The sequence below is a fragment of the Dysgonomonas hofstadii genome, from assembly GCF_014196915.1.
Classification (GTDB): Bacteria; Bacteroidota; Bacteroidia; order Bacteroidales; family Dysgonomonadaceae; genus Dysgonomonas; species Dysgonomonas hofstadii.
Genome location: NZ_JACIEP010000001.1, coordinates 1 through 115,343 on the forward strand (window position 1 = coordinate 1; position 115,343 = coordinate 115,343).

At 37.9% G+C, this 115,343-nt stretch carries 78 protein-coding genes and 1 tRNA gene (1 of these 79 running past the window's edge); 54 read left to right on the forward strand and 25 right to left on the reverse strand.

Annotated features, from left to right (window positions below; genetic code table 11):
- Positions 1 to 292 precede the first annotated feature (292 nt).
- From lpxK to GGR21_RS00015, 3 genes are all read left to right on the forward strand, one after another.
- On the forward strand, positions 293 to 1,390 hold the full coding sequence (gene lpxK / locus GGR21_RS00005; protein WP_394353460.1) for a tetraacyldisaccharide 4'-kinase: 1,098 nt from the start codon (positions 293 to 295) through the stop codon (positions 1,388 to 1,390).
- A complete protein-coding gene (locus tag GGR21_RS00010) occupies positions 1,347 to 2,165 on the forward strand; it encodes a purine-nucleoside phosphorylase (RefSeq protein WP_183305099.1) in 819 nt (272 codons plus the stop codon). The genes lpxK and GGR21_RS00010 overlap by 44 nt, the downstream gene beginning before the upstream one ends.
- Before the next feature lie 135 nt (positions 2,166 to 2,300).
- Positions 2,301 to 3,209, forward strand: a complete 909-nt coding sequence (locus GGR21_RS00015; RefSeq protein ID WP_183305100.1) for a DMT family transporter — start codon at positions 2,301 to 2,303, stop codon at positions 3,207 to 3,209.
- Between the two features lie 3 nt (positions 3,210 to 3,212).
- On the opposite strand, the gene GGR21_RS00020 is transcribed toward GGR21_RS00015, so the two are convergent.
- A complete protein-coding gene (locus GGR21_RS00020) occupies positions 3,213 to 4,406 on the reverse strand; it encodes an MFS transporter (RefSeq protein ID WP_183305101.1) in 1,194 nt (397 codons plus the stop codon).
- Between the two features lie 101 nt (positions 4,407 to 4,507).
- Entirely contained in the window at positions 4,508 to 5,833 is a 1,326-nt protein-coding gene (locus GGR21_RS00025; protein WP_183305102.1) for a PepSY-like domain-containing protein, read from the reverse strand.
- 206 nt (positions 5,834 to 6,039) lie between these two features.
- On the opposite strand from GGR21_RS00025, the gene thiL reads away from it, so the two are divergent.
- The 7 genes from thiL (at position 6,040) to GGR21_RS00060 (ending at position 12,804) form a co-directional block, all read left to right on the forward strand.
- Positions 6,040 to 7,068, forward strand: a complete 1,029-nt coding sequence (gene thiL / locus GGR21_RS00030; protein WP_183305103.1) for a thiamine-phosphate kinase — start codon at positions 6,040 to 6,042, stop codon at positions 7,066 to 7,068.
- A 266-nt stretch (positions 7,069 to 7,334) separates the two neighbouring features.
- A tRNA-Phe gene (locus tag GGR21_RS00035) sits at positions 7,335 to 7,407 on the forward strand.
- A 407-nt stretch (positions 7,408 to 7,814) separates the two neighbouring features.
- Positions 7,815 to 8,630, forward strand: coding sequence for a hypothetical protein (locus tag GGR21_RS00040; RefSeq protein ID WP_183305104.1), 816 nt, complete (start codon positions 7,815 to 7,817; stop codon positions 8,628 to 8,630).
- Positions 8,631 to 8,865: 235 nt separating this feature from the next.
- Positions 8,866 to 9,213, forward strand: coding sequence for a hypothetical protein (locus GGR21_RS00045; protein WP_183305105.1), 348 nt, complete (start codon positions 8,866 to 8,868; stop codon positions 9,211 to 9,213).
- 602 nt (positions 9,214 to 9,815) lie between these two features.
- Positions 9,816 to 10,094: a helix-turn-helix domain-containing protein gene (locus GGR21_RS00050; protein WP_183305106.1), complete on the forward strand. Its 279-nt coding sequence runs from the start codon at positions 9,816 to 9,818 to the stop codon at positions 10,092 to 10,094.
- A gap of 38 nt (positions 10,095 to 10,132) precedes the next feature.
- Positions 10,133 to 11,659 carry a DNA primase family protein gene (locus GGR21_RS00055; protein ID WP_183305107.1) on the forward strand — a complete coding sequence of 509 codons (1,527 nt, stop codon included), beginning with the start codon at positions 10,133 to 10,135 and terminating at the stop codon, positions 11,657 to 11,659.
- A gap of 29 nt (positions 11,660 to 11,688) precedes the next feature.
- Positions 11,689 to 12,804: a hypothetical protein gene (locus tag GGR21_RS00060; protein WP_246347941.1), complete on the forward strand. Its 1,116-nt coding sequence runs from the start codon at positions 11,689 to 11,691 to the stop codon at positions 12,802 to 12,804.
- A gap of 243 nt (positions 12,805 to 13,047) precedes the next feature.
- Here GGR21_RS00060 and GGR21_RS00065 read toward each other — a convergent pair whose 3' ends face one another.
- Entirely contained in the window at positions 13,048 to 13,284 is a 237-nt protein-coding gene (locus GGR21_RS00065) for a helix-turn-helix domain-containing protein (protein ID WP_183305108.1), read from the reverse strand.
- Between the two features lie 94 nt (positions 13,285 to 13,378).
- Here GGR21_RS00065 and GGR21_RS00070 point away from each other — a divergent pair, with 94 nt between their 5' ends.
- From GGR21_RS00070 to GGR21_RS00095, 6 genes are all read left to right on the forward strand, one after another.
- Complete coding sequence (locus tag GGR21_RS00070) at positions 13,379 to 13,816, forward strand: hypothetical protein (RefSeq protein ID WP_183305109.1); 438 nt, start codon at positions 13,379 to 13,381, stop codon at positions 13,814 to 13,816.
- A gap of 29 nt (positions 13,817 to 13,845) precedes the next feature.
- Positions 13,846 to 14,697: a DUF6591 domain-containing protein gene (locus GGR21_RS00075; protein WP_183305110.1), complete on the forward strand. Its 852-nt coding sequence runs from the start codon at positions 13,846 to 13,848 to the stop codon at positions 14,695 to 14,697.
- 133 nt (positions 14,698 to 14,830) lie between these two features.
- Positions 14,831 to 15,181, forward strand: coding sequence for a hypothetical protein (locus GGR21_RS00080; RefSeq protein ID WP_183305111.1), 351 nt, complete (start codon positions 14,831 to 14,833; stop codon positions 15,179 to 15,181).
- Between the two features lie 48 nt (positions 15,182 to 15,229).
- Positions 15,230 to 15,571 carry a DUF4406 domain-containing protein gene (locus GGR21_RS00085; protein ID WP_183305112.1) on the forward strand — a complete coding sequence of 114 codons (342 nt, stop codon included), beginning with the start codon at positions 15,230 to 15,232 and terminating at the stop codon, positions 15,569 to 15,571.
- Positions 15,572 to 15,827: 256 nt separating this feature from the next.
- Positions 15,828 to 16,148 (forward strand): HU family DNA-binding protein, encoded by a 321-nt coding sequence (locus tag GGR21_RS00090; protein WP_183305113.1) that lies wholly within the window; start codon positions 15,828 to 15,830, stop codon positions 16,146 to 16,148.
- On the forward strand, positions 16,145 to 16,669 hold the full coding sequence (locus GGR21_RS00095) for an antirestriction protein ArdA (protein WP_183305114.1): 525 nt from the start codon (positions 16,145 to 16,147) through the stop codon (positions 16,667 to 16,669). Before GGR21_RS00090 ends, GGR21_RS00095 begins: the two co-directional genes overlap by 4 nt.
- A gap of 268 nt (positions 16,670 to 16,937) precedes the next feature.
- Here the strand turns inward: GGR21_RS00095 and GGR21_RS21145 are convergent, their stop codons facing one another.
- On the reverse strand, positions 16,938 to 18,272 hold the full coding sequence (locus tag GGR21_RS21145) for a site-specific integrase (RefSeq protein ID WP_183305115.1): 1,335 nt from the start codon (positions 18,270 to 18,272) through the stop codon (positions 16,938 to 16,940).
- Between the two features lie 220 nt (positions 18,273 to 18,492).
- Here GGR21_RS21145 and GGR21_RS00105 point away from each other — a divergent pair, with 220 nt between their 5' ends.
- From GGR21_RS00105 to GGR21_RS00140, 8 genes are all read left to right on the forward strand, one after another.
- Complete coding sequence (locus GGR21_RS00105) at positions 18,493 to 18,810, forward strand: hypothetical protein (RefSeq protein ID WP_183305116.1); 318 nt, start codon at positions 18,493 to 18,495, stop codon at positions 18,808 to 18,810.
- Between the two features lie 247 nt (positions 18,811 to 19,057).
- Positions 19,058 to 20,380: a TRM11 family methyltransferase gene (locus GGR21_RS00110; RefSeq protein ID WP_183305117.1), complete on the forward strand. Its 1,323-nt coding sequence runs from the start codon at positions 19,058 to 19,060 to the stop codon at positions 20,378 to 20,380.
- Positions 20,380 to 22,845, forward strand: a complete 2,466-nt coding sequence (locus GGR21_RS00115) for a sensor histidine kinase (RefSeq protein ID WP_183305118.1) — start codon at positions 20,380 to 20,382, stop codon at positions 22,843 to 22,845. The genes GGR21_RS00110 and GGR21_RS00115 overlap by 1 nt, the downstream gene beginning before the upstream one ends.
- A complete protein-coding gene (locus GGR21_RS00120; RefSeq protein ID WP_183305119.1) occupies positions 22,845 to 24,764 on the forward strand; it encodes a hypothetical protein in 1,920 nt (639 codons plus the stop codon). Before GGR21_RS00115 ends, GGR21_RS00120 begins: the two co-directional genes overlap by 1 nt.
- Positions 24,765 to 25,404: 640 nt before the next feature.
- The gene (locus GGR21_RS00125) at positions 25,405 to 26,301 is read left to right on the forward strand and encodes a tyrosine-type recombinase/integrase (RefSeq protein ID WP_183305120.1); all 897 of its coding nucleotides are present in this window, start codon (positions 25,405 to 25,407) and stop codon (positions 26,299 to 26,301) included.
- Positions 26,298 to 26,876 (forward strand): DUF6642 family protein, encoded by a 579-nt coding sequence (locus GGR21_RS00130; RefSeq protein ID WP_183305121.1) that lies wholly within the window; start codon positions 26,298 to 26,300, stop codon positions 26,874 to 26,876. Before GGR21_RS00125 ends, GGR21_RS00130 begins: the two co-directional genes overlap by 4 nt.
- Before the next feature lie 296 nt (positions 26,877 to 27,172).
- Positions 27,173 to 28,654 carry a transglycosylase domain-containing protein gene (locus GGR21_RS00135; RefSeq protein ID WP_183305122.1) on the forward strand — a complete coding sequence of 494 codons (1,482 nt, stop codon included), beginning with the start codon at positions 27,173 to 27,175 and terminating at the stop codon, positions 28,652 to 28,654.
- Complete coding sequence (locus GGR21_RS00140; protein WP_183305123.1) at positions 28,645 to 29,280, forward strand: hypothetical protein; 636 nt, start codon at positions 28,645 to 28,647, stop codon at positions 29,278 to 29,280. Before GGR21_RS00135 ends, GGR21_RS00140 begins: the two co-directional genes overlap by 10 nt.
- Here the strand turns inward: GGR21_RS00140 and GGR21_RS00145 are convergent.
- The 10 genes from GGR21_RS00145 to GGR21_RS20840 form a co-directional block, all read right to left on the reverse strand.
- Positions 29,277 to 29,855: a hypothetical protein gene (locus GGR21_RS00145; protein ID WP_183305124.1), complete on the reverse strand. Its 579-nt coding sequence runs from the start codon at positions 29,853 to 29,855 to the stop codon at positions 29,277 to 29,279. The two genes, GGR21_RS00140 and GGR21_RS00145, sit on opposite strands and share 4 nt — an antisense overlap.
- 126 nt (positions 29,856 to 29,981) lie before the next feature.
- On the reverse strand, positions 29,982 to 30,716 hold the full coding sequence (locus tag GGR21_RS00150; RefSeq protein WP_183305125.1) for a hypothetical protein: 735 nt from the start codon (positions 30,714 to 30,716) through the stop codon (positions 29,982 to 29,984).
- Between the two features lie 81 nt (positions 30,717 to 30,797).
- Positions 30,798 to 31,277 (reverse strand): hypothetical protein, encoded by a 480-nt coding sequence (locus tag GGR21_RS00155; protein WP_183305126.1) that lies wholly within the window; start codon positions 31,275 to 31,277, stop codon positions 30,798 to 30,800.
- Positions 31,278 to 31,289: 12 nt separating this feature from the next.
- Positions 31,290 to 31,838: a hypothetical protein gene (locus GGR21_RS00160; protein WP_183305127.1), complete on the reverse strand. Its 549-nt coding sequence runs from the start codon at positions 31,836 to 31,838 to the stop codon at positions 31,290 to 31,292.
- Positions 31,839 to 32,269: 431 nt separating this feature from the next.
- Entirely contained in the window at positions 32,270 to 32,632 is a 363-nt protein-coding gene (locus tag GGR21_RS00165; protein ID WP_183305128.1) for a hypothetical protein, read from the reverse strand.
- A gap of 3 nt (positions 32,633 to 32,635) precedes the next feature.
- Positions 32,636 to 32,845 (reverse strand): hypothetical protein, encoded by a 210-nt coding sequence (locus GGR21_RS00170; protein ID WP_183305129.1) that lies wholly within the window; start codon positions 32,843 to 32,845, stop codon positions 32,636 to 32,638.
- A gap of 615 nt (positions 32,846 to 33,460) precedes the next feature.
- Complete coding sequence (locus tag GGR21_RS00175) at positions 33,461 to 33,700, reverse strand: helix-turn-helix domain-containing protein (RefSeq protein ID WP_183305130.1); 240 nt, start codon at positions 33,698 to 33,700, stop codon at positions 33,461 to 33,463.
- A gap of 11 nt (positions 33,701 to 33,711) precedes the next feature.
- Complete coding sequence (locus GGR21_RS21010) at positions 33,712 to 34,077, reverse strand: tyrosine-type recombinase/integrase (RefSeq protein WP_317169855.1); 366 nt, start codon at positions 34,075 to 34,077, stop codon at positions 33,712 to 33,714.
- Positions 34,071 to 34,280, reverse strand: coding sequence for a site-specific integrase (locus GGR21_RS21090; protein ID WP_394353447.1), 210 nt, complete (start codon positions 34,278 to 34,280; stop codon positions 34,071 to 34,073). Before GGR21_RS21090 ends, GGR21_RS21010 begins: the two co-directional genes overlap by 7 nt.
- 45 nt (positions 34,281 to 34,325) lie before the next feature.
- Positions 34,326 to 34,967: a phage integrase SAM-like domain-containing protein gene (locus tag GGR21_RS20840; RefSeq protein WP_246347943.1), complete on the reverse strand. Its 642-nt coding sequence runs from the start codon at positions 34,965 to 34,967 to the stop codon at positions 34,326 to 34,328.
- Between the two features lie 596 nt (positions 34,968 to 35,563).
- Between GGR21_RS20840 and GGR21_RS00185 the strand changes: the two genes are divergently transcribed.
- The 7 genes from GGR21_RS00185 to GGR21_RS00215 all read left to right on the forward strand — a co-directional run bounded on the left by GGR21_RS00185 (position 35,564) and on the right by GGR21_RS00215 (position 47,158).
- Positions 35,564 to 36,142 (forward strand): RNA polymerase sigma factor, encoded by a 579-nt coding sequence (locus GGR21_RS00185; RefSeq protein WP_221232861.1) that lies wholly within the window; start codon positions 35,564 to 35,566, stop codon positions 36,140 to 36,142.
- A gap of 98 nt (positions 36,143 to 36,240) precedes the next feature.
- The gene (locus GGR21_RS00190) at positions 36,241 to 37,443 is read left to right on the forward strand and encodes a FecR family protein (protein WP_183305131.1); all 1,203 of its coding nucleotides are present in this window, start codon (positions 36,241 to 36,243) and stop codon (positions 37,441 to 37,443) included.
- Between the two features lie 205 nt (positions 37,444 to 37,648).
- Positions 37,649 to 40,918 (forward strand): TonB-dependent receptor, encoded by a 3,270-nt coding sequence (locus GGR21_RS00195; protein WP_183305132.1) that lies wholly within the window; start codon positions 37,649 to 37,651, stop codon positions 40,916 to 40,918.
- A 26-nt stretch (positions 40,919 to 40,944) separates the two neighbouring features.
- A complete protein-coding gene (locus GGR21_RS00200; protein ID WP_183305133.1) occupies positions 40,945 to 42,768 on the forward strand; it encodes a RagB/SusD family nutrient uptake outer membrane protein in 1,824 nt (607 codons plus the stop codon).
- A 37-nt stretch (positions 42,769 to 42,805) separates the two neighbouring features.
- The gene (locus tag GGR21_RS00205; RefSeq protein WP_183305134.1) at positions 42,806 to 43,645 is read left to right on the forward strand and encodes a discoidin domain-containing protein; all 840 of its coding nucleotides are present in this window, start codon (positions 42,806 to 42,808) and stop codon (positions 43,643 to 43,645) included.
- 73 nt (positions 43,646 to 43,718) lie between these two features.
- Positions 43,719 to 45,698: a DUF3472 domain-containing protein gene (locus tag GGR21_RS00210; protein WP_183305135.1), complete on the forward strand. Its 1,980-nt coding sequence runs from the start codon at positions 43,719 to 43,721 to the stop codon at positions 45,696 to 45,698.
- Between the two features lie 35 nt (positions 45,699 to 45,733).
- Positions 45,734 to 47,158: a Gfo/Idh/MocA family protein gene (locus GGR21_RS00215; protein WP_394353463.1), complete on the forward strand. Its 1,425-nt coding sequence runs from the start codon at positions 45,734 to 45,736 to the stop codon at positions 47,156 to 47,158.
- Between the two features lie 435 nt (positions 47,159 to 47,593).
- On the opposite strand, the gene GGR21_RS00220 is transcribed toward GGR21_RS00215, so the two are convergent.
- Positions 47,594 to 48,970 (reverse strand): alpha-L-fucosidase, encoded by a 1,377-nt coding sequence (locus tag GGR21_RS00220; protein ID WP_183305137.1) that lies wholly within the window; start codon positions 48,968 to 48,970, stop codon positions 47,594 to 47,596.
- A 575-nt stretch (positions 48,971 to 49,545) separates the two neighbouring features.
- Between GGR21_RS00220 and GGR21_RS00225 the strand changes: the two genes are divergently transcribed.
- The 16 genes from GGR21_RS00225 (at position 49,546) to GGR21_RS00300 (ending at position 79,363) form a co-directional block, all read left to right on the forward strand.
- Complete coding sequence (locus tag GGR21_RS00225; protein ID WP_183305138.1) at positions 49,546 to 50,103, forward strand: RNA polymerase sigma factor; 558 nt, start codon at positions 49,546 to 49,548, stop codon at positions 50,101 to 50,103.
- 54 nt (positions 50,104 to 50,157) lie between these two features.
- On the forward strand, positions 50,158 to 51,234 hold the full coding sequence (locus tag GGR21_RS00230) for a FecR family protein (protein ID WP_183305139.1): 1,077 nt from the start codon (positions 50,158 to 50,160) through the stop codon (positions 51,232 to 51,234).
- Positions 51,235 to 51,374: 140 nt separating this feature from the next.
- Complete coding sequence (locus GGR21_RS00235; RefSeq protein WP_221232863.1) at positions 51,375 to 54,779, forward strand: TonB-dependent receptor; 3,405 nt, start codon at positions 51,375 to 51,377, stop codon at positions 54,777 to 54,779.
- 5 nt (positions 54,780 to 54,784) lie between these two features.
- Entirely contained in the window at positions 54,785 to 56,620 is a 1,836-nt protein-coding gene (locus tag GGR21_RS00240) for a RagB/SusD family nutrient uptake outer membrane protein (protein WP_183305140.1), read from the forward strand.
- Positions 56,614 to 57,993 (forward strand): BT_3987 domain-containing protein, encoded by a 1,380-nt coding sequence (locus GGR21_RS00245; protein ID WP_183305141.1) that lies wholly within the window; start codon positions 56,614 to 56,616, stop codon positions 57,991 to 57,993. The genes GGR21_RS00240 and GGR21_RS00245 overlap by 7 nt, the downstream gene beginning before the upstream one ends.
- A gap of 116 nt (positions 57,994 to 58,109) precedes the next feature.
- Entirely contained in the window at positions 58,110 to 60,272 is a 2,163-nt protein-coding gene (locus GGR21_RS00250; RefSeq protein WP_183305142.1) for an alpha-N-acetylglucosaminidase, read from the forward strand.
- Positions 60,273 to 60,277: 5 nt separating this feature from the next.
- A complete protein-coding gene (locus GGR21_RS00255) occupies positions 60,278 to 62,032 on the forward strand; it encodes a DUF4091 domain-containing protein (RefSeq protein ID WP_183305143.1) in 1,755 nt (584 codons plus the stop codon).
- 43 nt (positions 62,033 to 62,075) lie between these two features.
- Positions 62,076 to 63,500, forward strand: a complete 1,425-nt coding sequence (locus tag GGR21_RS00260; RefSeq protein WP_183305144.1) for a Gfo/Idh/MocA family oxidoreductase — start codon at positions 62,076 to 62,078, stop codon at positions 63,498 to 63,500.
- 15 nt (positions 63,501 to 63,515) lie between these two features.
- Positions 63,516 to 65,852 carry a beta-galactosidase gene (locus GGR21_RS00265; protein ID WP_183305145.1) on the forward strand — a complete coding sequence of 779 codons (2,337 nt, stop codon included), beginning with the start codon at positions 63,516 to 63,518 and terminating at the stop codon, positions 65,850 to 65,852.
- Between the two features lie 549 nt (positions 65,853 to 66,401).
- Positions 66,402 to 69,557, forward strand: a complete 3,156-nt coding sequence (locus GGR21_RS00270; protein WP_183305456.1) for a SusC/RagA family TonB-linked outer membrane protein — start codon at positions 66,402 to 66,404, stop codon at positions 69,555 to 69,557.
- 20 nt (positions 69,558 to 69,577) lie between these two features.
- Entirely contained in the window at positions 69,578 to 71,446 is a 1,869-nt protein-coding gene (locus GGR21_RS00275; protein ID WP_183305146.1) for a RagB/SusD family nutrient uptake outer membrane protein, read from the forward strand.
- Positions 71,447 to 71,488: 42 nt separating this feature from the next.
- A complete protein-coding gene (locus GGR21_RS00280) occupies positions 71,489 to 72,889 on the forward strand; it encodes an IPT/TIG domain-containing protein (RefSeq protein WP_183305147.1) in 1,401 nt (466 codons plus the stop codon).
- 23 nt (positions 72,890 to 72,912) lie between these two features.
- Positions 72,913 to 74,214, forward strand: a complete 1,302-nt coding sequence (locus GGR21_RS00285; protein WP_183305148.1) for an NHL domain-containing protein — start codon at positions 72,913 to 72,915, stop codon at positions 74,212 to 74,214.
- Positions 74,215 to 74,244: 30 nt separating this feature from the next.
- Positions 74,245 to 75,792 (forward strand): DUF1565 domain-containing protein, encoded by a 1,548-nt coding sequence (locus GGR21_RS00290; RefSeq protein ID WP_183305149.1) that lies wholly within the window; start codon positions 74,245 to 74,247, stop codon positions 75,790 to 75,792.
- A gap of 139 nt (positions 75,793 to 75,931) precedes the next feature.
- Complete coding sequence (locus tag GGR21_RS00295; protein WP_183305150.1) at positions 75,932 to 76,072, forward strand: hypothetical protein; 141 nt, start codon at positions 75,932 to 75,934, stop codon at positions 76,070 to 76,072.
- Between the two features lie 144 nt (positions 76,073 to 76,216).
- Positions 76,217 to 79,363, forward strand: a complete 3,147-nt coding sequence (locus GGR21_RS00300) for a hypothetical protein (protein ID WP_183305151.1) — start codon at positions 76,217 to 76,219, stop codon at positions 79,361 to 79,363.
- 165 nt (positions 79,364 to 79,528) lie between these two features.
- Here the strand turns inward: GGR21_RS00300 and GGR21_RS00305 are convergent, their stop codons facing one another.
- The 10 genes from GGR21_RS00305 to GGR21_RS00350 form a co-directional block, all read right to left on the reverse strand.
- On the reverse strand, positions 79,529 to 82,591 hold the full coding sequence (locus GGR21_RS00305) for a chondroitinase family polysaccharide lyase (RefSeq protein ID WP_183305152.1): 3,063 nt from the start codon (positions 82,589 to 82,591) through the stop codon (positions 79,529 to 79,531).
- 28 nt (positions 82,592 to 82,619) lie between these two features.
- Complete coding sequence (locus GGR21_RS00310) at positions 82,620 to 84,992, reverse strand: polysaccharide lyase family 8 super-sandwich domain-containing protein (protein WP_183305153.1); 2,373 nt, start codon at positions 84,990 to 84,992, stop codon at positions 82,620 to 82,622.
- A gap of 50 nt (positions 84,993 to 85,042) precedes the next feature.
- Positions 85,043 to 86,245, reverse strand: a complete 1,203-nt coding sequence (locus GGR21_RS00315) for a glycoside hydrolase family 88 protein (protein WP_183305154.1) — start codon at positions 86,243 to 86,245, stop codon at positions 85,043 to 85,045.
- Positions 86,246 to 86,283: 38 nt separating this feature from the next.
- Positions 86,284 to 87,282: a DUF5017 domain-containing protein gene (locus GGR21_RS00320; protein WP_183305155.1), complete on the reverse strand. Its 999-nt coding sequence runs from the start codon at positions 87,280 to 87,282 to the stop codon at positions 86,284 to 86,286.
- Between the two features lie 40 nt (positions 87,283 to 87,322).
- Complete coding sequence (locus GGR21_RS00325) at positions 87,323 to 89,056, reverse strand: RagB/SusD family nutrient uptake outer membrane protein (RefSeq protein WP_183305156.1); 1,734 nt, start codon at positions 89,054 to 89,056, stop codon at positions 87,323 to 87,325.
- 16 nt (positions 89,057 to 89,072) lie between these two features.
- On the reverse strand, positions 89,073 to 92,273 hold the full coding sequence (locus tag GGR21_RS00330) for a SusC/RagA family TonB-linked outer membrane protein (protein ID WP_183305157.1): 3,201 nt from the start codon (positions 92,271 to 92,273) through the stop codon (positions 89,073 to 89,075).
- Positions 92,274 to 92,433: 160 nt separating this feature from the next.
- Entirely contained in the window at positions 92,434 to 93,957 is a 1,524-nt protein-coding gene (locus GGR21_RS00335; RefSeq protein WP_183305158.1) for a sulfatase family protein, read from the reverse strand.
- A 160-nt stretch (positions 93,958 to 94,117) separates the two neighbouring features.
- Complete coding sequence (locus GGR21_RS00340) at positions 94,118 to 95,248, reverse strand: glycoside hydrolase family protein (protein ID WP_183305159.1); 1,131 nt, start codon at positions 95,246 to 95,248, stop codon at positions 94,118 to 94,120.
- Positions 95,249 to 95,419: 171 nt separating this feature from the next.
- Positions 95,420 to 99,454 carry a hybrid sensor histidine kinase/response regulator transcription factor gene (locus GGR21_RS00345; protein WP_221232864.1) on the reverse strand — a complete coding sequence of 1,345 codons (4,035 nt, stop codon included), beginning with the start codon at positions 99,452 to 99,454 and terminating at the stop codon, positions 95,420 to 95,422.
- 356 nt (positions 99,455 to 99,810) lie between these two features.
- Positions 99,811 to 102,537, reverse strand: a complete 2,727-nt coding sequence (locus tag GGR21_RS00350; RefSeq protein WP_183305160.1) for a ligand-binding sensor domain-containing protein — start codon at positions 102,535 to 102,537, stop codon at positions 99,811 to 99,813.
- Between the two features lie 902 nt (positions 102,538 to 103,439).
- Here GGR21_RS00350 and GGR21_RS00355 point away from each other — a divergent pair.
- The 7 genes from GGR21_RS00355 to GGR21_RS00385 all read left to right on the forward strand — a co-directional run.
- Complete coding sequence (locus tag GGR21_RS00355; RefSeq protein WP_246347945.1) at positions 103,440 to 106,676, forward strand: SusC/RagA family TonB-linked outer membrane protein; 3,237 nt, start codon at positions 103,440 to 103,442, stop codon at positions 106,674 to 106,676.
- 10 nt (positions 106,677 to 106,686) lie between these two features.
- Positions 106,687 to 108,429, forward strand: coding sequence for a RagB/SusD family nutrient uptake outer membrane protein (locus tag GGR21_RS00360; RefSeq protein ID WP_183305161.1), 1,743 nt, complete (start codon positions 106,687 to 106,689; stop codon positions 108,427 to 108,429).
- A gap of 28 nt (positions 108,430 to 108,457) precedes the next feature.
- On the forward strand, positions 108,458 to 110,038 hold the full coding sequence (locus GGR21_RS00365; protein ID WP_183305162.1) for an Ig-like domain-containing protein: 1,581 nt from the start codon (positions 108,458 to 108,460) through the stop codon (positions 110,036 to 110,038).
- A gap of 68 nt (positions 110,039 to 110,106) precedes the next feature.
- A complete protein-coding gene (locus GGR21_RS00370) occupies positions 110,107 to 111,498 on the forward strand; it encodes an alginate lyase family protein (protein WP_183305163.1) in 1,392 nt (463 codons plus the stop codon).
- 68 nt (positions 111,499 to 111,566) lie between these two features.
- A complete protein-coding gene (locus GGR21_RS00375; protein ID WP_183305164.1) occupies positions 111,567 to 113,225 on the forward strand; it encodes a hypothetical protein in 1,659 nt (552 codons plus the stop codon).
- 37 nt (positions 113,226 to 113,262) lie between these two features.
- Positions 113,263 to 114,660, forward strand: a complete 1,398-nt coding sequence (locus GGR21_RS00380) for a DUF1593 domain-containing protein (protein ID WP_183305165.1) — start codon at positions 113,263 to 113,265, stop codon at positions 114,658 to 114,660.
- A 16-nt stretch (positions 114,661 to 114,676) separates the two neighbouring features.
- Positions 114,677 to 115,343, forward strand: the 5' portion of a protein-coding gene (locus tag GGR21_RS00385; protein ID WP_183305166.1) for a glycoside hydrolase family 97 protein. The gene runs 1,334 nt beyond the window's last position; only the first 667 of its 2,001 coding nucleotides appear in the window; it begins with the start codon at positions 114,677 to 114,679; its stop codon lies off the right edge, out of view.

The window sequence follows — 115,343 nt, forward strand, 5'->3', positions numbered from 1 at the left end:
GGTTTAAAGAAAGGCTACAAAAAAAGGGATTCCCCGAAAAAGTAGTGAATAGCGCAAGGGAAAACGGAGAATATATTGATGTGACAGTTTAGGGTAAAGAATAGAGGATTGATGATTTCATTACATTCGTTACATTTTTGTTAAAATGGCTAAGAGCAGGCTGTATCCGGAAGAAGCGATTCTATTGTAAAAGGAGTAAACATAATCAAAAAGGCTGCTTTTGACGCGGTTATTCTATCTTCAATGTGGAGATTATAATTAATTTAAATAAAATACCTATATTTATCGGATGATTAACACTGAACCAATACATATAAATAAGTGGTTGCTACCATTTTCGTGGTTGTATGGGATTGGTGTATACATACGTAACAAGTTTTTCGATTGGGGAATATTTAAACGGGAAGAGTTTGACGTACCTGTCATCTGCATCGGAAATATTACAGTGGGAGGAACCGGGAAAACCCCGCATACCGAATACCTGATAAATGTATTGAAAGATAAATACAGGGTAGGGGTACTGAGCAGGGGGTATAAGCGAAAATCGAAGGGTTTTGTATTGGCCACATCCGAATCTACCAGTCTGGAGTTGGGAGATGAATCGTATCAGATAAAACGTAAATTTCCAGATGTGATAGTCGCTGTGGACGGAAACAGGAGAAGGGGTATAAAAGAAATGCTTTCGTTGGAGAATCCGCCTGAAGTAATCTTATTAGACGATGCTTTCCAGCACAGGTATGTAAAACCTTCATATACTGTTATACTTTCAGATTTTAACCGTCCTGTTTACGAAGACACGCTTTTGCCCGCAGGACGATTGAGGGAATCGCCTTCACACCTCAGGGATGCGAATATAATAATAGTGACCAAATGCCCGGAAGAACTGCAACCGATAGATTTCCGTATTATATCGCATGATATCAATGCGTTTCCATATCAGGGATTGTACTTTACACAATTTTCTTATAATAACCTGAAACCTGTTTTTGGAAATGGAATTAAACAATTACCTTTGGATAGCCTTCAGGGAAAAAGTGTTTTACTGGCTACGGGGATCGCTTCTCCGGATATGATAATAAAGAAATTATCCGATTATACTAAGGATATAGATATGATAACTTATCCCGACCATCATAATTTCAGGGTGAAGGATATACGGTATATCTCCGAACGTTTTAAAGGGATATTGTCGGATAACAAAATAATAATTGTAACCGAGAAAGATGCAGCCCGTCTTGTGCTTAGAGAGGACATAGATGAGGAAATAAAAGAAAGTTTATACTATCTGCCTGTCGAGATTACATTTATGAGCGATGAGAATGATTTTAAAGATAAAATATTAAAACATGTTAGAGAAAATACTGGAAACCGCAAAATTTATAAAAGGTGAGTTACCTACTCTGCCTAAGATTGCTATCATTCTTGGAACAGGACTTGGAGAGCTTGTTCACGAGATAAGCGATAAGAAAGAAATCCCGTACGAAACCATCCCTAATTTCCCTGTATCTACAGTGGAAGGCCACAGTGGAAAGCTTATTTACGGAAAGCTGGGGGGAAAAGAAGTATTGGCCATGCAAGGACGTTTTCATTATTACGAAGGGTATGATATGCGAGAGGTAACATTCCCTATTCGCGTATTTCAGGCACTGTCTATCCAATACCTGTTTGTATCGAATGCGGCAGGAGGAATGAATGGTAGCTTCGATATAGGTGATATCATGCTTATTGACGACCATATCAATACATTCCCTGAGCATCCGCTTCGTGGTAAGAATTATAAAGAACTGGGAACCCGTTTCCCGGATATGAGTAACGCTTATGATAAAGATCTGCGCCTGATGGCTATGGAAATAGCAAAGAATAACAATATAAAATTACAGCATGGTGTATATGTGGGTACACAAGGCCCTACATTCGAAACTCCGGCTGAATATAACTGGTTCCGTATCATAGGTGGCGATGCTGTGGGTATGTCTACTGTACCGGAAGTGATAGTGGCCAACCATGCAGGTATAAAGGTGATGGCATTCTCTATTATTACCGATATAGGTATTATCGGCAAGATAGTGGAAGTAACGCACGAAGATGTGCAGGAAGCTGCCAAGATAGCACAGCCTAAGATGGCTTTCATCATGCAGGAGGTGATAAAGAGACTAAACTTATAATATAAAGGTGATATTTTTATATCCTTTGTCATTGACTACACTACGTTCCGTTGAACGTTGTTTCTGGACGGAGTGAAGAATCTCTTAATAGAAGGGGATCTTTCACTCCGTTCAAGATGACAAGATAGTATATTTATGCTGACAACAAGATCCCGATATTGGTACCATACCATTGCTATTTTTACGGTTATTGTGTGGGGTACTACTTTTGTATCCACCAAGGTATTGATCGGCTATGGACTCTCTCCGGTGGAGATACTTCTTTACCGGTTTTCGCTTGCCTATATCGGTATCTGGTTTATAGGAAGACGGGCATTATTTGCCAATAACTGGAAAGATGAATTATTGTGTGTGGCTGCCGGAATGGGTGGTGGGTCGCTTTATTTTATATTTGAGAATACGGCTTTGGGGCTCACATTGGCTTCGAATGTATCGTTGATCATTTGTACAGCACCTATATTTACAGCTTTTCTGTCTTATCTGATTTACAGGAAAGAGAAGCTTAAAAGTCACCTGTTCATAGGATCATTAATAGCTCTTACAGGAGTAGCATTTGTTGTCTTCAACGGGAAGTTTATTCTGCAAATAAACCCTTTAGGTGATATACTGACTATATTGTCCGCTTTGTCGTGGGCATTTTACAGTATTATTCTGAGAAAGCTGCAAAAAGGTTATTCCACACTGTTTATTACCCGGAAGGTATTCTTTTATGGAATTGTTACCATGCTACCATTCCTTGCTGTAGGTTATGGCGATGTGCATCTGCAACTTCTGGCTGAACCAGTGATTATCGCGAATCTTGCATTTCTCGGTCTGATAGCATCGTTACTATGTTTTATTACCTGGAACACAGCAGTGAAAGAACTGGGGGTTGTACAGACATCCAACTATATTTACTTTACTCCGCTTGTAACACTTCTCACATCGGCATTAGTCATCAATGAGCATATTACAATCATTGCTCTTGCAGGCTCTGTGTTTATACTTTGTGGTGTATATATCGCAGAACGGGGATTTAAGCTCAAATTAAGAATTGCGAAATAACACTTATACTTTTTTAGTGTTAGGAAGAAAAGCGGCAACCAATCCTAAAAGCGGCAGGTATGAACAGATATTGTATACATATTGTATGCTTGTATTATCTGCGACTTTACCCAATACTGCCGAGGCTATACCTGCAATACCGAAAGCCAGGCCGAAAAATAGCCCGCCTATCAATCCCACCTTTCCGGGGACAAGCTCCTGCGCATATACAAGTATTGCTGAGAAGGCCGAAGATAATATCAACCCAATGAAGATGCTGAATATACAAGTCCACACCAGTCCTACATGAGGCATAATAAGCGCAAACGGAGCAGTACCCAGTATTGATGCCCATATTACATATTTACGGCCGATGCGATCACCTACAGGTCCGCCTATAATGGTGCCTAAGGCAACGGCAAACAGAAAAGCGAATAGGAATAATTGCGCATCGTGCACCGACAGCTGGAATTTGTCTATGAGGTAAAACATATAATAGCTGGTAAGGCTTGCCATGTAGACATATTTGGAAAATATAAGAATCAAAAGTATAGAGATAGCGAATGCTACCTTCTTAGACGAATAAGTAATCTTTTTATCTGTTATGGCATTGTTTTCACCAACAGCTGGTTTCAATCTGTACAAATTAGCCCTGTACCATTTGCTGATAACCAGCATGACGCCAATGCAAACCAATGCGATTAATGACATCCAGCCTATATTTTGTTGTCCATACGGAGTGATTATCCATAATGCTAATAAAGGTCCGATGGATGAGCCGAAATTACCTCCTACCTGAAATAATGACTGAGCTAGCCCGTGTTTTCCTCCCGATGCCATGTAGGCCAACCTTGAAGCTTCAGGATGGAATACAGAAGAACCTAATCCGGTTAGGAATACAGCAATAAGAACATGTATAAAACTCCCGGCCAGAGATAGAGATAGTATTCCGACCATTGTAAATGTCATGCCTATGGGAAGTGAGTAAGGCTGGGGCTTTTTGTCAGTAATCAAACCAATAACAGGCTGGAAAATAGAAGACGACATTTGAAAAACAAGTGTAATAAGCCCTATCTGAGTGAAATTGAGGAGTAATGAATCCTTTAACAGTGGATAGACTGCCGAAATAATGGATTGCAACATGTCATTGAGCATGTGGCACACCGCGAGCATAGATAATATTGTGAATGCTGTTCCTGTAGAAGTCCTTGTTTTCATTACATTTTTGTAAAATGCATACAAAGATAAGCTTAATACTTTACATAAAAAAGGGACTTAGTTTTTTCAACTAAATCCCATTGTTGTATTTTTATTACAGATTATTGCGTAATTTCCAGCATTGTCCTGTAACTGCCATCTTCATTAAAATATAACATGTATTTTTTCTCTACATATACTGTATATCCTTTACTGTTGTGTATAAGGGAATAAATTTCTTTATCCTTATAATTATTATTCAGATAATTTGTCGTTGTAACAGGGAGTTCTTTAACAATTTCTGATGGTAGGCTTATATAAACAACCTTACCATTTTCTATGTAAGATGCATTGATTTTAATCCAATTACCATCCATATCCACCTCAATAGTTACATCGTTGTCTTTTCCTTCATACAAGAAGGTAGAATTGTATTCATAGGCTCCCACTAGAGTTAATCCGTCAGGATATACATGTTTGTATGATATTATATCATAATAGTCTGACATTAGTTTGTCTGCGGCATTAACTGGAGGAGGGACAATACCAGTATTTTCATTTACCAGTAAATCTTTATTTTTGAAACGAAGTCCGTAATTTCCGTCTCCGTAAAAAGCTATGATGCGTATTCCTCCCAGGTTGCTTTGTCCTTTTATAGCGTCGGAAATACTCGCAGGCATCTCATTTTCAGCTATTGTACTCAATAGAGTTTCGGCACTCTTTATACTACTGTTATCTACATAGTCATTTATTTCAGCGTGTATCCAGGCAACATCTTCATCGAAACTGATAACAACTATATTCCCCATGAACAAGCGATAGGCTGTTCCTTCTGTTTCGGTTATTTTAAAAATACGTCCTAATAGGTTACTATTTAATCCAATATGATTACGTTTCAAAAAATCAGTGACTTTAGTTACAACATTATTATCTGTAATATTGGCTTCGGCTAATGTTTTACCGCTATATGCGAGTAATTCAGTCTGTGCATAACTGTTACCATTATTTAACCATATCATTATGCTATGATCATAAAAAGCGGTAAGCGTTGTTATTTTGGCCTGGGGTTCTTTTTCGGTTAGTTTTTGATAAACATACTCATCCAGTATTTTAGTAGCTGATACGGGGATTCCGTTTTGGGCGAATATTTCGATCCAATCTCCATTATTGTAGGAAAAAGCAACAGAGGTATTCCCTTCCAGGAGTGCATATATATATATTGTTTCCTGGCTTGTATTTCCTCCTGTAGACTTTTCTATCAGGGAGATAGGGAAATCAAAACTAACAGATACTACCTTATTGTCAGGAAAATATTGGGCTAAAAATTCCTGAGAGGAGGCTGGTAAGTCACCAAATCCGAGATCCGGTTGTTTGTCGTTATCGTCGCTGCAGCTGGAAAGAGCGATCATGCCTGCTAATAAGCATAAAATTAAGAGTAACTTTTTCATGATAATGATGTTATATGATTTTTCATTATAATTGATGTCGATAAGCAGTTTCAAATTTAACATATTTCTTAATACGGACCAGAGCATAAGAAGAAGATATTAATATATTATAGATTTTTTAAGAAAATTGAAGTTTGATTTTACAATAGTGACATGCTATTTGAACAAAAGGTTAACTTTGTATTCTATTTAAAAAATTACTACAAATGAAACGTACAGAAATATCTCAGCTGGGTGAATTCGGATTGATAGATCGCCTGACAAAAAATATAGAATTAAAGAATAAAAGTTCAGAAAAAGGGGTAGGGGATGATGCCGCTGTTCTTTCGTTTGAAAATAAAAAGACGTTGGTAACTACTGACCTGTTGCTCGAAGGCATACATTTCGATCTTATTTATGTTCCGTTGAAACATCTGGGATATAAATCGGCGGTGGTAAATTTCTCTGATATTTATGCTATGAACGGGCAGCCGAAACAAATAACTGTATCGCTGGGAATCTCGAAACGTTTTTCAGTTGAAGATATAGAAATATTCTACGAAGGGGTATACTTGGCATGCCAGGAATATGGCGTAGATGTTATTGGCGGAGATACTTCGGCTTCGCTTACAGGGCTGACTATCAGCATTACTTGTATAGGAGAGGGAGAAGAAGGAAAGATTGTTTACCGTAATGGAGCCAAAGACACCGATCTTATTTGCGTATCGGGAGATTTAGGTGCTGCATTTATGGGACTTCAACTATTAGAGAGAGAAAAAGTGGTATATGATGGAGAGAAAAATTTCCAGCCCGATTTTACCGGAAAGGAGTATCTGCTCGAGCGTCAATTGAAACCCGAAGCCCGTAAAGATATTGTGAGATTTTTATCAGAAGAAGCGATCGTTCCTACTTCGATGATCGATATCTCTGATGGTTTATCCTCTGAATTGAAGCATATCTGTAAGCAGAGTGGGGTAGGGTGTCGTGTGTTTGAAGAGAGAGTCCCCATTGATTATCAGACGGCAATGATGGCTGAGCAGTTCAATATGAATGTGACTACGGTTGCATTGAATGGCGGTGAAGATTATGAGTTATTGTTTACTATTCCTCTATATCTGCACGAAAAGGTATCGAAAATAAAGGGTGTACATGTAATAGGTCATATCACAAAAGCCGATTACGGATTACTGCTTGAAACCCGTGACGGAGGAGAGATTGAGTTGAAAGCTCAGGGATGGGATTCTATTAAGGAATAAAGATTCAATTATCTATAGAGTACTTTCTCCTATAATAGGTATTGGAGTAAAGGCTTTATAGTGGATAAATTTTGTAAGTTTTTAGTTAAATGAAAATACTTATATAAATACTGCAAAGTGTAATTTTCTTGTTAACAAATACATGATAAATCTTTTGATAAAACAAATACTAGCAGATATCTGTATTTAAAATATTTTTAATGATATTTTTGGTTAGTATAAAAAATATCCTATCTTTGCACACGCAAACACAAAACGATAATTATGGTGCCATAGCTCAGTTGGTAGAGCAAAGGACTGAAAATCCTTGTGTCCCCGGTTCGATTCCTGGTGGCACCACAAATGACTAAAGAAAGCCTCTGTAAGACAAAAACTTACGGAGGCTTTTTCTTTTTAGTGACCGATTTGGTGCCCATTCGGATATTTTCGATAATATCCCGTATTATGTGCTATAATATAGCAGTTTATACTTTTAAATATTCCAGTTTTCTTTCTTTTCGAATAAGTTTAGCGGTTCGATTTTTATTCGAAGTGCCCACAATTTTATCAGTTAGGCTGTGGACTCCCAGAGAGCCCACGGTGCCCAACAGTATGAAGAGCTAACGCTCTTTGGGCATTACCTATCTCTTCTTGCTCTTATCTCGAATGATGTAGATATTATGATATTTAGTGGAGACTATTGTCTTCTTTTATTAGATATTGACTATCTTTAATCAGCAAAGCTTAATCCAAAACCATATAACTGTATGAGCATGAATTTAACAGAGATGAAAGATATTGTGACCATTTTATTTTATGTAATTGGTTCTACAATTGCTATTCTTACTTATATGAGAGCAAAATCAACAATCCTACAACCCAAAAGAACAGAGCTGATAAAAAAGCAAACTGAAATATTTAGTGATTTTTTATCATTTATAAATGAGAATGAAAATTCTGTGGATAATGGTTTAGATTATGTGAATTTATTCAGTTATAATGTTGATTTAGTATTGAGAGATTTCGGATTTATTACTATTGATAATGAGTCAGACAAATATCAAGAGCTCAATTTTAACATTTCTGGATGGACACAATTTTTAGAGAACGATATCTATGAATTTGTTTTTGTAAAAGGAAACTTAAATACATATGATAGTCTAATTTTTGAGGTAGACAATAGAGCTCGACAAAAATATTATCAAATCTGCTTAACTAATAATAAGTTTAATGTATATAGAATATTTTTCACAGCTAAATATGAACGGTTTTATAAAACCTTGAGAGCATTTGCCACTAACCCTTTTTTACCTAACGATGTACAAGAAACTGCTTATCAGATAGGTAAAGATTTACAAGAAAATATCCATAACAAATTAAGAATATTATTAGAGACTCTTGTTAAAGAGTATTTTAGAGCATCTACTAACCAGGAAGGTTCAAGCAAAGAAGTTTTAACAAATGATTTTAGGCATGTGACATTATTTAGGATATTTGAGAAAGAAAGAATAAAACATGAAGAGTCATTTGAAAAACTGAAAAAACAGATTAGAAAACATTTAAATATTGATGATAGGTGGTAATCACAATTTAACTGTCAGTGTACTTAATAGTAGCTCTAAAATATTAAATATTAGATTTATATCTATTAGTTACTCGGTTTTTCAGGATTCCATTATATATAGTATTTTCTCCCCTTTCTCCCTTCCTTTTTTTATGAATAACTATCTGCCGAAAAAAAATTAAAAAAACAGCTCATTTATATCTGACTAACAAAATGATTCTTTAACTTTACCCGAAATACAAATTACACCTTAAATGGAAAGCTCCAAAGAAATAATTGAATTACGTCCAAGAGAGAAAAAGATAAGACTTAAACTTATTGAGTTTGCTGCAGCAAAACGAACAATAGCTTATCAGCCACTGTCATATATAGCTAATCTAGGTTTGGAGATGCAATATAATGAACATGTAAATGAGTTGTCTGATTATTTAGATAGAATCTCGAAATTTGAATTACAAGAGGGCAGACCTTTATTGTCAGCTATTGTAATTAACTCTATCTTGAAACGTCAAGGCGATGGCTTCTTTAGGTTATGTGCAGATAAAGAAGAAGATTTAAAAAAGCTTTTAAAATGTGATGTTCTTTCCCCAAGTATAGACTAGCAAATGAAATTTTCCAAAGCTAGAATAAAAGATTGTTGGAATTTTTGGAGTGATAAAGATAATTTCAAGAAAAACAAAGGTAAAAACACTCACATAGAGTAATCAAATTAAGATATTATTTTTTGTAAAATATTGGGATATTCCCATAATACACAAATCGGGCACCCCTATGGGCTCCTGATTCTTTTGTTTTTATAAAAGTGATTTTCGACATAAGACTTCGATACCCAGTTAAGGGTCATATCGGAATATAACCACTCATTGAACTCTCTCCGAAACAATCCGCCATATACCAATAATCTACTTACTATCCATAGAGACAAATTTAAGTAAAACTCCATTTTACTCTAAAAAACTATACTCACAGTCCCTCTTTTGCAGTAAAATACAGTTAAAGTAAGTTAAAGATTTCACGGTTAAATACTGTTAAATTCTCTAGGTGCCGAAAATCGGGAGCTGGAAAATGAAACCTTTTCTGAAAAGCCAATTTCTTAATTTTCGTTAATTATTTTATATATAGATTTGCTCTCGGATTCAAATATTCTGCGCAGATAATTAGAATTCAAAGATAATAAAATATTAATTATTAATACATTATGTGTATGACAAATTTTATTCTTTTTGAAAAAGAGGAGCTCCGCACCTTAATACGGTCGGAAGTAGAATTGGCTGTAGCTAATGCCATGGCAGATAACAAGGCGCAGGAAAAGACTGCACCGAAGTATTTAACAAGGAATGAAGCAGCAGATGAATTGAGAGTGTCGCTTTCGTCACTACATCGTTTAGTGGCTACAGGACAACTTCCTTGTATAAAAATCGGTAGAAAGTCTGTCTTTCGTGATAAAGATGTACAACAAGTTGGTATAATCTTAAATCGCTGATTATTATGAACGAAGAAATCAGGATAGCTTTTAACTGTATGTGTAAACTTGGACAAGATAGAGGTATTACGTTTGCCAGTAGTCCGTCCAAGTTTAAAGCGCAAGTATCTCTTGTAGGCATCGTCAGGACAGCTTTATCTCTTTCAGATGAGGCAGGATACGGATTCAAATGGCATGCTGGCAAGCATTATATTTTTACTGGAATGCATTGGCAACAGATAAGTAAAAAGCAAATAATGCAATACTTATCTGCTATTGCCAAACTCGGACAAGTACCAGAATCGAAAGCATATAATTTCAAATTTGCCGATGATATGTACGAGCAGTTCCGCTATCTAGTTAAAGATATGTATTTGCAAGAAGACCCGAACACCGTTAAGATAAACACGCAAAGCGGAACAATAAAATTCGATGGGAAAACGGTTGAATTGAAGAAATTCGACCGAGACGACTTCTTTACTTATGTATTGAAGCACTCTTACAATCCGACATCATTATACCCAATGTTTCAAAAATTTTTAGATGATATTTTGCCTAGAAATTTACAAGCAGTGGTACAGGAATTCGTCGGCTCTATTTTCATTCCTAATAAAAACTTTCAGAAGATTATGATCTTTTTAGGGCAAGGACGAAATGGAAAAGGAACACTAATGAATATTATATCTACAATCCTTGGGAGAGAAAACGTTTCGCACCATTCATTAGCTTCTTTGTGTAAGGAAGACAGTCGCAGCGCAGCCAATCTTGAAAATAAGCTCTTGAACCTGTGTAACGAGCTTGATGGTAAATTCTCCACTTCAACATTTAAACAAATTGTTGCGGGCGATATAATTTCTGTAAGGAAGCTATATGGCGAAGAATATGATATGTACCGATATGCCAAACTATTGTTCTCCGCAAACTCTCTTCCTCAAAACGCAGAAAAGTCCGAGGCATACTATGACCGCTTTGCAATTATTCCTTTCACTAAATGCTTTAAAGGAGAATCTAGGGATGAATCTTTAGAACATAAAATAGTAGAAGCAGAAGCTGATGGAGTGTTGTCATGGATAATAGAGGGTGCAAAGAGACTAATGGCGCAAGGTAAGTTCTCACACGCCCAAGAAATGGATGATGCGCTTGAGGATTACAAAGTGGAAAGCGATTCTGTAGCATCTTTTCTGGACGAAAATAATTATGTGTCTGATAATGAAGAAATAATTTCCTTGCAACATTTATTTGATGAATACAATTTTTACTGTAAAAACAGCAATTATCATCCATGTTCCAAGACGACTTTTTCTAAACGTTTGCAAGCTCTCGGACTAAAGAAAAAACGCACTTCGGCAGGTTACGTTTTTTACATCAAAGGCAGACAGCCTATTGCTGAGGAACCGCAAGTAATTACCCCTACTGGTAAAACAGATATGACTGTTGATGATTTTTTTTCAGCAAAAAGAGCGACAGAAGTTAACGATGTGGTTCCAGAAGTAAATCATCGCAAATCATATTCAAGAGAGGGGACATTCTTGGACGATTCTTACAGTCTTGATGCGATTGATAAGGTAATCGAAAATATACAGTAGATTTCTTACGCTAGTTGAAAAGCATTAAAATGGCGAAGCTATACGGTTTCGCCATTTTTGTATTTGTACACTTTATTAAATCGGGGAACGGTATTCAATTAGGCAACCTGCTGATAAATATTATAAAAGATAATATGAACAGCAATAATATACATTTAAAATTTGATACTATTAAGTTGGTAACTAAATCAAAATACATTTCGAATATAAATGATGAGGTATTTAAGCATGATGTTGATACCGCAATAGGCGAGCTCATTTCTGTTGAGTTTCATTCACAAGGACATAATGATATAACCCCTTTTGAATTGCGTATAAAAACAAACTATCGTTCCAATCGTATGACCATCGAATTTTCATCTAAAATACTTCTTGATGACTATCCCTTATTAATATCAGAGCGAACATTTAATCAATGCTTATCCAATATCGAAATGCTCGGCATCTGCAAATTAGATATTGACAGTATCATAGAAGATAGCTATTTCAATAAATTGCATGTAACCCAAGATATAGATTTAGAGCTAACCCCCGAAATTCTAAACATGCTCAATCAATGTACAGGCGATTACCGCCGATATAAATGGAATCGTTATCAAGATGCAATCCTTTTTACAAGAAATGTCAAAGCCGAGGATTGCCGAGAATCTATCAGCATTTATAATAAGGAAGTAGAGATTAACCTTTCCCGAAACAAACCATTCCTAAATATGACAGGCAATGCAGCATCCATTCTTGATTATTTCAAAGGCAAGACTCGTTTCGAAGTGAAGTTGGAAAATAAGCGTAAGATACAAAAGGAATTAGGCATTGAAAATACAGACTATCATTCTGTAATGAATGCTTCTAAGAATATCATCCTTACCCAATTTGACAAAATATTCAATTCTAATATTCCCCAATCCGATACCATGCAGATAAGCAATATTGTCGATTATGGTCTATGGTGTATCATTCGTTATCATAATTTCGATTTAAAAAGCATCGAGCAGGAAATCAAAGACATGAAACTTTATGAAGATAAAACAAAGGGTGCAATGGGCAAGCAAATGAAGAAAATACGGGCAATTATGCAGGCTTACCTTAATCAAAATCATGATGCGGACACAGTTATTGAGGGGATAAGAAAGATGCTAAAAGATTAAGCTCTCTTGTTGAATCTGACGCCCTGTCATGTTTTTGGTCTGAAAATCATGCTCTTATGCTCAAATTATTTGCCAATAATCGAAACTGACACCTGACGCCCCTCTTTGATTATACTCTCCACTTATTTTTCTCAAACTTAGTGTACACAAAAGCCTGACTGCTTGTCATATATGGGTGAAACGGAGTAATGCTTGAAAGTAATTAAGTATGAAAGAAAAGCAGAATAAATCTCCGCCTGTAGTTTAAGGATTTTCGGGAATCGTTGGAGGGAAAAAATCTGCAACGGAGCATTCGAACTCCTTTGCTATTTGATAAATCTGATAAACGCTGTATTTGGTTTCATGGTTCGGACTTTCGACCTGTCCGATAAACCCGACAGAGCAATGCAAAAACTCGGTCATCCCTCGTTGAGAGAAGCCTTTCTCTTTTCGCATTTCCCGAATTCTATTAATTACGAACTTATCAATATCGGTTTTCATAAAACAACCTGTAAATACATGATAAATTAACAAAAAGGTTTTATATTTGCGCTTAGTTATACTAAGCGTTGTTTTGATTAAGCTACTTGAAAACATGAATAAACTATTATTAGTCATACTATTATCGGCTGCTTCATTCTCTTTATGGGGACAGACATTCGATTCATTAGAGGCGATGCGCTTGCAGGAAAAGGACGGCAGTCATTCCTATTTCGATTTTGACAACCTTGTAAAACAAGGAGATGAACTCTTTATGGACATGAGTTATGAAAATGAAGAGAAAGACGATTGGGATGACTATAGCGTGCAAGTAAAAGGAAAATCAATCCTTGTCGTTGGTCTGACATCTGATAAGGCGGAATTATCGGTTACTCCTATCATCTCCATGCTGATAAAAGATAACAGCTTGATTATGCATCGGATGATTAACGGTGATTATCTACTAGTAACAACCTATTCAGTACAGTATTTAAAAGAAAAGAAAGCCTTGATAGGCAAGTATAAAACTCATAAAATAATCAGTACATATTAACCATTTAAACAAATTAAAACAAAAGTAAAATGAAAAAGAAACACATTATTATTGCGGTCATAGCCGTTGTTGTTATAGCATTTTTAGTAATGCGTAATTGTAGTGGAGGGGGAAGCAAGTATGAGCAATTTGACCAAAAGATAGAGTTAACCCCCAACGAGAGCAAAGTTAAAGGTTATCTGTCCGAAGTATTGGAAATAGTAGATGGAACTTACACATTTGATTTTAAAGGTAACTCTGCCGTTTCTTATAATAGTGGTAAGGGAAAGATACAAGTAAAGATTAAATCTGTAAGCAAAGGTGATCCGAATGATTATGGCTTGAATGACGGAAGTTCTGGACCACTTTATCTTACTGTCTGTGATAAAAATGGTACTCCTATAACTGACTTCACAGATATAGAAAGCGAAAGCACTTCGGACGGCATTCTTAAAGACATGATGACAACCAATAGTGAAAACTGGATTTCATTCGAGATTACTATACATGGTGGCAAGAAAATACCCGAAACGGCAGCAACATTCTTTGTAACCAGCAAGAAGATTGAAAAATTAGAATATTCATCGTCAACTTCGACATCAGACTCAGACACCGATACTGACTCTGATAGTGAAAGCATGTCGAATTCCGATAATAAAGATTGGGATAAGGTACTGGATGACTATGAGGATTATGTAGATAAGACCATTAAAGTCTTGAAGAAATTGAAAAATGATGACCTTAGTGCCATGACCGAATATCCAGACATGATGGAGAAAGCTAAAGATTTGGAACAAAGCCTTAAAAAAGCACAGAAAAGTAAATCTCTTTCTTCAAAGCAAGTCAGCCGCATGATGAAGATACAAACCAAGATGCTCCAAGTAGCAAAAGACATGGAGTAAAGCGATAAGACCAGCAAGCAACAACGACCGTTACGGAGCCAATCTGTAACGGTTATTTTTTTGCCAAATAATCAGCAACAACGATAGAAAATGACGTACGACAGCATGCAACTTTAACTAATTATTGTAGATAATGGAAAATAAAAAACAATTCAAACTCAAAATATTAGATAGTAGTACCAAGGAATCAATCATTGTGACACTGGACTACAGTCAACTCACAAGCGACAGAATCCGCAAAGCAATTCCTCTTTGTACCAAGATAATAACCAATGGCGAGAGCCAATTGCTCTTTGTCGGAGATAAGAACTGCAAACTGGAATTGGAAACATTGTACAATCTCGCATCGCTTATTCAGTCCATGCTGTCGGATTCGATGACTTGGGACATCATAGATCAGATACCACCCGAAGAAAAGCAAACAGAGGATTTGAACGGTTACCTGATACTAAATACCGACAAACAGGAAGGAGCAATTGATTGAGCAAATGATAGATAATTAAAAGCATTAATCATTAAACAATAATTGAAAATGAGAAAATTAAAGATTACTAAAGGTCGCACTGCGAATGGTCAATTAGTCTATATCTCGGGACAGATAACAGGCTTGGAGCTGAAAGAAGCCAAAGCCAATTTCGATAAAGCCGAAGCCTTATTATTGGAAAAAGGTTTCACTCCAGTAAACCCTATGAAAGCGAATCCTCCTATGTCAGCAAAGAATTGGAAAGAGTATATGCGAGACGACATCGTACAGTTATTTGATTGTGATGCTATCTTTTTACTCGACAATTGGCAAGATTCGAAAGGAGCAAGAATTGAACAGTTTATCGCCCAAGAACTGGGACTGATGAAGCTGACAGAAAAAGACTTGTAGCCCTTAAATACAGCATAGGCAGGTTATCATCACGACCACCTGCCTACATCAATGAAAAACTTAAAAATTTTTGAAAATCATCGAATCATGATTCTCCTCTTATAGTATTTATCAAACACACACAACATGACGAGGCGTCATAGTCTGACTTTAAGGCTATGACGCTTCTGTATAAAATATGACGAGCTGTCTAATTGAAATTTAACGGAATAACTCTTGAAAAAATTTATTCAATATCACTTAAAATCAATAAGATATGAATAAAAAAGAGTTAGTAAATGCCGTTTCGGAGATGACAGGAATCAGCAAAAGCGACACAAGAAAAACATTTGAAGCCATTTTAGAGGTTATCAGTGCTGAGATGCAGAAAAATGAGAAAGTCATCATCCTTGGTTTTGGCACATTTTCCGTGAAAGACAAAGCTGCCCGTATGAGCATCCACCCTCAAACCATGCAACCCTTGGAGCTACCAGCTAAGAAAGTAGTTCGGTTCAAGCCGAGCCAGTATCTGAATAATCTTCTCGTTCTGAAAAAGAAGCGAGGTCGTCCACGAATAGAGAAAGGAGCTGAACAATGATAGATATACAGGAAGCTCAAATTTATGTGGGGACTTATGCCAAATACAATGAGGGTAGCTTATTTGGCAAGTGGATGCAGCTATCGGATTATTCCGATTTAGATGAATTCATCGAAGCCTGTAAAGAATTGCACAAGGATGAAGAAGACCCTGAGTTTATGTTCCAAGATTGGGAGGAAATACCCGAGGGGCTGATTAATGAGTCATGGTTGAGTGAAAATTTCTTCGACCTACGGGATGCAATGGATAGCCTTAAAGATGACAATCAAGAGGCTTTTATGGTTTGGTGTACTCACGGCAGTTATGATATTTCCAGAGAAGATGCACATGTTCTACTGTCCAAGTTCTGGGATGAATATCACGGGAAATATGCCAGCGAAGAGGACTTTGCTTATCGCTATGTGGTCGATTGTTATGATTTACCCGAGTTCGCTCAAACCTACTTCGATTATGAAAAATTTGCCAATGAGCTTTTCTCTACGGATTATTGGTTTGAGGATGGGTATGTGTTTAGGAGATAGGTTTTAGATGTTTTTTTTACATGGTTTTGAAGTTGAGTTCGCCGCCTCTTTTCGAGAGGCGGCAGAGCAGCCCGTGACCATCGGACGCCTTTGAAGTGAGCAGATGTTTGAGAGCTGTGTTGTGACGGCGTCCGACGTCCACAACCAGCTCTTTCCTCTCTCTCAAAGGAATAAACAATAATAATAAAAAGAATAGTATATATAAATTGAAAAGAAAAAAATGTAGTAAGGTAGGAATTTTGCTACATTTCCTACACTATCTACATCTTTACATGAAAAACTCGTGTGTTTGAAGCAGTTGGGCGTTCTCTTCCTTGCTGATACGAATGTACTTCATAAAACTGGATTCGGTCTTGTGTCCTGTCATAGCCATAATTGACAGGGGAGACATATTTGATAAAAAAGCATTTGTCGCAAAGCTTCTCCGAGCAGTGTGGGTAGTTACCTTATCACATTTGCGGACTGTCTGTTCTTTGCGCTTTCCTCCTACTGTTTCGGTATAGGTTATCAGTTCCGTAATACCCGCTTTTTCACATAGCTTTTTTAATAGGCGGTTAGTCGATTGGTTAGATTGAGGCTTTGGTGGTCTGTTGTTGTATTTTACCAGTATCTCTTTTACTCTCTTACCTATGGGGATAATTACCCTGTTATGGGTCTTATAGGTATCTATTGAGATCGTGTTCGTTTCCCAATTAAAATGGTCCATGCTCAAATTCACTATATCTGAATACCTTAACCCTGTGCAGCACGATACCAGAAAACAATCCCGCACTTCGGCTTGATTATCGGGTAGTTCCAGAGCATAAAGGGCATCCAGTTCTTTTTCCGACAGATAGATGGTATTGGCATCTTCTCTCGGTGGAGCAAAATTCTTTTTGAAAACGCTGTTATTAGTGGTAACGTTATTATCGTAAGCATGACGCATAAAGACTTTTAATGTCTTGATGTATTTCCCGATAGAATTTAATTTGTATTCTCCCGTGTGATGTTTAGAATCATATAGGAAGTTAATGAAGTCATTTTTAAACTCATTTGTTATACTATCTAATGACAGTACCTTATTACGGGCTTTAGCGTACTTTTGGAGAATGTTCTTAGTGGATTGGTAGGTAGCGATAGTTGCAGGGGTTAGCCTTGTACTGCCTCCGTTTAGTATTTTACCCTGTTCGCATAAATCTATGTAGTAGTCAATATAGGATATGAGGTCTGTAATGACTTGTTTTGTCTCTTCCTGCTTGCTCTTTAGGTTCTTGCGTAATTCTTCTTGTATCTGGCTCGCCGTGGGGCTAATATCTCGGCTCTTGTAGCTTTCGATAATCTTAATGAGGGTAGAGGTGGTTTTCTCTATTTCCCGATTGATATTTTGGAGAGCAACTTGCAGCATGGAATTACCTTTGAGGTCTTTGTGCTGTTTGGCTGTTTCAAAGGCTTTCCCTGCTTCTCTATCCCAATAGGCAGTTTTGATCTTGTAATCCACAGGCAGGCAATAACTGAAACGAACGCCGTTGATAGTCATTCTCAATCGGATAAGAGAGAATTCTTCGGTGGCGTTCTTGAGAGAGAACTTGATTTGATTTCTTGTAAAAATGTTCTTGTTGTTCATAATCATTTAAGTTTTATGTTTCAGGAACTTTCTTTCAAGGCTCGTTCCGTGAGACATAGACCTTAACTGCTGTTTTCAAGTTATTTGCCGTTAATCGGGCTCCACAACATGACGAAGCGTCAGAGCCCGTCAAAGTTAAGCAATTATTGCACCACAATTAGCAAAAATGTTAAATCAAGTCCTTATTTTTTCATACATTTACGGAAAATATAAAAATACCATGTCTACAATAGCATTGACAGATAAAGAAACGGCAATCAGGGAAAAGTTAATCAAGGCTGCTTCCGAGGGTAGAACTGTGTACTATTCGGAGTTGACAGAGGGAGATGCTTCTCTTGTACGTAGTCTTGGGGCGATATTGGAAAGGATTACCCGATATGACATAGAAAACAAACAGCCTATCTTGGCATCAATCGTTGTTCTTAAAGAGACAGGTTTACCCAGTGAGGGTTTCTTTGAGTTATGTGATACGCTGGATATTGATGCATATCTGAGTGATTTGCAGAAGGAGTGTTTTGAGTGGTATGGAAATTGCTAATTAGCTATAATATAACTTTCTACACAAATGTTTACTTGCATGTTTAAGTTAACAATAATTTTTATTGGTACTATAGGAAATGGAAGGTTGAGGAATAAAGAGATGATTACTTATTAAAACGAAATATCTAAGACTGTATTTTAGGTATAGTGAATTAGTAAAGCTTTCCTGGAAACAAGTAATTTGTTTGTATATTTGTGTGATATAAATTATCTATACAAAGATAAAAACTTCTAAAGCAAATAATGTGAATAAGATTGAAACAAATATTAGAGTAAGTATAGACTCAATCAGTTCTAAAGTTCTTAACGGTGAAAACTATTCAAGAACTCATTTCGCAAGGAGTATTTTAAATTATCCTGCAATGATGGTTCCCTCTGTACAAGAACCAATAATTGAGATATTGTCTAGTGTTATAGAAGGGGAGGTTTCTTTACTTGATCCTTTTATGGGAGCTTCCAATACACTTGTTACAGGAATGAAGTATGGGATTAATGTATTTGGACAAGATATTAATCCACTATCTGTTTTACTTAGTGAGGTGAAAATTTGTATTTACCAAACAGATGAATTAATTGATGCTAGTAAACGAATCTTAGGATGTATTAATTCAGATATATCTAATAACATTGAGATCTCATTTACTAATATTGACAAATGGTTCACTAAAGAAATTCAAATTGAGTTGTCCAAAATACATAGAGCAATTAGAAAGGAAAGTTCTCTCAAAATACGACGTTTCTTTTGGGTAGCCTTAGCTGAAACAATTAGATTAACTAGTAATGATAGGACATCTACATTCAAAATGCACATGCGTCCTTTAGAGGAAATTGCTATGAGAAATGTGTCAGCATTAAGGACATTTAATTTAACATCAAATAAAAACATTAAGAATTTAGGAGACTATTTAGCCATTCTTGACCAAAGTGGACTTATAGATAATAACAAATACACAAAAAAAGCTGATATAGCGTGGGGCAATACCAATATAAGAATTGAGTCAAAGGACATGTTTAACCTCTTGGTAACTTCTCCTCCTTACGGAGATAATCAAACAACTGTAACCTATGGTCAGTTTTCACATCTTCCATTGCAATGGATACCAATTGAAGATATTGATGAGAAAATAACACTTGAATACCTTAAATCAGCTCAGGTTATAGACAATGAAAGTTTAGGTGGAAAAACCGAAGAGAAAATTTCAGATATAGAAGAACGTATTTTTGAAAGATCTAGGACATTAAAAAAATTTATCACTCAATTTGATGCTGTTGAAAGGAAGAAAGCAGAAAAGGTAACTAAGTTTATTAATGACCTAGATAAAAGTATAGATAAAATGCTTCCTAAAATGGTGCAAAATTCATTTTTAGTTTGGACAATTGGGAACAGAAATGTAAATAGACAAATAGTTCAAAATGATCTTATTCTGACTGAGTTGTTTAAATCTAAAGGTATTGGTTTATTTACCGATCTTGAACGAGAAATTCTAAGTAAGAGAATGCCAGGAAGAAATAATTTTTCAACTATGATGAATAAGGAGAAAATATTAATTTTCAAAAAAACGGACTGATGGATAAAAGATATCATTTCAATATAACTCCTCACATTGTTAAACAGTTAGGGGAACAGCTTGTCCCAGATGAAGTTACGGCTCTGCTTGAGCTGATAAAAAACTCTTATGACGCAGATGCTTCCTATGTTTCTATAGAAATCAATACAAGTGAAGTCTATAATAATAGAGAGGTTTTCTATCCAAACCAAAAAGGATTTATTGTTGTTGAAGATGATGGGTTTGGCATGAATGAAGCCACAATTATGAAGTCGTGGTTGTTGATATCTTATTCCAATAAAAGAGCAAAGGATGGAGCTAAAGTCCAAACTCCTGCTGGTCGAACACCTTTAGGTGATAAAGGTTTAGGAAGATTAAGTACTCAACGACTAGCTAATATTTGCGAAATATTTACAAATAGATTAGGGGAGGATGGAACACATATCGGTTTCAATTGGAAGGATTTTGAGAAAGAAGAAGCATTAACTGATGTGAAAGTGAAGTATGAATCGTTCAAGAGTAAAAAAAAGAAAGGAACAATCCTATTACTAACTGACCTGAATAACGCTGAAGTATGGCAAGGGAAAAATTTAGAAAGATTTAAGGGGCAAATTATTCAGGTGATATCTCCATATAAAGAAAATAGACCATTTGAGGTATATTTAAAAGTGAATGGACAATTGATTGAATTAGATTTATTAAGTGAGAGTTTATCTGATTTATCTATTTCAAACTTTTCATTTGATGTAACCGAGAATATTTTAACAATTTCAGGGAAAACAAGATTGTCTAAGTTTTTGGGGAACGAGAGACCGCAAAAAGAAGCATTCTACAGTTTGGTAAGTTCTGATAATGGGATGAAACTCTCTAATTTTCTTCAAAAAAAAATACTAGATATACGACTTGCAACTAATCCATATTTTATAGAATTTGAGAGAAAATTCGAAATTGGCAAAGATATAAATTTGGAAATTATCAATGGGGGTGCAGCTTATCCTGGTGATTTTAAAGGTGTCATTAATGAATTTTCATATAAAGAAGAACAACTAAAAGAAGAAGAATCAATAGATAATATTTTTGGAGAATTTAATAGCTACAAAGATTTTGCTCAAGCTCAAATAGGAATAAAGATTTATAGAAATGGTTTCGCTGTTCTTCCATATGGAGTAGATGGAAATAAAGATTGGTTAGATCTCTCTAGTTCTCAAACTAAAACTTCATTTTATGATTTAAGACCAGATAATGTTATTGGATATATATCCATAGATGAGGGAATCAATTACGAATTGAAAGATAAGACTGATCGATCGGGTTTGATTTCTAATCCTTTTTCTAGAAATTTTTTCATGCTAATCAGTTTTGCAAAAGATCAAATAAATCTATATCAAAGATCCATAAGAAAGAATTATAATGAGTTCTTAAACACATATACCCTTGAAAATAATGGGATAAAAACAGTCACTCAAGCATTTAATCAATTAAAGGAAACTAAATCTGAGACTGAGGCTGTTAAGAATGACTTTAGATCTGCAATAATGACTACAGATAAAGTTATTAAGGATTCATCCAAAATAGTTGAATCAGTCAGAAGTAACCCTATGTTTGCAACAGATTTAGAGAAAGAAACTGCTGAGAAGGTAGATATTCTACTAGATACATTAAAAGTACTTCAAAACACCCTAATAAAATTAGAAAAGATAATTTCTAAAACAGAGAATTTAAATGAAGTCATAGACTTGCTTGAACCTAAAATTCAAATACTAGAAGAACAACTTAATGAGTTTACTGAATTAGCTAGTTTAGGATTAACCGCAGAAGCTATTGGGCATGAGTTCGCTTCTATTGGAGCTCGATTAGCAGAAAAAGCATCGTTTTATTCTCTGAAATTACAGAATAAAAAACTGACAGATTCTGATATTTATATTTTAATCGAATATATAAATACAACTGTTAACGGTCTGAATACTCAATTAAAACATCTTGATCCAGCTTTGAAATATGCACGTGATACGAAAACAGTATTGCAATTATCTGTATTTTTTGATGAGGAAAAAGAGTATTACAAAAACAGATTTAGTCAACATGAAATAAATTATAATATAAAAATACAGAGAGATTTTTCAATCAAAATTAACAAAGGGAAATTAGTGCAGGTTGTTGATAATCTTCTTAACAACTCTGAGTATTGGCTGCTTGAAAAGAAGAAGAATGAGCCAAGCTTTAAACCTACAATCACTATAAAAATAGAAGAACCTTGGATATACATATCAGATAATGGATATGGTATCACTCCAGCCATCGAGAATCAAATATTTGAGCCTTTCGTTACAACAAAACCCAAAGGTAATGGGCGAGGGTTAGGATTATTCATTGTTCAACAACTTTTAGATTCATTCAAATGTGGTATAATATTAGAACCAACATTAAATGAGAATAATAGGAAATATATTTTCGCAATAAATTTTTCAAATATTTTAGAGAATTGATGAAAGAGAAAATTGTAGTTCACAGTAGTGAGGAATCGCTGGTTATAATACCTAAAGAATCCAATATAATAAATTTGCGAAAGAAAGCAATCGATTCAATATCGAATTTGTTAGATGTAGAAAATATTGCTCAAATCATTTATATCGATGATAAGTTTGATATAGAGAGTCAGAAAGAAGAATACAAAGCTCGACTGATTAAACTCAAGCATGAAAAGAAATATTTAAAAAGTGAAGAATTTGATGATTTAGATTGGGATGCCCCTACTCCTAAGTTTGAAACTGATATTGCTAAACTATGGGAGAAATCAGAAGATAAATCTGCTTTATTACTTGAAATTTGTTCACATGACAAGAATGATGAAGATGCAAATGTGATACCAGCTTTGGAAATTGAAAGATATTTTGGAAATAGAATTAAATTAATGACTCCTGATGAATGGGTAGCAGATAAACATAATAGTATAGTTGCATTAGAAAAAGATCAAAGAGTGATCTGCTTATTTGATTTTGAATTTCAAAATGGTAGCCCTCTGGTATGTAGAAGTAATGGTGCATTATTAGCTAAAAACATCCTAGATAAGAAAAGATTAGCAGACAAAGTTGTTTGTGGTATTTTCTCTCATAAATTTACTGAGGAACAAGAAGATGAATATAGAGAACTCTATTGTTCACAATACAAGATAAAGAAAGATCTATTTTATACAATATCTAAATTCCGTTTTGCTTTTGACCCACAGATTATAGGATTTCTTGAAGGTATTAAAAACTTATTATTGCTCAAATATGTAGAGCTTTTAAAAGTAGAATCGTTGAAACTTTTGAGTAAATCTAATAAGAGAGCAACCACAAAGATACAGAATATATCGCCTAAAACCTTTAATCAAATAATTCAAAAATCATCCGTGAAAGAGGGTGTCTGGGAAGTTAATACTCTATTTAGACTTTATGGGATACTTTCTAAAGTTGAGAACTTTAATATGATTTCAGACAAGGAGATTAGAAAGAAATTTAATGAATCAATCAGAAGAATTAGAGGAATTGACATAGTAGACACAGGATATACTTCAAATATTAAAAATCAACAATTAATAGATTTAAGGACTAGTGAGTTGTACATTTCAGGTAGTATTTTAAATAAACTACATTTGCCACTTGCCAATGGAGATATTTTTGAGATAAAAGGAAAGGAATACATGCTTTTGGTTCAGCCTTGTAATCTTGCGCTGAGAAGTACTGGGAGTAGGAGTAATGAATATGATAACGCTTTTTTATTGCCAATTAAACTATTTAAGAAAGAAGAACTTAATCATACAAAGCATGAAGTGCATACACCCAGTAACGCATCAGGAAAAATATTATGTGCCCATTTTTCTGACTTTAAGATTTTATCCTTAAACTTTCTTGATTTGACTGTTTTTAATGAAGAAGGTAGGTCTATTATTGATATGAAAAATCCTCAATTAGTAAATGATGTAATTCATACACCTTGGAAAAAGCGTTACCATGAGATTCAAAAAAGCTTAGTTGTTTTGGAGAATACAATCAATTCTTTTAAATATGTAGAAAATAATATTATTCTGCAAGTGAGTCAGATAGATGCTGAGTTGAAAGTACTTGCTGAAGCTTTGAAGTCCCCAGCTAAGAAAGAGGAAGCTTTAAGGAATATGCAACCTCTTAGAGAGAAAAGAAAGCATTTAATAGATCATTTAAAAACAATCGAATCGAGTGTTTACTCAATAGATAATTTTGAAACTTTCAAAATTTCTAACTTGGAAAGCTATGATATTGCGAATCGTATTTTCTCATTTGATATTAAAAGGGTCAAGCATTATAAATCTCCTTATTCAGATGATTTACTACAAAAATTTATGTTGTATTTATCAAGAAATGCATTTGAACATGATTTTACCTCTTAATTATCAAATACAATTATAATGTGAGAGATATTTCATGATTCAGCTAAAAATATTTACCATCTTTCTTACAGAGATCGTACCCAATGCTCAACCCAATGTTAAAAATAGATTAAATATAAAATTGGAGAGTTTTGCAATTATAGGAAATACATCTTCATTTATTTCACTATAAGTTATGCAACTATCTGTTAATTAGGACTTTTTTGGATGGGTTCTTTTTTTAATAGGATGTTATATTTACGATCAATGAGTTATAGATGTTTCCCTTTTTATGTCGGACGGCAATAAAGATGCGTCTAGTGCCCAATCCAGTGCCCATTTTTGCGATGCATGGTGATTGCTTATGATTCTTATAGCACTTAAATATTGATTTTCGGTTACTTGGAATAGAGTCAGCAAGCGTCAATACGAATCAGTTCGATTCCTGTTTCCTTCTCTGGTGGCACCACTTTTAGAAACTCATAAAACGTTGTAATTGAATAAATTACAGCGTTTTTTCTTTTTAGTTGGGTAAACATAGGTTAAACATTTAGATGATTAATAGCTAAACACCTCATAATTAGGCGTTTGTATTTGCAAATATAAGATTTTTTTAGTAACTTCAAGGAATTACTTAATAAATAACCACTAAATTAGAACTATGGAGTTAGTAAATTACAATGATGTTTCACAATTAAAGAACAGTATTTTTGATTGTATAGATGTTACAGAGAACACACAAAAAGAGTACTTGACCCGGATTAAACACTTTATTCATTTCGTAAAGTTACACGGAATTAATTCCAATACTTATTTAAAGTATAAACGCTATTTAAGTTCTATCGACACGTTAAGTATTTCCACAAAGAATAAGTATTTAATTTCCGCTAAGATTTTTATTGACGGCCTGAATAATTTACAGCAATTTCCATTTCAGATTAATACAAAGGCAAGAGGATTTAAACAAAGCAAGCTGCACAAGAAAGACGGTCTTTGTGATGAGGATATTTCTAAGATTGTAGATTATTGTTCTTCATTAAAGCCGACAATTCAAAACTTGCGATTAAAATCTATTTTATCACTGCTTATTTTTCAAGGTTTGCGCCAAGTAGAAATTACTCGTTTAAATGTTACCGATATTAATCTGAAAGATAAAACAGCTTTTATTATAGGCAAAGGACAGGACGATAAAGAACTTATACACTTGCATCCCTCAACAATAAAAGTCTTAAAAGAATATCTACACACAAGTAGAATAAGAGAAGGTGCTTTATTCCGAAGTGGAAGTAATTTCTCTTCGGGCAGTCGTCTAACGACAAAATCCATTCGAGAGATAATAAAGAAAGTTTTGAATGAATTAAATATTGACGGAAGTACCCACGGCTTCCGTCATTTTTTTATAACTAAATTAATAAAATCTTATAAGGGTGAATTATTGACTGTTTCCAAATATAGTCGCCATAGAAGTATTCAGATGCTAGAGGTGTACAATGACGAGATAATAAGGGAGCAGGATTTGCCACGTTTTTATAACGTATTTAATGATATTATACTATGAGTGATACAAAGACATACGAAAGAAATATCTATTGTTTAGAGGGCAACTGGAATAAGAATCCACGAAGTAATCAAAGTGTAAAACCAATGCTTGAATTACTCCGTACTTTTGCTAATATCAAATATGTATATTACAAATGCGATACTAAAGAAGAGTTCTATAAACGCTTACAGCAATTCACAAAAGGAACTTATAAAAACTATGCTGTTTTATATTTGGCGTTTCATGGTCAACCTAATCGCATTGAAGTAGAAAAGGGACTAATAACATTAAGAGAGATTGCAACGGCTTTAGAGGGCAAATTAGCCAATAAAATCGTGCATTTCGGGAGTTGTCATACTATGCGCACTTCGGAAAAGAATATCCAACACTTTTTGGCAACTACAAATTGCCAGTTTATTTCAGGGTATCGGAAATATGTAGATTATATCGATGCTTGCGTATTTGAATTGCTCTATTTTGATTTATTACAAAAACATAACAGTATTAAAAAATTAGATTCTCTGTTATTTAAATTATCCCCTCAATTGATAGATAATAAATTAAAGTTTGTGATATATCAATTTCTGTATTAAATATAGAATTAAGGATGTGTCTCAATAATTTAGTTATTTTGTAAATTATATATAACCCAACTTCCTCTGAAATAATTTATCTTTATTTTCTATTCCTACGATTTCCCTCCCAATTATATAGGAATGAAATAAATATTTCGTTTCTATTTTCCATATTTCTTAAATATATATTTATATATGATATAAAATTAACAATTTACATATAATAATCAATCTAATTCTTTATAGCTTATATTTTTTCTTAATTTTGCATTAATCAACATTTTATGACACTATTTAATCTTATATAAAACTAAATGGCAGACTACGAAGGATATGTTGTTTATGGGAAAAAGAATAATAAGAGGCAGGCTTTTGGAGTTATATCTAATAATTCTGAATGTAAAGCTGTTTCAAAAAGAATACCATCAAATTTAAAAAAGATAATTGTAGAAATTGAAGATAAAAGATTTTATCAACATCATGGAATAGATATTCATGGAATTATAAGGGCATCTATTCAAAATTTTAAGGCAAAAAAAATTGTCCAAGGTGGAAGCACTATCACCCAACAATTGTCAAGAAATATGTTAAGAGTAAATAATAAAACATTATACAGAAAGATAAGAGAAAGTATAAAAGCATTAGAACTAGAAAACCAATATAGTAAAGATGAAATATTAGACCTCTATTTTAATAATGTATATTGGGGAAAAAATATAATTGGTCTTAGGAGTGCTTCTCTGCATTATTTTGGAAAAGAAATACATTATCTTACTCAAGAAGAATCATTAACACTTTTAACAATATTAAGAGGACCAAACTATTATCTAAAGAATAAAGACAAGCTTGCGTTTAGATATAATCTCCTCAATAGTATTCTATTAGAAAGAAAAAACATTACAAATAAACGCCATAAAAAGAATCTTGATAAATTTCCATTGTTACAAAATAATCCTATTCAAATTTTAAGAAGAGAGGTGATTCCTTTTATAACTGAAAGTATAGAAGATAAGAAATGTGTTATTAAATCAACAATAGATAATAATTTACAGGCTCTTATTAATAAAATTATAAACTCCTCAAACCAACCTATTTCTATTGTATCAATTCAAAATGGAAAAATAATTGCTTTTGGAAGTAGATTTGGGTCGGATTACCCTTTTATAACAAAAGCTAATGTAGGTTCGACACTAAAACCTTTTATATATTGCTTTTTAAGAAAAAATGGAGTTCTAAATGAAAAGTATAGTAGCTATACCAATAAACTAGATTGGACCGTTAGAGAAGCGACAACTGTAAAGCCATATTTAACAATACAAGCAGCTCTTTTAGTTTCTAATAATAATGTTTTTATAAATTCTTGCGAGAAAGTTGGAATGGATATATGTTTAGATTATTTATCAGATATTTTTAATAAAAATCGGGAATATTTTTATCCTTCAAGTATTTTAGGGGCTACAGAATGTGGGATTTCTTTGTATGAATTAGCAATTGCGTATAATAATTTTTTTAAATGTAAGAGTTTAGATTCATATAAAATTGAATGTTTAAATATTTTAAAATTGAATGCAAGAAATAAGTTAGGTTTTAATATAGATAATGTTTTTCTAAAAACAGGCACAACTAATGATAATCAAGAACGCTATGCTATTTTAGGAAATCCTGATAAAGTTTTCGCAATATTAAGAAATGAGAAATATAATTCAGATACAGAAAAAGAAGGAAGCTTTGTTAAACAAATAAGGGATTTCGCTTCTTTAGTATTAAACACTAGAAAAAATTATAAATGGACATAAAAGATATAATATCAAAAGCAGATCCTAATATATTAATATTTTTATTAACTACTTTCTGTGCCTTTCTTGCATGGTTGTCCAAAGGCTTAGTAGAAAAACCTCTAGAAGAATCTAAAGAAACATTTAATCGTTTCTTGGATAAAAGAATAGAGATTTTAACGGAAGTTAAAGTTCGATTAAACTTCATTGCATATTTTCCTACTACAGAAGAAAGCAAAGAGTTTAAAGAACAATTACAAGAACTAATTTTGAAAGACGGCAAAGTCGGTTATTTAAATAAGGATACTCTCGAAAATATTTTAAAAATTTCTATAGACCCCAAAACTGATGAAAAATTGTTATTAGCAACTATTAAAAACATAGATGAGGATTTAAGTGCTCAAATATCTAAAATTCAAGATGAGATAAGTTTTTTTAGAAAATTTTCGAATTTCAATCCTTTTAAAAAATTCTGGGGATTATCGTTATTGTCAGCACAATACATTTTGTCACTAACTCTTATAACCAGTTTTTTCTACTTAGTTATATTAGGTCTTATCACTTTCTCTTTGCCCTTTAAAATAGGATTAATAATAATAGTCATTTTAATCCTATATTTTCTTAGTAAATATATCAATAAGAGTTAGTCTATAAAAAAGCCTGAATTTGAATCAAATTTTTCTAAATTTCTAATTTTTCCATCAGAACGAATACTTATTATTTCTATTATTTCATTATTAATCTGAAACAGGAAATAATAAACAGAACAGGGTTTAGATATAAAATCACTACTTTTTCTGTCACTAAAAAATAGGCTGAGGTCATCCATGACAAGATCAGCCCTTTTTATTAAATGTAAAGATTTTATATTATGCTTTTTTGATAAATAATCTATTGCTATAGATAAAGCTATATCTACATCAAAATAGGCAATCTTTGTTTTTGTAAGCAAGCGTTTAATCTTTTCACCTATCTTACCCCAAGCCTCAATATTTTTGTCTATTTTATCTCCCATAAAGAATATAGATGCAGATAAAACTATAGCGTGGAAAAGATTAAAGTCTGCTCCTTTTCCAATATTGGCAGTTTTTAAAGAATACTCATTATCAATCTCAGATAGGATTCTATTTATGTTTTTAAGTTCTTTAGATTGGATTTCTGTAAAAGGAGAATTCATTAATTCTTCTGATGAAATGTCTTTTGGTATAAAAATAAGTTCCATGATAGTATATATTTATATACGACAAACATACATAAAATCATCAAATCTTATTTAATATTCTTATTTAATCTTTTTTATAAATAAACTTTCAACGTTTGATAATACTAATTACAGAACGTTGGAATATTATTTTGGTGGCGGCATAATACGACATAAAAATAATAATCCCCAAAATTGCCGAGAACCATTAAATTCATCCTCGGCTTGTTTAACAATATTAGGATGGAATTGCCATAATGCACTTAAATTCGGCTTTATTCCTGTTGATTCCAGTGCATCAATTCCAATATTTATAATATCATTTAAAATCTTGTCTGAATTTGATTTTATATGTTTATTTTTGGTTTTATCAGCATAGAGAGTTATTATTTCCATACAAACCCGCATATTAGGTTTTTTATAAAATTCTTTATTATTACTAAGTTCTTGTGTAATCCCCTCTAATTGATTATTAGCTTCCTGCCACAGTTTAATATTATTTTTACGAAAGTTGTCAGATGGAATTCCCTGTCTACCACACTTCAATTCTAAAAATAAATGATATTCATTATTTGTACCTGCGTTATTAACACAATAATAATCAACACGTCCATTATTGTCATTTATGCCACGTCTAATTGGATATTCTAAAATACAGTAATCTGTTAATCTTGTAATTGCAGGAACAATAATAGAGTGAATTTGCAATTCTCCATAACAAAATGTCGTATATTTCATCTTCAAAATATGAAGTGCAGCGTTTTTAGCACTTAATTCTATTAATTTTTCTATGAAATCGGAAACAACCTGTTTTAATTGAAATTGTTCTGATCTACGAATAAAAAGTTTGCCAACATTACGGATAGTTTTAGGTTTTTTCATAATAAACGTGGGTTAAAGCTGTATCTTAATCTTGAATTCTTCAATTAAGCAATCGAGGTCTTTTAAATTTACCATAGCTTCTTATTTTACTATATGGTAAATTATAATTCCGGAATAGAATATTTGTGCTCCGAAACCTTTGTATTTATAGTCGGCCCGATATATTTTATTAAATTGATTTCTATACACTTTACGGCTACCCCATTTTTTATATTCAGGGAAATGTATAAAACCTAATTCATATCCCATATGGTATGGGGTAGGAAATCTAACATGAATTAATTTACCTTTACTGTTATACATACATCTTATTGCAATAGGAACTTTTTCATATTCACTATCTATTTCATATACGATAAATCCATCTTCATCTCCTACTGGCTCACCTACTAATTGTTCAAAATCCTCTTGGTTTACTTTGCCCAAATAATTAATCATATTTTTAGGCAAAAGGTTGAAATTTTTATTTTCTATCCATTCTCCCTCATCCACAAATGTTTCCTGTGCTTGTGATGTTGTATAAATTAATAAAGCTGCAAATATTACTAAAATCTTTCTCATACCATATAATATTTATTTGATGAAATTTTCTAAAGATGCTATTGTTCTCATTCCATCTCCCATAAAACTTAGATAGTATTCAGATTTATCTGGAATTTCAAAAACAGCGTAGGCGCGCTTTGAAAATCCTTCGGGTATAACTAAAACACTAAAATTATCATATTCATCTTTCACATCCACTGAAAAAGGGTCTAAGCATTTTTGTATTAATCCGTCAGAATTTACAACGTGCATATCTATTACACTAGATATGCTTCTATATCTTGAAGATTCATTTTTTATTAAAAATGTTATAGCTACAAAATATCCATCAGTATAAATTTTATTATTAAAAATTGCTGGTAATTCAGTATATATATCTATAGACTCTATTTTTATATCAAATCCAGTAATTTTTAAATTGTCTCCCAATTCTAAAATATGGATATTCTTAAAAGGTTTTTCTTTTTCATTTTTTGTCTTTTCAGATTTAACTTGTTCTTTTTCATTTGGCGATTTAGAATTATTTCCACATGAAAAGAATAACATAGGAAATAAAAAAAATAAAAGTAAATTTCTCATAATACATTGTTTTAAATTATAGTAATTACATAAAAAATGCGTGGAACTAAAACTTGTCCGCCATTGAGGTATCGCCAAACACCATGTAGAGAAACAAGTATAGCCCACGCACCATGCGTGAGCATTATACTTATTATTCCTCTCTACTAAAATTTTTGGCGATTTTCAATGACAAGAATAAAAGCTAATGCTTTATATTAATATGTATTTTTAAATTTTTCTTCTTATAGACTAATTGTTTAATTTGGTTTATATGCAAAAGTAGTAAAAAGTTTATACCTATATATAATATGTCCGTATTCTAAAAAATCTTATTCTAATCTAAGCGTACTACCCGCACCCTACTAACATAGTTGTAAGATAAGTCACTACTTCGGGGCTACTCCAAACTTGTTTATGCAGAAATTCTGCAACTGCAATTAGTTCCTCATTCATATAATAGAAATAAAATTCGCTTCAATAAATTTATCCGTATAATATAAGTGTTCTAATATTTGTGGTAATTCCTCCGTAGCGTAGGAAAATTCTAATTCGCCGGTAATTTTATGGAAACTTATATTCTGTACAATTACTCTACACTTAGAGTGTATATCTGTACAAGAGGAAACTTCATCCGTATGCAAAGTTATTTTTTCATTTATATTAATTTCCGTAGAAAACTTCTTACACACAGAAACTAAATCGCCGGCAATATTTCTAAAATTAATTCCGGTGTAAAATTTATCTCGTAATGTATTTAGATGAACTTGGTGTAATTCCATATCTAATTCTCTGTACATTTTAGAAACTTCCATAAGTTATTTCTTACGTGTGCGTGGAACTCTACGTGTAGAATTTTTCGCCGTAGTTAATTTCTTACGCATATCTACACAGTAATTCTCTAACTGTTCAATATCTTCTAAATTAACTCCAGTTTTCCTAGCAGCTAAATAAGTTTTATTATCATGCCCGTATAAATTAAATTCGTCCCTAATAATATCCAGTATTGTATTATTCCTTATTCCCATAATAATTCTAATTAAGTTCTACGCACAGGGAAAAATTACGCCGGTAGAAAATTCTAATTACTCTACGTGTATAATCTATCCTCTATCCCCCGTACAAAAATTTATTTATTCCTGCTACGCCAATCCTGCTTACCCATACGTATGATAAGGATATGTTTGAAACTCCTTGTATAAAACAATACCCAACCACTACATAAGGATATGTTACGAACTTCCTGTGTATAGTTATATATAGTATAATAGTTAGTGTTATTATATAGATAAGGGAAACATTTAGCCGCAGAATCTTTTTCTTAGTATGTGTATTGTTATAGATAATTCCGCAGATTTCTGTGTGTATCCGTACATCTTTATTACTTCTGTATGTGTACTTAAATAAAAGAGGCTGTTTTTTCGATGTTTTCTCACCATAAGGATACCTTATCATGGGGTTATAAATCTTCTGTGATTGTTTCTACATAATAATTTCGGAAGATTTTTCCCTCGAAAATGATTTTTAGCGATTTTTCCGAAAAAATACTGATAGAAAAAAATACAAAATTGTCTTCGGGATAGGTTAGAAAGAAAAAAAGGGATAATTTCTAAGAAACTATCCCTAAATTTGAATATTAATAATTATAAATGAACTATGTATTTTTCCAATAACGAATTTACTTTATCTTTAAAAATTGAGGAGTAAGAACTCTTCTTTACAAACTCTACAACATCCCCAATCCGATACATAATTTTCTTCCTGCTGAATTGATAATACTCCAATTTACCCTCTGTCCTATAATTATACAATGTCCGAGGGCAAACGTGTAATATCTTACAAACAGCTTCCGTTGAAATCAAAAAGTTAGAATTATTTCCCATAACATCTTAGTTTAATCAACTAATAAATCTTCTAAATCATCGAGAGAATCAATCGCTTTATCTTTATTTGCTTTGGATGCCTTTGCATATATTTGAGTAACCCTTATATCACTATGCCCTAATAATTCTTTCATAATAAAAGGGTTTACATTTTTAGCTACCATTAAATAAGCAAAAGTATGCCTGCCTATATGAGTGGAAATATTCTTCTGAATTTTTACCCTTTTAGCTATTTCTTTCAGATTCTTATTAATAATTGCAGTTGCCGAACTAATTGCATTTAACGCATCGTGCGGAGATACTTTATTAATATCGACAGGCAGAATATTAAAAATGTATCTGTCGGGAGTTATATCTTCTTTATTTGCTCCTAATATTCACGCCTATTCTCTATTATTTTCTTTACAACTTTATTTACTTTTATTACATGGTCTTTATCGGTTTTACGCATACGAACAGTTAATTCATTTTCATTATAATTTTTCCATCTTAGATTTAAAATAACGGAAATACGTAGCCCCGTATAACATTCAACCAAGAAAACATCTTTTGCATCATAGGCTCTATTTCTTACTCTCAATCTTAATTTTTCAATTCTTTTTACTTCGGTTGCATCTAAATATGCTCATTCTGTTAATTCTCTTTTCATCTTAAATTTTTTAAATGGGTTTTTACTTTGGTCTAAATCGTAATTATTATAAATATCATTCACTAATTTTGCTATTGCTTTTAGATTTACAGTAGTCGTATTTCTATTATTATTTTTCTTATTCATTAAATGATTCTCGTATTGTTTGATAAATTCCAGTGTAACATTTTTAATAGGGAGAGCGTCCTTTTTCAGATACTCTTTTAATTTCATAATTACAGACTTATATTTTTTGTATGTAGCATATTGACCTCTTTTATACATTCGGTCCATTTCTTTATCTGCGTATTCAAATACATCAAATGAAGTTCTATTATCCAGTTTATTTCTGATTACAGAAATATTTGCGGAATCATCTGTAATTTCTAATAAAGAAATTTCCTTCTTAATTTCTGCTACCCTTTTATCAAGGAGTGCATTTAATTCTATTACATTGGGATGTTGTTTTTTTACAATTTCATTTTTCACATCCCAATATTCAGGTTCTACATGGAGGATTGTTCTATAAAAAGAACGCCTATCTTTTGTAATACGCAAACAAATTGGTGCTTTGTTTGATGATTTAGCAAGCTTGTCTAATCTCATTACAAGCTTAAATTTTGAAACGTTGAATTTCATAATTTAAAATTTATTGATTAAAAAATAATGATTTTATAATTCTGTGGAGATGCTGAAAAAGATGGGGTAAACATAGGGGTAAACATTTCCTATGCGATTCCGACATATATACACAATAAATTTGAAACTTCCAAATCAGTTTATGTTTGTAAGGAGTTGAAAACAAGTAAAAAAGTAGTTTTTTAAAAATTTTGTGGAAAATACAGGAAACGTTTTTCAGAACTGGTGGCACCACTTAAGAAGAGTGGCAAAACGCAGCAAATATCTGAGAAATAGACAGTTTCAGGGATTTTTATTTTTAGGGCAACCCTTCGAAAATGGCAGAAAATGACGGTTTATAGAACATTTATCTTTGTTCATGCATATGCTTTACAATTCCATATCTAAAAAATTATTTCATTGTATTAATGTAATCTTTGATAATTGTCGGACTATATAAAGGTTCTCTCTTACCATGTGTTTTTTATCGATCCGAATGTTTATTATTTGTAGCTGTAAAAGACTTTTATTTTTTTTCTCCAATAAATTTGAAACAGGCTCTGAATGTTCACGTCATTTTTTTACATTTGTAAAGTTTTCATGAAATTTACTACAATTTGGATAAGGATATAATTAAAGTATGGGATCTTTTTAGGGATGGTGATGAAGACTCATTTTCTCTTTTATTCGAAACATTTTTCGACACATTGTTCCGGTACGGGATGAAATTTGTTTCAGATGAGAACCTTGTCAAAGATTGTATACAGGACTTATTCATAAAGCTACATAACAACAGGGCATCTTTGTCGTCTACAACAAACCCTAAATTTTATTTACTTTTTTCCCTGAAAAATATGATTCTGGACGCAATAGCTAAAAATAAGCGTCTGACATATGTCTCCCCTCAAGATCTGCCATTTATTGCCACCTATCAATACCTGAGTGAGCAGGAAGAAACGGAGGAAACAGAAGAAGTGAAACAGAAGTTTGAACAAGTGTTAAATATGTTGAATTCAAGACAGAAAGAAGCTATATATCTACGCTTTCAACTCGATTTGTCGTATGAGGAAATCTCAGAATTACTGGGAATAAATTATCAGTCGGCAAGAAATCTTATTCACCGTTCTATCACTAAGATCAGGGATAATATGGATCTTGCATTATTCATCTCATTGTTTATCAGGGTGTTCAATTAATTCTCCCATAATAGAGCAAAAAAAAATATTTTTTTTCGGATAATAAGAGTACATACGCTTCGTGAGAATCGTTTCTTAATTGTTATCTGATAAAAAATATGGAAAAATATTTGAATGATATTATTTATTCACTGTTGGACGACGATTCGTTTGTCCAATGGGTACTGTGCCCCACACTTGAGTTGAATATGTTCTGGGAGGATGAATTTAGTAAGAGTAACGAACTACGGGAAAGCGCTTACATTTTGAAAAATATAATAAAGAAATTTAAAATAGAAGAACCTGCTTTGTCTGCCGACGATAAGCAAGTTATATGGAAAAATATACAACAGGGTATTAGTCGAGACAAAAAGAGGAAGACTCTGTGGAGAAGATATATGCAGGTAGCTTCTGTCGCTGTCATTGCTGTACTGTTGTCTGGAGGATACCTGTATGTTGTGAACAATAGCAAACAGATAGAAATAGACTATGCATCTATGCTGAATGATAGTATAGGGATGCCGAGTTCAAATAATATAAGCCTTATTTTATCAAATAATAAAGTCGTAGATATTCAAAGAGATAGTACTAATGTAATTTATGATGAAGAAGGACGGGTAAATGTAGACTCTGAACAGATCGAGGACACGGAAACTGGAAAAGCTTCGCTCAATCAATTGATTGTACCTTATGGAAAAATGACATCGCTTACATTAAGTGATGGTACTAAAATATGGGTCAATTCCGGTACTAAGCTTATCTATCCCTCTGTATTCGAAAAGAATAAAAGGGAGATATTTCTTGTAGGAGAGATATATCTCGATGTAGTAAAAAATGAAAAAAGTCCGTTCATTATCAAGACTAACCATATGGATGTGAATGTGCTGGGTACCCAACTGAATATTTCAGCATATGCAGACGAAAGTTTACACTCTGTAGTATTGGTTTCGGGAGCGGTCAATGTAAAGAGTAAAGAACTGAAAGGTACATATGATATATATCCTGACCAAATGTTTACATACGGTGTAGACTCCGATAAGGCAGATGTCAGAAAAGTTGATGTAAATAACTATATATCGTGGATATACGGATACCTGCTTTTGCAGAGTGAAAGCCTCGACCGTGTATTACAAAAGCTGGAAAGACATTACAATATATCATTCACATACAACACAAGCGATTTTAAAAATATTTATGTAAGTGGAAAATTGGACTTGAGAGGAAGTCCTGAAAGTGCTCTTAACTATATCAGTATCACCACACCTATAACTTATACGATAAATGATGATACGATAAAAATAGAGTTAGCCCCTAAGAAATAATTACACAAAAACCTTAATTGCTTATGAAGAATGAATACGATCAGTCGTAGGTAAGTTATATTATAACTTATGTCCCCCTCAGTTTAAGAAAAAACCTTTTATTAACTAAATCCATGGAGTTTCTATGAAAAAATTCATTAAAAAGAACCATTCATTTTATGAATTTAAAAAATGCTTTCGGATAATGAAAATAAGTATTTTTTTAATGTTTATTGGAATTGGAGTGATTTCTGCAAGTTCCAGTTACAGCCAAACGGCAGTGCTTTCATTAAATGTTCATAACAAAACATTGAAAGATGTTTTTCGTGAAATTGAAAGCCAAAGTGAGTATATTTTCTTTTACAACGATGCCGCTGTAAATGTGAATAAACGAGTTGACATTTCTATCGAGAAAGGTACTATCAACCAGATTTTGGACAAGGTCTTAGACGGATCGTCCAAGTATAGGATAGAAGATCGTCAGGTTATCATTTTTAAGGACAATGTGGGCGAAAACACAACCACAGGAGTATTAACTAGCAGTACGAAAGATGTGGTACAGACTGGGGTTACCGTTACCGGTAGAATTACAGATGCCGAAGGCGAGCCTCTCCCTGGCGTAAGTGTTACCGAGAAAGGTACGATGAACGGTGTGATTACCGACATCGATGGCAACTACTCTATTGTGCTGAGAGGACAAAACCCGGTCCTTGTATTCAGCTATATAGGTCATGAGCCGCAAGAGAAAACAGTCGGTAGCCAGAGGGTTATCAATGCGGTAATGCAAACCGAGTCGTCTGACTTGGATGAGGTAGTCGTGGTAGCCTATGGTACTCAGCGCAAAAGCTCGATTACCGGAGCCATTTCTACGGTAAATGTAGATAGGATGAAGGATCTGACTACGCCCACTGTATCGAATATGTTGCAGGGAAAAGTTGCCGGTGTATCGGTAGTGCCTCAATCAGGACAACCGGGATCCGAAGCCACTATCAGGATACGTGGGATCGGGTCGATACGCGGGAACAAAGATCCATTGTGGGTGATAGATGGCATGGTGAGTAATAATGATGTTATTTCCGCACTCAATCCGAATGATATAGAAGCTATTTCCATACTTAAGGACGGTTCCGCAACTGCACTTTACGGGTCACGCGGAGCAAACGGCGTGATCCTCGTTACCACTAAGCGGGGCCGGATGGGGATGTCTCAATTAGACGTCACCGCAAGAATGTCGGTGTCGGAGCTACAGAAAGGCAGGTTGGAAATGATGAACGGATCGGAATATTACGATTATCTGGAGCAAATATATAAGAATACAGATTCAAACGATACATACCTTTTGCAGCCTTATTTAAAAGATCAAAATACTGATTGGTTCGACATAGCTACCCAAAGTGCACTTACCCAAAATTATAATATCAGCTACAGGTATGGCAACGAAAAAATCAGGTCGTATATTGCTGGTGACTACTACAATGAAGAAGGTACTATCAGGGGCTATACACTCGACCGATTTACACTGAGACTCAACAACGATTTTATCGTTAATAAACGGCTTACCATAAAAGCGAATTTAGCGGCTATGTACCGGGAAACCGATAGCCAGGAATATTCTTTGAGTAGCTGGTACAGTTATTTGCCATGGGATACCCCATATGACTCTCAGGGAAATCTGAAAGACGGTAGCCAGGGCAGGCCTACAGAAAGTGCCGCTCCGACAGCCGACCCGCGTGATTACTGGTACTCTGACGGAAGTACGAATTACCTTTACGACCGCCATCTGAACTGGAGCAGAAGCCGTCGTAATACGATGGATGTGGGTTTAGGCCTTAATTATAAACTTTTTGACTTTCTTACTTTCGAATCGAATAACAGGTTCTCGTTTTACAATCACTACGGAAGTAGCTATACCGATCCCGAAAGCAGAAGTGGTCAGGCAACAGATGGAGCATATTCAAGCAGCAGTACTAATACCCGCAACATTACCGGTAGCCAGATGTTACGATTCCTGAAAACCTTTGGAGAAAAGCATGAAATAGATGCCTATTTTGTTTACGACTACGATGAAAGGCGTTATTGGTATGATTTCGGAAGATCATACTCTGTACTCACAGGTACCGAAATATTATCAGGAGGAGTATCCGACTACTATGTAGAGGGTTCCAAAACAGAAGAAAAACATGCCAAGTATTTGTTTAACGGAAATTATACTTTCGATGGCAAGTACCTACTACAGGCATCACTTAGCCGCGACGGTTCATCCCGTTTTGGGATCAACAAGCGTTGGGGTACATTTTGGTCTGTAGGTGGTGGCTGGAATATGCACAAGGAAGAGTTTATCAAAGGACTTGGCTTTATTAATGAGCTCAAGCCACGCATATCATACGGTATAACAGGCAACGAGCCAAGCGGTGCTTACGAATGGACTACAAAATTTAATACCACACAACAATATGGTGGAGAACTGGCCTTTATGACCAACTACGCAGGTAATGCAAACTTGTCGTGGGAAGAAACCGGATCACTGGATATTGGCCTCGAAACCAGGCTTTTCAATAGAGTGTCCGTTAATTTTGACTACTATTCCAAAAAAGTGAAAAATCTGCTTTACCTCAGACATCTTTCTGCTGTAACCGGATATAACCGGCAGACGGCTAATGACGGCAAACTTGAAAATTCGGGATTCGAAGTTACCATTACACCCGAAATTATCAAAACCAGGGATCTGTATTGGGATATAAGTTTTAATATCGGTTATAATAAAAATAAGATAACTTATCTTCCTGACGGAGATGATCTTGGTTCTTATCAGGCTGTGGCAGTAGGATATCCTTACCTGAACTGGTATATGCGCGAGTGGGCCGGAGTAGATTCCCAGACCGGGAAAGGATTATGGTTTATTGTAGACTCTGAAACAGGACAAAAAACTGCAACTACCGATTACGATGCAGCAACCCCTGTTTTGCTCGACTCATCTCCTACACCTAAATATAACGGAGCTGTCAGCACCAGCTTTGCCTGGAAGGGGTTGTCGTTAAATGCTCTCTTTACCTTCAGTGCCGGAGCTAAAATTTATAACGGTACACGTGCCGGTTCTATCGACCGGGATGGAGCACGTCCATCGCAGGCTGCCATGAAACTGGCTGACGGATGGAGCAGATGGGAGAAACCGGGTGACATTGCTACCCATCCGCAACTGGGGGTTAACGACGCTGCGTCCAGTACATCTTCCCGCTATCTGGAGGACGGAGATTTCTTTAAGATGAAATCCTTATCGATAGGCTACGCTTTACCGAAAAAATGGCTGATTCCGATAGGGGCAAAAGAGGCGACTATAAGTATCGGCGGCGAAAACCTGTTTACAATTACCAAATATTCAGGAGTGGATCCCGAAATACTGCTGTCATCAAATTACAACGGAACAACCAGTGCGAGCTCAGGCCAGGTATACCCAACTATAAGGCGTTTCACTTTTGGAATAAACCTTAGATTTTAATTGAAACAACTATTAATGAAACAACTATGAGAATAATAAAATATACATTGAGTACCTTATGTATTCTGCTGGCAACGGTAAGTTGTGGACTGGACGTAAAAATGTATGACGGAATTATTGCAGAAGATTTGGACCCCCGTAACATCGGTGAAGTATCGCAGGGTACTTATCGCCTGCTAAAACATGATTCAGGAATTATTGATTACGGATATTATTTCTGGAATTTCGGTGCCGATGACCTGTCATGGAGTGGTACTTCTACGGGAGGCACGTTTAAAATATACGATTACACCAGAAGTAAAACCAGCACTATAACCGAATATGCATGGGAATTGGGTTACCGTACGATCGGAAATTGTAATTTGGTGATTGAAATGGCGGAGAGCTTTGGTAGTGATATCACTGCCGAACAGACTTTGATGATGGGTGAGAACTACTATATCCGTGCTCTGTGCTACTTTCTGCTGGTTAATGAATTCGCACAACCGTATTCAAACAATCCGACAACAAACCCTGGCTTGCCGTTGAAACTGGATAGTGACCCTGATCCTGAGAATTTGCCTCAAAGCCGTTCTACAGTTGCCGAAATATACGATCAGGTAGAAAAAGACCTTCTTGCGGCAATTGACTATCTGACACTGCCTGGCAGTGGCACACCCAAGTCGAACATATATGCGACTAAAGAAGCGGCGCAGGCCTTGCTGGCAAGAGTATACCTCTATATGGAACGTTGGGACGATGCTTACACGATGGCTGATGCTGTAATCAAGTCGGGACGTTTCGAACTGGAAACAGGCAGTCGTTATATTATTTACCCTCAGATTGTTCCTGAAGAAAATAAAGAAACCATATTTGCCGTACGCCGGACTATCAACATCGATGATGACACATACAGCCGTCCGGGTGGTATGTATATACGTATCGATAACAACGGTTGGGAAGAAATAGGACCTTCATCCCGTTATCTGGAACTTCTGGAACTATATCATAGCAGCGGAGATATGCCTACAGATCTTCGCAGCAGATTTATTGTCAAAAGATATGTAGAAGACGGAGCCTCAGACTATTCAGTAAGCGGATACCCCGACAAAGTTTATGAAAACTGGTGGTTTGTCTATGGCCGTAAACAATCCGGAGATAATGCCCATTACGAATATGGCAAGGTATACGTAACAAAACAAGCGGATGGTACATTTAAGATTACCGATTCGGGAGTAGCTGCTACTTTCAAGAGTGATATCATACAATCCGAGACATACAACCTTGGCGTACGTTACTATGTAGTAGGAGCAACAGACAATACCAAATACATCGGACGTATCGAACCTGAGACCTATGATGCCAATACTAAACGTGGGAAAGATTCCCGTAATTTGGTATATGCCATCAATAAGTGCTCGTATCAGGAGCAGCGGCTTCATTTGTGGTCACCTGTGATTTCCCGTCTTGCTGAAATGTATCTGATTCGTGCCGAGGTCAATGCAGAGAAGGGTAATACTCAACTAGCACTGGACGATGTGAACATTCTTCGCAACAGAGCTGGTATTCCTGAATGGACTATTGCAAATATGGCGACAGCAGAAAGGGATGTAGATGGCAATTCTACAGCTAAGGATATCAAGAAAATTGTAGAGGAAGAGCGTATGCTTGAACTGGCATGGGAAGGACACCGCCGTTTCGATATATTCCGTAAACGCCAGACTCTGGACAGAAAATATCCGGGAGCACATACATACATGACAGCCGGAAGTAATTTCCTAGAAGTGCCATACAATTCTTCTGCCGTATGCGAATATATTCCACAGGCACAGTATGACACTTATCCGTATCCTTTGGAACAAAACCCTTAATTAGATCAGATTAATAACTTAAATATTGCATTTACATATGAAATCAATATCATATATATTATTAGCTTTTTTATTGATCGCGGTATATGGATGTAAAGAAGAAGACCATCCTTATGTAGGCTATATAACTGTTGAACGTGCGGTTGTGGATGCGGCCGGAGGTTCTGCAACAGTAACTGCCGAAACAGATATTAATTCATCCATCGAAGTGTCGACGGATGCCGATTGGGTCACAGCTACATCTAATGGCAAGCAGATTACTGTTACTGTTAACGAAGCCAATCCTAATACTGAAGATTTCAGAACAGCGACTGTCAATGTAAGATGCGGCTACCGCATTACTACATTTACCGTCTTGCAGAAATATGAGGGACAGGAATATCTTCAGTACGACTGGAGTTCCTGGACTGCTATCGGTTCCGACGTTCAGGCCAGTGATGGTGGTGGTTATACAAGTTTATTTACAGAAGACCGTACGACTTTCTGGCATAGCCAGTACAGCCCGGCGTTAACTGATCCTCTTCCGCATTGGCTGGTTATCGACATGAAGCAAGAGTTGGAGGTTTCAATGGTCAGGATTGGCCGCAGGCATTATACCGCTAATGGCAACAACTATCCTACAGTGAAAACTATGGAAATTTATGTCGGTACTGATGGAGAGAATTATTCTAAAGTTGGCGAATTTACTTTTGCGCTGCCTTGGACTGCTCCCGACGGAACTATCGTTACAGGGAATAGCCCTTTGGTTCCGGGCTATGAAGATGTAATGATGCCGGAAATCGTAACTGCACGTTATGTGAGACTAGTAATTACGGAGACTAACAATACCGCTGGTACTTGTCAGGTTTCGTACTTTAAGGCATTCGAAAAGATATAATACGTTTAATTAAATATGATAAGTGAGGTATCCTTCGGGAGCCTCACTTATTCGTTATCAAGGAACACTTACAATGAAAAAAATGCTGTTTATTTTTTTACTTTTAACATATTTTTGCGCGTGTAGTAACGATACCTCACCAACCCTCACAATAGAAGGAGATCAGGAGATGATATTTGATCAGCAAGGTGGCGAGCAGGTCGTTTATGTTAGTGTCGAGAATATTACCCTGACAATGGATGAGTCTGCAAAAGAATGGTGCCAGCCCGTAGTGTTTGGAAAAAGGATCATCGTTTCAACAACTTATAATAACACACAATCGGATCGGAAAGTGGATATTACTATCCATGCCGGACAGAGTACATCCGTACTGTCTGTTGTACAGAACGGGATCGGGACTATCAGCCTTGATGAAAAACTGGTAGTATCCGGAGGAGAAGCTTCGAGCGAACATACACAATACGAAGATACCGGATTTGCAAACTCTTTTGACGGCGACCTGACTACTTTCTGGCATACAGACTGGAGCGCAAGTCCTCCTCATACAGCGACTTACAATCTGCAAAATGCTGAAAAACTGGATTATATTATGTATTATCCGCGTTCAGGCGGAGGCAACGGTACTTTTGGCGAAGTGGAAATATATGTTTCTACAGAAGAAGTACCCGGGTTTACCAAAATAATAACTTACAATCACGGGGGATCGGGTAGTGCCTCCAAAATCACGTTGCCATCACCGGTGCAGAAACCGAAGGCTGTTAAATTCGTGATCCTGTCGGGAAGCAATGGTAATGCCAGTTGCTCCGAAATGGAATTTTACTCCTCAACAGGAGGTACGGTCTCTACCAAAGATATTCCGTTAGGAGGAAACTCTTATGTTACTTCGGGAGGTTCTGACGGCGGTAGTGTCACCGATGCCGGATTCACATCATGGACATCTACGTCTACGGTATTCAGTACTTTCTTCCGCGTAAATAATTCCGGAGACCTGATATTATATCTTAAATACAGGGCCGATGCCGATGGAAATATTATTCAGGCTGAGTGTAAAGGGGAAAAATTTGAAGTGACTTTGCCGAAACCGAAGACCCGTACGGATACAGTCGTATTCCTGGGCGTTATTCAAAAGGTAGATCCCGGTTATGTGCAAGTTGACTTTAAGGGGACAACTCTCCGCGGATCTACGTTTGCCACAGCTACTAATCTAATGGTTGGAGGCACTTCAACCCAGAGCATGAACTATGTTGGTGATTTCTCATACTATTGGGGGCGCAGGGGGCCTTCTGTCCATATGGGATATACTATTCCATCGGGAGAAACTGCAGAATGGTTATACAATGAGGTAACCGTACCTGTCGGTTTCGATCCGCTGGGCTCGTATTTTATGGCTAATGGCTTCTCGGAGGGATATTTTGGTATGCAGGTGAATACTGCAACCGAAAGGCGTGTATTGTTTTCGGTATGGAGCCCGTACGAAACAGATGATCCGAGCCAGATACCTGAAGAAGACAGAGTGAAACTCATCAGGAAAGGCGAAGGTGTAACCATCAATGACTTTGGTAATGAAGGTTCGGGTGGGCAAAGTTATCTGATATATGACTGGGTGGCCGGAAATACCTATAAATTTCTTAACCGTATCAGACCTATCGAGGACAGTTATTCGGAATATACAGCCTATTTTTATGCGCCGGAACTGGGCAAATGGAAACTGATAGCACAATGGAAGCGTCCGAAGATACAGACATATTATACAGGAGCACATTCGTTCCTCGAAAACTTCAACAATGATATGGGACATCTTACACGCAAGGCATATTACAAGAATCAATGGGTATATACGACTGCCGGAAACTGGGTAGAGCTTGTCAATGGAAGGTTTACAGTCGATGCCACCGGAAGCCCGGGCTGGCGAATGGACTACAAAGGCGGTACTGAAGAAAATGGTTTCTTCTTGCAGAATTGCGGATTTTTCAACGACTATGTAGCTCCTGGCAGTGCTTTTGAACGGAAAACAGGTAGCGTGCCATCTATAAACTGGAGCGAACTGGAATAATCCTAAGCATTCTTATAGTCAAAAAACAATTTAAAATTATAACAATGAGAAACAATTTATTTTTACTCAGCCTCTTCATGCTGCTTAGTTTAGGGATCTCCTCACAGGGGATTATTAAAACCCCTGTTCCGTCGCGTCCTTCAGGACAAACCGATGTTTTAGAACTGCGATGCGACCCTCTTCCTACCGTCCGTGTCGGTTTTATCGGGTTAGGTATGCGTGGCAAAGGCGCCGTAAACAGATTTATGGCCATAGAAGGCGTTGACATAAAAGCCCTCTGCGACCTGGAACAATACAATCTGGATGGGATGCAGGAATCGATAGCCCAACAAAACCGTCCCGAAGCAGAAGAATATACCGGGCAGGACGGATGGAGGAAATTATGTGAGAGAAAAGATTTAGACCTCATATATATCTGCACCGACTGGCTGACCCATACTCCTATGGCTGTTTATGCAATGGAACAGGGAAAACATGTTGCCGTAGAAGTCCCTGCCGCCACGACACTTGATGAGTGCTGGCTGCTGGTCAATACAGCAGAAAGAACACGCCGCCATTGTATGATGCTAGAAAACTGCTGTTACGATAAATTCGAGCTGGCCACCCTGAATATGGCCCAACAAGGCATTTTCGGAGAAATCGTCCATGTAGAAGGCGCATATATTCATGATCTCCGTTCCTTAAATTTTAATTCCCGTACATCCCGAAAAGAATCGTATGAACCGGGAATCGGCCAGACCAAACAGAAAAGTCCTGGACTGACAGGCTACTGGGACTTCTGGCGAAAGAAATACAATATAGAACATACGGGCAATGTCTACCCGACCCACGGATTAGGTCCTGTTTGCCAGATACTGAACATACATCGCGGCGACAAGATGGACTATCTTGTATCAGTCTCATCCAACCAGTTTGGGATGAGCGAATACGCAGAAAATCGTTTTGGCAAAGACTCCCCGGAAGCACAACAAGATTATAAGATGGGCGATATGAATGTAACTCTCATCAAAACACGAAAAGGCAAAACCATGATGATCCAGCACGATGTGACCAGTCCGCGTCCATACAGCCGCATCCATATGGTTAGCGGTACACAGGGCTTTGCCCAGAAATGGCCATCAACCCAGATTGCGTTAAACAGTCACAGCGCCTTGCCGAAAGCAAAAATGGACTCAGTCCTACATGTTTATGAACATCCGTTTTATAAAGAAGCGGGCGAACAGGCAAAGAAACTGGGCGCTATCGCCCATGGTGGTATGGACTATATAATGGATTACCGTTTGGTGTATTGCCTGCGAAACGGGCTGCCTTTAGACCAGGATGTCTACGATGCAGCAGAATGGTCTTGTCTAGTACCCTTGACAGAGTTATCAGTGAATAACAATGGATCCCCTGTCGAAATCCCTGACTTTACACGGGGTGCATGGGATAAAATAAAAGGTCTCAAATTCGCAAAGTAACGCTCTTTCTTCATAACACTGCTTAGACTACGAACTGGTTTATACAGCAGGAAAACTTGAATGTTCGGGTTTTCCTGTCTGTTGACCAGTGTTTGTATAATAATACTCACCCGCATTTTTGATTAAATTTTTTATTGATTTATAGATTCAAATACTCTTCCCGCTTTCACTTTGGACGAGGGAATTTTAAAGTAGGTTTCGGTTATCCGATTGTATTTTTCTCTTAAATCAATCGACTTTTCAGGGTTGCATTTGAGGTTTGCTTTGTCAAAGTTTCGTGATAACCAGCGGCCTGTTCCCGGATGTCATATGATGAGTTCTATGATGTCCCTTTCTTACTGAAAGGTTTGAAAAGGACATTTTGTTATCCAATGCAAGAGAATAAACAGGGTTTTAGGATGAATTAAAGCAGAACGAAATAAGAGATAACCGGCTCTATTCTAAAAATAATTCTATAACAGGCACTTCCACATTCGGTCTTTCTACAGGAAGCGAAAGTATCAGATCATTCTCTCTGGATGTCTCTGTTGTATGGCTACCTTCTTCGGTTTGCGTGCGGAATTTGATCTCCGATGCATCGTTAAGTAATTGCGCATATTTGAATTTACCTTTATAACCAGGTAAATGCAGTGATTTAAACGGCCATTCGAGCACATGAATATATATTCTTTTCTTTGATGGATTATATGTAACAAGACAATTTTGCGGAGCTTTAAAATCTTCGGGAGCCTGTGTACATCCATAAACAGACCGGCTGTGGTATTTCATCCAGTTACCTATTCCATCCAAACGCTCATCTGCGCGCTCATCAAAAACTCCACGGGCTGTAGGCCCCACATTTAATAACAGGTTACCGCCTTTGCTTACCGTTTCTATTAACATTACTACTAACTGATGAATACTTTTCCATGAATATTCATCACGATGATACCCCCATGCGCCTGAAAAAGTTTGGCAGGTTTCCCATGGGACACGCTCTCCCTGCACTGTCGGCCATTCCTGTGGCATAAACTGCTCAGGAGTTACAAAATCCCAGCCCCAATCGGTATGATTAAGATCCATCCTGTTGTCAACCAGAATATGGGGTTGTAGTTCACGCACTATTTTTAATAATCCTTCCGAGTCCCATTCTTTATGTCCTTTTCCATTCTCCCCAGGATATGAAAAGTCCATAAACAATTCATCGATGCGTCCGAAATTCGTCAACAACTCCCTTAATTGGTCTTTCATATATTGCTGATATTTTTTCGCATCTCTTTTCGTATTTTCTTTTTTACGTTCCTCGCTGTCTCTTGGTGTAGGCGGATGAGAATGATCGAATGGAAAATGAGGATGATGCCAGTCGATGAGGGAATAGTAAAATCCTACTCTTAAGCCCTCAGCACGTATAGCTTCCACTAATGGAGCGATAAGGTCTTTTCCGTAAGGGGTATTCGTTACTTTATAATCAGTATATTTTGTATCCCACAAACAGAATCCATCGTGATGTTTTGTTGTAATCACTACATACTTCATCCCGGCTTTTTTAGCTTTTTTCGCCCATTCTTTCGGATTATACAAGTCCGGATCGAAATGATCGAAGTATTTTCTATAATCGGCTGGGGTTATTCTTTCATATAACTGGATCCATTCATGTCTTGCGGGTAGTGAATAGATTCCCCAATGGATGAACATACCGAAGCGGTCATGTGTCCACCACTCCATTCTTTTTTCCTTTTGTTCTTTTGTTTCTTTCGCCCACGATGGGGTTTCCTGAGGGTACATTCCATTTGATAGTAACAATAGAATCAGAGTGATAATGATGTTTTTCATAAAAAAATGGTTAGGTAATTAAACGATTATTATTCTACAAACAGTATACTCATAAAACGACAATTAATATAATCACTACTCACTTTTGTTGATGTTTTTATTATAATTGTTAAAAGTTGACAATTATCAATCGCCGAAGCGTAGGCGAGGCAAAGTTGACGCATATTTTAGTTTTTATATTCTTGTCATCCTGATACATGAAGGACTCCTCTAGATACTTCGCTTCGCTCCAGCACGACAGAGAGTAAAACCTGACAAACTTTACATATTTTATTGTCTAAATTCTTCATTTCTTTCATTGTCACATCGGCATATTGACACATTAGTTCATTGTTTATCTCATTGATAAAGTTTCTGGAAAAAAATGCAGAATTCAATCATTACCGTTTCTGTAGAGGTTCTATTCTTTAACTTGTTTTTTTGACCATATTTACTAATCTTCTTTATATTTGTATCCGGATCATAAGTATATGATTGCAATATCACAAATGAAAGCACCCATTTTTATTGCCAAAACATAATCTTGTGGCTGAAATGATTAGACACTTTTTGGTATACTTTGAAAAGAGAATTTAATGGACGAACTGGAACTTTGGCAACAAATCGTAGATGGCAGAAAAGATTCTCTGGAAATAATCTATAGAAAATATTATGATCTGCTATTCAATTACGGGTTAAAGATATATTACGAAGAAGATTTGATAAAAGACTGTATTCAGGATTTATTTGTAAAGCTGTACAAAAGTGACTCTTTAAAACCTACTCTTAATGTACGCTCTTATCTTCTCAGAGCTATGAAAAACATCATTCATGATAGATTATCGGCAAAGCAATATAATATAGTAAGCATGGACGATAATCAATTTGAAATGAGCATCAGCGATCATGATCTCGAAATACTCTTCGAAAAAAATGACGATGATCTTTTGCTAAGCAAAAAGCTTATGGAAACCTACAATAATCTGCCAAAGAATCAGAAAATGGTAATTTATCTCCGTTTTATTAAAGGTTTCTCATATAAGGAAATTGCCGAAGTAATGGAGATCAACAAGCAATCGTCTATGAATTTAGCATCCAGGGCATTAGCGAATATTCGAAATAAACTATCTAAACTTTATCTCTTTTTTTTCTAAATAAGCGAGTATATTTTCGATTTATACCCGTACTAATTATACACTATTATTAAAATGACTAGCGAAAAAAATAACATACAACATATAGTCCGTCAATTAATCTTCTTTTTCAGAGATAAAGAAAGAAAAACAGATCAGCAACAACTGGACGTATTATGGGCTGATGTAAAAAGAAGAGCAGAACAGGAAAAAAGCACCAAACGACGCCGTCTTTTTATCTCTATCGCTTCTTCGGCAGCTATTTTGTTGGGAGCATTCCTGTTAATAAAGAATATGGGATTGATAAATACAGACTATACTGATATCAGAAAAATTATATTTGCAGATGATCTGCATCCTTATAACGTAGAGGACATCACATTGATAACTTCCAATAATCAGGAATTCATATTGGAACAAGTTTCGGAAATAACCTGCTCCGATGAAGGAACCATATCTTTTAAATCCGGTAAAATTGTGCCAAAAAGGAGTGAAGAGAAAGCAAACGGCTATAATAAGTTGATTGTCCCAAAAGGGAAAAGGATCCAGGTGATATTGTCCGATAGCTCTAAATTATGGATAAACTCGGGAACACAGGTCATCTTCCCGACCACTTTTGACGGGGAAAAAAGGGAGATATTTGCCGATGGTGAAATATATCTTGATGTAACCCGTGATACTAAAAAACCTTTTATCGTAAAAACTGATAATTTTGATGTTAAGGTACTTGGAACTTCTTTTAATATATGCACCTATAAGGAATTAGTCCCTTCCGTCGCGCTGATAAACGGCCATGTAATGGTTGAAGATAATAAAGGTGGAAAAGCTGAATTACAGCCAAATCAACTAGTTACGATAGAAGAAAACGGTATAGGAAAGAAAAGGGAGGTAAATGCGGCAGAATATGCCGGCTGGACTGAAAACCTATTGATCTTGCGTGCCGAAAGTGTTGAAAATGTATTGAAAAGGCTATCCATATACTATAATGCAACTTTCGAGGTCGATGAGGCTGTAAAACATCTGCCTATATCCGGTAAGCTCGATCTGAAGAATGATATAAAAGATATAATACGGATAATTTCGAAAACCGTGCCGATTACATATACAGAGAAGAATGGAAAATTAATAATAACCAAACAACAATTGAAATAGTAAAATGTGAGAACCTTAAGAATAAAATCGTATATACCAGAGATATGAAATGAAACCGGACAGCAGTGCTAGTACCGTCCGGAGTGAATTTCTAACTTAACATTTGGATGTATATAAATTAAAAACACACATACAAATGTATGAAAAACCCTTTTAATAGTGCCGGATTAGTATATAAATTAATATTAAAGGGAAAATACTTACTAATAATTCAATTTGTTTTAAGTATATCTTCTTTTTCTGCTTCACTGAGTGCAGGAGAATTTTCGTATGCACAGAATAAAAGAATGACAATAAAGGCCTATGATAAAACAATTAAGGAAATTTTCTCATTGATAGAAAAAAGCAGTGATTTTCTATTTATTTACAGCGAAAATCTTCCCGGGTTGAATAAAAAAATATCCCTTTATGCCGAAAATGAATCTATTGAAAAAATATTAGATAAGCTTTTCAAAAACACCAATCTGACATATGAAATAGATGACAGGCAAATCATTATCAATGAAAGTAAAAAGAAAGATATTCCTGCCTCAAAGAAAGCTCCGGTCACGCTCAAGGGGAAAACAGTAAAAGGAAAGGTTATTGATGAAACAGGGACAACCCTTCCAGGAGTAGCGGTAGCAGTTGTAGGAAGTACACGTGGTGTATATACAAATACTGATGGTACATTTGAAATAGAAATAGATAATTCAGACAAACTAAAATTTTCTTTATTGAGCTATAAAACTCAAACAATATCTATAAAGGATACCAATTCTGAGCTACTCATAGAGATGATACCCGAAGCCGGTGAGCTTGAGGAAGTAACTGTTGTAGCCTTCGGTAGCCAAAGAAAAGAAAGTGTTATTGGAGCTATATCTTCCGTTTCTCCGGAATTCTTACAAAGTCCGGGAGGTCGATTAAGTAATAATCTGGCCGGACAAATAGCGGGAATAGTATCGGTGCAAATATCGGGAGAACCCGGAATGGGAGCTAACTTCTGGATAAGGGGGATCAGCACCTTCTCTCTTTATGATAAACCGTTGGTTCTTGTCGATGGCATCGAGCGTTCTCTGGATCTGATCGATCCCGAAGATATTGAATCGTTTTCGATATTGAAAGACGCTACGGCTACAGCCGTTTATGGAGTAAGAGGGGCGAATGGAATAATACTGGTTACTACAAAAAAGGGGCGTAATGGGAAGTTCAGGATCAATGTCAATACAGAATATGGGTTCCTGTCCCCGATCAGAATGCCCAAACTAGCAAATGCAGGCCAGTGGATAGACTATTATAATGATATAAACTATGATTCCAGCGGGCGTATTGTTTTTACAGATGAGATGAAACAGAAATACCTGAATGGTAGCGATCCTGACCTGTACCCGAATGTAGACTGGATGGACGAAATATATAAAGATGTGACCACCAGCCAGAAAGTAAGCCTTAATATTACGGGTGGAAGTGAGCGGGTAAGATATTATGTTGCAGGATCATATTATAACGAAAATGGAATCTTCAATGCCAAAGTAGGAAAAGAATACAATCCGTCATTAAAGTTCAGTAGATATAATTTCCGTGCAAATATTGATATAAACGTAACACCTACAACAGTCGTTAACTTAAATTTATCGAACCAATACGAAACCAAGAACCGACCGGGAAATGACCGGATTTGGAATCATACTTTATTCACAACACCGATCTCTATTCCTACCATATACTCGGATGGTACTTTAGCTCAATCCCTGATGTCGTCTAATCCATGGAATATACTGAATGTATCAGGATATTCACACGATTTCTGGAATTATGCCCAATCGTTGGCCGGAGTCACACAAGACTTTTCAAATATAATAACAAAAGGACTGACTGCCAATGTGAAGTTTGCCTGGGATGCGTATAACTCGGCCACTCTTGACAGAAGAAAATACCCTACTACCTATTATGCCTTAGGCAGGGATGATAATGGAAACCTTATCTTTCATCAGAATAACGAAGGTAATGATTATGTCGAACTGGTAAGAAGTAACAGAGGCTCCCGTTCTATAAACCTCGAAGCTTCCCTCACATACGACAATGCCTTTGGCAATCACAGAGTAGGTGGTTTATTTCTATTCAACATGAGAGAGTATACCGATAATTTCCCGGATAATTATATCGCGTCATTTCCCAACAGAAACCAGGGAATTGCATTCCGGGGTACCTATTCATACCGGGACGCTTACTTTGTTGAAGGTAATTTCGGATACAATGGCTCTGAAAATTTTGCCCCGGGCAGAAAGTTCGGTTTCTTCCCATCTATTGCTATCGGTTATCTGATCAGCAATGAAAATTATTTTGAGAAAATAAAACCGGTAGTATCCTTATTAAAATTAAAAGGTTCGTATGGCCAAATAGGAAATGATAAAATTGGAGGAGACCGCAGATTTGCTTTTAATACAGAGATGAATTGGCTGGGAGGATATTTAGATGGAGGATATTTATTCGGTAGTTCAGGACAAAACAATATAGGTGGAGTTACTACCCGTTATATTGGAAACTCCGAGGTTTCCTGGGAAACTGCAAAGAAAGCAAATTTCGGGATTGAGATCGAATTTTTTGACAAACTAAAAATATATACTGATTTTTTCCATGAAAAACGGGAGGGGATATTTATCGAGCAACAAAAAATACCGTCCATAGTCGGGCAAAGCGCTGTAGAATATGTTAATCTGGGAAAAATGAAAAATCAGGGAATAGATGGTTCTTTAGAATATATACAGAAATGGAAAGACCTTTCTATTCATGGAAGGGCTAATTTTATATTTAACCGGAATAAAAAATTATATGACGATACTCCTACCCCTATATGGCCTTACAGATCATCGGCCGGATTTTCCCAAAACCAACAAACCGGCCTTGTCGCCTTAGGGCTTTTCGAATCGGAAGAAGACATACAAAATAGTCCAAGACAGGATTTTGGGCCTGTCAGGCCGGGCGATATAAAGTTTAAGGATATAAACGGGGATGGTGTTGTCGATGTAAATGACCAGATCGCCATTGGCTACACCGACGTTCCCGAAATAAGTTATGGCTTCGGGGTATCTGTGAAATGGAAAAACGTAGATGTGTCTGTATATTTTCAGGGAAATGGCAATGTCACCAAATTTATAGGTGGAGCGCCAATATTCGGACAAGAAGGAAATATTCTTTATGTAGGACAAATCTATGCTGATGTTGCAGACAACAGATGGAGCCTGAAAAATCCTGATCCGAATGCAAAATATCCGCGCATGTCGATGACCTGGAATACGAATAACAATCAGAATTCGACCTTCTACCAGAGAGATATGAGTTTTATCCGTTTAAAAAATGCGGAAGTAGGTTATACAATACCGCAATTTCTCTCCAAAAAGCTTGGATTATCGTCTGTCAGAATATATGCACAAGGCGTAAATTTATTCACCTTCAGCAAATTTAAGTTATGGGATCCGGAGATACAGGATATATACCTGTACCTCCAGTATGGAAATAGTTATCCCCAAATGCGCACCATTAATTTCGGAATAAATATCAGTATATAACGGCTATGAAAAAGTTGATAAAATACATATATATATTGCAGATAATATTATTATCGTCTTCCTGCGAAAATTATCTGAATGTCGAACTTAACGACCAGGTATCCTTCGATGGGATCTTTGCCAAAAGAAAAACCACAGAAGAATATTTGGGTCATGTATATTCCTTCATCCCTAACGAATACGATCCTCTGGGCACAGAAGGAAGTGTTGTTCCCAGAAGCGATGAAGCTTCTTTTTCATGGAAATCCATCGCCTATCTCAACTATAATAACGGTTCATGGGGGCCGTCAAGTGGTTACTATGTCAACTGGGTTTACTGTTATCAGGGAATCAATCAGGCGACAATCTTTATTGAAAATGTCCACAAATGCCTGGAAGTAACTCAGGATGTAAGAGATATAATGCAGGCAGAAGCCCGTTTTATCAGAGCATATATGTACTTTGTGTTGTTTCGCAAATACGGGCCTGTTTACGTTTGGGGAGACAGGATGCCCGATAAATCTATCGGTCCGGCAAGTGTTGACCGGCATCCCCTCGAAGTGAATGCAGATTTTATCCTGTCCGAATATGATAAAGCAATAAAAACATTACCCTTAACCATCGATTCTGATCTATGGTTCGGGCGCATTACCAAAGGAGCGGCTATGGCTGCTAAATCGAGACTGACATTATATCTTGCGCGACCTCTGTTCAATGGATGCGATCTGTATAAAGGAATGAAAAATAAGAACGGAGAATTTCTGTTTCCTCAGAATGAAGATCCTGATAAATGGGAAGTTGCGGCAAAAGCGGCAAAAGATATAATTGATCTGAACCAATACTCACTATATGAAAATACATCTGAATCTGACCCCTTCAAGAATGCAATCAATTCTTATATGGGGGTTATTTTCCAAAAATGGAATAGTGAGATCATATGGGGGCGCTATCATAACGACGGAAAAACTTACAATGTCAGAACCGCACCTCCCCGTGTGGTGAGTGAGGGATACGGAGGTTTCTGTCCTTCCATAAAGCTGGTCGATACATATCCGATGGCTGCATCCGGCAGATACCCTGTTACAGGTTATGATACCAATGGGAAACCTGTCATAGATCCGAAATCGGGGTATATAGAAGATGGCTTTGTATATCCCTGGACCCATCCCATAGATTCCTATACTGCCATAAAAGCTCATAATAGTTGTATTGGGCGCGATGCCCGTTTCTATGCGTCAGTTTTAGCGAATGGTATGTACTGGATAAACAGGTATAAAGGAGATAAGCTGGTAACATTTTATACAGGAGGCACTTCTACTTACGATGAAACACGAGATTGTGTGAAAGTCGGCTATCTATGGCGGCGTATGAGCGATCCGGCAAATAATATAGAAGAAGCCCAATGGGGAGAATTCTGCTGGCCGATGTATCGTCTGGCCGAAATATATCTGAATTATGCAGAAGCTTGTAATGAGAAGCCTCAACGGAATGAAGATGAAGCTCTAAAATATTTCAATAAAGTAAGAAACAGGAGCGGATTGAATAACATTGAGGAAGCATATCCTGAAGTGATAGGAAACAAAATTCTCTTAAGAGACTTACTTCGGAAAGAAAGAATGGTAGAATTGGCTTTCGAGAATCACCGCTATTATGATATTCGCACATGGATGATTGCCGGAGAAGAATCCAATGGGATAGTCTATGCCCGCAATTTATTAGCGACGAATTACGAAGACTCCTGGGTAAGAACGGATAAGATATTCAAAGAGAAAATGGTATTCGAGCCTAAACATTATCTGTTCCCTATTCATCAGGATCAATTGGCCGAAATGGTGAATCTAACTCAAAACTACGGATGGTAAAACGATTAAAATACGTCATTCTGAAAATCTGCTTCATCTTTGGTGTTATGGGCTTCATATATTCCTGTGCCGAAGATTCAAGGTTGCATAATATGGTAGATGATTCCGTTTATCTAAAGGATTCTCAATTAAATATCATTTCAGTATTCAACTGGGGTGATTTCAATTATAAACTTGTTGTTGTAAAAAGCGGAATTGGTCAACGAAGCGCAAGTGTAGAGTTAAAAGTAAACGAAGCTTTACTCTCAAAATATAACACAGAGAATAATAAAAATTATAAAGCACTTCCTTCTGATTATTATGAAATAAAAAATTCAAAAGTAGTCTTTTCTAAAGACGATTATCTTGATAATTTCGAAATAATTATCAATTCCTATAAATTAAGGGAATTATTGGAAACAACAGGGCAACAGTATGCAATCCCTTGCGAAATAGTTCTTTCCAATACATCCATCCAGCCGGCATTCGAAAAAGGTCTGTATTCTATAGTCGTACCCGAGATAAAAGAACCATATATTCAGTTTGATAAAACCGGACTGGTACAGCCTGTGATAAATATGAATCCTGCGTCAGAAAATATTGTATCTAATAATTCTCTGGTAAAAATAAATTACTTCAACTCATTCGGGGATATCAGGTTCACTATCGATATAGACCCTCAGGCACTTGAAGATTACAATGCTTCGGTAAGTGAGGATCAACAGATAAAAGACCCAGTCATACACCAGGATGCAGTCAGATTTCAAAAAGACAGCTGGCTTATTTCCAATAAGAATAATGAAACATACGCATTCTTCGATATACTGAAAGAAGCATTTTTTAAAGATGGAGAATACCTGTTTGGCAATTATATTTTACCTCTGAAATTAACAACGGTAAACATGTTCAATATAAATCCGGCTCAACGGACACAACTTTATCAGGTATCCTTCCTCCCTCAGAACCTTGACCGGTCTCTATGGGAGGTAATAGAAGTATCCAGTGAAGAAATAACCGACGGGGGAGGTAAAAATTCCATTCTTGACGGTAAGCCGGAAACGTATTGGCACAATAGATGGAGAAATAATGAAGCTCCACTACCTCACTATCTTATTATAGATATGAAGAAAGAATATCAGATTCTTGGATTTGAGATAATAAGACGTTTGGATTACCCTGATACCAAAGTAGTTAAACTGGAGTTAAGTCTGGACGATAAAACATATAACGAAGTTGGACAGATGGATTTCGGCCCCTCTGATCTAAATACAGAAACGACAATGTCTATATCTGTTACCCCGGTAAGGGCTCGGTATATAAAATGTATTATTACCGAGAGCAACCGGCCCCCGAGTGCCAGCATCGCAGAATTAAATGTAAAAGGATTAGAATAAATGCCTGTAGGATGAGTATATATTTATATTGATCAGAATCTTCAGTCAGCATTCTTTTAACAGAGAAAGGTCTTTCTTATTCGCAAAATTGAAAACCTAGAAATGTAAAGAATGAAATGAAAAAAAAGTGTTTATTGTTAGTACTGACTCTGATACCAGTACTAATGTTTTCGAATCCGGTTTTGGGTTTATTGGAGCGCATTGATAAAGGTGCCTCTAAGAAATTTAAGATCGAAGTAACCGAATCTGCTGATAATAAAGATTATTTCGAACTTGACCAGACCGGAGACAAGGTCGTGGTCAGGGGTAATAACTACATCAGTATTGCCACAGGGATCAACTGGTACCTTAAATATTATGCCAATATCCATCTGTCGTGGAATGGTATGACCGTTAAGCTCCCCAAGAAACTTCCTGTAGTGAACAGAAAAGAACACAGGGAAACGGATCACCATATCCGTTACTATCTCAATTACTGTACCTTTTCTTACTCGATGTCTTTTTGGGACTGGGAACGATGGCAGAAGGAGATAGACTGGATGGCATTGCATGGAATCAATCTACCCTTATCCATAACGGGAACAGAAGCCGTATGGGTAAACGTTCTCGATAAACTGGGATATACAAAAGATGAAATTAATAAGTTCATTGCAGGATCGGGATTCCTCGCATGGTGGCAGATGAATAATCTCGAAGGATGGGGTGGCCCTAACACTGATCAGTGGTATGCGCAACAGGTAGAACTCCAGAAAAAGATAATAAAGAGATATAAAGAATACGGCATGGAGCCTGTGTATCCCGGTTATGCTGGGATGCTACCAAGCAATGCAAAGGAGAAACTTGGACTTAATGTGTCTGATCCGGGATATTGGGGCGAATTCAAACGACCGTCTTTCCTGCAACCTACCGATCCTCGTTTTGCCGAAATAGCTGAACTCTACTACACTGAACTGGAGAAGTTATTCGGAAAAGCCCAATATTATGCGATAGATCCTTTCCATGAAGGAGGAAGTATAGAAGGTGTGGATCTGGATTTAGCAGGTAAATCCATTATGAACGCCATGAAGAAAGCTAGTCCCAATGCCGTATGGGTTGCACAGGCATGGCAGGCTAACCCGCGTCCTGCAATGGTCAATAATCTGAATAAAGGCGATCTGCTCGTCCTCGATCTGTATAGTGATTGTCGACCAATGTGGGGGCCTGAATGGTCTACATGGTACCGTTCACAAGGATATGGCAAGCACGAATGGATATATTGTATGCTTCTCAACTTTGGTGGACGTACGGGCCTTTATGGGAAAATGCAACCTGTAATAGATGGATATTACGATGCACAGTTGCATAGGAGTGGCAATACGCTGAAAGGCATAGGTGCTACAATGGAAGCCATAGAAAATAATCCTGTCATGTTCGAACTGCTATTCGAATTACCCTGGCGAGAAGATCGGTTTACTAAAGAATCGTGGCTGGCGGATTACACCAAAGCACGTTACGGAAAATCGAACCAATATATAAATAATGCATGGAACATACTTAGCAACACTGTTTATAACTTCCCTATAGAATCTGTACAGGAAGGTACTACCGAAAGCGTATTCGCGGCCTGTCCTAAACTGGATATTACTAATGTATCCTGTTGTTCGTCGACACAACCTATCTATAATACAGATTCTGTACGAATAGCTGCCGCACAAATGTTGAAAACAGCAGATCAGTACAAAGGGAATAATAATTTCGAGTATGATCTTATCGATATAGTTCGTCAAACAATAGCCAACAGAGCATATTACCTGCAAAAAGATGTAACAGTGGCGTACAAAGAAGGTAACAAAAAGAATTTTATCCGATTGAAAAACGAGTTTCTCACACTGATGCTTGTTCAGGACAGCTTGCTGGAAACACGCTCCGAATTTATGGTTGGCGCATGGGTAAACCAGGCTAAGAAAATAGCGAAAACAGATGCTGAACGAAAACTATATGAATGGAATGCCCGTACCCAGATCACTGTATGGGGATCGCGCATTAGTGCTGAAAGCGGACTGAATGATTATGCATACAAAGAATGGTCGGGTATCCTTCGTGATTATTACTATACACGCTGGGATGCATTCTTCAACTATCTGGAAGAGAAACTGGATGGGAAGAATCCGAAAGAAATAGATTTCTATCTGATCTCTGAACAATGGACAAATAATAACAATCCATATCCGGATTCTCCTCAGGCCGATCCTATAGAGCGGGCGAAAGATTTGTACTATCGTTATGTGCACAACAAATAAACATTATGAAGAAATTTTTAAGTTTTCTACTACTATTAAGTATAATTCTGACATCTTGCGAAAAGCCCCGTCCGGCTTTGAATTGTGAAACATATATTGAAGCTACCGATCCCGATACAACAGATTACAGTGCCGAGTGGAGCAAAGTAAACGGCCTGAACATTTCTTTTGGCAGTATCAACAAAAGGTATCCCAAAGCACAGGTACCTGATGTTCCGCAATCGCAGGTATGGAAAGGAAGCGGTTGGAAAGGCGAGCGCATTGCTGCTATGTTGGTACTGTGGACAGATGAAAATGTGGAACAGGTTGAATGTGAATTCTCTGATTTCAAAAATGAGAATGGCTCCGTATTAAAATCTTCCACCGCTAATGCGCAATTTATAAAATATGTCATTACAGATTCGTATGGAGATGGATGTGCCCCTCGCGAACATTTACGGCCGTCATTAGTCGCAGATGCGCTCGACACTGTCAAATGTTTCAATATCGAAGCGAGAACTACTCGTCCTGTGTGGCTTAGTTTCGATATACCTGACGATGCCAAGACCGGGACTTATACAGGTACAGTCAATGTTTATGCCCGTGATAAAAAGACAACAAAATTGAACGTTTTCATTGATGTATTACCTCATACCCTCCCAAAACCTGAAAGTTGGAAATTCCATCTGGATTTATGGCAGCATCCTTCTGCTATCGCCCGTATACATAATGTTCCGGCCTGGTCGGAGGAACATTGGAAACTAATGGAAAAACCTATGAGTATGTTGGCTAGCACAGGACAAAAGGTTATTACCACAACATTGAATAAAGATCCGTGGAATGTGCAGACATTCGATGCGTATGCAGACATGATTCTCTGGACGAAAAAGAAAGATAGTTCATGGGAATACAATTATGCTATATTCGACCGCTGGGTAGAGATGATGATGGAACTGGGTGTGAAAGATATGATCAACTGTTATTCGATGGCTCCGTGGAACAATGAACTTCATTATTTTGATGAGATCCAAAACAAGAAAATCACAGTAAACCCTGTTCCCGGCTCAAAAGAATTTAAAGAAGTATGGTCTCCGTTCCTTAAAGATTTCTGTAAACACCTGAAAGAAAAAGGTTGGTTGGATATCACAAATATAGCCATGGACGAACGTTCACCGGAAATTATGAAAGCTACGATGGGATTATTGAAAGAAGCTGCGCCAGAACTGGGCGTTGCTTTGGCCGATAATCACAAAAGCTATAAACAATATCCCTACCTGAAAGACATTTGTGTAGAATACGGAGCAACTTTTGAAGCTGCAGATCTGCAATACCGTAAACAAAACGGGCTGATCAGTACCTATTATGTTTATTGCGGTACAAAATTTCCTAATGTGTTTACATTCTCCGATCCGGCCGAAGCGGTGTATATATCATGGTTCTCGATAGCCAATGACTATGATGGGTTCTTACGTTGGGCTTATAATTCGTGGCCGGAAAACCCGTTGCTGGATTCCCGCTACAAAACCTGGTCTGCAGGCGATACTTACATCATATATCCGGGAGGACGTAGTTCTATCCGTTTCGAACGCTTGAAAGAAGGTATACAGGATGCGGAAAAAATCCGGATATTAAGAGATAAGTTCGAAGATGAAGGTAATTCTGAAAAACTGGATTTATTAAATAATGAACTTTCTAAATTCAAGATTATCGGAGAACCAGCCGAACCTTGTACGCAAATGGTGGATAATGCCAAAAAGATGCTCGAAAAACTGAGCAGATAAAAGAATAACTGACAATTTTACATAATCTGAAAAACAAACAAAAATGAGTATCAATCGTCGTAATTTCCTGAAAGGATCATTATTTGGAACCGGAGCCGCTTTATCTGCTTTTGCCGGAGCCACTTCTTACGAAGATGTGGAGAGGTCAATCAAAAACGGCTTGCAACACGGGTCGTCAAAGAAACCGCTTTTCAACATGTGCGGTTATGCCGCACCTAAAATTCCTGTCGTAAGAATCGGTTATATCGGTCTGGGTTCGAGAGGTAGCTGGGCTGTGAACAGGATGCTGAATATAAAAGATATTGAAGTCACAGCTTTATGTGATGTAAACGAAAACGCTGTAAAAAAGAGTCAGCAAACATTAAGCAATTTCAAGAAACAACCTGCAAAAGAGTATTTCGGAGATGAATATGCATGGAAAAAATTGTGCGAGCAGGAAGATATAGACCTCATATATATAGTCACACCGTGGAAATGGCATGTACCAATGGCTTTATACGCTATGGAATGCGGAAAGCATGTAGCTGTAGAAGTTCCTGCCGCAACTACAATGGAAGATTGCTGGAAACTGGTAGAAGCCTCGGAGCGAACAAAGAAGCACTGTATGCAACTCGAAAACTGCTGTTACGACTTCTTCGAAATCCTGACGATCAATATGGTACAAAAAGGACTTTTCGGAGAAGTAATGCACGGGGAGGGCGCATATATTCACGATTTGCTGGGAAGTCTGTTCGGAGAACCTGATTATCCGGGTTGGAGATGGGATGAAAACCACAAGAGTGGAAATCCATATCCAACCCACGGACTGGGACCTATCTGCTGGGCAATGAATATCAACCGGGGAGACAAGATGGAATATCTCACATCTATGTCAACAAACGATTTTATGATGCAGGCCTTTGCACAAGAGCAGGCTCAAAAACATGATTATTACAAACCGATGGCCAAGATGAAATATCGCGGAAATATGAATACCTCTGTCATCCGTACTAATAAAGGCAAAACTATAATGCTCCAGCATGATGTCACCAGTCCGCGTCCATATAGCCGAATTCATGTATTGAGTGGAACGAAGGCTTTTGCGCAGAAATATCCTGAATCTGGTAAAATAGCATTCGGGCACGAATTTATAGGTAGCGATAAAATGAAGGAGCTGGAAGAACAATACACGCCCGAAGTGGTCAAACATATCTCTGATATAGCGAAAGTTATTGGCGGGCACGGAGGCATGGATTTTATTATGGACTGGCGTATGATCGATTGCCTGCGCAATGGCCTTCCTCTCGACATGGATGTGTATGATGCTGCTTTATGGTCTTGTATTACTCCGTTAAGTATCCGTTCTGCTGCTAACCGCTCCAATTCGGTCGATGTGCCCGATTTCACAAGGGGAGCATGGAAAAATAATCTTCCTGTCGATCTGACTCTCAGAGGTGGAGGGGATACAGGTATAATCAAAAAAATATAATATATAATGGTAATTATGAAATCAATAAAAATATTATCGGTAATCAGCTTGTTCCTTTTGCTCAGTCTGAATCTTTTTTGTGACCAAGGTAAAGGCTCATTTGAGATAGGGCAGAAATCTTTTCTGTTGAATGGTAAACCTTTTATTATAAAGGCAGCGGAAATACATTACGCGCGCATTCCGGCAGAATATTGGGAGCACCGAATAAAAATGTGCAAGGCTTTAGGCATGAATACAATATGTATTTATGCATTTTGGAATTATCATGAACAAACTCCGGGAGATTTTGACTTTTCGGGGCAAAAAGATATTGCGGAATTTTGCAGGCTAGTAAAAAAACATGACATGTATATTATTGTGCGCCCCGGACCTTATGCTTGTGCCGAATGGGAAATGGGCGGACTACCCTGGTGGTTACTTAAAAAACACGATATTAAAGTCCGCTCTGACGATCCTTACTTCCTCGAAAGATGTAGTTTGTATTTAAAAGAATTAGGTAAGCAGCTTGCAGGTATGCAGATCACCCGTGGAGGAAATGTTATTATGGTTCAGGTGGAAAATGAATATGGCGCCTACAATACTGACAAAGAATATGTGGCTGATATACGTGATATGGTGAAAAACGCGGGTTTTACCGATGTACCGCTCTTCCAGTGCGACTGGGCGTCTAATTTCAGGAATAACGGATTAGATGATCTGCTTTGGACTATAAACTTCGGTACGGGAGCAAATATACAGGAACAGTTCAAAGAATTGCAAGAAGTCAGACCCAATTCACCTCTTATGTGTAGTGAATTCTGGAGCGGATGGTTCGATCATTGGGGACGTGCTCATGAAACACGTGACGCCACCACAATGATAGCAGGGCTGAAAGAAATGCTGGATAATAATATATCATTTAGTCTGTATATGGCTCATGGTGGAACTACTTTCGGACATTGGGGAGGAGCCAACAGCCCGGCATACTCGGCTATGTGCAGTTCTTATGATTATGATGCCCCTATCAGTGAGGCTGGGTGGGTAACACCTAAATACCATGCACTCCGTGAGATGCTATCCGGTTATCTCGATAAAGATGAAGTGTTACCCGAGATACCTGATGCCATGCCTATAATAGAAATTCCCGAGATCAGGTTTACCGAATCGGCTATGGTATTCGACAATCTCCCGAAAGCCGTGAAGAGCAAAGAAGTGAAGCCGATGGAAGACCTCGATCAGGGTTGGGGAAGTATCCTGTACCGGACATCTTTACCTGTAATAAAGGAAGAAACAACTCTGGTTATCACAGAACCGCATGACTGGGCACAGATATTTATTGATGGCAAGCTCATTACCCGTCTGGACAGGCGAAAAGGGCAGAATTCTGTAAAATTGCCAATAACGAATGCTACATCACGATTAGATATTCTGATTGAGGCCATGGGACGGGTTAATTTTGATGAAGCTATCCACGACAGGAAAGGTATAACCGAAAGGGTAGAATTAGTAAATGAAAAAGGTACTAACTTATTAAATAACTGGGAAATATTCAGCCTGCCTGTGGATTATTCTTTTGTAAAAAATAAACAGTTCACTAAAAACACCCGGCCTCAATCTTTGCCTGCATATTACAGAGCGACATTTAATCTCGGAAAAGCAGGAGATGTCTTTTTCGATATGCGCACATGGGGCAAAGGTATGGTATGGGTAAACGGTAAGGCGATAGGACGTTTTTGGGAGATCGGCCCGCAGCAAACTTTGTTCATGCCCGGATGTTGGCTCAAAGAAGGCGAAAACGAGATAATCGTCCTTGATCTGAAAGGTCCGAAAGATCTTGTTGTAAAGGGACTTACATATCCTATTTTGGATATGCTCCGACCAGAAGAATCGTTAACCCACCGGAAAGATGGTGAAACACTTAATCTTTCCAATGAAACTCCTGTTTACAACGGAACATTCTCCGCCGGAAACGGATGGAAAGAGATAAATTTCGGTAAAATCACTGAAGCACGCTATATATGCATTGAAGCATTGAATTCCTATAATGGAGATAGCAATGCCGCCATAGCTGAATTATATATTACAGGAGCAGATGGAAAACATTTTTCACGCCAGGCATGGAAAATAGTATATGCCGACAGCGAAGAAATAAAAGCCGGAAACCACTCGGCCGATAAAGTATTCGATCTACAGGAATCTACTTACTGGAGTACTAAACAAGAAGATAAGTTTCCGCATTATATAATTATCGATCTGGGAAAGTTAGAAAAGATAAAAGGTCTTAAACTTCTTCCTAGAATGGAAAAAGAAGTACCTGGTCTTATTAAGGATTATAGTATTTATGTGAAAAAAAATCTTTTCAATATTAAATAGCAAATCAGAAGTGCTGTACAAAGAAAAGTACAGCACTTTTTCAAAAGAATTATACTATTATTCTCAAAAAAGTGAGTAGTTATTTTTATTTACATCGTATTAATAATATATAAAACTTAAAAGCGAATAAGAAAGATTATATTAACCTGATTATTAACCTTAAAATCAAGACTTATGAGATGAAAGCCAGAACGGATGCCCCGATAATAGTGCTAGTGTTATCCGGTGTGAATCTTTAATTTATTTTTTTGGATGTATAATAATTTATTAAAACATAATACCCTTATGAAAAACATATCATCATAGCATTAAGCCCGGATTTATCTATTCCATATAAAGATTTTATAGATAAAAATACCCAAAAAAAGTTTTAAGCCTAAAAATAGTATATGTGTTAATCTAATGTTAGCACATACCTGACTTATAGTGATATGTAATATCACTACAGGATATCCCCATTATTAACCAGGCTGGTTAAGTTTCTCTATAAATTCCTATTAATGAACAATTTAAAACAATACCGAAGTGATAAATACAAATTATTTTACTATGAATTTCATGTCGGCCTTTTTCTGTCGGAAAAAGCATTCATGGGACAGAAGTAGGAAGTTATTTCTTTTTCTTCTGTTCTCAATTGCGTTTTTAAATGTAGAAAATCTACATGCCCAGACCGACCACATCAATGGGCAGGTACTAGATCAGGACGGAGCTCCGTTAATAGGTGTTACGGTAGCGGTAAAAGACAAAAACACCGGAGTTTTCACAGACGAAGCAGGTCTTTTTTCAATCAGAGCGGTTAATGGAGATATTCTCATATTCACTATGATATCCATGAAAACAACTGAGGTGAAAGTTGAGAAAGGCAAACCTATCAGAATCATTATGAAACCGGACGAAGCTACTTTAGAAGAAGTGGTAGTCGTAGGTTACGGAAAACAAAAGAAAGTAACCATTACAGGTTCTGTTTCATCTATCGATATGGATGATATAAAAGTTCCTGTGGCAAACCTGAGTAATGCCCTTCAGGGAAGAGTCGCTGGTATTATTTCAGTTCAGTCAAGCGGCGAACCAGGATATGACAACTCCACTTTCACAATCCGTGGTATCGGAACATTTACCGGGAATACCTCTCCCTTGGTAATAGTCGACGGTGTACAACGGGATGATGTAAATAGTACATACGGAGGCGCGTACAACAACATTGATCCGGAGGATATACAAAGCATTTCCCTCTTAAAAGATGCCTCGGCCACTGCTGTATACGGAGCGAAAGGAGCAAACGGTGTATTGATTATCAACACCAAGCGCGGGCAAGCCGGAAAACCCCGTATCTCATTCAAGGTAGAGACAGGACTTACCAGTTTTACAATAAAGCCTAAAATCCTTGACGGAGTGAACTACATGAAACTCTATAATGAAGGGCGCAGAAACATGGGACTGGAAGAAACATATTCACAGGAACAAATAATGAAAACCGCCAGTGGGCTGGATCCTTATTTGTATCCTAACGTTAATTGGATGAATGAGATATACAAGAATAATTCATCTATCACAAATGTCAACCTCAACATAAACGGGGGTGGCGAAGCTGTCCGCTACTATTTGTCCGCCTCATTCTATAACCAGACAGGCCCTTATAAGGTGAAAAACGAGAACGGTTTTAATCCGAATCTCGATTATAAGCGCTACGATTTCAGAAGTAATGTCGATGTAAACCTTACACCTTCCACCTTGCTGCAAATGAATATTGCCGCCATGCTTGTAGACTCACGCTATCCGGGAATATCGGCAGGGAACTTATGGTATCTGGCATATTCTACCAGTCCGGTAGCCTATCCTGTGAGATATCCTGATGGGAGATGGGCTGGTCCTACGGCAAACGCAGGGAACAATCCTAAAAACGAAGTACAGAACAACGGTTATACAACAGAATTCAATCCTTCTGTGCAATCAGTATTCACCCTCAACCAAAAACTGGATTTTATAACTGAAGGTCTGACCTCATACGCCCGTTTCTCGTTCGATAGTTATAGTCAATTCTATAACAAGAGAACAGGAGGAGTTGACCTGTGGCGTGCAACCGGACGAGATGGTGATGGAAACCTTATTTTCGGGAATCCGGTAAAAGAGGGGCAGCAGTTCTTAGGCTATGAACAAAGTTCCACCGGAGAGCGTGTAACTTACCTGGAAGCAAATCTGGCTTACGACAGGGCTTTTGATCGTCACAGGATAGGAGCCATGTTACTGTACAATATGCGAAACAGGCTTGTTAGTACAGCCGGAGATGTTATAGGTTCTATCCCGTTCCGCAATCAGGTGGTAGCAGGACGTTTGAGTTATGTATTCGACGACAAATATATGACAGAGTTTAATGCATCTTATACTGGTTCTGAGAATTTCGCAAAAGGAAATAAATTCGGATTCTTCCCGGCAGTGTCGGCGGGATGGCTTGTTTCCAACGAAAAATTCTTCGAACCTATCAATAAAACCATTAACCTCTTAAAGATACGAGCTTCTTATGGAGTTGTAGGGAACGATAACATCGCAAACAATGTCAGATTTGCCTACCTTACCCAGATTGGAGGAGGTAATAAAACAGGTTTCGGTTTGAGCGGAACAAACTACTGGGGGATTAAAAGTAATGTATTAGGCGTAGAAGACCTTACATGGGAGAAATCATACAAAACCAATATAGGACTCGAGCTCGGATTTTTCGACAAAGTAAACCTGACAATGGACATCTTCAAGGAAAGGAGAAAACAAATCCTGATCGAAAGGGCATCATTGCCGGGAATGGCCGGGTTTGACACGCGCATCTACGCCAATATGGGAGAAATGGATAATAACGGTTTTGATGCCAATCTTGAATATAATGATCAGATAGGAAAAGTCGGAATCAGAGTATATGGAAATATCACTTACAGCAAAAATAAAATAGTGTATCAGGACGAACCGACACAAAGATATGGCTATATGAGTGCTACAGGGAGAAGAGCCGGCGAATACATCGGTTATATAGACCAGGGACTTTTTGTCGATCAGGATGACATTGACTCCCATCCTCCTCAGTTCGGGGTTACGGTACGTCCGGGAGATATTAAATATATGAATCTGAATCCGAATGATGATGCGATAATAGATACATACGACAGAACCTATCTCGGAAAATCATGGTTCCCGACATGGTCCTATGGAGCAGGGTTTAACCTCAGATATATGAATTTTGATCTGTCTCTGTTTTTCCAGGGTATAGCTGATGTAGGCATCATGGCTAACGGATCAGGATTCAGTGCAGGAGACTGGGGTGTAGCAGGAGCTGGTGTATTACCATTCTCTGGAAATGGACAATATCCTAACAACGTGCTCGAAAATATGCTGGACAGGTGGACAGAAGAAAATCCCCGCCAGGATGCGTATTATCCAAGACTAAGTTATAATAGTAAACTGGAAGATAATAACTATGTATCAAGTACCCGCTGGCTTAAGGATGGTAGTTATCTCCGTTTGAAACAGGCATCATTTGGATATACGCTGGATCATCCATCGATAAGGAAAGCGGGATTATCCTACCTCTATTTCTATGTATCGGGGCAGAACCTGCTTACATTCTCAAAATTCAAGTTATGGGACCCTGAACTCGGTTCGAACGGAGCAAAATACCCATTGACACGGATGATCACTTTTGGTATCAGAGCGCAATTTTAATTATCTAATTCCGAAATAAAATGAAACACAAAATAAAAAATATTATCAATTCAGTTTTTATACTGATTAGCTTCCTGTTTATACATACAGGATGTGACTATCTGGATAAAGAGCCTGATAATATCCGTACATTCGATATGATATGGGAGACAAGGGCTGATGCCGAAGCATATCTGTACAATATATACGGGTATATATGGGTTACACTGGATGACTTTTCCACATTAGGGGTAAGTGATGAAACCTCAGTGCCTTACGGAAATGTTAATGCCCGGAAAATAATAGAAGGAAACTGGAATGCCTCGAGCGGAATATTCGATAACTGGAGTACTTGTTATAAAGGAATCAGGGAGTCTTTAGTATTTGAAGCGAATATTGACAGGGTTCCTTCAAGTATACTCAGCGATAAACTGAAAGTACAATATAAGGCCGAATCGAAATTCCTCCGCGGATGGTTCTATTGGAAGTTGTTACAACAATATGGTCCCTTTGTAATAATTACTCAACCGATGGGTATGAGCGACGACTACGACATATATACAAGAAGCCCTTTCGACGACTGTGTTACACATATATGCAACCTGATGGATGAGGCCGCCGGAGTCCTTCCTGACGAATGGGCATCGTCGGCTAATTATGGAAGACCATCAAAGGGTTCTTGTCTGGCTGTGAAATCTCAGGTTCTATTATTAGCAGCTAGTGAGCTCTGGAATGGAAATACCCGGTTTGCAAACTTTAAAAACCATGATGGAACGCCATTAGCTCCTGCATCATACGATCCTGAGAAATGGAAACAGGCAGCAGATGCGGCCAAAGATGTGATAGATATGAACATTCATAAACTATTCACCAATCTGGATGAAGGGGATGTCGATTTTGATCCGTATTTATCTTACCGGAATGTATTCCTTACTAATTGGAATAAAGAGATACTATTCTCTACCAATATATCCGATTCATGGCAATGGGGACACGAGAAACGTTGTGCCCCGAATCCGGGTGGATATAATATGCAGAACGCCACACAGAATATTGTAGATGCGTTTTATACCCGTAACGGAAAAGATATTTATGACGATGCGTCTTATATGGAAACGGGTTTTGCCACAGTTGACGATCCTGCCAGATACGGCTTCGAGCAAGATCAGGTAAACAGAGGGTATAGTAAAGGCGAATGGAATATGTACGTTAACCGCGAGCCCCGTTTTTATGTGAACATCCAGTATAATGGGCGTCCGGTACTTCCTGCACCATCTGTCGATGATAAGAATTTCTTTTCGTCAGATGCTAACAAAGACGGCCGTGGCAGAGCAGAATTCTATGCTACCGGATTGTCGGGCGCTAAGACAAATAATATGCCGGATGTTACAGGGTATTGTGTACTGAAGAGAGTCAGCCCCGAAACAAATATCAGGATTGACAAAGCTTCTTACAGGCCTTTCATCCAGATACGCTACGCAGAGATATTGCTCAATTATGTGGAAGCCCTGAACGAATATAACCCGAACGATCCCGATATCAAAACATATCTGAATGAAGTAAGAACCCGTGCGGGTATTCCGGGAATAGAAGTCGCTTACCCTGCTGCTCTCGGTAAAAAAGAAGAAATGAGGAAATGGATAATCAGGGAAAGACAGATAGAACTGGCTTTCGAAAGCGACAGGTACTGGACTTTGTGCCGGCGATTGTTATACGAACTACCGGAAAACCGTACTATTCAACGGATGAATGTGAATGCTGACGACGGCGGACAAAGATTCTCTTTCGAAGGATTTTATACACGCCAGAGAATGCCGGACAGGTATTGGAGTAATAAAATGTATCTCTTCCCGGTTTCCCAATACGAACTGGATAGGGGTAAAGGATTAGTACAAAATCCTGGTTGGTAACTGTAATAATCAATATGAAACCATTTAATCTGATTATGAATTATGTCAAAAATAAGAATAATATATCTGGCAATAGCCTTGTTTAGCTTTGCGTCACTTACCACTAGTTGTGATGATGATGACGAAATACAAAGCGTTACGGGAATATCTGAATTTTCTCCATTACAGGGTGGATACGGCACGAATGTATTGATCTCGGGAGAGAATTTTCCGATCGATGCGTCCAGAGTATCCGTAACCATAAATGAAATAGATATCCCTATACTGAGGTCTAATGAAGAACAGCTACTAGTTGAAATTCCTAAAAATAAAGAGATAGGAAGCGCTCCGCTGGTTATAACAATAGACGGGCAAAGTTTTACTACTTTATCAAAATTCTCCTATATGAGAACCCGTACAGTAAGCTCCCTTGCCGGAACAGGTGAAAGGGGCTATCAGGACGGGCCTGGAAATGAGGCTATGTTTTCATTTACTACCGACTGGGGTGAAACCCGCAGAGGCGGAATAGATGTGGATGACGAACTGAATGTATACGTAAGTGACGCTGCCAACCAATGTATCCGTAAAATTGCTCCCGATGGTACAGTAACAACAGTTGCAGGACAGGGTCCTGTCGAAATTACTGATTGGGGACTTAACTGGAGACACGAAAACGATGGTAAAGGTTCGTACAATGCACAGATCAGGCCAACAGACGTAAAAGTGGATAGTAAAGGCAATATGTATGTAACCGACGATTATGTCGGAGGTGTGGTAATGTTTGAACCTGACGGAAAAGCTCATTATCTTGGATGGGGAGGGGGAATCAATTGTATAGCTGTTGACGAAGCCAATAACACCCTGTATCTGAATGATCATAATGCCGGAATTATTTATACCTCCGCTATGGATAATTACGGCCCATCTCCAGCGGCTATAGAAAAAATTATATCAGGTGTACAATGGTCTGCCGGAATGGTAGTCGATAAAAGGAACGGAGATCTATACCTCGTATATCATGATGCCAATCAGATACTCAAATACAAAAGAGGAGATTGGGAGAATCCTACTGTAGTAGCAGGGAGTGGACAGGAAGGTTATGCCGACGGGACTGCTATGAGTGCACAATTCTATTATCCATGGGGTATCGCTATGGATAGTGATGGCAATCTGTATGTGGGTGGAAATGGACATAGTACGGGGACTTCCAGCGCTTTGGATCAGAGTATACGCTTTATCGATTACAATACAGGATATGTTACGACTTTCGCAGGCGGACAATACGCCGGATTCACTAACGGCGAATTTGCGATACCATCCTATGCGGGGATCAACAATACAATCTCGGGAAATTCATCACCAGTACGCTTTAGCGCTCCTACGGGGGTTGCCGTTGACAAAAACGGGACGGTATATGTACTGGACAGGGCAAATAACGTAGTGCGTAAGATCGAGACTGAATAGTTTAATTTAAATAAAACAGTATTATGAAGATTAAAAATATAATTACAGGTTTACTGGCAGGTTGTTTGATTTTAAGCTGTTTGCTGACGAGCTGTAAAGATGATAATGACGATACTCCGTCTACACTGGTAGTCAACAAATTCTACCCTACCAGTGGTGGTGCAGGGACGGAAATCTTAATAACAGGTAAAAATTTCACGGATGATACATCCCGGGTATCTGTCATGGTAGGCGAAACCCCTCTGAAAATAATAGGATCTAACAGTACTGGCATAATGGTAGTTGTACCCAGAAAGTTGGGGTCAGGTCTGTTGCATGTAAAAATAGGTGATCAGGAAACAACAAGTGTGGAAGAGTTTACCTATACTTTCTCTGCAACCGTGACGACTTTGGCCGGAAACGGAAAACCAGGATATGTAGACGGAGAAGGAACTGAAGCCCAGTTTTACCTGCAGGATACAGTCAGCAACTGGAGAAAAGGATCTATTTGTGTAGATCTTGAAGATAACATTTATGTAGGAGATGCAGGCAACAATTGTATCAGAAAGATTACACCCGATGGAAAAGTAACCACTCTGGCCGGAAGACAAGGTAATTACGGACATGCTGATGGTACAGGAACTGCTGCACGTTTTCAGGAAATGTATGGGATGGATTGCGATTCTGAAGGGAATATATATGTTAGTGACCTGGGCAACCCGCAGACCATCAGAAAAGTTACATCCGAGGGTGTTGTCACAACTATAAAAGATAATATCTGGCCATACCCGTGGTATCTTGCCGTGGATAAAAGAAATGGTAATATATACACCGCTAATCCCGAAAAGGGGGGTATTTATCAGTTGAAGCCGGATGGTACAATGACACACATTATACAAAATGTTTCAATAGCCGGTTTGGTTGTCGATCCTCAGGGAAATCTGTTTGCTATCGATTTTGATACGAACCAGATTGTTAAATATGAAGCCGACACATGGAGTAGAAGCACAATTGCCGGAAGTGAATATGGCTATGAAGACGGACCGACAGGCAATGCGAAATTTGCAAAACCATGGGGAATGGCTCTCGATGGTGATGGGAATATATATGTTGCCGGAAACGGAATCTGGGACGGAGGAGATAATCCGGATCAAAGTATCCGGATCGTCGATATGAAATCGGGAGTAGTCCGCACTGTAGCCGGAAGCGCACAAAAAGGCTATGTCGATGCCAACGGCTCGTCTGCGGCATTCAACGCTCCGCTGGATCTTGCGATAAACAAAGATGGTATTATCTATGTCTTTGACAGAAAGAATAATGCGATCAGGAGAATAATGTACGAGTAATATTGTTAGTCGAAAAATAATCAAATAAATATGAAAAAAATGCTCAGTTTTATTATAATTTTTGTCAGCTTGTTAATATACGGATGCAATTCTGATAGTTATTATACTCCTTCTACAGATATTAACTATGCCAAAACATATTATGTAGCGGAGGATGGAAATGATGAAAATGACGGGAGTAAAGAAGCTCCGTTAAAAACAATAAATAATGCTTTGGATTTGGCAAAAGCGGGAGATACGATCCTCCTGAGAGGAGGCGTTTATAATCAAAAAGTAACTTTCCCTAAATCTGGTTTATTGAATCAATGGATTACGCTAAAAAGTTACCCGGGTGAAAGGGCCAAAATCGACGGTACAAATCTGACAGCTACAGGCTGGGCTGCGTTGGTAACGCTGAAAGATATCAGATGTGTCAGTATTGAGGATATTGATATTTGCAACTTTCAAAACACAGCACCCAATGCCGACCCAGAGGGAATCTATATCAACGGAGAATCTCGTCATATCCGGATTAAAGGATGTAAGATATACAATATAAAGAGTGTATCTCCGGGCTTTAACAATGATGACTGGCGAAGTGCTCATGCCATTTTGGTGATTGGCGATTCGAATACCCCTATATCGGATCTGATAGTCGAAGGTTGTGAAATCTATGATATACACTCCGGAACCAGCGAAACTTTTTCATTAGTGGGTAATATCGATGGATTTATAGTCAGAAATAACATTATACGAGATGTAGAAAACATCGGGCTTATAGTTGCCGGTGGCGATAATCTACGGCCAGAGATGAATCCAGAGATCAACTACGCCAGAAATGGTGTGATTAGTGACAATGTGGTATATAATTGTTCACATACCAACAGCCCCGAAGTATGGGGCCCTGACAGATATGGAGCTATCGGCATCTATGTTTGTGGCGGAGGTAAGACCATTATTGAGCGAAATATAGTATACAATTGCGACAGGGCTATTGGCCTGGTAAGCGAAAGTGATATATTAGCTACAAAGGATTGTATAGTAAGGAATAATTTTGTCTACAATAATTACCGCACAGGCATATACATGGGTGATTATCTGAATTACACCAATGGAGGGACAGACAACTGCCAGATAGTGAATAATACCCTTCTGTTCAATAATTCGGTCAGGGGAGCATTCGGTGAGGTTGAAGGAGAAATCCGTTTGACCAAGAATTGTACAAATATTCTTGTAAAGAATAATATTATATATGGAGGGACTGACGATGTATTTATCCACAAATACACTACCACAGGGAAGAATAATGTAATAGACTATAATCACTATTATACTACAGGTGTGGCTAAGTGGATTTGGAATGATGTGGAGTATACCGATTTCGAAGCATGGAAAAACGCATGTAATGGTGATACGAATTCTTCGAACGGAGTTGATCCTCAACTGGAAAACATTTCAGAGCCAAACCTTCATATAAAATCTTCATCTCCGGCAAGAAATACAGGTCTTGTAATTTCGGAAGAAATTAACGGACAAACTGATATTGATGGTAATCCGAGGATTGTCGACAATAAAATAAGTAAAGGTGCCCAGCAATAGTTTTTAAGGTTTTAGGCAGTTTACTGATAGCCGGGATGGATTTATCCATATCCGGTTATCAGTATTTATTAATGCGAACAAATAATTAAAACCTGCATTTTTCTCAAGGTACTTTATCAATGAGATAAACAATGAACTAATGTGGCAGTATGCCGATGTGGTAATGAAAGAAATGAAGAATTTAGACAATAAAATATGTAAAGTTTGTCAGGTTTTACTCTCTGTCATGCTGGAGCGAAGCGAAGCATCCAAAGGTGAGATCCTTCGTTCCTCAGGATGACAAGAATATAAAAACTAAAATATGCGTCAACTTTGACTCATCTTCATGTCGTCGATTTTCAATTGTCAACTTTTAACAATTTTAGATACTTATCTGCATTATCTAATAATTTTTTTTTAATTTTCATTCTTTTATAAATTAAGCATGAAAAAAACACTATTACTTATTTCATTCCTTTCCTGGTATCTATTGGCTGTATCCCAGTTGCAGACAGAACAAAGAATAATTTTATATCCGTCCGAAGGGGAACAGGGATATGTACAAATCAATCCTGAGAAATCTTTTGAGCAGGAGGTAACATTTGAGAATAAAGATTATCCTGTGAAGCGCATCTTACGTGTTGTAGGAGGGGTGAAAATGCCGGGAGAGTTTTCTGCACGGGGCGAACAGTCTTTCAGGGGACAGGAATATTTTATTGACGAAAATCTTGACTCACTGAATATTTACAGAGACAATTATTCTCTCTCTTTTAAAGGGAATGATGATCCTTACGAATGTCATGCATATAACAGAATCACAGGTGTAAATTTCGATAAAGGAAATATAGATATTGAAATTGCTTATAAACGAAAAAATCTGAAAACAAGAATTAATGGTGATTTTGGCATCGAACTTCAGATATATTATAAAAAAGAAGGGAGATATTCCGATGATGTTTATGATTCACCAGACTCCATTGTATACATACCCATTCCGGAAGGAAGTGGAAATTTCAGGTTATTGAAAAAGAATATAAAACTATCTCCAAAAACAGCAACTATACTGATAAGGGTTGGAGGTACAAATTTCAGTGGCGAATGCTGGCTCGAAGCCCCTCGTATCTATGCCGAAGGAAAGAGAATATTCACATCGCCGTTTATTCAAAACGAGAAAAAGACAGATAATTATAATTACTGGGTTGGTATAAACATGGCTACCCGCAGCTGGCCAAGATGGAAATTAGAGTTTAAAGGAAAAACTATTTTCGAAGGTAATCTATTCGACAGAGCCTCAAATATAGCCGATTTCTATATTAAGCTTCCGGATGGAATAGAAGGAAACGGCAAATTGAAACTAACTCTCGAAAAAGAACCTCACCGTACCGCATATCCTTATGAATTAAGATCTTTACAAATGATAGAAGAAAGTGCCCGGGATTTTGAGATAGTTTCTGTTCCCCGTTTTGTAAGTGTTGGAGATACAACTGCGATATTAATAGAAACGAACCGGCCTGACATAACTCTAAATATATCGACTAACAATCGGAATGTAAACCTGATGGACAAACACCTTAAATTAAAAGAAAAAGGACTTTATACGATACAATTTTCTGCGGTTGGTACTGATATACAAATACCGATAGATATATCGGACGGAACGAATAAGAGGACAGGAATAATACAGCAAACCGTAATCAAAGAAAAAGATAATGTTTATCTCTCTTCAGGTGATGAAGTACATATCGATAAAGAGTACGAACCATATGATCAGTTCTTTAAATGGTATATACGGGAACGTATCGGAAACTGGTATCAGTTCAGACCGTCATACCAATGGAGTGGGGTGCGGATAACAGACGAAAGCGTAATAAAACATTATACTTCCCTGCTAAATAAAATGCATATACCACATGCATGGCAGGTTGAGGGGCGTACCCTCGCTGCAACAAAAATTAATGCATCCTTGGCCTCCCTTCAATCACCAATGTTCAGAGGAAAGCAAGCTCATGAAAATGACGGAGGTTACTATTATTGGCAACATTTTCCTTATGCAGGTCTTTGGTCTGATATGTGTGCCCGGACAAGGCCATATGGGGGAATATTCGCAAAACACAGGCCGATTTATACCGATCACGGTAATTTCATCCACTATGATCCGTTTAGTGTGAAAGATATGGCAGACGGAGCGAACAGGTTTATAGCGAACCTGAGTTATTCCCGTGGGGAAAGCACCAGGCATACAGGGCCTTCTACCATGTTCAGGTATCTTTACCAGGCAGGTTACGACTGGTTGGGAGCCGAACAGATGTATGGTCCCGAAGATGTTATTATGTCCTCTTTGCGTGGCGCATCTAAAGCGTATAATAAAAAAGATTTCGGCTCACTGCATGCAGTGCAATGGGGATCAAGGCCATTTATCGATCCGAAACATTCCCTGCGTTTTTTTCTGTCGCTGGCAGTAGCATACATACACGGATCTTCCCATATTAATACCGAAGAAGGGCTATGGACGGATGAATATGCCAATGATAGATACACCAAGGCCGGAAAAGAGCATCTTTATGCGCAACACCAAATGTATGATTATATACAGACACACTCACGCAAGGGTGAATTACAGGCAAAGATTGCAGTCATACAGGGACGGAATGACGCATGGAAATCGTTCGGTCGTTCATCTCTGTGGTCACAGGATGGCGATAAATGGAAGTTCAATAAAGCGATGGAAAGTTTCGATCTCCTGAAAATATTTTACCCTGAAAATAGATTGGATTTTTGTAGTACTGACGGATTATTTACACATACCCCATATGGTACTGTAGATATTCTCCCTATTGAAACATCAAACGATGTGTTGAATCAGTATAAAGCCTTGATATTTTTAGGTTGGAATACTTTTGATAATGCCGACTTTATCAGGATAAAGAAATTTGTGAAACAAGGAGGAACCCTTATTTTAGGAGCAGTGCATCTAAATAGCGAACTGCAACCCGACCTACCTTCCAAATTTCCCGAAGATGATACTGTGATAGAAACATTGATCGGACTGGATTATAAGACATATACGGATAGAAAAGTAATACCATTGGGTAAAGGTCGTGTTATTTATTACCCTCAGAATGTATACCCAGCAGATGAACTTATAAAAAGCAGTTATACAGAAGATATAATAAATACAGCTTCCGGCATTGTATCGGCAGAATATGAGAAAGGATGGATCAAAGCCTCTCAGAATATCGATTTCTCTGTTTGGGATTCTGGTAATTTCAGAACGCTTTATCTGTTGAATGTGGATTGGAAAAGTGATCTTGATTCTCAATCGGCTAAACTAATATTGAATAATCATGAATTTAATGTAGGGGCAAAACGGTATATGATAACTACCATCCGTTGTTCTGGGAATATAGCTGCAATGATGGATGCCAATACATCGGATATATTAGAAATTAAAAAGGATGCTGATAAATGGGAGATTATTTGTCAGACGACAGGTCCCGATAAATTGAATATCTTTGATGGGTTTACAGGGACAAAAGATGTTAGATCAATAAATTCAGCAGGAATACATAAAATTATTCTTTCTATAAATTAAGTTTGGGATAACTCAAATAATACAAATATATTTGGATATGTTCCAATGCAGATGAAAATTTGAAAGAATTATTCCGGCGTACTACATTTTCGGTTTGTATTAGTATCATCTGTTCTAATCGAAAATGGAAAGTGTATTGTTTTGATACAAAACCAAAACAATATTTTATTTAGTCAATTCTATATCATAACTATTTCCATCTTTACATGTAAATAATAAAACAGTTCTTTTATTATCGGACAATATAATTTTACAATTATTATTATTCCCTGAAATATTCCATGCGCCTTTCAGAGTAATGGTCACAGGGATTTCTTTACTCTCATTCTTTATCCACGGACGTGAATAGATACTGCGTTCGATACGTCTTCCATCCTTATCGAAAGCTTCATCAGACGAACCACGATACAAGGCTAAATCGGGATTGGCAACCGTAAGAATTAAGGTTCTCTTATTCTCTTTTATCATTATCAAACAAGATGAGTCAACATCTTGGAGTATGCCTTCCGGAAGTTTATTGGGACGTTCGAACAGCACGTATGATGTAGTATTTGTTTTTATATCTTTTACTATGTGCGCTTCACTATTGTGTTGTAATATTTTATATGGAGGTTTCTTTTCGAAATCAGATATTTGGGTTTTATTCATCCGGGGGATAACAGCATATTCATAAGATGCTTTTTGGGGAGCTTTTCTATGATCGAAAACAAGTGATACCCAGTCGCCCGAAGTTTCTTTTCCTGTATTTTGCATGCGCGAAATCTGGTTGTAATTCTTTTCGAACCGGAGATTATTGTTTCTTCCGGCCGGAATATAATATCCCGTTCCGATATGGTCTGTCCATACACTTCCGGCGTTTTTATAATTATTCCAATAGTTGCGGATAGAATCATTTGTCATTGCTAGTTGGAATATTGTAGTTTCAGTATTGTAATCAGTATTCGAGTTTTCTATATCACTTCCTAAACATACAATGACATTTCCAAAAAAGTGGAATGATTTACGTGCGCGTAGCGAGCCGTTATATTTGTCGTGTTCGTGCAATTTCATTCCGAAAGCTCCGTTTGTCGCCTGTTGCGAAATACCTCCTGCAAACACTTCGTCAGAATAGAGCATTTCTTCGAACCCCGAAAACTTATCGACATTCAATATATTAGCTTCCAGTTGATCGACAGGCAAATGTATGGCAGTAGTACCCGGTATACGTCCCCAGTCAAATCCTTCTTCAATCCATCCACCGGATTCGGGCGTTACCATTTTATGCGCGGGAGCAGTCATTATCTGCATACTACCATGTGCGAGGTAGCGTCCATATCTGTTTGCTCCCAGATAATGTTCGGCGGCCCATAAATAGCGGGAATGCCCGCGTACTACGGCCGACCAGTTGTCGCGACGCTGCACGCTGACACATCCGTACGGCATGCTTATGTTACCTGAAGGGTTACTTTCGGCACGAATACCGTTTTTCTTTATCATATCCAGCAATATCTGGTCTTCCCTGCTATTTGCCACTGGAGAATATTCAGGGTTGTCATCCTGGTTGACTGTTTCTTCCTTTAATCGCAGATAGGCGGCTGCCATATCTTCATCTATCAGCTGATATCCGCCAGGGGTGCCTGCTATGGCCATTCTGCCGTAATGGGTAGGGAATAATGTGCCCTTGCCGTTAGGATGACGTCCCGACATAGAAAGTGGGAAATGGGTCTTGTTGCAATAAAAACGCATTGCCATCAAAGCATTTTTTACAGTTTGATGGGCTAGCTCCGAAACTGCAAAGCCTGTATTGCTCAAAAGGTATATCATATTGGTAGCTCCGCTCAGGCCGCCTACTGCATAAGCCGGATAATTGTTGCAATGGTGATATGCACTACCATCGCTCTTAAATGCATCATCCAGTCCTTTTGCAGGCAGACATCCATTATTGATCCATTGGCTGAACGATTTAACATATTGCACTTTTTCCGGCGAATCTTCCATCAGCATTATGCTACAAAAACGTCCTGTGGCAATTGTGTTAAACGCATCCATATCCATACCCGGTTCTTTGGGTTTTATGAAAACCTCATTTGTCATAGCATACCAGCGCAGGGTTTTATCGGCTTCTTCGTAGCGTCCTGTTTCTTTCAGCACATCCTTCATCAGGTAATAAGCCGTAAAGAAATTACGGAAGCTATATCCGTAATGAGTGATATTTCCCAGACAGCTGCCATAGGCAACTCCCTGATCGCTTGCATGATCGAACATCCTGAGAAACATATCTTTCAACAAATCTTTTTCTGAGGATGTTTTAGCGTCATGGTAAGCTATGGCAATACGGTTCATTAGCGTGAAATATTCCCGGAATTCCATGTTGTTATTTTCGAACTTGTTTTTCCAGTCCGGTATCAGGCGTTCGTATGCTTCTACTGCGCGGGTAAAGAATATTGGTAAACCTGATATATTACCCTCTTTATCAACCTTGATCTGATAAGTGTCGTATTTACGGAACAGGGATTCTATTGTTTTTTTACTAATATTTGACGGAATATACAGTAAACCGGTAAAACGTTTATCCATTGTTCTAAGGTCTGCTGTTTGTACATCGTTCAAAGGCTCTTGAAGTATATCGGGAGTTAAATAAGATGCCTTTAGTAACTGTAACCAGTGGTTGTTGGTTTCTTTATTGACAAATGGTACTTGCAGATCAGGTGACTGGTACCTATGGTCTGTTTTTACAGAAGCTATCAGATGATCTATATACAATTTGCCGTCTGAATCGGGGGCAACAATACGTATTTCGTTCATCTTTTCTTCTGGTTTTCCTTCCATATCGCGGTCGTAACATACCCATGCTGCACGCCATCCACAGAAGTTGATGGCGAACGGAAAAGAGGTACAGACTTTTCCATCACGAAGAAATTCAAACCGGATCGTTGTATCTGCGGGCTTTTCGTTGTATATCCACACAATAAATGTGGAAAGGTAAGTATCTGCACCTGTGGGGTCGACAGGTTCATATCCGATATCTTTTTTAATATTTATCGTACCTCCGGCATTATATTTCCACAACAAGCTGCGCAGCCCATCCTTGTAATGTTTCTCCGATATTGAAATATCCGATGCGGATGTGCTGATATATAAAAGGCTGTTATTATCTTCGAAAGACAAGAGCCGCTCATGTTTGACTAATTGTGCCTGACAAACAATGGTGAATAAAAAGGCAGATAATATCAATATATGTTTTTTCATCAGATAATATTTAGATCCAGATATTTTTCTATTTATTCAAATCGAAATATAATGGTTCCCCTTCTTGCAAAGTAAATGAGATTTTGGTATTGCCGTCTATATTTTCTTCTTTTATATTATTGTTGTTTCTTGTATTTTTCCACTTGCCTTCGAGCACTATCGACGCATATGTGGGAGTAGATCGCCACCCGAATTCTCTGTCGGTTATAGGATTGAGATTCGGATTGCAGACAGCTATACTGATCTGCGATGTGCCTTTTTCTTTTACGATCAGCAGCAATTGGGTTGCCGAAGCTTTTAATATCCCAATATTTATGTTTTGTGAGGGTTCGAATACGGAATATGCGGTAATACTTTGAGGTTTGTAATTGAATGCATGTAGAATAGAATCGCGGCGTAATATCTCATATATATTATTACTGCCACTTTTTTCAATAACATTACTTAATTCGCTGATATTATCCTTTTTCGCATTTGGAATAACAATGTAAAAATAACTTTTATCTTTTATTTTCACTCCATGATTGAGGAACGCTTTAGCTGAGGTAACAGTGGTTTCCGGATTCTGGGCATCTGCACCAGTCTGTTTCGGCGAAGTCTGTTTATCATATATCAATTCAAGCCTGTCGTTTCCTTCGGGAATAATATAACCTGTTGATTGAGGGGTTATGATCCATCTCATTCTATCAGATTCTAAGACAGATCGATAACCGTCATTAATAATATTTCCGTCAAGTATTAATTTCCCACTTTCCGGATACTTTATTTCTTGGAATAGATTTGTTGCAGTAATCATATTATCTTTATAATTCCCTGATGCATCGATATTACTACCCATACAAAAGAGCATATTATCTATGGCAAATACAGATTTTTTAAATACAAGATTTGTGGGTTCGAAAACCTGTTTACCCCATGCATCTATCTGGTCAAAGTCTGCTGCGAATAGCCCTATCTGATCCCAGGCGAGCGCACCGGCAAAGTTGCTTGTTTTTGTATATTGATCGAAACGCTGCGAGGTATTCCCCGCCGGCATCATTTCAGTCCAAGATGTATAATGAACTGTTGTTGTGCCCGGCACTACATTCCAATCCCAGCCCCCGCTCATAGCATCGGCAGGACATCCCGATTTTGCAAGCGAACCTTCGTACATCACTTCCAATGATCCGTGGCTCTGGTAACGGCCGAAACGATTGGTAGCGTTATATATTTCGGCTCCCCAGAATTTTGTCGTAGGGCTTCGCATGGTTACCACCCAATTTTCGTTCCTGTAAATTCCGGCAGGGCTGTAATTGAACTGGAAAAAGCCATCGTAGTTTTTTGTTTCCACTTTATATTCGTTTGCCATAAAAAAGAAGTTATAGGCCGAAGCCAGTTCTTCGTCAAAGGCTTCGTTTTGCAGATCAGCGCCTATTTCTATCAGTTTTTTGAAGCTTTCGCATGGAACCTGTACTTTTACTCCGTTCTTTCCGTAAGGATTGCGTCCGGAAAGGGAGTTGGCTGTGTAACGGGTATCCTTCTTGTCGCGTGTTGCCATTACATACATGGAAATAACGGCTTTCCGCATGTGCTTGAAAGCCTCTGTATCGATGCGGAAAGGTGTTCCTTTCAGGTGATAAGCTGCCTTGATCCATGAGTCGTAAGAGTACATATAATTGTTGTAATGGGTCTTATGATGGAATCCTGTCCCGTCGGGTTTCAACATATCTTTTTCGCCGGGAACATATTCGGTAGAGCGGTTCAGATATCTGGTGATCGCTTTTAAATCTTTTATCGCATCCTCTTTTTCGGACCGGCTTATCGCATAGGTATAGTAATGGGGTACTACGTTGGTAAGTACATCGGCATTTATCTGAGAAAGATATTCGTCTTCGGACAAATATACATTTTTAAATTCGAGTATTCGGGCAAGGAATTTCAGGATTTCGCCCTTTTGCCTGTCAGTTGCAGTTTGCAATGAAATGAAAAAACCTTTGGGCAGGTTGCGAACTGTCGAATAGTCGTTTGTAGGTATAGTGAAATCTATCTGTTCGGTAATCCCCTGCGATAGTATATAGTCTATAAACGTACGGCACAATTCCTTATCGGATTTAATCGATGAAGAGGACAAAGAACCGAGAGTTGTGGAAATATCCAGTAATAGTTTTTTATCTACTTTTCCTTTTATGTTGAGAGGAATACCGTCGGTAATACCGCTTTTAGATGATATTCCGCACGATTTCACATAGTCGCGGGCTTTTTCTAATTGGGCTTCCGATACATTAAATGGAGTAATTCTATATATTTTTTCCAGTTTCTTCAGGGCTGTTAATTCTTCTTTTGTCGGTTGTGACGATTGCCCGTTGATAGAAAATGTAATAAAACAGGATAAGATGTATAACAAAAATAGCTTTCTTTTCATATAACCGGTTTATTATTGAATAGATAGAATTACTCCATCGGTCTAAATAATTATTTGCAATCCAGATTTCTTTTTCTTACGAGTGCTTCCAAAAAGTAATAATCGGCATAGTTGATCGGTACGTCGATTTCCTGTCCGTGAGGTATACTGCCCACCGAATGCATCAACAGGAAGTTTCCGTTGGTACCTACTATTGCACGATAAGCACAGCTCGATAGAGATTCTGTGATTTTATCGGCAGTTGCCTTATATTCAGGCTTAAACTCACTTAACTCGTACAGAGCAGATGCAGCGACTGCTGCTGCCGACGCATCACGCGGTTCGTTTGGAATGTTTGGTGCATCGAAGTCCCAATAAGGAACGAGATCAGCAGGCATATTTTTATGGGAGAAGATATAGTTATATATATTTTCGGCCATATCCAGATAACGCTTATCTTTGGTTTCACGGTAGCATACAGCAAAACCATAAAGTCCCCATGCCTGTCCTCTGGCCCACGCCGACTCATCGGCATATCCCTGTGCTGTACATTTCCCTCTGACGCCGCCTTTTATTTTGTCGTAATCTATAACATGGTAGCAACTGTAATCAGGTCTGTACTGGTTTTCCATTGTTGTATTGGCATGAGTGAGGGCTATATGGCGGAACGTGGTGTCGCCTGACATTCTTGATGCTTCAAACAGTAGCTCAAGATTCATCATATTATCTATGATCACAGGGCACATCCAGCCTTTTGTACCTTGCCAGCCACGATCTTCATCCCACGATTGTATAACTCCTGCGGCAGGCCGGAAGCGGGTAGACAATGATCGGGCAGCTTCTATAATAACGTCTTTATATGCATCGTTTTTGGTTAGCTTGTAAGCGTTTCCATAGCTGCAATTGATTATAAAGCCAATGTCATGGTGCCACTTCAGGTTTTTAACTGAGTCCAACGCTTCAGTATATTTTATACCTATGGTTTTCCATTTCTCGTCTTTGGTAAGTTCGTACATATACCATATACAACCGGGAAAGAATCCACTGGTCCAGTCGTCGATGGGGATATACTGGATTTTATTGTCATTTGTCGTTCTCGGATTTAAGTTCTTACCCGATTCTTCTATCAGTTTTACCTGGAAACCAATCTGTTGTGATGCAACATCTATATTTCCGGCAATCAGCTTGCAAGGATCATTAGTTTCTTGTACATTTCCGGTATTACAGGATAATACCAGAAATGCCAAGCTTATTCCATAAAATATCTTCTTCATACAGTAGTATCTTTATGCTATAAAATTTAAACAGGTTCTTAGTCTATTACTTTTATTATTAAATTTTTTACTATACGTGAATAATGATCCATGTTGCCGTTTGTCGCAACGAATGTGACTTCATATTCTCCGGATGTTTGGTATTGGTAGGTGTAAGAGCCAAGTGCCGCTGTTGTTGATTTAATGGCCACGCCTTTGTCGGGAAGACAGGAATTGAGAACCAAAGGTGAAGAAATAATCCAATCTTCGTTTAACTCTGCTCCTGCACTTGACGACTGCATGCGTACACGGGGCAATGCTGCTGAAATATTTCTAAAATCCCAAACTCCCGAGTTGGAGGAATGTACACCAACTGTATATGGTAAATAAGCAATGGTGGGATCGGCATGTATATCAAAAGCCGTAAGTCCCATAGAAGCTGCGGGTAGGGTGGTTACGCTACCGTCTTTTTTCAATACGTTTTTTATTACAAGATTCTGTATTTCCCATGTAGGTTGGGCTGCTGTGTTATTCAGCGGCTTATATCTGAAAGCCAAAACTAATGGTTCGCCTAAATAATCAGCTAACGATACACTCGAAGCTTTTGTATTTGTAGAGCTTGCTGTCGGCAGGTCGCAAAGATCAGATATATCGATCCATTCGTGAGCGTTTATTTTAGCTATATCGGCATCCTTATCCTTCGACAGATCGCCAAAGGATGTGGAAAGATATACTTTAATTGCTCCCGGAATTGTTCCGTATTGTGCAAATGAATCGAAATTTAGATAAGATTCGATATCATCGATAGATAGTTCAGTCCTGTTTATATTTTTATATTCAAGGCCTACCTCACCACTGTAAAAAGAAATAAAGTCGGGGTTGCCTGAAAAATGGAATGTAATAGGAGTCAATGTTTTAACGATGATCGTATCTCCATTTACGGTCAGATCGTCTGCCGTCACAGAAACATCCAACGATACGGATTCGTTCAGCTCGTTTTCGCAACTTACCAGTGTAAGAAGGCCCGAAATTAATGCTATAAATATTTTATTTGTCATAACTTTTGCTTTTTAAGGTTCTTTGAATCTTGCTTGGATCTTACCATCCTGCATTTTGTGTTACAGCCTTGTTAGTGGTTATTTCCCAGTCGGGGATAGGAAAATACACATAGCTTGCAGGTACATTGTAATAATCGGCGGCATATTTATGTCCTGTGTTCCATCCCATACCTACTCCTGTTCCCTGATGGCTATTCACATACGATACCATTGCCTGCATGGTGGTGTAGAACTCGCCCCAGCGTATAAGATCCCAGCGGCGAATTGCTTCAAAGCACAATTCCATGGCACGCTCTTTCTTTAGAGCATCAGTAAAGTCTGCCTTCGTAGGGGTATTTATGGCATCCAGATCACCGAGTCCCGCCCTGTTCCTTACTCTATTTATGTATTGGTAAGCATCTGCCGGACCGTTCAGTTCGTTTTCGGTTTCAGCTAGTATCAGCAATATATCACTATACCGTAAAATAGGGAAATTGATAGGTGTGAAGTTTTTGTTTTTAGGTGTAACAGATTCATATTCACGACGGTATTTCGCAGCACTTCTTGTTTTGTTACCACTGGATGCTTCTTCTTCATACAGCATGCCATCTACAATTTCATTTGCCGGACCATTTGGTTTTTTCCCTTGAAAATATTTACGTCCTGCAATTCCCAGATTGCTGTTACCATCTACATATGTGTATTCATAATCTGCAATATTCCAGTTGCCGCGTTCGGTATCGCCTTCCTCTTCATACATATTGTACAGCTTCAACGAGGCAAAAGCAAAACGATAACCATATCCCGGATTCCTCATTCCTGTGTAATCTTTGAATGATGCATTTGCCGAATAATCTACATTAGCTCCAAAACCGATCGTGTTTCCGATACGTCCGGCAGAATAAGCATTTGAATTGATTCTGTTTCCTGCTTCTTCTACTTCCCACATGCTTTCATATACTCCCTGACTGTTGTACTGGTCGCTGCACATGTCAATGAAAACCTGCTTGTAAGATGGTGCCAAGTCATGTAGGTTGCTGTTGTATACTCTCAATGCCCATTCTCTGGCTTTTGTTGTATATTCTGTAACTTCTGTTCCGGCTGTCTTCTTGTCCCTGTGGTATTCTCCTGCGCGGAACAGGTATATACGTGCCAGAATTCCCTGTGCGGCTGTCTGTGAGATGGTTCCCGGCGAGGCAAGATCTGTTATGGATGGAAGATCGGGTATAGCTGTTTCTATGTCAGCTATTATACGGTCATAGATAACCTGTTTGTCTGTTCTTGGAATACTTAATCCTTCTACGCTTTTGACGGCTTCGAGTCGGAAAGGAACATCACCCCAACCCTGTACCAGATTGAAATAATAAAAAGACCGCAGGAATAATGCTTCAGCTTTGGCCTGAGCGCGGACGTCAGACGATATTTCCGTATTTTTATCGGCATTTTCCATCAACATGTTCGCTCTGTTTATTCCATCATATAGAATACGCCAGTATGAAGTGATTTCAGGTGTTCCCGGTGATGCTGTCGCACAAATCATACTTTCTTTAGGAGAACTACGCTGATAAAAAGTGAGGTCGTCTCCCCCAGCGATATAAAGAGGGTAACAATCGCCGTAGAAATATTCCTGCATTAGTGGATTATATACGCTAAGGAGGAATGTTTTCAGTTCCGATTCGGTATTGAAATATGTTTCAGGTGTAGATTTTGTGGGTTCTTTGTCCAGAAAATCGCTACACGAACTAAAAAGACATACCGAAAGGAATGATAGAAAGATATATTTAATAGTCTTCATTTTTCTGTTTTTTTAATTAGAAATTAAGATTTACACCAAATGTAAATGATGCAGCTCTGGGATAGGCCGAAAAATCGAGCCCTGGATTTAACGCTGTGTTTTTTATAGAGACTTCAGGATCGTATCCCGAATAACTAGTCCATGTATATAGATTCTGAGCAGAAACATATACCCGCATTCTGGATATATGCGCTTTCTTCAAAATTTTAGATGGTATCGTATATCCCAGCGAAAGTGTTTTAAGTCGCAGATAAGAACCATCCTCTATTATCCGTGACGAAAATACCATGTTAGACGGCGATGAGCTAGCAACCGGAATGTTGCTCGATTGGTTCTCGAATGTCCATCTGTCGGCGTATGATGCAAACTGATTCAGGTTTTTCTTCTTGTTGAAAGCATTTTCAAACATTAGTTTGTTAGCGTTCATTATGTCGTTGCCATAGCTCCACTGGAGAAATATACTAAGGTCGAAGTTTTTATATGTAAAGTTATTCGTAAAACCTCCTATATGTTTAGGATCGCCTTTACCTATGATGGTTCGGTCGTCTCCGTTAATTACGCCATCTCCGTTCAGATCCCTGTATTTGGCATAGCCCGGTTGTGTATTGTTCTCTCCGGAGAAGTTAGGTACGGTCGATTTCAGGACATAGGTTGATCCTGTCTGATCGAAGTCTTCCACACCATATACACCATCGTAGAGGTAACCATACATCATACCTATCGGATATCCTACTTTGGCTATATAACTGGACTGGCTGTTGAAATTCTGATCGAAGGTAGCTATGGAAGTGTATGAATCATATCCTTCGGCTAATGAGATAACTTTATTTCTATTAAACGCGATATTGAAATTGGAAGACCATTGAAAATCTTTGGTTTTTATATTTTCTGTATTAAGCGTGAACTCTATACCACGGTTCCTTACTTTCCCTATGTTTCTCATAGCTGTTCCATAGCCTGAAGAAAGTGGTAGCTGTACAGCAATCAAAAGGTCTGATGTTATCTTATTATACCAGTCGGTAGTCAATGAAATACGTTCGTTAAAGAATGAGAGATCGAGACCGATATTGGTTTGTGTTGTTGTTTCCCATTTCAAATCTTTATTCCCCAGGTTTACAGGTACTACCCCAATGGAGTTTTCATTCGATCCGACAGGATAAACACCATGGGCAATACCGGCAGGAGTGGTGTAAGAACCCGATGTGCCTACAAGCCTTTCCAATAAAGTAAATCTGTCGTAGGCCCCTATACGGTTATTGCCGGTTGCCCCCCATCCTACACGCAGTTTACCGTTACTTATTACCGGTTTCACAGGCTCGAAGAAAGATTCCTCAGAGAATGTCCATGCCGTAGATCCTGAAGGAAAATAGCCCCAACGGTTGTCTTTGTCGAATTTGGAAGAACCATCGGCCCGCATTGTTGCTGTAAGATAGTATTTAGATGCGAAATTATAGTCTACACGGCCAAAGTATGACATCATAGATTCTTCATCCGAAGATGATGTTATGGTTGGGACTCCCTGCCCGTCTTTAATTCCTGCCATACCCAGCGACTCGAACAATAATTGGGTATTGGACGTGCTATTGTATTTCTGGGCTGATTCCTGTAACGAAATACCTCCCACAAGTTTAAGGTTATGATTTTTATTGAAAATCTTATTATATGACAAGGTATTTTCGTTCAGCCATGTGTTTTTTTCAATTGTAACCAGCGATGCATTCATTCCGGATGTAGAACCCGGATAACCATAGCGTGTTTTTGAATTATTGAATGTTTCATAACGCCTGTTATCAGTAGCATACGTACCCGAAACCTTGAAGCGCAGGCCTTTTATAATTTCGTATTCGGCAAAACCGTTGAATTGAATATTGGTAATATAATTTTTCCTGTAACTGTTCTGCAAGTCCATTATAGGGTTGAAACGATAGTCATTCAATGTTTCTATACTCGGGTCTTGTATATTGTCCATCAAGCTGCTTAATGCCACGCTTGGCTGTGTTACGGGACGATATCCCCATACGCTGTAAAATAAATTATTCATACCACTGTATGAGGTTTGCGAAGGACTGGCTCCTGTCTGTATGGCGCGGTTGTAGTTTACCGAGAGGTTAGAACTGAGTTTTCCTTTGCGCAGGTTCAAACCCATACGTCCTTGTATCTTATTATAATTAGAGCGGAGAACAATACCATCCTGATCGTAATACGATAAACTTGCATTATATCTGGCTTCAGTTGTTCCTCCTGTCAACGACAGATTGTGACTTTGTTGCCATGCATCCCTGAAAATCATATCCTGCCAGTCGTATTGATCTATATTGCGATAATCTTCCAGCGTATAATCTTTTCCATTATAATTTTCGAAATAGCCAAGGGTCAGCCCTGTCATTTCATCGGGATACATTTCAGCTTGTAATTTAACAAATTCATATGCATCCATCATCTTTATCTTGTTAGATATCCATTGAACGCCACCATTGAAGTCATAAGATATTTGCATTGAGCCTACCTTTCCTTTCTTGGTAGTAATCATAATAACGCCGTTCGCTCCACGGGCTCCATAAATAGCAGTTGCCGATGCATCTTTCAATACATCCAGTGATTCGATGTCATTGGGGTTGATAGAAGCAGCTATGGCAGGATCTTCTACAGGAAAACCGTCTACTACATACAAAGGGGAATTTTCCTGTGTCACAGAGTTTGCTCCACGGATAACAATATTCATTGCGCCTCCGGGCATACCTTCGTTAGAAGAAACTTGTACCCCGGCCAGTCGTCCTGCCAAAGCCTGATCGAAGTTAGGAACGGGAGCTTTAAGCATATCTTCCAGATTTGCTTTACCTACCGATCCTGTCAGGTCGCGGCGGCGAACATCCTGATATCCTATGACCACGATCTCGTCCAGAAACTTAGAATCTTCTTCCAGCAGTATATTCATTGGTCTATCAGGGTCAGCTTTTGCTTCTTGGGTTGTATATCCTACATAGGAGAATATCAATGTTTCGGATCTGTTGGGGACGGAAATAGAGAACTTCCCGTCTACGTCTGTTACTGTACCTTTTTGGGTGTCAGATTTCAGTCTTATTGCCACTCCGATGAGCGCTTCGTTCTTCTCGTCGACAACTGTTCCCTTTACAAGTATTTGCGCACTGGCAATTGAGGGCAATACTATAAAGAAAGCGTAAAGAAACAGTTTAAATAAATCATGCTTTTTCTTCATAAAAAAATGATTAAAGTTAACTTCCTATTTTTTGTTAATTATTTCTATTCCGGATTTTTATATTGTAAATACCGGCGGTTAAAAAGTAAATATTCTCATAATAAAAGTATTGAGTTTGGAATGTATTCTTGTTTTCATATTATCTATCAGGTTTATTTTTTTATTTATCATAAGGAATGATATCGGATAATATCTTGTTTCTGTACCAAGGGTCGTCTGCATTTTTTAGTAATGAGGACATTGAATTGCACAATACATAAAATTCCTTCCTGTGTGCTTCTATCGATAGGTTATTCATCTGATAGGGGTCGTTCTTGTCATCAAAAAAAAGTATATCCTGTACCGAGTTATCTCTATCAATCGTGATTGCCAGCGTATAGCGCGAGGTTTTTATTCCTCTGGCAACAGGGAAATAACTCACTACATTTCCATCGTTGTCTGTTTCCCCGTCTATGTTTCTTATATATAATACGCTTTCCAGCGCATCCTTTGCACTTGTTTTATCCTGAAAAAATCCCGACAGATCTTTTCCTTGGACACTAACCGGAATCTCGTTTTTTAGTCCGGCCAGAGAAAGCAAGGTAGGCATGATATCTACAGGTGATAATAATAACGGGGATACCTTCGGCTTCAATACTTTAGGATAACGGATAATGAAAGGGACATTCATCGACTCGCTATACGGAGAATTTTTGGGATCAAGTACATGGCTAGCCATTGTTTCACCATGATCGGAAGTAAATACTACGATTGTATTTTCATCTAATCCGAGAGATTTTAATGTCTGCAATACCCGTCCAAATTCTCTGTCTACACCTGTTACCGATGCAAAATAATATGGGGCGCAGGCCTGTTTTTCCTTTAAATCCTTATTCACATTCGGACGTACTAACAGATGTTCTAAAGGAATATCTTTATACAGGTTATAATCTTCTTCCTTGCAATCGTTTAACGAGCGATAGGGACTATGCGGCGGGTTGGCGCTCCAAACCAGAAAGAAAGGCTTATTTTCATCCCGTTTTGTTGTCAGGTATTCAATTATCTTATCGGCCTCGTGTTCGGGGCTCCATTCCTTTATTTCGTGTCTGTTTCCTTCGGTATCCCAGTAATGAGGTGATTTATGTACATCATATGTGCCGTAAGAGTACCAAAAATCAAACCCATGACGGTTTTCGGGAGCTGTGTATGCGTCCCATACCGGATTTTGGCTCTCTACATAAGTGCCGGGAGCCTGAGGGTTGTTTCGTGTCGGATATTCGGCATGCAACTTACCAACATATGCACATTGATAGCCATTCAGGCCGAAAACATCGCTTATAGTAACGGCGTCTTTCCGTAAATTACTTATCGGACGGCTACTGTTACAATTGAGAGGCACACCGCTGTTGCCTGGGTACATGCCGGTAAGGAACATTCCCCGGTAAGGACTGCTTAACGGACATATACTTTGTGCGGATGTAAGGACTACCGATTCTTTAGCAAAATTGTTCAGGGTGGGGGTATGTACCGGATCTGCTTTAAAATTCACATATTCGCAAAATCCTTTTTCATCCCAGAATTGCATTGCCGAGTTTCTGAATTGATCGGGAAATATATATATGACATTCGGGTGTTTATTTGTTTGTGCAAATAAACCACTCGATAGGGTAACAAATGTCGTTGCTGTGATTAATGTTTTTTTCATACCCGGTATAGGATTAACAAACAAGGAAAACATAAGCGTTATTCCTGTTAGCAAATGTACTTTAGAGAATAGGATGTGATGTGCAAAATAATTTGAATAATGTCCATTATTGTCCAAAAATGTCAGGACAGGTAGGTTTTGCAGGCATTTAGTATATCCTTTACTTATTATTTAACGGAATGACCATATTCCAGGAGTTTGAGGCATTTTCAAATCCGCCGGGACCATCCATTGTAGCAAAATAGATGAATGCAGGCTTACCGTTTTCAAAAAGAATAAACGGACGTTCCAGTTGCCCTTGTTTTTTAATCGTGCCATCTTCCCATTCTACTGTCAGTGAATATGCTTTGGGATCTTTATCCATCATCCAGTTTATACCGTCTTGTGAATGAGCCATCACTCCGCCACCCCTTTCTCCTGTAAATCTGGCTACATGGTCTTTAAATATGATGTGATATCCCTGTTTATCCTTCCACAAGAAGGGATCTTCTCCTTCTCCCTGTTTTTCTACATCGAAGATGGGCTTTCCGTTATTGATCACAGTATATGGCCCTTCTATATTTTTTGCATAGGCCATTCCGATAGCCATATTTGAGTATTTGTCATTTCCAAGATAGGAGCGTCCTTTAAATACCATCATAACTGAACCGTCTTCCTGCACAATGGGGGAAGGATTTGATGTAAGGAAGCTATAAAATGTTCCCGGCTGGACATCGAGAATCGGTTCGTCGAAACGTTTCCACGGGCCATAGGGATTGTCAGCCACTGCAATACCTATGCGTTTGTTGGCGCGTCCTACAATACACCATTTACTGTCCAGCGTTAATTCGTCGTAATCAGGGTCTCTGAACGGGTGGGTAGAACCCATGTATATGAGATAATATTTCCCCTGATAAGTAAGGATACGGGGATTGTGTGTAGATCGTCCGTCCCAATATTCAGCTCCGCGTGGAGGAAGAGCGATATCACTGAAGGTGAATGGCCCCTGTGCCGAATCTGATACTCCATGTACGATTTCAGAAGCAACCATCCATCCGGGATGGAAAGGCAGACTTTTGGGAAACCGCGAAACATATATATGATATTTACCGTCTTGTGCTTTGATCACGGAACTTCCCCATATCCAATAATTATCCATTGTAAATGATGGCTGACAAAATACTTTGCCTAAATTATGGAAAACAGGGTTCTCCGATTTCAATTTCATTTCCACCAGATTATCAATCTTCTGTGCCGCAATACCGCAACAAAAGAATGAAAATATGAGAAGAACCAGTAAGTGTTTTTTCATTTCCATGATATCTAATTTTATGCAAATAAAGCCATATAGAAAGGATCTATAGGGCTAATATAATCTAAAGATAGTCTAAAATAATCCAGAATATATTGCGGATCAGAAAATGAATAAGCTATGTAAAACATCGATAATGGTGGCAAATAAATAGGTTTATTCTTGAGAACGCTAGAGTTCGTCCTCTTCTATGGTATCGCCGCGGTATGCCAATGGTGTAAGCTGGTATATGTCTTTGAAGCATTTACTGAAATAGCGGGAGGAGTTGAACCCGACAATAGTAGATATTTCGGAAACACTAAGCCGCGGATTTTCTTTGAGTAATATAGCCGCTTTTTTTAATCTTATTATCAATATGAAATCATTCGGGGTTTTACCCGAAACAGCCTTTAGTTTGGTAAACAGATTAGAGCGGGACATACCTATTTCCAGAGCGAAGTCGTTCACCGAAAATTCAGGATTATCAAGGTTTTTTTCCACAATCGCTACTGCTTTATTGAGCAGTTCCTTATCCAGGATATTGGTTGCAAGCATTTGAGGAGTCATCTGCGGTTGTTTCGAGAATTTCTCTTTCAATATGATCCGGCTGTTTACAAGGTTGTTGCAACGCGAAATAAGGATATTTACATTGAACGGCTTGGATATATAATCGTCTGCGCCGATTTTCAGCCCTTCCAGATTGCTTTCCACAGATGTTCTGGCGGTCAGTAGCACTATTGGAATATGGCATGTGTTCACATCGTTCTTTATTATGCGGCATAACTCCGTGCCTGTCATGTGGGGCATTACAACATCGCTTACAATGATATTAGGCAATTCGGTCTTTGCTTTTTCCAGTCCTTCCGCTCCATCGGAAGCCGTTATTACCTGATAGAACGGGATAAAGGTATCATTCAGCATATTACGAAGCTCCTCGTTATCCTCTACAATCAGCATTTTTATATCTTTTTGTTGCTGATCTGGTAGAATATCCACACTCATCTCTTCCATAGACAGAAGGACAGGTGTAGATATATATGTATTATTCATCACAGGTTCTATATCGTTGATCTCTTCCCCGGAAAAATGGGTGTTGCCGAGTTTCAACCGAACGGAGAATGCAGAACCTTCATTCAATGCGCTTTCTACCTCTATTTCTCCATGATGCAGGTCTATAATATTTTTAGTGAGAGCCAGTCCGATTCCTGTTCCTGTATCTACTAGGTCCAAGTTTTGGCTCTCTACCTGATAGAAACGGTCAAATATGTGGCCGATGTCTTCTACACCAATTCCACAGCCGGTATCTATGACTTTGAAAATAGCAGTGTCTTCGGTCTTGCTTACGGAGATGGTGATTGACTCTCCTGATGTGGTGTGTTTCAGCGCATTCGATAGCAGGTTGTTCACTACTTTTTGCATCTGTTTTGCATCGTACCACACTTCTATCGATTGCTCCATACTCTCAAACCGGATATCTACGTTTTTGGCTTTAGCATAACCTTCGAAAAGGAGGTAGTTCTCGTAGAGAAACTCAACTAGGTTATGCTGTGAGACGTATATTTTCATAAAACCCAGTTCCTGTTTCCTGAAGTTGAGAAGTTCTGTAATCAGTTCCTTCATTTGCAGGCTGTTGTTGTATACCTTTAGTATTTTATTGTATATTGTAGGTGTAAATTGTTGAAATTGCAACAATGATTCCAGCTGACCGATTATCAGAGTAAGAGGGGTTCTGAATTCATGCGAAATATTAGTAAAGAACCTTAGTTTCGATTGATTGAGTTTCTCTATATCTTCCAGGTGTTTATGTTCATATTCGAGTGAGGCTTTCAGTTTAATACGCTCTTTGTATGAATTAATCAGATAGAATAATATGGTTGCAATTATAATAATATAAATGAGGTATGCAATAGTTGTTCGATAGAAAGGCGGGTGTATTACTATATCCAAGCGGGCTTCCTGTAATGGCTGGTCAGGATTATTACTCTTGATAACAAGGGTGTAATTACCCGGATTGAGATTCGTATAAGTAATTATATTCTGGCCGTATACAGACGTCCATTCGTTAGAAAAGCCTTCGAGTTTATATACAATCTCATCTTTGTTTGCTTTTATATAATTGGTGGTAGCAAATTCGACACTGAATATAGAATGGCTACTCTGTAATGTGATGGCCGATGTCTGTGAAAAAGGTTGATGAAGTATGCCTGATTCGTCTCCTATCTCTATTTCTTTACTGTTGATGTATAGTTGCGAGAGAATGATATTGTATGGCTTCTTGGTAAAGTTGAGAGACTGTTCTTTAAAGGATACCATTCCCTGTACACCACCGAGAAATATTTCATTATCGTTGGTCAGGTAGAGTGCGTTCTCGTTAACAGTAGAGAGAGGGAAACCGTTTTCGATACTGTAATTATAGAACATTTTACTTTCTGTATCGAATACGGAAAATCCTTTGTTGGTTATAGCCAGTAATTTGCCCGATTGCGATTCCTGCACATTGTATACGCAATCGCTGGAGAGACCGTTGTTCTTCGAGTCGAAATTGATAAATTTATCAGTTTCATAGCTGTACATATCCAGTCCCCTTCCCGATGTGCAGAAATACAGATTGTTGTGTTTGTCTTGGGTTATACTGTTTATATTATTATTGCTAATGCTTCCGGGATTTGATATGTCGTGTTTATAATGTTTCAGGACTTTTGTGCCCATATTGTAGGCGAAGACTCCTTCTCCTGCAACAGAGATCCATAGCATATTTTTATGGTCGAGGTATAATGCAAATACATTTTTTATAAGGTTATTGGTATTTCCTGAAAACAGCGGACTGCTTTTTCCCGTTTGCGGGTCAAAAACAGCTACTCCATTACTTGTTGCCAGTATAAGCTGCCTATTATAAGGTACTATATCTCTTACAATATCGGAAGGTATAGATGACTTGTCATTCATATTATGGCGGTAGTGAGAAAACCTGTCTGTTTGCATATCTAATTTATTCAGCCCGCCCATATGAGTACCTAACCACATCAGGTTATTTTCGGGATCGTAATATATCGACTTCACATTATCTTCGGAGATACTGTTTCTGCCGGGATGGGGCTTGTACCATTTAAAGACTTTGTCTTTTCGGTTATATACATTTAATCCTCCGCCTTCGGTACATATCCAGAGGTTCTGGTTTTTATCCTCGATCATCCGTCCTACAATAGCCGAACTCAAACCGTTTGCCTCGGTTTGTGAAGGTTTATACCATGTATATATTTCATATTCGGGGTTAAAGTAGTTGACTCCGCCAAAATAAGTTCCCAGCCACAGTGTCCCCTGATGATCTTTTATTATAGCCCATATAGACGAGTGAGTAAGTCCGTCCGGTTTCCCGTTAGCCAAATAATGCTTAAACTCTTTCGTCTTTTTATTATAGCAGTCAAGCCCGAGGAAGGTGCCTATCCATATATTGCCCTGATTGTCTTCGCAGCACGACCTAACAAAGTCCGATTGGATGGAATTCTTATTTTGTGGGATATTTTTAAAATTAAAAACATTTTCTTTTGATATCAGATATAATCCATGTTCCCAGCTTCCGGACCAGATGTCATCATCCGAATCCTGATAGATACTGGTAATATTACTCTCGGATGATATCGGATGATTAAGCTTCATTGAACTTGTTAAAGTATACAATCCCTTGTGCGACGTGCCGATATAGAATGTACCTTGATTGTCTATGAACAGGGCGGTTATTGATAGTTCTTTGTCCGGAAGTTCGTAGAACAAGTCAAATTTTTTATCTAATGGATTATAGGTGTAAATTCCATTTCCTCGCGCTACATATAACTTTTCGTGGAAATGGAGTGCTAATATTTCTACGTCTTCCCACAGAGTATTGAATTTATCCGATTTTATATCGTATTCGCATAAGCCTTCTGTGCATAGTACATATATTTTGCCTTGTTTGTCCCCCGTTATACGCAGGATATTATTGCAGAATAAACTGTTTGGGTTGGCTTTCTCCAGTTTATATGTTTTTATTTTATTTCCGTTGTAACAGTTCAGCCCTTCCCGTGTACCAATCCATATAAGCCCGTATTCATCCTGATACATTGCGAAAACGGAAGTCTGCGATAACCCCTCATCTGTCGTTAAATGATGAAATGTTATATCCTGTGCTGTTGAATAAAAAGAAAAAGCACTGAAGATCAAGAATATTATTGTAATAGTTGTATGGCGCAATCAGCCTCCTTTCCGATAGATTATACTATCTGTGATAAAAATATTTTAGCTTATTCAGACTTACGATTAATAGATAAATAACAAATATAAAAAATAAGAGACATATATCGACATCTTGAGTTTTTTTAATACTCATTTCCCTCAGGAGCTACTTTTACTAATTGATAATTTGCAGTCTATCGGCCAAATACTGAGAATAATCGTTGAAGATAAGTTAATGCTTTTAAGCGTATGTCATAGAAACTGAGTTTTTCCATCCGGAAACCCGATTCCCTCTATGCGCTTCTAATCTTAATCCAATGGAGGAGAAAGTCTGTTGCCTTGCAACTTCACTGAGTAGTCAGGATTAAAGTGTGCTAATCTTTAATATTTATTCCCGTATCTTTCAGAAACTCAGAAGGAGTCTGACCGGTAAGCTTCTTCATCGTATGAAAAAATGAGCTTCTAGAACTGAATCCGCATTCTCTTGCTAAAGCACTTAGCGTATATTGATGAATCAGCCCTTCCGCAGCTTTTTCCTTAAACATCTCTATACGGTATTTAGAAATGAAATTAGAGAAATTTGTATCCAGATATTGGTTTAAAACTTGCGATATTTTTGTTTTCGGACAATTGATAGCTTGGGCAATATCATCGAGTTTAAGGTCGGGATTAAGATACGGCCTTTCTTCTTCCATATACTGTATGAGTAATAATTTTATATTTTCTAATTCATCTTTTTCAATCTTTTGATTCTGATATTTTGTCTTCCCCGTTTCTTCCCTGTTTTTTGCCGCATTTTTATAGTTCCTCAGTTTTTTTATAAACCATTTATAAGTATAAATAAACAGAAAAGCTATAATTGATATTACCAGTAAAACCCAGTAAATTAAATATGATTTATCTTTATAAACCACAAATATCCTTTCAGAGGGCTGGTCTCCTGCTTTTCTGATTTTCAATATATGAGAACCGCTTGCAATATCTGGTATCAGAATCTCATTGCCAGCTAAAGTCTTGTGCCATGTGGTATCCTGAGAATTCTCCAACTTGTATTCATAAACAATAGAAGGAGGGTAATCATATTTGAAATCTGAGAATTTAAATATAAGATTTTTTTGCGAAGAAGGTAATTTTATTATTCCACTATATTCCGGAGCTTCTGATAGTTTCCGTATTTCATAATCTTCAGGGAAACCATCTATTACAATTTTAGTAATGAGGATGTTATTTTCGTAATCTTCGTTTATATTAAGAGAATCTAAAGATAAAAGTCCTTTTTCATTACCCCACCATAATATACCGTTATCTGTTTTCTGTACAGCGCCGTCATTAAAGGCATAGCTGGAAACGCCATCATATAAAGAAAATATTCTGTACCTGGATGAATTATTATCATATAATACTATCCCTTTCGGGGTAGCCATCCATAGATGTCCTCTAGTCCCTTCGATAATGGAGCAAACATAATTATCCGGTAAGATATCACGTATTGTATAATTCGTATAAGAATTGAGATCAGGAGATATTTTAACCGCCCCTTGATTCTCGCATCCTAACCATATATTATTGTCGGAATCCTGAAACAATGTACGCACTATTCCGATAAAAGACAGATCAATATGTGCAGGTTGTTTAAAAAAATCATCTTGGAAATAGCATATTCCTGCCCTTGTCGCAATCCATATCCTGCCCGACGAGTCTTTCAGTAAACTATATATATCATTGGAAATGATATCCGAATTCTGAGTATTGTAAACAGTATATTTCTTGGTATTAAGTTCATATTTTATCAGACCCGCTAAAGTTCCGAACCATAAAGTATTATCATCTCCTTTGATAATGGAGTAGAATGATGTTTCTGAAAAAATAGAATTATTATCAAACCTTTTGATGGACTTTGTCCTGGTCTCAAAAAGATTGAGCCCACCGCCATAAGTACCTATAAGATAATCGTCATCGAACGGGAAAATCGATAAAATTATATTAGACTTTAAATCTGGCGTATTATCAATAGTAAACCATTGAGATTCTCCATTCCGATTATAAATAAATCCGTTTCGGGCACCATAAACACCCAAACCTCTATTATCGATATGGAAGGATCTGATATTTAAGAAAGAAGTGTTGAAATACTCGTTGTTGAAGGTTCTAAAACTGGTTTGCAGTGAAGGGATATAATTTAATCCTCCGGAGAAAGTTCCTACCCAGAACATGCTATCCTCAATCAATAACGAATATATGGCATTGGAGCTTAATGTATTCTTTTGCGAAGTGTTTTGTGCTATTGTCGATATACTTTTATCCTCAAGGCTTAGCACTTTCAATCCATTCCCATTGGTTCCTATATATAGTTTATCATTATGATAGGCTATGGTTTGTATATAGGATGCTTCAACGACGGCCACTTCTGCGAATGTCCCGGAATTTGTATCGAAGGATACGACCCTGTTATTTTGAGTACCGATATACACCTTATCATTTACACTGATCAAACATAATAATTTATTGTCCGAAGGGTTCTCAAAGATTAGTGTTTGGTCCGATTCCGGATTATATTTGATAAGCCCTTCCAAAGTAGTAAGCCAACAGTTGTTTTTGTTGTCTATATATATATCGGTTATAACTTTCTTTTCCAGCGAAGAATTTCTGACGGGAGAGGCAGTAAGGCTGTTTTTTTCTAAAAGATACAATCCCTTATTACTGACTATATATATATTGTTGTTTTTATCTAAAGCCAGTTTTTTAAAAAAAGGAATATCATCATTAATAAAAGATAAACGAATGTTCTTTCTTGTAAGCCGGTTATATTTGTACAATTCTCTTTCAGAAAGAATATACAGATTTGTAGTATCGGGTTCAATAATAGAAATTATCGATTTATCTTTAAATTCTTCGAAAGATAAGATTGCAGTTCCATCAAATCTGTTAAGCCCATTTGCAGTTCCCAACCAAATGAAATTCTTATTATCCTTATGAATACAGTTGATGGTATTACTTGTTAATCCTTGTTCAACAGTAAGATTTCTGAAAAAATAACCATCTGTAGCAAACAAGGATAAACCATATAAGAATATAAAAACTGTAAGAAATAAATTCTTCATTCTCAAATTAGCCGGAAATTAACATCAAGATATATTAGATTTTATCAAAGTAATTAATAACAAATAGCAGATATAGTAGACCAAATTTTGTTTCTCAGACTTACTTTCTTCTTATTTCTTTTTAAGAACAATAATACTCTCGTTATAAAATAAAAATCTAAAGTAAGAAATATTTCACTGAATACAATATTTACCATCGGTTTTTAGAGTCCGGCAAATTGTATATTATATATCTCATATCTACTTGCATTGTTTCAATTGTTAAAACTTTACAAAGTTGACACATATTTTAGTTTTTAACTAGCTTCTGGCTGTTAGCTTGTAGTCATTCGTTTTTAACTAAACCATTACAAAGGTAACGGATTTTATTCTCTATATTTTTATTCTCAAATTTATTCATATTTTATTTTCAAATTAATTTGTTGGCATCTTACCAGATTATTATTCATTTCATAGATAAAGATATTCTATAAAAACACGAATCTTAAATATAAAATCATAAACTATTTACAATTAGAAAATTTAATCATAATACTACACAGAAGCCCCCTGATCTCTTCAATACTTTGTATATTGACATAAGCAACTGAAAACAAAGAGTCCATAAATAATTTTGCACTCATACAATCAAATCCGAAATATTTTTTCAGGACTTTTTAAGCCACTAAAAAAAGATCGAATTAGATTTACTCTAAGTATTTTTGTCTCGTTAACAGATATCTAAACCTATAAAATAAATAATCATAGACTACCATGAACGAACCATAAAATACTATATATAAAATACGGAGAATAAGGTTAACCTAATCACTTTAAATTCTACAAAATTTGAGTCGCTCTCATTAGAAAAGCTCAAAATACTATCTATAAATCCATAGTAAATAAAATTAAATAATGGAAATATGAATATGAGACTTAAATCAAAATTCCTGAAAAACAAAGGGAAAGCTATGGTTGTAGCTATTTTCCTTATAGGGGCTTATAGTTCTTCCCTGTATGCGGAATACAATTCGGGTGGAAATTTATCTGTAAATCAGACAACCCGGACAATAAAAGGAAAGGTTATTGATAGCTCGGGAGAACCTCTTATCGGGGTATCGGTAACTGTCATAGGAACTACAAACGGAGTAATGACTGATGTTGATGGAAATTATTCGATAAATATCCCTCAAGGTACAGCCCAATTGAAATTCAGTTATATTGGCTTCAAAGAAGAGATAGTTACAATCAATAGTCAAAGAGAAGTTAATATTACCCTCACGGAAGATAACCAACTTCTGGACGAAGTAGTAGTGGTCGGTTATGGTACACAGAAAAAGGAAACCTTATCCGGTGCTATTGCAGTTGTCAACTCAAAAGCTTTTGAGGAAAAAGGTGGTCTCTCCAGTCCGTTACAAGCGTTGCAGGGGCAGGTAGCCGGAGTGATGATTACACGCTCTTCGTCTGCTCCCGGCGATGAAGGCTGGAATATGACTTTGCGTGGAGCTTCTTCCAAACATACGACTGAGCCGCTGATTATTATAGATGGCGTGGCTTCGGGTAGTGTAAACGACCTCCGCAACCTGAACTCTAATGACATTGAGTCTATTAGTTTTCTTAAAGACGGTTCCGCGGCTATCTACGGTTCTCGGGCTGCCGGCGGTGTTGTTCTCATTACTACTAAAAGAGGAGTTACAGGAAAGACTAAAGTAGAATACAGTGGCTCGGCTACCCTGAAAACAGTAGGTCTGATGCCGTCTGCTATGAATATAGACCAGTGGGCGGATGGAGTGATGACAGCCCTGAACAATGATAATAATGCGTCTAACGTATGGTATACTTATGCCGAATTGGCCAAAAAGTATAAAGGATCTTATATCGATCTGGCAACCAGTGCCAACCCGTTTGGGACAGCGGCCTTTACGGACGTTAGCGACTTTGTGTTTGATAATGACGCCAATTGGCTCGATTCTCTTTTTGGAGATACATGGTCGACCGAACAAAGCCTGAGTGTTTCAGGAGGAACAGACCGTTCATCTTTCCGGGTATCATTCAGTTATTTGTATGATGGATCTACATTGCAATTTGGAAATAATAAAAATCAGCGTTACAATTTCAGGGCAAATAATATTTATAAGCTCAGTGATAAACTGACCTTGGAATCTTCTATTTCTTACAATCGTCAGCAGCAAGTTGTACCCACAAGTATTGGCTCCGTGCTGACAACAAGTATGCCGATGCCGGGTCTGCCTTTCAGGTCGACAAATGGCAAGGCTTATGCCTGGGGCACATGGGGTTCTCCGGTTGCTAAAGTTGAAGATGGTGGAGACAATAAATTATCAGTATCTGCTATTAATATCAATGAAGTGTTGAAATATAATGTGACGGACTGGCTGAATGCAAATGCAGAAGTTGGTTATAGTACCAATTCGGCTAATCGAAGCATTGTCGAAAATTCTATTACATATTATAATTATGTCGGAGACAAAGAAGTGCTGGTAAATCCAACACAGGCCAACTCTTCCTATAATCAGACAGATGCGCGTACCGATTTTTATTCATTCACAGGTTATGTGAATGCCCATCGTACATTTGCCGAAAAGCATGCTTTCAGCCTTACGGCAGGTGCTCAATATGAGTTCAAGGAATATATTTATTATGGTACTAAAGTAAAAAATATTCAGGACGGGCTGGAAATAATAAACGGTTCGGGTGAAGTCACTTTGGAGACTGGTGATAATAAAAATAATAAAACAAAATGGCAGACTTCAATCCTTTCGTATTTTGGTCGGTTTAATTACGATTATGATAAACGTTACCTGTTCGAACTAAATGCACGCTATGATGGGGTCTCTAAATTTCAGCCGGAAAACCGTTGGGATTTTTTCTGGGGTACATCTTTGGGATGGCGGATACAGCAAGAGTCTTTCCTGAGAGATGCAAACTGGTTGCACGATCTGAAATTACGCTTATCTTATGCAGAGGTCGGCAATCAAAGCGGTGTGGGCAACTACGATGGCGTCATTTTCTACAATTTGGAAACAGGATCGGGCGCATATCTGGGATCCAACAAAGTATCTTATATCAAAACAAATGGTGAATTGGCAACCAAGGCCCGTAAATGGGAGCGTGTTAAGAATTACAATGTCGCTTTAGACTTTGGCTTTCTGGGTGGTAACCTGAGCGGAACTATCGATCTCTTTATGAAGCGTAATAACAACATGCTGATAGAAGTCACTTATCCCGCTATTTTAGGAGATAAAGCCCCGATGGCTAACGCAGGTAAGTTTAAAACCTGGGGTATAGACGGGCAGTTGACTTACCGTGGAAAGATAGGTGAAGTTGACTATCATGCAGGAGGAACATTAACCTTCGCCCGCGACAAATTGACTGATATCGGAGGTACTACCGTTATAAAATCCGGTTATATTGCAGAAATGCAGGGATATCCTCTGAAATCGGTGTTCGGTCTTCGCTATGCAGGTAAGATACAAAATGAGGAAGAATTAGCAGCTTATAAAGCTAAATATTACAATAATAATAGCATAGGCATGCCAAGCAACCTGCGAGTAGGTGACAATATGTATTGTGACGAAAATGGTGATGGAGTTCTGGATGAGAACGATTATATCCACTTAGGCAGTGATACTCCGGAGATTTCTTACTCATTCAATGCAGGCGTGGCTTATAAAGGATTCGACATAAATGTTGTATTTCAGGGAGCGGCTAACCGTTTCGTATACCGTGGCATCGACAACTGGACTGTACCGTTCCGTGCCAACTATACCAACACTATAACGTCTTCGATAGGTAATACTTGGAACGAAAATAACCGCGATGCATATTATGCGCCTTATACCAACGATACGAATATAAATAATTACAATTATCAGGCTTCGACCCTGACAGCTCAGGACGGCCGTTATATCCGCCTCAAGAATATAACAGTGGGTTATACATTTCCATATAAATTGTTGATGAAGACAAAAGCCATTCAGGCTGCCCGTATTTATGTAACAGGTGCCGATCTTTGGGAAACAACCAAAATAAAAGATGGATGGGATCCGGAAGCTGTAACCGATTCAGGATCGTCAGCAAAAGGCGTGAAACGCTATCCGTTTACCCGTAATTTTACTTTTGGTCTTAACTTAACTTTCTAATTATTATAGCATGAAAAAGATATATTATATTAAGATAGCTTGCTTATCCCTGATAACATTGGCCCTGACATCCTGCATGGATCTTGAGCCAAAAGCAGATTTAGGAGATAATCTGGTTTGGGATAAGGCTGATAACTTCCAATTGTTTGCCAACCAATTCTATAGTTGGACCCGCGATTTTCAGATGAGTGTGGATTATGGTTCGGGAGTGAGTGATGGCCCTCATAGTGATTATCGTTCCGACCTGATAGCTACTTCTTCTATAAATACTTACAGTCAGGGGACTAATACCATTCCGGCTACAGACAAAAATTATACGGAGATCTACAAGCGTATTTATTATACCAATCTGCTTCTCGACAGAGCCGAATCATTTAGCGATAAGAACGCAATTGCAATTCCGATTGCCGAAGCCAAATTCTTCCGGGCTTATCTGCATTTCGAGCTGGTTCAGATCTGGGGAGATGTTGTCTTGCTGACAAGGCCATTGGATATTGATGATCCGACATTATTTGCTCCCCGTAACAGCCGTGACGAGGTTATTGATCAGGTGATAAAAGATTTGCAGGATGCCGCAACAGTACTTCCGGAAACAGCCACGGAAACAGGGCGTCTGACCAGGTATGCATCATTGGCAATGTTGTCGCGTGTAGCCCTCTATGAAGGTACCTGGCAGAAATTCCATACAGGAGGTAGTAATGCCTCTTCTAATACCAGCCGCAGCACTGAATTGCTGACTATAGCTAAGAATGCAGCTGATGATGTGATAAAATATGGTAAATACCAAATATTCTACAACGAAACATTAGGAGACCAGAGTTACCATTATATGTTCATTCTGGAAGATGCCGCGCAATGTAATCCGGCTAACCTTACAAAGAAAGACAATCTGGAATATATTTTAGCCCACCGCCATCGTGATGGCGATAATCTGGGAATTAATATTACACATGCTATGCAGGGAAATGTTGTCTACGTTACCCGTAAGCTGGCTAACATGTATCTTTGTTCAGATGGTTTGCCTGTTTCAAAGTCCTCTCTTTTCAAGGGATATACCGGTGCAACTGATGAGTTCCTTAATCGGGATATGAGGATGAGTAATACGATGCTGCAAAACGGGCAGAACTATTGGAATAATGACGGAAAATGGCGCGTGACCTGGGACGATGAAGACCTTAACAGCAGCCTCGTAGCTAATGTGCGCTCTAACAGTGGTTATCAGAACAATAAATGGTCGGTGGAACGTCAGGTCGCCGATTATTATGAATCAATGGATTATCCTGTGATCCGCTATGCCGAAGTATTGTTGAATTATGCTGAAGCTGTGTATGAACTTACCGGCTCAATCTCTGATGATGACCTGGATTACTCTCTCAACCTGGTTCGTTTGCGTGTTAATGAGAATATGCCGAAATTAAGCAACAGTTTTGTTAATGCCAACAGCCTGTCGATGCGTGAAGAAATCCGCCGCGAACGCAGTATCGAATTATTTCTCGAAGGATTTCGTATAGATGACCTGAAACGCTGGGCTACCGCTTCTACCGAAATGATTCAGGATCAACTTGGTGTGAAGGTGTCAGGTACATGGTTCGAAGCCAATTGGGCCGCACAAGCCAGACCGTTGGACGGAGATGGCTGCATCATCCTTTACGACGGCAGAGTCTGGGAAGATAAACATTATCTTTATCCACTACCATCCGACCAGAGGCAGTTGAATCCACAACTGGGACAAAATCCGGGATGGACAAACTAAATATGTTTAACCATTAAGTAAGATATTTATGAAACATATATTGAAGAAATATAGCTCGGGTTGTTTAGTGCTGGCTGCAACCTTTATTGCGATGGTTTCCTGTAGTGATGACGATGCTTCGTCAAATCTTTCATCGGCCATCTATCCTAAATCTGTCGAGATATCGGTCCCGGCTGAATTACAGCCACTTATTTATACCGATCAGATTTTGGGTATTAAAGTGCTGCCGATGATAAAAGGCGAAAGTGTAACATTCGGATATACAATCCTGCCTGAAGAAGTAACTTTCAAAGATGTAAAATGGACATCGAGTGATGTAAGCGTCGCCACTGTAGACGAAAACAACAAAGTTACTGCTGTCAGCGGCGATGGTGCAGGATATTCCATCATTCAGGTTGCTCCTGATGCTTTTTACTCGGGCAGTAATATCTATGGTACATTGAAAATTGTCGTAGCGAACTCGTTAGTTCCTGCACAGTCTATTACATTAAGTTCTCCGGCAGACGATGTCTTTGCAGGGGAAACATTACAGCTTACTGCTACTATTTTACCGGAAGAAGCGACTTACCGGACTGTAAAATGGACTAGTTCCAACGAATCTGTTGCTACAGTAGATATGAATGGGCTTGTGACCGGTAAAGTGAACAGTGAAACTTTTGCTTCGGCAACCATCACCGCGACATCTTTAGACGGCGCTCAGGTTATTGCAACTAAAATTATTACGGTAAAACAAATTGTTGAACCACAAAGCATTACAATCGATCAAACATATTCTGTCAACAACAATTATTTCTGTGCGATAAATGAGAAGACACTAAACTTGAATTTCACCACAGTACCGACTGACGCCACCTTGTCTCTGATAGAATGGACATCGAGCGATGAAAGCATTGCAACTGTTCAGAACGGAGTAGTAACCTATAATCAGGAAGGCGTATTCGGAGATGTTACCATTACCGCGACATGCCCGTCAACAGGCAATACCTCTTCTATCAAACTGAACCTGGCAGAAGGATTGCTTCGAGAATTATTCCACGACCAAAGTAATTACACATGGTATAATGCACAACAGTCAGGAAACGGAACTTCTTCATCACATGTATGGAGCTATGGAATGGTGAAGGTGACAACCTATACACAAAATGATACTAACCAGCGCGGTGACTTCAGGTGTTGGAGTCCTAAGACCTGGTTACATGCCGGTAAATATCCGATTGTCGCTATCCGTATGGAGGATGCCTTGGATAAATATGCAGCAGATGGGGTAACTGCACGTAATATTACATTAGATGCATCTGGTAATTGCAATGGGGCTGCCTACAGCGGAGGATTGAATGGCAATAATAACAAATGGCTTCACGATTATAAGTGTAGCGATGGCAGTCATGTGTTTATTTACGACATGAGCAGTCAGGCATGGGCTACAGGAGGCATCCTGCCTACCAACGCGCTTGCGACCTTTACTACTTTACAGTTTAAGTATGCCGATATAAAGACATTGACTAAGCAAGTCACTTATAATGTATACTGGATGCAGTCGTTCAAAACTATTGATGATTTGAAAGCCTATATCACATCAGAAGGTTTGACTTACGATATAATTAAATAAAAGATCGATAATCCGGAACCTGTTGATAAGATTCCATTATTAACAGGTTCTTTAAAAGAAACTAAATAATGATTAAGAATTTAATTAAAACAGCAAGCGCCATCTTACTCTTGGCAATGTCGGTTTCCTGTCAGGAAAATAAACATGGCACTGTAGACCTGACTTTACCTGAAGAACCGGAAAAGCCAGTAGAAGCACAATATACATATAATCATCCCTGCGCCATGTTCAATCAGGATGACTTCGACAGGGTGAAATCGATGCTGGATAATGGCACGGCACCTCAGGCGGTGAAAGACGAGTACCAGAGTCTAAAAAACTCTGTATATACAGCGGCCGGTTATGCACACAATCCGCAAACGAAAATCGTTCGTGGTGATGTGACCGGAACCGGTGTCGCTTCGGAGAATTATAGTTATGCCATGCGTGACGCTGCATCATCATATCAGAAAGCTCTCTTATGGAAACTGACAGGTGATAATCAATATGCAGATGGAGCTGTAAAAATACTGAACGACTGGGCGGCAACGTGTACCGAAGTGACATCTAATGACGCTAATCATAAGCTTGCTGCTGGTTGCCAGGGTTACACATTTGCCAATGCAGCTGAGATATTACAAAACTATGAAGGATGGAAAGCCAGTGATCTGGCAACATTCAAATCATGGATGGTCCGTGTTTTCGCATCTAAGAATAAAGATTTTCTGGATAATCATCAGGGAGCAAATAATTGTCCGTTGCATTACTGGTCTAACTGGGATTTGGTGAATCTGTGCTCATATCTGTCTATTGGTGTCTTGACCGAAGACGATGATATGGTCAATTATGTGGTCAACTATTTTCATAATGGTGCCGGAAACGGCTGTCTCAAAAATATGATACAAGGAGCATTTACCGATCCGCTAAACTCGGGTGAAACTCTTTGCCAGAATCAGGAGAGCGGACGCGATCAGGGACATGCATCGATGACAGTTGCCGTTGCGGCCAATCTTGCGCAAATGGCTTATACGCTATATCAGGATAACGAATCTGTAGCCGAACTGGACTTTTTCGCGGCTAGTGATAATGCATTGATGAAAATGGGAGAATATACAGCTTTATTCAACCTAAAAGATGGCACAGACAATGCCAATGCCAGTGGTTCATGGCTCATCACTGCCGATAAAATGCCTTTCAAAGAATATAAATATTGTACAGGATGTAGTTGCAAGGATCAGAACCATGGAGCTATACATACATCCGTCGCTGATGACACGGGACGTGGAGGTGTGCGTCCGGGATGGGAAATTCTTTATAATCACTATGCTAATGTAAAAGGATTAGGCAGTGGTTATAAATATGCCAAACAACTATCGGACAAAATGCGTCCGGAAGGTGGAACTGGCGACAGCCGTTATGGTGGCAACAGTGGAGCTTTCGATCAATTGGGATGGGGTACTTTGATGATGTACCGTCAATAAATTCATAGAAAATAAAACAAGGGGCTTTTCCACCGAAAGACTTGCCCCTTGTTTATATTAAAAAGACCATGAAAACAAAAATACTCTTATTCCTTATACTTTTTATTTTCGTCAAAGGCTTATTTGCTGCCGAGTGGCAATGGTCTGTAGAAATAAAGAGCATGAAATCGGATGAGACAAACGATCATCCCCGTGCTTTCCTTTGGATACCGTCAGACTGTAAGCAGGTAAGAGGTATTGTTGTAGGTATGCACAACATGCAGGAAGAAGGTATTATGGAACACCCCGATTTTAGGAAAACCATGTCAGAGATTGGTTTTGCCGAAATATGGGTGACACCGGGAATAGACCCGCTATTCGATACAGCAACAGGTGCGCAGGCAGCTTTTGATGAAATGCTTGAATCCCTGGCCGAAGTATCCGGTTATACAAAGATAAAATACGCCCCGATAGTACCTGTCGGACATTCTGCCTATGCGTCCTTTCCATGGAACTTTGCGGCATGGAATCCTGAAAGAACTTTAGCAATACTGTCTGTACACGGCGACGCTCCTAAAACTAACCTCACCGGTTGCGGGCGTCCGAACCTAGACTGGCAGAATCGCAATACCAACGGTATACCCGGACTAATGGTTATGGGTGAATACGAGTGGTGGGAAGACCGTCTTGATCCAGCCATAATTTACAAGAAAAATTATCCGGAAGCCCCGGTTTCGCTCCTTGCCGATGCAGGACACGGGCATTTCGATCATTCAGATATGCTGATAGAATATCTGGCATTATTTATCAGAAAAGCAGCCAAATTCCGCTTACCGGAAACAATACCGAATGATAGACCAATAAAATTGAAGCCGATAGACCCGCAAAAAGGCTGGCTGGCAGACCGCTGGCATCCGGATCAGGAAAGAAGAGCCGATACCGCTCCATATCCAGAGTATAAAGGTGATCGTCATGACGCTTTCTGGTATTTCGACCAGGAAATAGCAACTCTTACAGAAAGATATTATGAGAAAGCAAGAGGCAAGAAAGCGCAATATATAGGTATCGTGCAGGATGGAATATTATTGCCATTCGGAGAAAAGTCACATGCCAATTACAATGTGAGATTCAAACCCGAACAGGATGGATTGATATTTCATCTGGCGGCTATATTCACAGATTCACTACGTAGTTCTGTAGCAGAAAATCATTCAAAAAAAGAAAATATAAAGATCGACCGTATATGCGGCCCGGTTCAAAAAATAAATGATACAACTTTCACGGTCTGTTTTTATCGTATGGGTTTGAACAACCCTAAGCGTACAGGCGATATATGGCTTATTGCACATCATGAAGGAGATAAAGAATATAAGAGTTCGGTTCAGCAACTCAATATCCGAATCCCTTACCCAATAAAAGAAGGGAAAGCACAGAATATATTATTTAATCCGATAGATAATATATCGAAAAACTCAAAAGAAGTAACACTCGAAGCTAAGTCTGATAGTGGATTACCTGTCTGTTACTATGTAAAAGAAGGACCTGCTGAGATTATTAAAGATAAACTTATAATAACCAAAATACCGCCGCGAGCCAAATACCCTGTAAAAGTGACAGTTGTAGCATGGCAATACGGAATAGAAGGTAAATATAAAACGGCTGAGGCTGTTGAAAGAAGTTTTTATATAAGAAAAAACAGGTATAAAGTGAAAATGAAACAAAATGGCCGTGGATATGAGACAATGTAGGATAATAAATATGACTGAATATCTATACTTTAGCAAAATGAAGAATATAGTATTTATATTATTTCTTTACATTATGTCGGGAACTTTTAATGTGTACTCACAAGATAATATTTTAAAACCCCGTGTTTTCATACTGACCGATATCAATAATGAACCCGATGACGAACAATCATTAGTGCGTCTGTTAGTATATAGCAATGAGTTTGATATTGAGGGTTTGGTTGCCACAACATCCTGTTGGTTGAAAAAAGACACAAGGGAAGATTTGATTAGAAGACAATTGGCCGCTTATGGGTTAGTTCACCGCAATTTGTCGAAGCATGCCGCAGGATTTCCAACTCAAAAAGAATTGGAGGCGGTAACTTGCACAGGGCAACCAACTTATGGGTTGGATGCTGTTGGAATAGGTAAATCAACTACTGGTTCAAGATTATTGATTGAAGCGGCGAAGAAAAAAGATACTCGTCCTCTGTGGGTGCTATTATGGGGAGGTGCTAACACGCTGGCTCAGGCGTTATTGGATGCCCGCAGCGAATTAAATGAAGAGGAATTGAGTGTTCTTGTTTCTCAATTAAAAGTATATTCGATTTCAGACCAAGATGATGCAGGCCAGTGGATACGTAAAGAATTCCCTTCTCTTTTTTATATTGTAGACCCTTCTAATCCTGATTTTCAGCAGTATTATTCAGCTACATGGAATGGAATTGCAGGAGACCGTCATAATAGATCAGGAGTATTATATCACTTCGATTTGGTTGATAGCCCTTGGCTGGGAAAAAATATAATGAAAAATCACGGAGCTTTAGGAGAATGTTACCCACCAACGGCTGTTCAGATGGAAGGAGATACACCGTCTTTCTTCGGCTTGATAAATAATGGTTTGGGTTGGAATATAAGCCCTGATTATGGAGGCTGGGGCGGCCGTTATAAGCTTTATCAGGCATACGGGGAGACCAGACCAATCTGGACAAGTAATAAAGATAGCCGCGATACCGTCGAATATGATGCAGGGAAAACTTATACATCTAACGGAACAACAATCTGGCGTTGGCGCGATCATTTTCAATATGATTTTGCAGCCAGAATGGATTGGTGTATTGCAAATACATACGAAAAGGCAAACCATAATCCGGTTGTTATTTTAAATGGCGACCATACAAAGGATGTGTTGTATATAAAAACAGAAGGAAAACAAAAAATACTATTATCGGCAACAGGTACTTCCGATCCCGATAAAGACGATATAGATATAAAATGGTGGATTTATCCGGAAGCAGGAAATGTGGACGGAGCCGTATTATGCAACGAAAATGGGATGACAACAGAAGTTGATTTGTCAAATGCGAAAGGTGATACCCTTCATGTCATACTTCAGGTAAACGACAATGGCAGCCCTAATTTATATAGTTATCGCCGGGCAATAATTATCCTTTAATCAAAACAATCAAAATATGAGAAACTTAAAAAAGTATTTTTCTTTATTAATTATCACATCTTTTTTCTGCAATATTCTTTCTGCACAGAAAGTTATTGATTCTACCCGTTCGCAAATAACATCACCCGATGGAAAATACATATTCGAAGTTTATCAGAAAGAGTTTTCCGGCGGGGAAAAACAAATGTATTATACTCTCTCTTATAATAACAAAACTGTAATAGAAGAATCGGAACTGGGAGTATTAATTGAAAACCAGTTGTTTGAATCAGCTTTAGGCATTCAAAATGATTCCTGCAAAATATGGGGTGAAAACTTAACTCTCACTGATAAAAATAGTCGCACAACAGATAATACATGGAAACCTTTATACGGTGAACGTAATACAATTAAGGATCATTACAACGAATTGACTCTGAAATTTCAAAAAGGTGGAGTTGAACACAAAGAAATAAAAGAACATACTTATGACAGGAGGCGCTATTATCATATGAATTTTATAGTCCGCGCTTATGATGAAGGAGTTGCTTTCCGTTATCATTTCCCAGAGGCCACTAATGGATTGTTTCTTCATATAGTTGGCGAACAAACACAGTTTACGTTACCCGAAGGAACAATGGCATATTATGAGCGTTGGGCACAGGGGCCATACTCATTCTTACCTCTAAAGAATTGGAGAGATG

Excerpts from the sequence above, each read along its gene's own strand:
- GGR21_RS00160 (WP_183305127.1), bottom strand. The coding sequence starts at position 31,838 with ATGAGAAATTTACTTTTATTTTTTTTATTTCCTATGTTATTCTTTTCA.
- GGR21_RS00305 (WP_183305152.1), bottom strand. The coding sequence starts at position 82,591 with ATGAAAAAACATATATTGATATTATCTGCCTTTTTATTCACCATTGTT.
- GGR21_RS00050 (WP_183305106.1), top strand. The coding sequence starts at position 9,816 with ATGACAAATTTTATTCTTTTTGAAAAAGAGGAGCTCCGCACCTTAATA.
- GGR21_RS00060 (WP_246347941.1), top strand. The coding sequence starts at position 11,689 with ATGGCGAAGCTATACGGTTTCGCCATTTTTGTATTTGTACACTTTATT.
- GGR21_RS00290 (WP_183305149.1), top strand. The coding sequence starts at position 74,245 with ATGAAAAAAATGCTCAGTTTTATTATAATTTTTGTCAGCTTGTTAATA.
- GGR21_RS00340 (WP_183305159.1), bottom strand. The coding sequence starts at position 95,248 with ATGAAAAAACACTTACTGGTTCTTCTCATATTTTCATTCTTTTGTTGC.
- GGR21_RS00335 (WP_183305158.1), bottom strand. The coding sequence starts at position 93,957 with ATGAAAAAAACATTAATCACAGCAACGACATTTGTTACCCTATCGAGT.
- GGR21_RS00065 (WP_183305108.1), bottom strand. The coding sequence starts at position 13,284 with ATGAAAACCGATATTGATAAGTTCGTAATTAATAGAATTCGGGAAATG.
- GGR21_RS00300 (WP_183305151.1), top strand. The coding sequence starts at position 76,217 with ATGAAAAAAACACTATTACTTATTTCATTCCTTTCCTGGTATCTATTG.
- GGR21_RS00120 (WP_183305119.1), top strand. The coding sequence starts at position 22,845 with ATGAAAGAGAAAATTGTAGTTCACAGTAGTGAGGAATCGCTGGTTATA.
- GGR21_RS00025 (WP_183305102.1), bottom strand. The coding sequence starts at position 5,833 with ATGAAAAAGTTACTCTTAATTTTATGCTTATTAGCAGGCATGATCGCT.
- GGR21_RS00010 (WP_183305099.1), top strand. The coding sequence starts at position 1,347 with ATGTTAGAGAAAATACTGGAAACCGCAAAATTTATAAAAGGTGAGTTA.
- GGR21_RS00260 (WP_183305144.1), top strand. The coding sequence starts at position 62,076 with ATGAGTATCAATCGTCGTAATTTCCTGAAAGGATCATTATTTGGAACC.
- GGR21_RS00225 (WP_183305138.1), top strand. The coding sequence starts at position 49,546 with ATGGACGAACTGGAACTTTGGCAACAAATCGTAGATGGCAGAAAAGAT.
- GGR21_RS00365 (WP_183305162.1), top strand. The coding sequence starts at position 108,458 with ATGAAACATATATTGAAGAAATATAGCTCGGGTTGTTTAGTGCTGGCT.
- thiL (WP_183305103.1), top strand. The coding sequence starts at position 6,040 with ATGAAACGTACAGAAATATCTCAGCTGGGTGAATTCGGATTGATAGAT.
- GGR21_RS00170 (WP_183305129.1), bottom strand. The coding sequence starts at position 32,845 with ATGGGAATAAGGAATAATACAATACTGGATATTATTAGGGACGAATTT.
- GGR21_RS00150 (WP_183305125.1), bottom strand. The coding sequence starts at position 30,716 with ATGAAAAAACCTAAAACTATCCGTAATGTTGGCAAACTTTTTATTCGT.
- GGR21_RS00080 (WP_183305111.1), top strand. The coding sequence starts at position 14,831 with ATGGAAAATAAAAAACAATTCAAACTCAAAATATTAGATAGTAGTACC.
- GGR21_RS00375 (WP_183305164.1), top strand. The coding sequence starts at position 111,567 with ATGAAAACAAAAATACTCTTATTCCTTATACTTTTTATTTTCGTCAAA.
- GGR21_RS00255 (WP_183305143.1), top strand. The coding sequence starts at position 60,278 with ATGAAGAAATTTTTAAGTTTTCTACTACTATTAAGTATAATTCTGACA.
- GGR21_RS00015 (WP_183305100.1), top strand. The coding sequence starts at position 2,301 with ATGCTGACAACAAGATCCCGATATTGGTACCATACCATTGCTATTTTT.
- GGR21_RS00270 (WP_183305456.1), top strand. The coding sequence starts at position 66,402 with ATGAATTTCATGTCGGCCTTTTTCTGTCGGAAAAAGCATTCATGGGAC.
- GGR21_RS00280 (WP_183305147.1), top strand. The coding sequence starts at position 71,489 with ATGTCAAAAATAAGAATAATATATCTGGCAATAGCCTTGTTTAGCTTT.
- GGR21_RS00315 (WP_183305154.1), bottom strand. The coding sequence starts at position 86,245 with ATGAAGAAGATATTTTATGGAATAAGCTTGGCATTTCTGGTATTATCC.
- GGR21_RS00360 (WP_183305161.1), top strand. The coding sequence starts at position 106,687 with ATGAAAAAGATATATTATATTAAGATAGCTTGCTTATCCCTGATAACA.
- GGR21_RS21145 (WP_183305115.1), bottom strand. The coding sequence starts at position 18,272 with ATGAACAACAAGAACATTTTTACAAGAAATCAAATCAAGTTCTCTCTC.
- GGR21_RS00055 (WP_183305107.1), top strand. The coding sequence starts at position 10,133 with ATGTGTAAACTTGGACAAGATAGAGGTATTACGTTTGCCAGTAGTCCG.
- GGR21_RS00355 (WP_246347945.1), top strand. The coding sequence starts at position 103,440 with ATGAATATGAGACTTAAATCAAAATTCCTGAAAAACAAAGGGAAAGCT.
- GGR21_RS00210 (WP_183305135.1), top strand. The coding sequence starts at position 43,719 with ATGAAAAAAATGCTGTTTATTTTTTTACTTTTAACATATTTTTGCGCG.
- GGR21_RS00070 (WP_183305109.1), top strand. The coding sequence starts at position 13,379 with ATGAATAAACTATTATTAGTCATACTATTATCGGCTGCTTCATTCTCT.
- GGR21_RS00275 (WP_183305146.1), top strand. The coding sequence starts at position 69,578 with ATGAAACACAAAATAAAAAATATTATCAATTCAGTTTTTATACTGATT.
- GGR21_RS00235 (WP_221232863.1), top strand. The coding sequence starts at position 51,375 with ATGAAAAACCCTTTTAATAGTGCCGGATTAGTATATAAATTAATATTA.
- GGR21_RS00145 (WP_183305124.1), bottom strand. The coding sequence starts at position 29,855 with ATGGAACTTATTTTTATACCAAAAGACATTTCATCAGAAGAATTAATG.
- GGR21_RS00075 (WP_183305110.1), top strand. The coding sequence starts at position 13,846 with ATGAAAAAGAAACACATTATTATTGCGGTCATAGCCGTTGTTGTTATA.
- GGR21_RS20840 (WP_246347943.1), bottom strand. The coding sequence starts at position 34,967 with ATGAAATTCAACGTTTCAAAATTTAAGCTTGTAATGAGATTAGACAAG.
- GGR21_RS00175 (WP_183305130.1), bottom strand. The coding sequence starts at position 33,700 with ATGGGAAATAATTCTAACTTTTTGATTTCAACGGAAGCTGTTTGTAAG.
- GGR21_RS00115 (WP_183305118.1), top strand. The coding sequence starts at position 20,380 with ATGGATAAAAGATATCATTTCAATATAACTCCTCACATTGTTAAACAG.
- GGR21_RS00135 (WP_183305122.1), top strand. The coding sequence starts at position 27,173 with ATGGCAGACTACGAAGGATATGTTGTTTATGGGAAAAAGAATAATAAG.
- GGR21_RS00245 (WP_183305141.1), top strand. The coding sequence starts at position 56,614 with ATGGTAAAACGATTAAAATACGTCATTCTGAAAATCTGCTTCATCTTT.
- GGR21_RS00205 (WP_183305134.1), top strand. The coding sequence starts at position 42,806 with ATGAAATCAATATCATATATATTATTAGCTTTTTTATTGATCGCGGTA.
- GGR21_RS00320 (WP_183305155.1), bottom strand. The coding sequence starts at position 87,282 with ATGACAAATAAAATATTTATAGCATTAATTTCGGGCCTTCTTACACTG.
- GGR21_RS00195 (WP_183305132.1), top strand. The coding sequence starts at position 37,649 with ATGTTTATTGGAATTGGAGTGATTTCTGCAAGTTCCAGTTACAGCCAA.
- GGR21_RS00090 (WP_183305113.1), top strand. The coding sequence starts at position 15,828 with ATGAATAAAAAAGAGTTAGTAAATGCCGTTTCGGAGATGACAGGAATC.
- GGR21_RS00095 (WP_183305114.1), top strand. The coding sequence starts at position 16,145 with ATGATAGATATACAGGAAGCTCAAATTTATGTGGGGACTTATGCCAAA.
- GGR21_RS00250 (WP_183305142.1), top strand. The coding sequence starts at position 58,110 with ATGAAAAAAAAGTGTTTATTGTTAGTACTGACTCTGATACCAGTACTA.
- GGR21_RS00330 (WP_183305157.1), bottom strand. The coding sequence starts at position 92,273 with ATGAAGAAAAAGCATGATTTATTTAAACTGTTTCTTTACGCTTTCTTT.
- GGR21_RS00230 (WP_183305139.1), top strand. The coding sequence starts at position 50,158 with ATGACTAGCGAAAAAAATAACATACAACATATAGTCCGTCAATTAATC.
- GGR21_RS00165 (WP_183305128.1), bottom strand. The coding sequence starts at position 32,632 with ATGGAAGTTTCTAAAATGTACAGAGAATTAGATATGGAATTACACCAA.
- GGR21_RS00310 (WP_183305153.1), bottom strand. The coding sequence starts at position 84,992 with ATGAAAAGAAAGCTATTTTTGTTATACATCTTATCCTGTTTTATTACA.
- GGR21_RS00045 (WP_183305105.1), top strand. The coding sequence starts at position 8,866 with ATGGAAAGCTCCAAAGAAATAATTGAATTACGTCCAAGAGAGAAAAAG.
- GGR21_RS00155 (WP_183305126.1), bottom strand. The coding sequence starts at position 31,277 with ATGAGAAAGATTTTAGTAATATTTGCAGCTTTATTAATTTATACAACA.
- GGR21_RS00295 (WP_183305150.1), top strand. The coding sequence starts at position 75,932 with ATGTGGCAGTATGCCGATGTGGTAATGAAAGAAATGAAGAATTTAGAC.
- GGR21_RS00285 (WP_183305148.1), top strand. The coding sequence starts at position 72,913 with ATGAAGATTAAAAATATAATTACAGGTTTACTGGCAGGTTGTTTGATT.
- GGR21_RS00380 (WP_183305165.1), top strand. The coding sequence starts at position 113,263 with ATGAAGAATATAGTATTTATATTATTTCTTTACATTATGTCGGGAACT.
- GGR21_RS00130 (WP_183305121.1), top strand. The coding sequence starts at position 26,298 with ATGAGTGATACAAAGACATACGAAAGAAATATCTATTGTTTAGAGGGC.
- GGR21_RS00240 (WP_183305140.1), top strand. The coding sequence starts at position 54,785 with ATGAAAAAGTTGATAAAATACATATATATATTGCAGATAATATTATTA.
- GGR21_RS00020 (WP_183305101.1), bottom strand. The coding sequence starts at position 4,406 with ATGAAAACAAGGACTTCTACAGGAACAGCATTCACAATATTATCTATG.
- GGR21_RS00125 (WP_183305120.1), top strand. The coding sequence starts at position 25,405 with ATGGAGTTAGTAAATTACAATGATGTTTCACAATTAAAGAACAGTATT.
- GGR21_RS00350 (WP_183305160.1), bottom strand. The coding sequence starts at position 102,537 with ATGAAGAATTTATTTCTTACAGTTTTTATATTCTTATATGGTTTATCC.
- GGR21_RS00200 (WP_183305133.1), top strand. The coding sequence starts at position 40,945 with ATGAGAATAATAAAATATACATTGAGTACCTTATGTATTCTGCTGGCA.
- GGR21_RS00220 (WP_183305137.1), bottom strand. The coding sequence starts at position 48,970 with ATGAAAAACATCATTATCACTCTGATTCTATTGTTACTATCAAATGGA.
- GGR21_RS00105 (WP_183305116.1), top strand. The coding sequence starts at position 18,493 with ATGTCTACAATAGCATTGACAGATAAAGAAACGGCAATCAGGGAAAAG.
- GGR21_RS00140 (WP_183305123.1), top strand. The coding sequence starts at position 28,645 with ATGGACATAAAAGATATAATATCAAAAGCAGATCCTAATATATTAATA.
- GGR21_RS00325 (WP_183305156.1), bottom strand. The coding sequence starts at position 89,056 with ATGAAGACTATTAAATATATCTTTCTATCATTCCTTTCGGTATGTCTT.
- GGR21_RS00085 (WP_183305112.1), top strand. The coding sequence starts at position 15,230 with ATGAGAAAATTAAAGATTACTAAAGGTCGCACTGCGAATGGTCAATTA.
- GGR21_RS00265 (WP_183305145.1), top strand. The coding sequence starts at position 63,516 with ATGAAATCAATAAAAATATTATCGGTAATCAGCTTGTTCCTTTTGCTC.
- GGR21_RS00370 (WP_183305163.1), top strand. The coding sequence starts at position 110,107 with ATGATTAAGAATTTAATTAAAACAGCAAGCGCCATCTTACTCTTGGCA.
- GGR21_RS00190 (WP_183305131.1), top strand. The coding sequence starts at position 36,241 with ATGGAAAAATATTTGAATGATATTATTTATTCACTGTTGGACGACGAT.
- GGR21_RS00040 (WP_183305104.1), top strand. The coding sequence starts at position 7,815 with ATGAGCATGAATTTAACAGAGATGAAAGATATTGTGACCATTTTATTT.